At 41.2% G+C, this 115,343-nt stretch carries 104 protein-coding genes, 1 tRNA gene and 3 pseudogenes (1 of these 108 running past the window's edge); 62 read left to right on the forward strand and 46 right to left on the reverse strand.

Annotated elements, in window-relative coordinates:
* The 8 genes from LGZ98_RS03025 to ychH all read left to right on the forward strand — a co-directional run.
* On the forward strand, positions 1–1,525 hold a 1,525-nt coding region (locus tag LGZ98_RS03025; RefSeq protein ID WP_262977692.1), incomplete at its 5' end, for an Ig-like domain-containing protein.
* Between the two features lie 752 nt (positions 1,526–2,277).
* Positions 2,278–3,783, forward strand: a complete 1,506-nt coding sequence (locus LGZ98_RS03030; protein ID WP_262977693.1) for a hypothetical protein — start codon at positions 2,278–2,280, stop codon at positions 3,781–3,783.
* Positions 3,784–4,209: 426 nt separating this feature from the next.
* Positions 4,210–5,712, forward strand: a complete 1,503-nt coding sequence (locus LGZ98_RS03035) for a hypothetical protein (RefSeq protein ID WP_113040686.1) — start codon at positions 4,210–4,212, stop codon at positions 5,710–5,712.
* A 404-nt stretch (positions 5,713–6,116) separates the two neighbouring features.
* On the forward strand, positions 6,117–7,619 hold the full coding sequence (locus LGZ98_RS03040; protein WP_228900278.1) for a hypothetical protein: 1,503 nt from the start codon (positions 6,117–6,119) through the stop codon (positions 7,617–7,619).
* 143 nt (positions 7,620–7,762) lie between these two features.
* Positions 7,763–8,449 carry a hypothetical protein gene (locus LGZ98_RS03045; protein ID WP_113040684.1) on the forward strand — a complete coding sequence of 229 codons (687 nt, stop codon included), beginning with the start codon at positions 7,763–7,765 and terminating at the stop codon, positions 8,447–8,449.
* A complete protein-coding gene (locus tag LGZ98_RS03050; RefSeq protein WP_113040683.1) occupies positions 8,446–9,771 on the forward strand; it encodes a hypothetical protein in 1,326 nt (441 codons plus the stop codon). The genes LGZ98_RS03045 and LGZ98_RS03050 overlap by 4 nt, the downstream gene beginning before the upstream one ends.
* Before the next feature lie 78 nt (positions 9,772–9,849).
* Entirely contained in the window at positions 9,850–10,818 is a 969-nt protein-coding gene (locus LGZ98_RS03055; protein WP_113040682.1) for an Ig-like domain-containing protein, read from the forward strand.
* 463 nt (positions 10,819–11,281) lie between these two features.
* Positions 11,282–11,557 (forward strand): stress-induced protein YchH, encoded by a 276-nt coding sequence (ychH, locus tag LGZ98_RS03060; RefSeq protein WP_011146320.1) that lies wholly within the window; start codon positions 11,282–11,284, stop codon positions 11,555–11,557.
* A 105-nt stretch (positions 11,558–11,662) separates the two neighbouring features.
* Here ychH and prs read toward each other — a convergent pair whose 3' ends face one another.
* The 3 genes from prs to lolB all read right to left on the reverse strand — a co-directional run bounded on the left by prs (position 11,663) and on the right by lolB (position 14,172).
* Positions 11,663–12,610 carry a ribose-phosphate diphosphokinase gene (gene prs / locus LGZ98_RS03065; protein ID WP_146747441.1) on the reverse strand — a complete coding sequence of 316 codons (948 nt, stop codon included), beginning with the start codon at positions 12,608–12,610 and terminating at the stop codon, positions 11,663–11,665.
* A gap of 63 nt (positions 12,611–12,673) precedes the next feature.
* Entirely contained in the window at positions 12,674–13,549 is an 876-nt protein-coding gene (gene ispE, locus LGZ98_RS03070) for a 4-(cytidine 5'-diphospho)-2-C-methyl-D-erythritol kinase (RefSeq protein ID WP_113040681.1), read from the reverse strand.
* Positions 13,549–14,172, reverse strand: coding sequence for a lipoprotein insertase outer membrane protein LolB (gene lolB, locus LGZ98_RS03075; protein WP_113040680.1), 624 nt, complete (start codon positions 14,170–14,172; stop codon positions 13,549–13,551). The genes ispE and lolB overlap by 1 nt, the downstream gene beginning before the upstream one ends.
* Positions 14,173–14,549: 377 nt before the next feature.
* Between lolB and hemA the strand changes: the two genes are divergently transcribed.
* From hemA to kdsA, 5 genes are all read left to right on the forward strand, one after another.
* Positions 14,550–15,812: a glutamyl-tRNA reductase gene (gene hemA / locus LGZ98_RS03080; protein ID WP_262977694.1), complete on the forward strand. Its 1,263-nt coding sequence runs from the start codon at positions 14,550–14,552 to the stop codon at positions 15,810–15,812.
* Between the two features lie 31 nt (positions 15,813–15,843).
* Positions 15,844–16,926, forward strand: a complete 1,083-nt coding sequence (gene prfA / locus LGZ98_RS03085) for a peptide chain release factor 1 (RefSeq protein WP_262977695.1) — start codon at positions 15,844–15,846, stop codon at positions 16,924–16,926.
* Complete coding sequence (prmC, locus tag LGZ98_RS03090; RefSeq protein WP_113040678.1) at positions 16,926–17,774, forward strand: peptide chain release factor N(5)-glutamine methyltransferase; 849 nt, start codon at positions 16,926–16,928, stop codon at positions 17,772–17,774. Before prfA ends, prmC begins: the two co-directional genes overlap by 1 nt.
* Entirely contained in the window at positions 17,758–18,567 is an 810-nt protein-coding gene (gene sirB1, locus LGZ98_RS03095; RefSeq protein WP_228900260.1) for an invasion regulator SirB1, read from the forward strand. The genes prmC and sirB1 overlap by 17 nt, the downstream gene beginning before the upstream one ends.
* A gap of 82 nt (positions 18,568–18,649) precedes the next feature.
* The gene (gene kdsA, locus LGZ98_RS03100; protein WP_228900258.1) at positions 18,650–19,504 is read left to right on the forward strand and encodes a 3-deoxy-8-phosphooctulonate synthase; all 855 of its coding nucleotides are present in this window, start codon (positions 18,650–18,652) and stop codon (positions 19,502–19,504) included.
* Positions 19,505–19,650: 146 nt separating this feature from the next.
* On the opposite strand, the gene dauA is transcribed toward kdsA, so the two are convergent.
* Entirely contained in the window at positions 19,651–21,366 is a 1,716-nt protein-coding gene (dauA, locus tag LGZ98_RS03105) for a C4-dicarboxylic acid transporter DauA (protein WP_228900254.1), read from the reverse strand.
* 688 nt (positions 21,367–22,054) lie between these two features.
* Here dauA and LGZ98_RS03110 point away from each other — a divergent pair.
* The 8 genes from LGZ98_RS03110 (at position 22,055) to LGZ98_RS03145 (ending at position 30,302) form a co-directional block, all read left to right on the forward strand.
* The gene (locus LGZ98_RS03110) at positions 22,055–22,735 is read left to right on the forward strand and encodes an SDR family NAD(P)-dependent oxidoreductase (RefSeq protein WP_262977696.1); all 681 of its coding nucleotides are present in this window, start codon (positions 22,055–22,057) and stop codon (positions 22,733–22,735) included.
* Between the two features lie 513 nt (positions 22,736–23,248).
* On the forward strand, positions 23,249–23,497 hold the full coding sequence (locus LGZ98_RS03115; protein WP_262977697.1) for an acyl carrier protein: 249 nt from the start codon (positions 23,249–23,251) through the stop codon (positions 23,495–23,497).
* 76 nt (positions 23,498–23,573) lie between these two features.
* Positions 23,574–24,431 carry a hypothetical protein gene (locus LGZ98_RS03120; protein WP_262977698.1) on the forward strand — a complete coding sequence of 286 codons (858 nt, stop codon included), beginning with the start codon at positions 23,574–23,576 and terminating at the stop codon, positions 24,429–24,431.
* Positions 24,424–25,170: an ApeI family dehydratase gene (locus tag LGZ98_RS03125; protein ID WP_262977699.1), complete on the forward strand. Its 747-nt coding sequence runs from the start codon at positions 24,424–24,426 to the stop codon at positions 25,168–25,170. The genes LGZ98_RS03120 and LGZ98_RS03125 overlap by 8 nt, the downstream gene beginning before the upstream one ends.
* Entirely contained in the window at positions 25,160–26,344 is a 1,185-nt protein-coding gene (locus LGZ98_RS03130; RefSeq protein WP_262977700.1) for a beta-ketoacyl synthase N-terminal-like domain-containing protein, read from the forward strand. Before LGZ98_RS03125 ends, LGZ98_RS03130 begins: the two co-directional genes overlap by 11 nt.
* Before the next feature lie 85 nt (positions 26,345–26,429).
* Positions 26,430–28,181 carry a carbamoyltransferase family protein gene (locus LGZ98_RS03135; protein WP_262977701.1) on the forward strand — a complete coding sequence of 584 codons (1,752 nt, stop codon included), beginning with the start codon at positions 26,430–26,432 and terminating at the stop codon, positions 28,179–28,181.
* Between the two features lie 189 nt (positions 28,182–28,370).
* Positions 28,371–29,246 (forward strand): class-II aminoacyl-tRNA synthetase family protein, encoded by an 876-nt coding sequence (locus LGZ98_RS03140; RefSeq protein WP_262977702.1) that lies wholly within the window; start codon positions 28,371–28,373, stop codon positions 29,244–29,246.
* 75 nt (positions 29,247–29,321) lie between these two features.
* Positions 29,322–30,302 (forward strand): hypothetical protein, encoded by a 981-nt coding sequence (locus LGZ98_RS03145; RefSeq protein WP_262977703.1) that lies wholly within the window; start codon positions 29,322–29,324, stop codon positions 30,300–30,302.
* Between the two features lie 569 nt (positions 30,303–30,871).
* Here the strand turns inward: LGZ98_RS03145 and LGZ98_RS03150 are convergent.
* The 10 genes and pseudogenes from LGZ98_RS03150 to LGZ98_RS03195 all read right to left on the reverse strand — a co-directional run.
* Entirely contained in the window at positions 30,872–32,614 is a 1,743-nt protein-coding gene (locus LGZ98_RS03150; protein ID WP_262977704.1) for an aminotransferase class III-fold pyridoxal phosphate-dependent enzyme, read from the reverse strand.
* A 50-nt stretch (positions 32,615–32,664) separates the two neighbouring features.
* The gene (locus LGZ98_RS03155) at positions 32,665–34,365 is read right to left on the reverse strand and encodes a beta-ketoacyl synthase N-terminal-like domain-containing protein (RefSeq protein WP_262977705.1); all 1,701 of its coding nucleotides are present in this window, start codon (positions 34,363–34,365) and stop codon (positions 32,665–32,667) included.
* Between the two features lie 42 nt (positions 34,366–34,407).
* On the reverse strand, positions 34,408–38,532 hold the full coding sequence (locus LGZ98_RS03160) for an SDR family NAD(P)-dependent oxidoreductase (protein ID WP_262977706.1): 4,125 nt from the start codon (positions 38,530–38,532) through the stop codon (positions 34,408–34,410).
* A complete protein-coding gene (locus tag LGZ98_RS03165) occupies positions 38,525–41,836 on the reverse strand; it encodes a non-ribosomal peptide synthetase (protein ID WP_262977707.1) in 3,312 nt (1,103 codons plus the stop codon). Before LGZ98_RS03165 ends, LGZ98_RS03160 begins: the two co-directional genes overlap by 8 nt.
* Positions 41,837–41,945: 109 nt before the next feature.
* Entirely contained in the window at positions 41,946–43,631 is a 1,686-nt protein-coding gene (locus tag LGZ98_RS03170) for a beta-ketoacyl reductase (protein ID WP_262977708.1), read from the reverse strand.
* Positions 43,632–43,792: 161 nt separating this feature from the next.
* A complete protein-coding gene (locus LGZ98_RS03175) occupies positions 43,793–45,106 on the reverse strand; it encodes a condensation domain-containing protein (protein ID WP_262977709.1) in 1,314 nt (437 codons plus the stop codon).
* A gap of 293 nt (positions 45,107–45,399) precedes the next feature.
* Positions 45,400–45,549, reverse strand: coding sequence for a hypothetical protein (locus LGZ98_RS03180; RefSeq protein WP_262977710.1), 150 nt, complete (start codon positions 45,547–45,549; stop codon positions 45,400–45,402).
* Positions 45,550–45,776: 227 nt separating this feature from the next.
* Positions 45,777–47,291, reverse strand: coding sequence for an MFS transporter (locus LGZ98_RS03185; RefSeq protein ID WP_228900282.1), 1,515 nt, complete (start codon positions 47,289–47,291; stop codon positions 45,777–45,779).
* 48 nt (positions 47,292–47,339) lie between these two features.
* Positions 47,340–47,945: a DUF1062 domain-containing protein gene (locus LGZ98_RS03190; RefSeq protein ID WP_228900240.1), complete on the reverse strand. Its 606-nt coding sequence runs from the start codon at positions 47,943–47,945 to the stop codon at positions 47,340–47,342.
* Positions 47,946–48,482: 537 nt separating this feature from the next.
* Positions 48,483–48,641: pseudogene (locus LGZ98_RS03195) on the reverse strand (IS630 family transposase); the annotation flags it as partial.
* Between the two features lie 550 nt (positions 48,642–49,191).
* On the opposite strand from LGZ98_RS03195, the gene luxC reads away from it, so the two are divergent.
* The 7 genes from luxC (at position 49,192) to LGZ98_RS03230 (ending at position 55,738) form a co-directional block, all read left to right on the forward strand.
* Positions 49,192–50,634: a long-chain-fatty-acyl-CoA reductase LuxC gene (luxC, locus tag LGZ98_RS03200; RefSeq protein WP_262977711.1), complete on the forward strand. Its 1,443-nt coding sequence runs from the start codon at positions 49,192–49,194 to the stop codon at positions 50,632–50,634.
* Between the two features lie 12 nt (positions 50,635–50,646).
* Entirely contained in the window at positions 50,647–51,582 is a 936-nt protein-coding gene (locus LGZ98_RS03205; RefSeq protein ID WP_113040666.1) for an acyl transferase, read from the forward strand.
* Between the two features lie 90 nt (positions 51,583–51,672).
* Complete coding sequence (locus LGZ98_RS03210; protein ID WP_228900233.1) at positions 51,673–51,819, forward strand: hypothetical protein; 147 nt, start codon at positions 51,673–51,675, stop codon at positions 51,817–51,819.
* Complete coding sequence (luxA, locus tag LGZ98_RS03215) at positions 51,803–52,822, forward strand: luciferase subunit alpha (RefSeq protein WP_229015742.1); 1,020 nt, start codon at positions 51,803–51,805, stop codon at positions 52,820–52,822. The genes LGZ98_RS03210 and luxA overlap by 17 nt, the downstream gene beginning before the upstream one ends.
* 17 nt (positions 52,823–52,839) lie before the next feature.
* Positions 52,840–53,814 (forward strand): luciferase subunit beta, encoded by a 975-nt coding sequence (luxB, locus tag LGZ98_RS03220; RefSeq protein WP_113040664.1) that lies wholly within the window; start codon positions 52,840–52,842, stop codon positions 53,812–53,814.
* 61 nt (positions 53,815–53,875) lie between these two features.
* On the forward strand, positions 53,876–54,988 hold the full coding sequence (gene luxE / locus LGZ98_RS03225; protein ID WP_262977712.1) for a long-chain-fatty-acid--protein ligase LuxE: 1,113 nt from the start codon (positions 53,876–53,878) through the stop codon (positions 54,986–54,988).
* A 168-nt stretch (positions 54,989–55,156) separates the two neighbouring features.
* Complete coding sequence (locus LGZ98_RS03230; protein WP_011146339.1) at positions 55,157–55,738, forward strand: HI_1492 family protein; 582 nt, start codon at positions 55,157–55,159, stop codon at positions 55,736–55,738.
* 160 nt (positions 55,739–55,898) lie between these two features.
* Here the strand turns inward: LGZ98_RS03230 and LGZ98_RS03235 are convergent, their stop codons facing one another.
* The 3 genes from LGZ98_RS03235 to LGZ98_RS03245 form a co-directional block, all read right to left on the reverse strand.
* Complete coding sequence (locus tag LGZ98_RS03235; protein ID WP_011146340.1) at positions 55,899–56,201, reverse strand: HigA family addiction module antitoxin; 303 nt, start codon at positions 56,199–56,201, stop codon at positions 55,899–55,901.
* A complete protein-coding gene (locus tag LGZ98_RS03240) occupies positions 56,201–56,479 on the reverse strand; it encodes a type II toxin-antitoxin system RelE/ParE family toxin (protein ID WP_036814248.1) in 279 nt (92 codons plus the stop codon). Before LGZ98_RS03240 ends, LGZ98_RS03235 begins: the two co-directional genes overlap by 1 nt.
* A gap of 229 nt (positions 56,480–56,708) precedes the next feature.
* Positions 56,709–56,798: transfer RNA gene (locus LGZ98_RS03245), tRNA-Ser, on the reverse strand.
* Between the two features lie 327 nt (positions 56,799–57,125).
* On the opposite strand from LGZ98_RS03245, the gene ghrA reads away from it, so the two are divergent.
* Positions 57,126–58,067 carry a glyoxylate/hydroxypyruvate reductase GhrA gene (gene ghrA / locus LGZ98_RS03250; protein WP_262977713.1) on the forward strand — a complete coding sequence of 314 codons (942 nt, stop codon included), beginning with the start codon at positions 57,126–57,128 and terminating at the stop codon, positions 58,065–58,067.
* A gap of 72 nt (positions 58,068–58,139) precedes the next feature.
* On the forward strand, positions 58,140–58,679 hold the full coding sequence (locus LGZ98_RS03255) for a TorD/DmsD family molecular chaperone (protein ID WP_113040661.1): 540 nt from the start codon (positions 58,140–58,142) through the stop codon (positions 58,677–58,679).
* 65 nt (positions 58,680–58,744) lie between these two features.
* Here the strand turns inward: LGZ98_RS03255 and LGZ98_RS03260 are convergent, their stop codons facing one another.
* Positions 58,745–59,308: a lipoprotein gene (locus LGZ98_RS03260; protein ID WP_262977714.1), complete on the reverse strand. Its 564-nt coding sequence runs from the start codon at positions 59,306–59,308 to the stop codon at positions 58,745–58,747.
* 37 nt (positions 59,309–59,345) lie between these two features.
* Positions 59,346–60,551: a multidrug efflux MFS transporter MdtH gene (gene mdtH / locus LGZ98_RS03265; RefSeq protein WP_113024419.1), complete on the reverse strand. Its 1,206-nt coding sequence runs from the start codon at positions 60,549–60,551 to the stop codon at positions 59,346–59,348.
* A gap of 313 nt (positions 60,552–60,864) precedes the next feature.
* Between mdtH and rimJ the strand changes: the two genes are divergently transcribed.
* The 3 genes and pseudogenes from rimJ (at position 60,865) to murJ (ending at position 64,686) form a co-directional block, all read left to right on the forward strand.
* Positions 60,865–61,449, forward strand: a complete 585-nt coding sequence (rimJ, locus tag LGZ98_RS03270; protein WP_036778615.1) for a ribosomal protein S5-alanine N-acetyltransferase — start codon at positions 60,865–60,867, stop codon at positions 61,447–61,449.
* Between the two features lie 598 nt (positions 61,450–62,047).
* A pseudogene (locus LGZ98_RS03275) lies at positions 62,048–62,446 on the forward strand (hypothetical protein); the annotation flags it as partial.
* A gap of 701 nt (positions 62,447–63,147) precedes the next feature.
* Positions 63,148–64,686: a murein biosynthesis integral membrane protein MurJ gene (gene murJ / locus LGZ98_RS03280; protein WP_262977715.1), complete on the forward strand. Its 1,539-nt coding sequence runs from the start codon at positions 63,148–63,150 to the stop codon at positions 64,684–64,686.
* Positions 64,687–64,858: 172 nt separating this feature from the next.
* On the opposite strand, the gene argS is transcribed toward murJ, so the two are convergent.
* Together argS and LGZ98_RS03290 are read right to left on the reverse strand one after the other, a co-directional pair.
* Positions 64,859–66,589 (reverse strand): arginine--tRNA ligase, encoded by a 1,731-nt coding sequence (argS, locus tag LGZ98_RS03285; RefSeq protein ID WP_262977716.1) that lies wholly within the window; start codon positions 66,587–66,589, stop codon positions 64,859–64,861.
* A 199-nt stretch (positions 66,590–66,788) separates the two neighbouring features.
* Positions 66,789–67,526: a cyclase family protein gene (locus LGZ98_RS03290; RefSeq protein ID WP_262977717.1), complete on the reverse strand. Its 738-nt coding sequence runs from the start codon at positions 67,524–67,526 to the stop codon at positions 66,789–66,791.
* Positions 67,527–68,072: 546 nt separating this feature from the next.
* Between LGZ98_RS03290 and LGZ98_RS03295 the strand changes: the two genes are divergently transcribed.
* Positions 68,073–68,627: a cytochrome b gene (locus tag LGZ98_RS03295; protein WP_011146349.1), complete on the forward strand. Its 555-nt coding sequence runs from the start codon at positions 68,073–68,075 to the stop codon at positions 68,625–68,627.
* Positions 68,628–68,653: 26 nt separating this feature from the next.
* On the forward strand, positions 68,654–69,232 hold the full coding sequence (locus LGZ98_RS03300; RefSeq protein WP_262977718.1) for a YceI family protein: 579 nt from the start codon (positions 68,654–68,656) through the stop codon (positions 69,230–69,232).
* A gap of 409 nt (positions 69,233–69,641) precedes the next feature.
* Here the strand turns inward: LGZ98_RS03300 and LGZ98_RS03305 are convergent, their stop codons facing one another.
* Complete coding sequence (locus LGZ98_RS03305) at positions 69,642–70,019, reverse strand: LecA/PA-IL family lectin (protein WP_262977719.1); 378 nt, start codon at positions 70,017–70,019, stop codon at positions 69,642–69,644.
* Positions 70,020–70,689: 670 nt separating this feature from the next.
* On the opposite strand from LGZ98_RS03305, the gene LGZ98_RS03310 reads away from it, so the two are divergent.
* The gene (locus LGZ98_RS03310; RefSeq protein ID WP_262977720.1) at positions 70,690–71,274 is read left to right on the forward strand and encodes a VOC family protein; all 585 of its coding nucleotides are present in this window, start codon (positions 70,690–70,692) and stop codon (positions 71,272–71,274) included.
* 137 nt (positions 71,275–71,411) lie between these two features.
* Positions 71,412–72,158 carry a copper homeostasis protein CutC gene (gene cutC / locus LGZ98_RS03315; protein WP_113040652.1) on the forward strand — a complete coding sequence of 249 codons (747 nt, stop codon included), beginning with the start codon at positions 71,412–71,414 and terminating at the stop codon, positions 72,156–72,158.
* Between the two features lie 42 nt (positions 72,159–72,200).
* On the opposite strand, the gene cmoB is transcribed toward cutC, so the two are convergent.
* Positions 72,201–73,172 (reverse strand): tRNA 5-methoxyuridine(34)/uridine 5-oxyacetic acid(34) synthase CmoB, encoded by a 972-nt coding sequence (cmoB, locus tag LGZ98_RS03320; RefSeq protein WP_113040651.1) that lies wholly within the window; start codon positions 73,170–73,172, stop codon positions 72,201–72,203.
* On the reverse strand, positions 73,169–73,927 hold the full coding sequence (cmoA, locus tag LGZ98_RS03325) for a carboxy-S-adenosyl-L-methionine synthase CmoA (protein WP_113040785.1): 759 nt from the start codon (positions 73,925–73,927) through the stop codon (positions 73,169–73,171). Before cmoA ends, cmoB begins: the two co-directional genes overlap by 4 nt.
* Before the next feature lie 301 nt (positions 73,928–74,228).
* Here cmoA and LGZ98_RS03330 point away from each other — a divergent pair.
* Positions 74,229–74,378, forward strand: a pseudogene (locus tag LGZ98_RS03330) (type II toxin-antitoxin system RelE family toxin); the annotation flags it as partial.
* Between the two features lie 121 nt (positions 74,379–74,499).
* On the opposite strand, the gene LGZ98_RS03335 reads toward LGZ98_RS03330, so the two are convergent.
* Positions 74,500–74,895 carry an MAPEG family protein gene (locus LGZ98_RS03335; RefSeq protein ID WP_113040650.1) on the reverse strand — a complete coding sequence of 132 codons (396 nt, stop codon included), beginning with the start codon at positions 74,893–74,895 and terminating at the stop codon, positions 74,500–74,502.
* A gap of 276 nt (positions 74,896–75,171) precedes the next feature.
* Here LGZ98_RS03335 and aspS point away from each other — a divergent pair, with 276 nt between their 5' ends.
* The 7 genes from aspS to ruvB all read left to right on the forward strand — a co-directional run bounded on the left by aspS (position 75,172) and on the right by ruvB (position 80,634).
* Positions 75,172–76,944 carry an aspartate--tRNA ligase gene (aspS, locus tag LGZ98_RS03340; protein WP_113040649.1) on the forward strand — a complete coding sequence of 591 codons (1,773 nt, stop codon included), beginning with the start codon at positions 75,172–75,174 and terminating at the stop codon, positions 76,942–76,944.
* Positions 76,944–77,381: a dihydroneopterin triphosphate diphosphatase gene (gene nudB / locus LGZ98_RS03345; protein WP_112876059.1), complete on the forward strand. Its 438-nt coding sequence runs from the start codon at positions 76,944–76,946 to the stop codon at positions 77,379–77,381. The genes aspS and nudB overlap by 1 nt, the downstream gene beginning before the upstream one ends.
* Before the next feature lie 29 nt (positions 77,382–77,410).
* Positions 77,411–78,154 (forward strand): YebC/PmpR family DNA-binding transcriptional regulator, encoded by a 744-nt coding sequence (locus tag LGZ98_RS03350; RefSeq protein ID WP_262977721.1) that lies wholly within the window; start codon positions 77,411–77,413, stop codon positions 78,152–78,154.
* 11 nt (positions 78,155–78,165) lie between these two features.
* Positions 78,166–78,303: a hypothetical protein gene (locus tag LGZ98_RS03355; protein ID WP_158536456.1), complete on the forward strand. Its 138-nt coding sequence runs from the start codon at positions 78,166–78,168 to the stop codon at positions 78,301–78,303.
* An 88-nt stretch (positions 78,304–78,391) separates the two neighbouring features.
* A complete protein-coding gene (gene ruvC, locus LGZ98_RS03360; RefSeq protein WP_112896138.1) occupies positions 78,392–78,913 on the forward strand; it encodes a crossover junction endodeoxyribonuclease RuvC in 522 nt (173 codons plus the stop codon).
* Between the two features lie 79 nt (positions 78,914–78,992).
* Complete coding sequence (ruvA, locus tag LGZ98_RS03365) at positions 78,993–79,610, forward strand: Holliday junction branch migration protein RuvA (RefSeq protein WP_262977722.1); 618 nt, start codon at positions 78,993–78,995, stop codon at positions 79,608–79,610.
* Between the two features lie 16 nt (positions 79,611–79,626).
* Positions 79,627–80,634: a Holliday junction branch migration DNA helicase RuvB gene (gene ruvB, locus LGZ98_RS03370; RefSeq protein WP_228899995.1), complete on the forward strand. Its 1,008-nt coding sequence runs from the start codon at positions 79,627–79,629 to the stop codon at positions 80,632–80,634.
* A gap of 214 nt (positions 80,635–80,848) precedes the next feature.
* Here the strand turns inward: ruvB and znuB are convergent, their stop codons facing one another.
* Together znuB and znuC are read right to left on the reverse strand one after the other, a co-directional pair.
* Positions 80,849–81,634 (reverse strand): zinc ABC transporter permease subunit ZnuB, encoded by a 786-nt coding sequence (gene znuB, locus LGZ98_RS03375; protein ID WP_112876055.1) that lies wholly within the window; start codon positions 81,632–81,634, stop codon positions 80,849–80,851.
* Positions 81,631–82,389 carry a zinc ABC transporter ATP-binding protein ZnuC gene (gene znuC / locus LGZ98_RS03380; protein ID WP_113040646.1) on the reverse strand — a complete coding sequence of 253 codons (759 nt, stop codon included), beginning with the start codon at positions 82,387–82,389 and terminating at the stop codon, positions 81,631–81,633. Before znuC ends, znuB begins: the two co-directional genes overlap by 4 nt.
* 76 nt (positions 82,390–82,465) lie before the next feature.
* Here znuC and znuA point away from each other — a divergent pair, with 76 nt between their 5' ends.
* The 3 genes from znuA to lpxM all read left to right on the forward strand — a co-directional run bounded on the left by znuA (position 82,466) and on the right by lpxM (position 85,861).
* Complete coding sequence (znuA, locus tag LGZ98_RS03385; RefSeq protein ID WP_262977723.1) at positions 82,466–83,413, forward strand: zinc ABC transporter substrate-binding protein ZnuA; 948 nt, start codon at positions 82,466–82,468, stop codon at positions 83,411–83,413.
* A gap of 20 nt (positions 83,414–83,433) precedes the next feature.
* Entirely contained in the window at positions 83,434–84,741 is a 1,308-nt protein-coding gene (gene mepM / locus LGZ98_RS03390; RefSeq protein WP_113040644.1) for a murein DD-endopeptidase MepM, read from the forward strand.
* Between the two features lie 151 nt (positions 84,742–84,892).
* Positions 84,893–85,861, forward strand: a complete 969-nt coding sequence (lpxM, locus tag LGZ98_RS03395) for a lauroyl-Kdo(2)-lipid IV(A) myristoyltransferase (protein WP_113040784.1) — start codon at positions 84,893–84,895, stop codon at positions 85,859–85,861.
* A 139-nt stretch (positions 85,862–86,000) separates the two neighbouring features.
* On the opposite strand, the gene darE is transcribed toward lpxM, so the two are convergent.
* Genes darE through darB form a run of 4 tightly spaced genes read right to left on the reverse strand, consistent with a single transcriptional unit; the run spans position 86,001 to position 91,549 of the window.
* Positions 86,001–87,290, reverse strand: a complete 1,290-nt coding sequence (darE, locus tag LGZ98_RS03400) for a darobactin maturation radical SAM/SPASM protein DarE (protein ID WP_113040643.1) — start codon at positions 87,288–87,290, stop codon at positions 86,001–86,003.
* Between the two features lie 26 nt (positions 87,291–87,316).
* The gene (locus LGZ98_RS03405; RefSeq protein ID WP_113040642.1) at positions 87,317–87,979 is read right to left on the reverse strand and encodes an ATP-binding cassette domain-containing protein; all 663 of its coding nucleotides are present in this window, start codon (positions 87,977–87,979) and stop codon (positions 87,317–87,319) included.
* 1 nt (position 87,980) lies between these two features.
* On the reverse strand, positions 87,981–89,234 hold the full coding sequence (darC, locus tag LGZ98_RS03410) for a darobactin export ABC transporter periplasmic adaptor subunit (protein ID WP_113040641.1): 1,254 nt from the start codon (positions 89,232–89,234) through the stop codon (positions 87,981–87,983).
* Positions 89,235–89,242: 8 nt separating this feature from the next.
* Positions 89,243–91,549: a darobactin export ABC transporter permease subunit gene (darB, locus tag LGZ98_RS03415; RefSeq protein WP_262977724.1), complete on the reverse strand. Its 2,307-nt coding sequence runs from the start codon at positions 91,547–91,549 to the stop codon at positions 89,243–89,245.
* On the opposite strand from darB, the gene LGZ98_RS03420 reads away from it, so the two are divergent.
* A complete protein-coding gene (locus LGZ98_RS03420; protein WP_113040639.1) occupies positions 91,527–91,748 on the forward strand; it encodes a hypothetical protein in 222 nt (73 codons plus the stop codon). The genes darB and LGZ98_RS03420 overlap by 23 nt on opposite strands.
* Positions 91,749–92,193: 445 nt before the next feature.
* Here LGZ98_RS03420 and darA read toward each other — a convergent pair whose 3' ends face one another.
* The 4 genes from darA to LGZ98_RS03440 form a co-directional block, all read right to left on the reverse strand.
* Complete coding sequence (darA, locus tag LGZ98_RS03425) at positions 92,194–92,364, reverse strand: darobactin family peptide antibiotic (RefSeq protein WP_158536455.1); 171 nt, start codon at positions 92,362–92,364, stop codon at positions 92,194–92,196.
* 43 nt (positions 92,365–92,407) lie between these two features.
* Complete coding sequence (locus LGZ98_RS03430; protein ID WP_158536454.1) at positions 92,408–92,581, reverse strand: hypothetical protein; 174 nt, start codon at positions 92,579–92,581, stop codon at positions 92,408–92,410.
* 393 nt (positions 92,582–92,974) lie between these two features.
* On the reverse strand, positions 92,975–94,417 hold the full coding sequence (pyk, locus tag LGZ98_RS03435; RefSeq protein ID WP_113040638.1) for a pyruvate kinase: 1,443 nt from the start codon (positions 94,415–94,417) through the stop codon (positions 92,975–92,977).
* A gap of 674 nt (positions 94,418–95,091) precedes the next feature.
* Positions 95,092–95,952, reverse strand: a complete 861-nt coding sequence (locus LGZ98_RS03440) for a MurR/RpiR family transcriptional regulator (protein ID WP_113040637.1) — start codon at positions 95,950–95,952, stop codon at positions 95,092–95,094.
* Positions 95,953–96,294: 342 nt separating this feature from the next.
* Between LGZ98_RS03440 and zwf the strand changes: the two genes are divergently transcribed.
* The 3 genes from zwf to mdtI all read left to right on the forward strand — a co-directional run bounded on the left by zwf (position 96,295) and on the right by mdtI (position 99,020).
* Positions 96,295–97,770 (forward strand): glucose-6-phosphate dehydrogenase, encoded by a 1,476-nt coding sequence (gene zwf / locus LGZ98_RS03445; protein WP_113040636.1) that lies wholly within the window; start codon positions 96,295–96,297, stop codon positions 97,768–97,770.
* Positions 97,771–98,269: 499 nt separating this feature from the next.
* Complete coding sequence (mdtJ, locus tag LGZ98_RS03450; RefSeq protein ID WP_112896147.1) at positions 98,270–98,686, forward strand: multidrug/spermidine efflux SMR transporter subunit MdtJ; 417 nt, start codon at positions 98,270–98,272, stop codon at positions 98,684–98,686.
* A gap of 1 nt (position 98,687) precedes the next feature.
* On the forward strand, positions 98,688–99,020 hold the full coding sequence (gene mdtI, locus LGZ98_RS03455) for a multidrug/spermidine efflux SMR transporter subunit MdtI (protein ID WP_113040635.1): 333 nt from the start codon (positions 98,688–98,690) through the stop codon (positions 99,018–99,020).
* A gap of 67 nt (positions 99,021–99,087) precedes the next feature.
* Here mdtI and LGZ98_RS03460 read toward each other — a convergent pair whose 3' ends face one another.
* From LGZ98_RS03460 to LGZ98_RS03475, 4 genes are all read right to left on the reverse strand, one after another.
* Positions 99,088–99,333, reverse strand: coding sequence for a hypothetical protein (locus LGZ98_RS03460; RefSeq protein WP_262977725.1), 246 nt, complete (start codon positions 99,331–99,333; stop codon positions 99,088–99,090).
* Positions 99,299–99,535 carry a hypothetical protein gene (locus LGZ98_RS03465; RefSeq protein WP_113040634.1) on the reverse strand — a complete coding sequence of 79 codons (237 nt, stop codon included), beginning with the start codon at positions 99,533–99,535 and terminating at the stop codon, positions 99,299–99,301. Before LGZ98_RS03465 ends, LGZ98_RS03460 begins: the two co-directional genes overlap by 35 nt.
* A 526-nt stretch (positions 99,536–100,061) precedes the next feature.
* On the reverse strand, positions 100,062–100,322 hold the full coding sequence (locus LGZ98_RS03470; RefSeq protein ID WP_191214690.1) for a hypothetical protein: 261 nt from the start codon (positions 100,320–100,322) through the stop codon (positions 100,062–100,064).
* Entirely contained in the window at positions 100,312–100,644 is a 333-nt protein-coding gene (locus LGZ98_RS03475; protein ID WP_262977726.1) for a helix-turn-helix transcriptional regulator, read from the reverse strand. Before LGZ98_RS03475 ends, LGZ98_RS03470 begins: the two co-directional genes overlap by 11 nt.
* Positions 100,645–100,729: 85 nt before the next feature.
* Here LGZ98_RS03475 and LGZ98_RS03480 point away from each other — a divergent pair, with 85 nt between their 5' ends.
* A complete protein-coding gene (locus tag LGZ98_RS03480; protein WP_262977727.1) occupies positions 100,730–100,864 on the forward strand; it encodes a hypothetical protein in 135 nt (44 codons plus the stop codon).
* Between the two features lie 270 nt (positions 100,865–101,134).
* Here the strand turns inward: LGZ98_RS03480 and LGZ98_RS03485 are convergent, their stop codons facing one another.
* Positions 101,135–101,479, reverse strand: coding sequence for a RidA family protein (locus tag LGZ98_RS03485; protein WP_113040632.1), 345 nt, complete (start codon positions 101,477–101,479; stop codon positions 101,135–101,137).
* Positions 101,480–101,579: 100 nt separating this feature from the next.
* Between LGZ98_RS03485 and LGZ98_RS03490 the strand changes: the two genes are divergently transcribed.
* The 5 genes from LGZ98_RS03490 (at position 101,580) to rnd (ending at position 108,797) form a co-directional block, all read left to right on the forward strand.
* Positions 101,580–103,490, forward strand: a complete 1,911-nt coding sequence (locus tag LGZ98_RS03490; protein ID WP_262977728.1) for a DNA repair helicase YoaA — start codon at positions 101,580–101,582, stop codon at positions 103,488–103,490.
* Positions 103,491–103,683: 193 nt separating this feature from the next.
* Complete coding sequence (tsaB, locus tag LGZ98_RS03495; protein ID WP_113040630.1) at positions 103,684–104,379, forward strand: tRNA (adenosine(37)-N6)-threonylcarbamoyltransferase complex dimerization subunit type 1 TsaB; 696 nt, start codon at positions 103,684–103,686, stop codon at positions 104,377–104,379.
* Positions 104,380–104,477: 98 nt separating this feature from the next.
* Positions 104,478–105,059 (forward strand): Slp family lipoprotein, encoded by a 582-nt coding sequence (locus tag LGZ98_RS03500; protein WP_113040629.1) that lies wholly within the window; start codon positions 104,478–104,480, stop codon positions 105,057–105,059.
* An 831-nt stretch (positions 105,060–105,890) separates the two neighbouring features.
* Positions 105,891–107,579 (forward strand): long-chain-fatty-acid--CoA ligase FadD, encoded by a 1,689-nt coding sequence (fadD, locus tag LGZ98_RS03505; protein WP_113040628.1) that lies wholly within the window; start codon positions 105,891–105,893, stop codon positions 107,577–107,579.
* 90 nt (positions 107,580–107,669) lie between these two features.
* On the forward strand, positions 107,670–108,797 hold the full coding sequence (gene rnd, locus LGZ98_RS03510) for a ribonuclease D (RefSeq protein ID WP_113040627.1): 1,128 nt from the start codon (positions 107,670–107,672) through the stop codon (positions 108,795–108,797).
* A gap of 142 nt (positions 108,798–108,939) precedes the next feature.
* Here rnd and minE read toward each other — a convergent pair whose 3' ends face one another.
* Genes minE through minC form a run of 3 tightly spaced genes read right to left on the reverse strand, consistent with a single transcriptional unit; the run spans position 108,940 to position 110,732 of the window.
* Positions 108,940–109,209, reverse strand: coding sequence for a cell division topological specificity factor MinE (gene minE, locus LGZ98_RS03515; RefSeq protein WP_112876035.1), 270 nt, complete (start codon positions 109,207–109,209; stop codon positions 108,940–108,942).
* A 3-nt stretch (positions 109,210–109,212) separates the two neighbouring features.
* Positions 109,213–110,025: a septum site-determining protein MinD gene (minD, locus tag LGZ98_RS03520; protein ID WP_113040626.1), complete on the reverse strand. Its 813-nt coding sequence runs from the start codon at positions 110,023–110,025 to the stop codon at positions 109,213–109,215.
* A 23-nt stretch (positions 110,026–110,048) separates the two neighbouring features.
* A complete protein-coding gene (gene minC, locus LGZ98_RS03525; RefSeq protein ID WP_112876033.1) occupies positions 110,049–110,732 on the reverse strand; it encodes a septum site-determining protein MinC in 684 nt (227 codons plus the stop codon).
* 144 nt (positions 110,733–110,876) lie between these two features.
* Here minC and LGZ98_RS03530 point away from each other — a divergent pair, with 144 nt between their 5' ends.
* From LGZ98_RS03530 to LGZ98_RS03545, 4 genes are all read left to right on the forward strand, one after another.
* The gene (locus LGZ98_RS03530; RefSeq protein WP_113040625.1) at positions 110,877–111,149 is read left to right on the forward strand and encodes a YcgL domain-containing protein; all 273 of its coding nucleotides are present in this window, start codon (positions 110,877–110,879) and stop codon (positions 111,147–111,149) included.
* A gap of 61 nt (positions 111,150–111,210) precedes the next feature.
* Positions 111,211–111,867 (forward strand): fumarylacetoacetate hydrolase family protein, encoded by a 657-nt coding sequence (locus tag LGZ98_RS03535; RefSeq protein ID WP_113040624.1) that lies wholly within the window; start codon positions 111,211–111,213, stop codon positions 111,865–111,867.
* Between the two features lie 23 nt (positions 111,868–111,890).
* Complete coding sequence (locus tag LGZ98_RS03540; protein ID WP_112876029.1) at positions 111,891–112,322, forward strand: cysteine cluster protein YcgN; 432 nt, start codon at positions 111,891–111,893, stop codon at positions 112,320–112,322.
* Between the two features lie 189 nt (positions 112,323–112,511).
* Entirely contained in the window at positions 112,512–113,153 is a 642-nt protein-coding gene (locus LGZ98_RS03545; RefSeq protein WP_113040623.1) for a hypothetical protein, read from the forward strand.
* A gap of 68 nt (positions 113,154–113,221) precedes the next feature.
* On the opposite strand, the gene LGZ98_RS03550 is transcribed toward LGZ98_RS03545, so the two are convergent.
* The 3 genes from LGZ98_RS03550 to LGZ98_RS03560 all read right to left on the reverse strand — a co-directional run.
* On the reverse strand, positions 113,222–113,842 hold the full coding sequence (locus LGZ98_RS03550; protein WP_113040622.1) for a hypothetical protein: 621 nt from the start codon (positions 113,840–113,842) through the stop codon (positions 113,222–113,224).
* A 323-nt stretch (positions 113,843–114,165) separates the two neighbouring features.
* A complete protein-coding gene (gene hslJ, locus LGZ98_RS03555; RefSeq protein WP_113040621.1) occupies positions 114,166–114,579 on the reverse strand; it encodes a heat shock protein HslJ in 414 nt (137 codons plus the stop codon).
* Positions 114,580–114,600: 21 nt separating this feature from the next.
* Positions 114,601–115,343, reverse strand: the 3' portion of a protein-coding gene (locus tag LGZ98_RS03560) for a 2-hydroxyacid dehydrogenase (protein WP_262977729.1). It continues 262 nt past the right edge of the window; 743 of the gene's 1,005 nt are visible here — the last part of the coding sequence; its start codon lies beyond the right edge, outside the window; its stop codon occupies positions 114,601–114,603.

Below are 115,343 nucleotides of genomic sequence, written 5' to 3' on the forward strand. Positions count from 1 at the left end.
GGATAAATCAATCGATATTGACTGGCAGACAGATCCAAAGGCTGACGGGTTAAAACTGACGAAGCAGAACAACTCAGTGAGTAACGCGCAGGGACAGGTGACCGCGACCTTAACCAGCACGGCGAAGGTATCTGATGTGCAGGTATCGGCGAAGGCGGCGGCGAACCCGTCGTGGGTTAAGGCCGATAGCCCGGTGAGCTTTGAGGAGCTGAGCACTAGCTATCATGTTACCCATGTAACGGTGGACAAAGAGGGTCCACTCTACAACGGAGGCACTGATACTTACACCTTCACGGCGACAGTGGAAGATGCATATGGCAAGCCGGTGGTGGATAAACCGATTGATATCGACTGGCAGACAGAGCCAACGGTTGACGGGTTAACCCTGACGAAACAGAACAACTCGGTGAGTAACGCGCAGGGACAGGTGACCGCGACGTTAAGCAGCACAGTGGTAGCGATTGATGTACAAGTATCGGCAAAAACGGCTACTCAGCAGACGCCAATGAATGCGGATAAAAAAGTCAGTTTTATCAGCCCTAATGAGCTTGCTTCTCTTACTGTTAGCCCAGATCACGTAACAGAAGGAGAAGGCGAGGGGCATATTTATACCTTCACTGCCACAGTAAAAGATTTTTCCGGGCAGGCGAAAAGCGGTATTACGGTGGCCTGGAGTGCAGTAAATAGTAAGGGAGTCACCATTACTGATAAAAACTTGGTAACTCAGGTAGTGGGTGATGGTAAAACAGATGCTGATGGGAAAGCGCAATATCGGGTATATAGCAAAAGCGGCGGGTTTGTTGCTGTTATGGTAACAGCCAAAGTGAATGATTCATCTGTTGGCTCTAAGAATAAAACGGTGGAAATTAAGGCTAATGAGCAGGATGTTACTGGCTTCTTTATATTGGATTATCATTATGAACGTGAAGCGAAACAAGATTTAGGGCCTTCGGTTCCAAAAGAAAGAATGAATTTTGCTTGGCCAAAAATGACATTTAAACCTGAGTATTTGCCCGGAAAATCAGATATAGCTGGTTATACTGGAGTATATGACTCAAGTAATAGGAACGTAATTGATGTGGATGGAGAGCATTTTCAAGTTAAAAAAGTAGGAATGGTTACATTAACTGCGACGTTTACACACCAAAAATCTGGCCGGTATTTAAAATATGTTATTCCCGATGTGAAAATTGACCACTTTGTAATTATTGATTCTGATCCGATAGGGCCGGGGATTGGTTATCCTGACCTGAATAGTCATATTGACAAGAGCCAACCTTTACCTCGTTGTACAAGAGGAAATAGGATAAAAGAGAGTGATCTTGGTGGTTCAATTGATTATCTGGTTAATAATTTGGGTTTAAATCTTATTCAAAAGGGTTTATTAGATGATCCAACTGACGGGTTAGGTGCTAACGGAATAAGAATGGGGGGACTACAGATAAATAATAAGAGTATTAAGGCTCATATGTTGAATAGGAGCGATAAATCGCTACTGGCTTATGTGGTTTTATGTGAGGAGTAGGGAGGAAATAATAGACAGGTAGTAAACATCATTGTAGCAGGAAGTTATTTTGATAGAAGATTAGGCGTTTGTTACTTATTGGTGTTTAATTTTAATATGAGGTTTAATCTGTCAATACTTACAGCAAATATCGTTTCATGAATAACGGTTTTAGAAGAATGCTCAGTTGTCATTACTGCTACTTATAGTGAAAATGTAGCTATGCTATCTTCTCGTTATTTTAACCGATTCAGTCCCTAATGAGCGATCACAGAGGTTTCTCGCACATTAGCTGTAGCTGGAGTTTTTACTCACCAAGGTCATTTAGAACTTGGACAGAGAGGGAAAATCAATTATTTAATTGTTCATTGAAATCAATGTAGATGATATTATTAGTGTAAGTGTTTACGTTAATCGTACTATGGGAGAGGAGTTAGATTAAGTAGTTATTACTATTGATCCTTATACATTTATCAGGGAAGATGTGGAGGTTAGAGTAAGTGTTATTAGCTTAGTCAGGCGTTTTTTTCATATGCTGATGGTTTCTGACTTAGTTTTTTGAATATGCGGAGGAAACACTGTATCCCATTTTATGATACCTTTTGGATAAAGAATACATTGCTATTACAGTAATGACCAGAGTAAATAGTTTATTTATATGACAAACAGGAAGGAGGTAATAGAGAGTAAGCATCGTTGTATAAACGCATTATTTTGATAGAAAATTAAGTGTTTGTTACTGATTGGTGTTTAACTTTAATATGAGGTTTAATATGTCGATACTTAAATCAGATATCGTTTCAGGAGTAACGGTTTTAGAGGAGTGCCCAGTTGTTATCACGGTGACTTATTCAGGTGATGATACTCACAAAGTAACGGATTCGACTGACATAGTGTATGATAACCCGGAAAATACCAGTTTTGATAAGATCCCTCGTATTTCAAGAGATGTCGAGAAAAATACTTGCACTGCGAAATTTGTTGTTACTGCTAATTCTGGCGCTGGTGATTTCACCATAACATTCTCAATAGATAAAGCTACGGACCCCGATGCTAAATTAGAGATAGAATTTTATTCTATTGATAAAAATGGTTTTTCACATGCAGCGTTTGAACCTATCATTATTGGCGATTCGTTGATAAAAGACTTATCTCCGGCAGCGGATAATGAGAAACCTTCACCATTCAATGGTAGCCTCCTTATTAATCTATATGCGCTAAATAAAACAAATGATCCGTTACCCTATTTTCAAATTCCCCTGGTAACGGATAAGTTAGTACGTATTTTTGGGTATGATGGAAAGAAACTTACGAAAGAAATATTTCCTTTTATTCAAGAACTAGATAACAATAAATACTATATTAATACAGATAATAAAGGTTTTGTTGCCTTAAAGATTTTTCCCAGTCAGGAAGAGGAGGGGAACTATGCAGTTAATATGTTCACCGAATTGCAGGGTTTTTCAAGAAAATCTTCATCAAATATTCTGTTTATTACAGAAGACATTGCTCCAACGCTGGTGGCGCCAGATATAGAAGAACTGGACGGTGATAGATTAACGCCATCAATAGGAAATAGTAGCACAGGTTTTCATGTGAGTATCCCGTTCTATGAAGGTGTTAGACCGAAAGATAGAGTTTTCTTAATGATCAGAGAAGGTAATGATGAAACGCTAAGTGCGTTTGCTGTAATTACTGATCTGAATCAGTTGGATATACCATTTATTTTAGTTCCATATGCTAGTGTTCCAAATATTGGCAATAATGAGTTATACTATTATGTAGCTGATGTAATGGGAAACATAACTATGTCATCCTCCCTCTATTTTAATTTAACGAGGTCAGTACCAAATGTACCACCAGAGATTAAGCGTATATTAGCGAGACCTATAATTTTTAATCATAGAACGCAGTTGGAATTTGTGTGGCCAGCTAAGATCAATCTTGATGGTATTTTAGGAGGGGGATTGGACGCTCATATTGCTGTGGGTAAAAACAGTGGAATAGAGGTAAATAATGTCATTAATGTACGTATTTACGTTAATGGTATTGTAAATGAGAATCCATCTTCGAAAATTTATTCTGTTGAACCTCATACGGTAACTACCGACGAAGTGGCGGCAGGAGAAGCTATTATTCCGCTTGGTCAAGGGCCTTTTACTAATGTAGACTCATATCGTGATGGTACGCTAGGTTCAGTTTATATCACTTACAGTGTAGGCCAAAAGGAATCTAAGATTTGGTTTGGATACCTTGATACTGTTCCACCTGGACAGTAAATTTAACTGATTGGGATTTTATTTATTTTCCATTTTTCCGAGCATATTTCTTATTTGTGAACTGGCGATTTCTTTATTACATACTATAATGTTTTATTAATCGTTGTTATTTTATTTTCAACCAAGGAATCATGGAGCTAATGGTGACAGTATGAATAATGGTCAATATGGCGAAAAATGATTTAACAATTGCCGTAATTTTAACCCCAGATATATTGTAACTATATAGGGTATATTTTGGTATAAAGCTTATGTTTCGAGTAGATATTTATTGTTATTACATTAACGGCTAAAGTAAATAATTTATTTATGTGACAAACAGGAAGGAGGTAATAGAGAGTAGGCATCGTTGTATAAACGCATTATTTTGATAGAAAATTAAGTGTTTGTTACTGATTGGTGTTTAACTTTAATATGAGGCTTAATATGTCGACACTTACAGCAGATATCGTTTCAGGAATAACGGTTTTAGAAGAGTGCCCGGTTGTCATGACTGTGACTTATTTGGGTGATGATACTCATAAAGTAACAGAAACAACCGGCATAGTTTACAGTGATCTACAAGATGCCAGTTTTGATGAGACCCCCCGTATTTCAAGGGATGTCGAGAAAAATACCTGCACTGCAAAGTTTGTTGTTACTGCTCATTCCAGTACCAGTGATTTTACTGTAACATTTTCGATGGATAAGGATACAGATCCCGATGCTAAATTAGAGATTACGTTTCATCCTATTGGTGAAAATGATTTTTCGTATTCAGCATTTGAACCTATCATTATTGGCAATTCGTTGATAAAAGATTTATCTCCGGCAGCAGATGATGCGCAACCTTCTGAATTTAATGGCAACTTCCTTGTTAATATATATGCGCTGGGTAAAAATAAAGAAGCGTTACCCTATTTTCAAATTCCTCTGGTAACGGATAAACCAGTGCGTATTTTTGGGATTAAGCAAGGAAAAATGACGGAAGAAATATTGCCTTTTATTAGCGGGAAAGATAATTATCAATATTATATTAATACGAATAGTGATGGTTTTGTTGCCTTAAAAGTTTTCCCTAAGAAATCTAAAGGGAACTATTCAGTGAGTATGCTCACAAAACTGCCATATTTTTTAAGAAACGCTTCATCAGGTATTTTGATGATTACACGGAATATTTACCCAACTCTTCCAGCTCTGGGAATTGAGGAGTTGGTTGGAGATAAATTAACACCACCGATAGGAAATAGGAATACAGGTTTTCATGTGATTATCCCATCTTATGAGGGTGCTAAACCACTTGATCAGATTTTCTTAATAATTGAAGAAGATGATAGACAAGTAGAAAGCCAGTCTGCTGTAATCACTGAGCCGTATCAGTTGGATATGCCATTTATTTTAGTTCCGTATGCCGGTGTTCCAAATATTGGCGATAATAGGTTATCTTATTATGTGGTTGATGCAACTGGAAACATCACTGTGTCACCAGCCCTCTATTTTAATTTAACGCGGTCAGTACCGAATGTACCACCAGAGATTGAGCGTACATTAGCGGCACCCAGAATTTTCACTCATAAAGATCGGGAAGAACTTGGACAAAAAGGCAGTATCAATCTTGCAAGTATTTTAGGTGGTGGGTTGGATGCTCATATTGTGATGGATAAAAAAAATGGAATAGATGTAGATAGTGTTATCAAGGTGAATGTTTACGTTAATGGTATTGTAGATAAGAATCCGTCTTCGCAACTTTATTCTCTTAAGCTTCATACGGTAACTGCCGACGAAGCAGCGGCTGGAGAAACTATTATTCCGCTTGGTCAGGTGCCTTTTACTGGTGTGGACTCGTATAGTGACGGGGGGCCAGGTTCAGTTTATATCACTTACAGCGTAGGCCAAAAGGAATCTAAGATTTGGTATGGACGTATTGATACTGTTCCACCTGGGCAGTAAATTTAGCTGATTGAGTTTTTTGTTTGCTGGAAAATGCGTGAGCATTTTCCATTTCTCGGGTCATTTTACTTATTATGTGAATCTACCTGTTATTTTTAATCAATGAGTTGTGGAATTAACGGTGACAGTATGAGGAATGGCAAACACGGCGGAAAGTGATTTAACAATTATCCTAATCTTGATCCTAAAATATGGTGGCTATATATGGTTATCTGGATATAAAGCTTATGTTCTGAGTAATGGATTTATTGTTATTACATTAACGGCTAAAGTAAATAATTTATTTATGTGAAAAGTAGAAAGGAGGCAATAGGTAGTAAGCATCATTGTAGAAGCGCATTATTTTGGTAAGAAAATTAGACGTTTGTTACTTATTGGTGTTTAACTTTAATATGAGGTTTAATATGTCGACACTTACAGCAGATATCGTTTCAGGGATAACGGTTTTAGAAGAGTGCCCGGTTGTCATTACTGTGACTTATTCAGGTGATGAGACTCATAAAGTAACGGAAACGACTGATATAGTGTATAATTACTTAAAAAATATCAGTTTTGATGAGATTCCTCGTATTTCAAGAGATGTTGAGAAAAATATCTGTACTGCGAAATTTGTTGTGACTGCTCATTCTAGTGCCAGTGATTTCACCATAATGTTTTCAATGGATAAGGTTACGGACCCCGATGCTAAATTGGAGATTGAGTTCCATCCTATTGATAAAAATGGTTTTTCATATGCCGCGTTTGAACCGATAATTATTGGTGATTCGTGGATAAAAGACCTCTCTCCGGCAGAAGATGATGAACAACCTTCTAAATTTTTCAATGGCAGCCTCCTTGTTAATATATATGCTCAGAGTAAAACAAGTGATCCGTTACCCTATTTTCAGATTCCTCTGGTAACGGATAAGCCAGTACGTATTTTTGAGGATGGTAGAGATCAACTTACGACAGAAATATTGCCTTTTATTAGTGAAAATGGTAATTATCAATATTATATTAATACCAGTAGTAGAGGTTCTGTTGCTTTAAGAGTTTTCCCTAAAAAATTTAAGGGTAACTATTCAGTACGTATGTTCACAAAACTGCCATATTTGTTAAGAAATGCTTCATCAAATATTCTATTTATTACAGAAGATATTGTTCCAAATCTTCCTGCACCAAATATTGAAGAATTGATTGGTGATGAATTAACACCACAGATAGGAAATAGCAGTACAGGTTTTCATGTGATTATCCCATCTTATACAGGTGCTAATCTACAAGATCAAATTTTCTTAGTGATTAGAGAAGATAGTGAAGAAACTCAAAGTCAATCTGCTGTGATTTCTAATATGAATCAGTTTGATATGCCATTTATTTTAGTTCCGTATTCTAATATTCCAAATATTGGTGATAATGAATTGTATTATTATGCTGTTGATGCCATTGGAAACGTTACTATGTCAACAGCCCTCTATTTTTATTTAACGAAGTCAGTACCGAATCAACCACCAGAGATTAGGCGTACATTAGCGGCAGCTAGAATTTTTACTCATAAAGATCAGAGCGAACTTAAACAGCGAGGTAAGATCAATCTTGTAAAAATTTTAGGGGGAGGGCTGGATGCGCGTATTGCTGTGGGTAAAAAAAATGGAATAGATGTGGATAGTATTATCAATGTACGTATTTACGTTAATGGTATTGTCAATCATAGTCCATCTTCAAAAATTTATTCTCTTGAACCTCATACGGTAACTGCCGAAGAAGTGGCGGCAGGAGAAGCTATTATTCTGCTTGGTCAGGCACCTTTTACCGGTGTGGACTCGTATGATGATGGACCAGGATTAGTTTATATCACTTATAGTGTAAATATAAAGAACTCCAAGATTTGGTTTGGACGCATTGATACGGTTCCACCTGGGCAATAAATTTAACTGATTGAGTTTTTACTTGTTTATGGAAAATGCGTAAGCGTTTTCCATTTCCCCGGACATGTTTCTTATTTGTAAACTAGCGATTTTTTATTGTGGGTTATTTTCAACCAATGAATCATGGAGTTAATGGTGACAATATGAATAACGGCATATCAAGTGTGATTATCACAGAAAACGCGGCGATGAGTGATTTAACCGATTACCCTAATCTTAACCCTCAAAATATTGTGACTCTATATGGTTTGCCTGGGCATAAATTCTATGCTACGACATCTATCGGCGCTTTCATTGTAGACGATAACATTAATCTAGATCAGATCATATTGACGCTAGATGAGACTGGAAAAGGACATTTTTATGTTCGTTCTCCGTTTGAACATAAAAATATTAAAAATAGCGAAGAATTTTCGGCTTTTGTGGTGATTGCCCCGCAAGAGGATATCAATAAAGTAATGTCTTTTCCGCTTACTTTTGGTAATTATCGTCAGTCTGATGAAGCTATAGTATTTACCGCTTATAATTATACTACGGGCGCTCCGGCAGATGGGAATACGCCTTGCTCGATATATCTTTTTATTGATCGTGAAAATAATGATGATATTAATCAAATCCGTATAAAAGTGAATAATAATGCCCTCATCGATGGTTATAATAAAGACTGGGCAGATATTCCATTAAAGGAGGATGGTAGTGCGACAGTGAATGTGGTTAGCAACACAGTAGGTAAAGTTAATGTTTGGCTAACAGCGCCTGATTCAGATTCAGGGGATAGAGTCAATTTTGTTTTATCGTTCAGACCGATTCCAATGAGAGGTGAAATATGATTACCAATAACGACAATACACCTATTTCTTTATCGTCTCCAGAGTTGCCGCAAGCAGATCACGATGGCTTGATTGATGTTCCTGTTCAACAGAACCAAGATTTAATTATTAAAGTACCTTATCATGAGTGGCTGAAAATCGGGGATATGATCGTAGTAAATGTTGGGGGAATATTTTCTCGTCCCTATTATATTCAGAATATTAATCTTGATTTTTTTACTGTAACTATTCCGTTCTCTGAAATACCGGATGGTTGCTATAATGTGACTTATACATCAGCTGATGATTTCGAGAATGAAAACTTCTCTAAACCGACGGTTATTAAAGTTATTAATTCTCCATCGATAAAATTATTACCATCCATTTATCCAGATTCAACATCTGGCGTGATTCACTATTCATCTCTTGTACAACATAGTGGGTTAAATGTGCATATTAGTTATCAGCAGATGCAGAAAGGCGATAGTGTCATATTCCACTGGCAAGGGCATAATTTTGACTATGAGCCGATTGCGAGGGCGGCCTGGGATGCACAACCAATAACAGTCAGTGATGAGGATGTTAAGCAGGGTTATGTTTCTTTAGTGGTGCCGGCGGAAAACGTGCTTTGTTTGGGGCAAGAGGGCGTGGGAACAGGGTATTATGAGGTTGGTAATAATAGTTCTGCTCCAGGTTCAGTGATATTGTCGCTAACGGATATGTCATCTGCCATGATATCAATTAGTGAAGGTGCGCCGATGGTATCTAATGAATATCCCAGAATAAACCCGAAAAATTTAGCTGTGGTTTATGGGCCGCCAGGAAAGAGATTATCGGCCAGTGTTGAATCAGGAAGTATTGTTGAAGGGGGTGGTGCAAAATATCAATTTGCCCCCAATAGTTTCGGGCTGGCTTATTTCCATTTGCAATCTGAGGTAGCGGGTAGTTTTCGTTGTACTGTTTCGGCGGAGGATGGTTCTATAACACCGGGTGTAAGTCAGGCAGTATTTAGTGAGTGGAGAGATGGAGGAAATATTATCAGTGCTTATGCATTTACCTCTGAAGTCCCTGCTGATGGCGTGAGTGTGTGTAGTGGTTATGTGATTGTGGACCGTACTGTCTATTCCGGTAAAAGATTACTTGTTCGTACTGATGGCTCCGCGATAATTTCAGGTTATGGTGATAATGAAAGAGAGTTGCAGGTTGCGATTAGTAAAGATGGTTGTACAACTTTCCATATAACTAATACCAAAGCAGAAAAAAATAATGTGATAATAAGTTTACCCGATACTGATAAGTCGATTCAATTTTCTATTAATTTTAAACACTTTCCTTTTGTTTAGTGAGCGAGTGCAGCCAACAAAGAGGCAACTTGAAAGATGACGGATATATACATGATAGTGATAAATTAGGAGAATAAAATGAATGACGGTCAAGCACCAAAAGAGGCTAAAACATTAAATTGGCTATCAAGTGAAAAAACGGAAACTGCGGATAAACCGATAGATATCGGTGTAAGCGCAATCCAGGATGGTTATTTATTGCATGGGGTGAATATAATTTTCACGTTAGATAATCAATCTATGGTATTTAAAGAGAATAATGATCGTAAAATTATAAAAGGTACAGGAGTACTGGGTAAGGTATCAGTTGAAATAATCTCTACTGATTCAACTCCGTGTCAAGGGAATGTGTATGCTTGCTTGGAAGATGATACTCAAATAGAAGCCCCTCCTCTCCAGGTCGAGTTTACTGTTGCTCCTCAATCGGTGGCAGTGCTTAATCTTGACTTAGAAAAAAATAATGCATGGATTAATAGTCCCGATGAGAATAAGGTAGTTGCAACGGTGTATGATCGGTTGGGTAATGGAATTAAAAACCAAGAAATAACCTTCTATGCAGATAGTGGGGCAACAGTAGTTCCGTCGTCGGGGATGACAGATAAAGATGGTAAGATAACGGCGTCAATACAATCTAGTAGTGCTGGTGAAGTGATGCTAATGGCACAAGCGGGAGCTATTGAAAAAGCTATAGCTATGTGTTTCACGTATAATCCATATCAGTTAAAGATTATAAAATTTCCGGCTGTGCTGTATTCATTTTCAAGCGGTATTATAGCTGGATATTTATATAAGAATGGCGTAGGTGAACCTAATGTAACCATAGGAGTATCTATGGGATCTTATCTGTCATTGAGTGATCAAGACAAACATATGACTACCGATAAAAATGGCTATTTTAGCTTTAGAGTTTCTTCTTCTTATACTCGTGGGTATTCGCCTCATAATCATGTACATCCCATGAATGAATCTGCATCGGTGTATATAAGTTGTATTGATGGGCGGGTATATTCTCAAGCGTGGATAGAATTAACCCCAGGGCTATATTAGGCGTTGGATATTTGGGGATGCTGATTGATGGTTACTCATTGAAAAATTAGACAAATCCCCTGTTTTTAGCCGTTATCATGCAGTGTGAAAATAAGATGATTTTTATTATCCCGGTAGGAATCATTGATTAAGAATATATAACCTGGGTGGAATTTCACAACTATCATTGTTATACATCAATATTTAGTTAAAAACCTGAACTTCTCTTTAAGCGAAGTTCAGGCTATGTAATTCATTATTTCTTCATGTTATTTCTCACAATGATGAGGGAATTGTTATTAAATCTCCTTTAGTTGTGATCGTGTCCGCAATGACCTTTTATGAAATAGGGCTATACTATAAATAGGCTATAAAGTTATATAGAGTCAATTAACGTTAGCTGTTAAATTTTCGGTTCTTAGTGTTCACGGAGAGTGTGTATTAACGGAAAGTGTGTATTAACGAAGAGTGTTGGAGGTAACATATGAAACGTCAAAGTGCCTTCATAGTCGGTAATGTATTGATGGGTGTCGGTATGTTCACCATAGTGAGTAGCCTGGTTTATACATTACTGCCCCACATCTTCGGTTTTGGCTGGCCTGAGTTTTTATCTGAAGCAGCGCTATTGGGCGTTTTTATTGGTGCGCTTGTTTGGTTAGCTGGTGCCGGTGTGGGAGGCCGGGAAGGTGTGGCAGATCGTTATTGGTGGCTAAGAAACTATGATGAGCGTTATCGTCGTGGTAGTCATCGGTATCCATAACAAAAATGGAGAAGTATTATTCTTCCAGAGTAAGCAGAAAACCCGTTGAAGCTCTTGTACAACGGGTTTTTTCTTAAATAGCGATATATGAGTACAACTTATTTATTAGTGCTCAAACATCGCAGAAATTGATTCTTCATTACTGATACGCCGGATCGCTTCAGCTAACATACCGGACAAAGTGAGAGTACGAACTTTATTGAGTGCTTTGATCTCAGCAGACAATGGGATGGTGTCACAGACAACCACTTCATCAATCACCGAGTTTTTAATGTTGTCCACCGCATTGCCGGAGAAAATCGGGTGAGTAGCATAGGCAAAGACACGTTTTGCTCCGCGTTCTTTTAATGCTTCAGCCGCTTTGCATAAGGTGCCACCGGTATCGATCATGTCATCGACTAGCACGCAGTCGCGGCCAGAGACATCACCGATAATATGCATCACTTGAGAAACGTTAGCGCGTGGGCGGCGTTTATCGATGATTGCCATATCCGTATCATTCAGCAGCTTAGCAATAGCACGTGCGCGGACAACCCCGCCAATATCCGGGGAAACAACGATAGGGTTTTCTAACTCTTTCTGTAGCATATCTTCCAGCAGAATTGGACTGCCAAATACGTTATCAACCGGAACATCAAAGAAACCTTGGATCTGTTCAGCATGCAGATCAACAGTCAGTACGCGGTCTACACCGACACTGGACAGGAAGTCTGCAACAACTTTGGCGGTAATTGGCACACGGGCGGAACGGACTCGACGGTCCTGACGGGCATAACCGAAATAAGGGATTACTGCGGTAATACGTCCTGCGGAAGCACGACGCAGTGCATCAACCATAACGACTAATTCCATCAGGTTGTCGTTAGTCGGTGCACAAGTGGACTGGATGATGAAAATATCACCACCGCGCACATTTTCGTTAACTTGTACGCTGACTTCACCGTCGCTGAAACGGCCGACAGCAGCATCTCCAAGATTAGTGTACAGGCGGTTGGCAACACGTTGTGCTAGTTCCGGGATAGCGTTACCAGCAAAAAGCTTCATATCGGGCACGAGAAAGACCTCAGGCTTGCGTCCAGAGAGATATTGTTGACCAATGTTAAATAACATATTTATTCATTGGTTCAATAACACGGGTATCCCCGAGCGGAAACTGTGCAAAGGTGAATTGTTAACGCCACGCGCAACAAAACCCTGCAACCACTCAGGGGCTTGATTTAACACCTTACGGGCCGATGCTTCTGATTCAAACTCACCGAATACACATGCACCGGTTCCGGTCAGGCGTGACGGCGCGTATTCTAGCAGCCATGAAAGAAGCTGTTCAACCTTACGGAAACGTTTTCTTACAAGAGATTCACAATCATTTACGTACGGAGCCTTTAATAATGCGGCCAGAGAGCGAATTGGTGTATCACGTTTTAATTCTGGATCTGTGAAGACACGCAGAGTTGAGATTTCAATACCAGGATGCGCAACCAGATACCACTTTTCTTCCGGCTCTGCTATGTGCAGGATTTCACCAATACCTTCTGCGAATGCGGCATGTCCTTTGACAAAGATGGGCACATCAGCACCAAGACTCACGCCGAGGGCTGCCAGTGTTTCGTCTGTGAAACCGGTTTGCCAGTGATAATTCAGGGCAATGAGTACGGTAGCGGCATTGGATGAACCTCCGCCTAACCCACCGCCCATTGGCAGACGTTTGTTGATCTGAATATCAGCACCTTTATGAGCAATACCCGCATGGTGCTTGTCGCTGTAGGATTGTAAAAGACGTGCTGCGCGAACAATCAGGTTGTTATCGTGTTCCACCCCTTCTACGGGGGTCAGTAAACGGATTTCATTATCCTGACGAGGGGTAACCGTAATTTCATCACCATAATTAAGAAATTGAAATAGCGTTTGCAACTGGTGGTAACCGTCAGCTCGACGACCGGTGATATAGAGAAATAGGTTAAGTTTTGCCGGTGAGGGCCAAGTTAATGTCATTATTTTGTGGTCCAGTTATCCATTTTCAGTTTAATGCGGCGATCACCCTGAATCAGTTCCAGACGGTTGGGAAGGGCGGGGGTTGTTGAGGTATCGTAGGATTGATAGTTAACCTGCCATATCGCGCCATTTTGCTGATAATTGACGGTTTTCAATAGATAGCTAGCATCCAGTTTAAAGTTTTTGGCATCACCGGGGAGACCCGTTATCCAATGCCGCAGATTATCTAATGGAATATCCATATTGGTGAACTGATAAATTATCTCTTCGGGATTATCACTAAAATATTTTTTACCTTGGCTATCGGTTAATTGCGTCATGTTTGGCTGAACGATCAGCTCTAATTCAGTGCTGCCCAATGGGTTAGTCAGTAATAAACGGTAGCGTTCAGGATGATATTGTTGCCAGAAAAAGCGGGCATAAACTTTCTTCTCATTAGACAGATAGGCAAAAGATCCACGGGTTTGATATTGATTTAATTGCTGTAGCTGCTGGGTATGTGTTCGCCATTGGGGAGAATCCGCCGAACCTGTTCCGCCAGGTTGCGTTAATGTACAGGCGGTCAACAGTACACAAGAGAGTGGCAATAGGCGGAATAGTGATAATTTTTGTATTGGCTTCATCGGTAATCCCTGTTTAATAACGTGAAAACTTTTACATCACTTAATAATGAAGAATGAACTATTAATCCAGTTAAATTTCAAAAAAATGTTCTGAATAATGATATCAGACACTGCTGATTGTCTTTTATTGAGCTGAGGTATCAAGTAGAATGCACAGCTTATAAGAGTCCTTATTAAGGGTGATGATTTCATCAATATTATACCCTATGGATTTCAAGATGCGTCGCGACGGCAAGGGAGTGAATCCCCGGGAGCATAGCGAACTATGTGACCGGGGTGAGCGAGTGCAGCCAACAAAGAGGCAACTTGAAAGGTAACGGGTATAGAATGTTTTTTACGATGAACGATCTCTCTGCTGATAACTCAATGAAGTTGATATGACTTTATTAGCACTTGGTATTAACCATAAAACGGCTCCTGTATCCTTGCGTGAACGGGTGACTTTTTCTCCAGACACGATTGGTGAAGCGCTTGATAACCTCCTCCAGCATCCCCTGGTGAAAGGGGGGGTTGTATTGTCAACGTGTAATCGTACAGAGCTTTATCTCAGCGTAGAACAGCAAGATAATCTGTATGAGCAGTTAATTGGCTGGTTGTGTGAATATCATCAACTCAATCCCAGAGATCTAAAATCCAGTGTTTACTGGCATTGTGATAATGAAGCTGTTAGCCACTTGATGAGAGTGGCGAGTGGGCTGGACTCGTTGGTACTTGGAGAACCTCAGATTCTTGGGCAAGTGAAGAAAGCATTTGCCGAGTCGCAGCACAGCCGCTCTTTATCGAGTGAACTGGAGCGACTATTTCAGAAATCATTTTCTGTCGCCAAGCGCATCAGAACGGAAACCGAGATTGGTTCGAATGCGGTTTCTGTTGCATTTGCCGCTTGTACCCTGGCGCGGCAGATTTTTGAATCACTTTCTGAACTGAATATTTTGCTGGTCGGTGCCGGAGAAACCATTGAGCTAGCGGCTCGTCATTTGAAAGAGCATCGTGTGCACCATATGATGATTGCTAACAGGACGAAAGAGAAAGCACAGGTACTGGCTGATGAAGTTCAGGCGGAAGTGATCACCTTGCCTGAAATTGACATACGTTTAGCTGAAGCTGATATTGTTATCAGTTCGACTGCCAGCCCGTTGCCTATTATCGGTAAAGGGATGGTTGAACGTGCATTAAAGTTACGGCGTAACCAACCGATGTTGCTCATTGACATTGCGGTTCCTCGTGATATAGAGCCTGATGTGGAAAAACTCAATAACGTCTATCTCTACAGTGTTGACGATTTGCAGGCAATTATTCAGCAGAATCTTGCGCAGCGCAAAGCAGCGGCGGTGCAGGCTGAATGCATTGTTCAGCAGGAAAGCCGTTATTTTATGGACTGGTTGCGTTCGCAGGGCGCAGTGAATTCAATCCGTGAGTATCGTAATCAGGCAGAACAGGTGCGAGCTGAAATGGCTGCTAAGGCACTGACTGCTATCAATCAGGGAGCTGACGTAGAACAGGCAATCAATCAATTGACTCATCAATTGATGAACCGCCTGATACATGCTCCTACCAAATCACTCCAGCAAGCAGCCAGCAATGGTGACCTGGAGCGTCTTAATTTATTACGTGACAGCCTAGGGCTGGAACATAATTAACCATATCTCGGAATAGGGTCTGAAACCAAGAATGAAGCCTTCTATTGTTGCTAAATTGGAAGCATTGCAAGAACGTCACGAGGAAGTTTTGGCTCATCTCGGTGATGCCGATGTGATTGCTGATCAGGAACGTTTTCGTGCTTTGTCGCGGGAATATGCTCAACTGACTGATGTGACGAACTGTTTTAAGGCCTGGAGTGCGGTTCAGGATGATCTTAAAGCAGCCGAAATAATGCTTGATGACCCTGAAATGCGGGAAATGGCACAGGAAGAGATCAGGGACGCTAAGGTTCGCAATGAAGAATTAGAGCAGCAACTGCAATTGTTGCTGTTGCCGAAAGATCCTGATGATGAGCGTAACTGTTTTCTTGAAGTGCGTGCAGGAACCGGTGGTGATGAAGCGGCGATTTTCGCCGGGGATCTGTTTCGTATGTACAGCCGTTATGCTGAATCCCGTCGTTGGAAAGTTGAGGTCATCAGTGCTAACGATGGTGAGCATGGTGGCTATAAGGAAATTATTGCTAAAGTTTCCGGTGAGCAGGTTTATGGTCATTTAAAATTTGAATCGGGTGGTCATCGTGTTCAACGTGTACCGGAAACTGAATCGCAAGGGCGTATTCACACTTCTGCTTGTACCGTTGCGGTTTTGCCCGAGATCCCGGAAGCCGAGTTGCCGGAAATCAGTCCAAGTGATCTGCGTATTGATACATTCCGTTCATCGGGGGCGGGTGGACAGCATGTCAACACCACGGATTCAGCCATCCGTATCACTCATATTCCAACTGGCATTGTCGTTGAATGTCAGGATGAACGTTCACAGCATAAAAACAAAGCAAAAGCGATGTCTGTATTGGCGGCCCGTATTCGCGCTGCTGAAGTTCGTAAACGTCAGGAAGCGGAAGCTTCTGAGCGCCGTAACTTGCTGGGTTCCGGTGATCGTTCAGATCGCAATCGTACTTACAATTTCCCGCAAGGACGGGTGACGGATCACCGCATTAACCTCACTTTGTACCGCCTTGATGAAGTGATGGAAGGCAAATTGGATATGCTTGTTCAGCCGATCGTGAATGAGTATCAGGCTGATCTATTATCGGCTTTGTCAGAGCAGGATTGATGGATTATCTATCTTGGCTTAAACAAGCCACAATACAGTTATCGGCAAGTGACAGCCCTAAACGAGATGCGGAAATTTTGTTGGGGTTTGTCACTCACCATTCCCGAACGTATATATTGGCGTTCGGTGAAACGCAACTGGCGCCAGAGCAGTTCAGCCAGTTGGAGGCTTTACTCGCTCGCCGGGTGAAAGGTGAACCCATTGCCTATATCACCGGTGAGCGTGAATTCTGGTCGTTGCCATTAAATGTCTCTCCCGCTACGTTAATCCCGCGTCCTGATACAGAATGTCTGGTAGAAAAGGCGCTTGAACGGCTATCGTTGACACCTTGCCGCATTCTGGATTTGGGAACGGGAACCGGCGCAATTGCATTGGCAATCGCGAGTGAGCGCCCTGATTGCCGGGTTACCGGGGTTGATATCAATCCTGATGCGGTGATGCTGGCGCAGGGCAATGCTGAAAAACTCAAAATACAAAATGTGGATTTTTTGTTAAGCAATTGGTTTTTTTCGTTGAATAATCAACAGTTTGGTATGATTGTCAGTAATCCGCCTTACATAGATGAAACCGATCCACATCTATCTCAGGGCGATGTTCGGTTTGAGCCAGATAGTGCATTAATTGCGGCAAAACAGGGAATTGCTGATCTAAATACCATTATTGATCTATCTCGCCATTTTTTGTTACCTGGTGGGTGGTTGTTATTGGAACATGGTTGGAAACAGGGAAATGTTGTAAGAAGCCTGTTTTCTGAAAATGGTTATCGGCAGGTAGCTACTTTTCAGGATTATGGCGGTAATGAGCGAATAACACTGGGTCAGTGGAAAAGTGATGAAAGCCATAGCTGATTATGAATTTAATAATACATCGTTAAGTAGCGGTATCCTGTTAATTTCCCGAACATTGCGTTCTGATTTTCCTCAGCATTCAGTGGAAATACAGCTTCAAGCATTGATTGATGAAGCCAGACGTGAAATATCTCCGCAGCTAAATATAGAAGAACGGTTGGAAAAATTACTGAGGCTTTTTTATCAAAGCTGGAAATTCGGCGGTGCCAGTGGTGTTTATTGTCTGTCAGATACATTATGGCTAGATAAAGTACTGCAAACTCGCCAAGGTTCCTCTGCTGTTTTAGGGGTAATTCTTATCCATATTGCTCAGGCTTTAGAGCTATCGTTTATGCCGGTTGTTTTTCCAACACAGTTGATTTTGCGTGTTGATTATCCAGATAACACGGCGAGGTTTATTAATCCACTCAATGGCGAAGCATTAAGTGAATACGTGCTTGATGTGTGGCTTAAAGGTAATATTAGCCAGACAGCTAAATTAGCAGCCGATGATTTGCAAGGAACTGATAACGCCATCATTGTACGTAAAGTGCTGGATACGATAAAAGTCGCGTTAATGGAAGAAGGTCAAATGGAACTGGCACTGAAAACGAGTGAAGCTGTGCTGATGTTTGATCCCGATAACCCCTATGAAATACGTGATAGGGGGCTGATATATGCGGAACTTGATTGTAATCATATTGCGGTTTCTGATTTAAATTATTTTGTGGAGCACTGCCCGGAGGACCCGGTGGCAGAAATGATCAGAATGCAGATATACGCCATTAAGCAGCAATGCCTTGTTTTACACTGAAATATCGTTTTGCACTGAACTGAATAGTGCACTGCACTGATTTATCTCATTAATTTATTGGTCCCTAATGGAAGGTATAAGTATGCAACAGAAAGTGGTTCATATTGGTGATATCAAGGTCGCGAATGATCTGCCGTTTGTTCTCTTTGGTGGTATGAATGTCCTTGAGTCACGGGATTTGGCCATGAGTATTTGTGAGCACTACGTGACAGTGACACAAAAATTGGGCATTCCTTATGTTTTCAAAGCCTCCTTTGATAAAGCAAACCGATCATCAATTCACTCTTACCGCGGCCCCGGTCTGGAAGAGGGAATGAAGATTTTTCAGGAGCTGAAACAAACTTTCGGTGTGAAAATCATCACTGACGTGCATGAGCCGGCACAGGCACAGCTGGTGGCGGAAGTGGTTGATGTTATCCAATTGCCGGCATTTCTGGCGCGTCAGACTGATTTAGTTGAGGCGATGGCGCGTACTGGTGCGGTGATCAACGTTAAAAAACCCCAGTTTATCAGCCCGGGTCAGATGGGAAATATTGTGGATAAATTCAAAGAAGGCGGCAACGATCAGGTGATCTTATGTGACCGTGGCAGCAACTTTGGTTATGACAATTTGGTGGTGGATATGTTGGGCTTCAATGTTATGGCTCAGGCAACCGGGGGGCATCCGGTCATTTTTGATGTCACCCATTCACTGCAATGCCGTGATCCGTTAGGTGCTGCGTCCGGTGGTCGTCGTGCTCAGGTTGCTGAACTGGCGCGTGCGGGAATGGCAGTTGGTATTGCTGGCCTGTTCCTTGAAGCGCATCCTGATCCTGCGAATGCGAGGTGTGATGGCCCATCAGCATTGCCGTTGGCAAAACTTGAGCCATTTTTGAGCCAGATGAAAGCCATTGATGATGTGGTGAAAAACTTCCCTCAACTGGATACCAGTAAATAAAGTGGCTTTTTGATGTCATGACATCAAATGATGGCGAGATTTGGTGATAAATAGATTTGGCGCTGGTTTACAGCGCCATTATTTAAAAAAGAGTTTAAAAAAAAGAGTTTTTGAAAACAGAGCTAGCAAACTTTTATCTGGCAATTTCAGCTATCCATTTTGCCATTGAAATTCAATTCTTCCATTGCTCGTGGCAATGTCGTATGGAAGCTAAGGTGATTTTCAACCAACTGGATTCTGGCTCTGGCCAATGTTTTTAACGGCTGAAATGGAATATCACAAACAGCGATATATTTATCTTTTCCCACTTCATCAATAAAACGTTGGAAAGCATGCAGCCCACCTGCATCTAGCACGGGAACGGCATCCCATTGCATGAGGATCGTCTGATAACTGGCACTTTCTTCCTTTAATTCGGTGAAGATACGTTCAGCGGCGGCAAAGAATAGCGGGCCATTGATACGAACAACTAGCAGAGCTTTATCGACATTGGTTTGTGGCAATTGACTGATGCGAGTCATATTAGCTATTCGACGCATAAACAGCAGTGAAGCTAATACGATACCGATCGTAATGGCGATAACCATATCAAACAGTACTGTGAGCGACATACAAAGTACCAGCACAATAATGTCATCCCTTGGTGCGCGGCGGATCAGATCGATAACTTTATGTATTTCGCTCATATTCCAGGCGACCATGAGCAACAAGGCGGACATAGCGGCCAGAGGAAGATAGGAGAGCATGGGGGCCAATGCCAGTAAAGTCAATAAGACGAGCAGAGAGTGAACAATGGCTGAAACCGGTGATGTTGCGCCGGCCCTGATATTTGCGGCTGAGCGGGCGATTGCGGCGGTAGCTGTAATACCACCGAAGAATGGCACGACAATATTTCCCAATCCTTGACCAATCAATTCACTGTTTGAGTGATGCTTCTTACCGGTCATACCATCCAAAACCACGGCACAAAGCAGTGATTCAATAGCGCCTAACATTGCCATTGAAAAGGCGGCGGGTAATAGGGCTGAAACCGTTGACCAACTGATATCAACCTGATGAGCATCCATATCAGGTAAATGCCACGGTAAAACAAATTGCGGTAGGATGGGTGGGATACCTTGCCCTTGTGTACCGTCATTCAATATATAACTAAATTCAGAACCAATAGTAGCAACATGTTGATCGAATAAGTTCATGATCCCCATCACAGCAGTTCCTGCAATGAGAGCAGGAAGATGCCCGGGTAATTTCAGCCCAAGCTTAGGCCAATAAATTAGAACGGCAAGTGTCGTCAGGCCAATTAGCGTATCACTCAAATATAGCGTTGGCAGAGCTTGAAACAGAGCCGCAACCTTATTGATATAATTCTCTGGCATATGTTCCAATCGCAGACCAAAAAAATCTTTTACTTGCATGGTTGCGATAGTTATCGCGATTCCAGAAGTAAAACCGAGCGTTACGGGTAGCGGAATATACTCGATCAATTTACCAACGCGGGCTAATCCCATCACCAGCAAAATAATGCCTGACATTAATGTAGCAATGAGCAAACCACTCAGACCAAATTGTTGAGAGACCGGATAGAGAATGACAACGAAAGCGGCGGTAGGGCCGGAAACACTATAGCGTGAACCGCCGGTTATCGCGATAACTATCCCGGCAATTGCGGCGGTGTAAAGCCCATATTGTGGCGCGACACCACTCCCGATGGCTAGCGCCATAGCGAGAGGGATGGCGATAATACCGACAGTAATACCGGCGATAATATCTTTAGTTAAACGAGCAAAAGAGTAAGATTCCTTCCAACAAGCATCAATTACAGCACTAAACGGCCGTATACCGTTCATTCTACGAGTTTTCATCTGTGCATAAACCAAAAATATAGAGGGAAAAAGCAATAAGGTTGTTACAACCAAATTGCAAGACCGAATTGTAAAAATAGTGCTTTTAGTTCAAAGCGATAGCGCTATAGATCAAACTTAATGTTAATAGCTTAACGTCAGGAAAGTGAAAAGTAAAAGGGAGAATAGTATTCTTATCACCATAAAATAGGCTGAAACCGATTCTATTAAGTATCTATCCTTATTGGTGAATATTATTGAATTAACTTCATAAAGAATTTAATTAATATTTTTAAAATTGAAGCTATTTGGATTCACATAATTGATCACAATTTTTAATTGTTATTGTTAGAAAGTTAAATAATTAATTATGCATTCACCACAAGTATTGATTATGACTGAATTAAACTAGCTGTATTGAATATTTTTACGCAGAATGTTTTTTTATTTAATTTTTGGGTGTAATTTAACCAATGCTTTGATATCTCTTAAATATTAGATTAATAATTTGACAGATATAAGAACTCACCCTATTATTTAAGAATGAGATTGAACAAGTGAGTTGAAAATAGATAAGCTAAAAATATATACGTTAATAATATATGAATTAAAAATGTTTTTTTGTTTAGATAATATTTATTTTGAATGCTTTATTTAAAGTAGGGATTCCTGTTGGAAAATAACTTTTAGATAAGGTGGAAATATTTAAATGCATAAAATACTTATTATTGGTTCATCAAGTGAAATTGGGAATGCAATTTGCCGACATGCGGTTGCAAGTGGTTATCAAGTATTAGGCACTTCACGTAAACCGTGTAATGAAGAAATTTATTTAGATGTTATGTCGGATAACAGTGTTAGAGAAGCTATTAGCATTGTCATTGAAAAAATGAAATGTATTGATGCGGTTATCTATACGCCGGCAATGTCATTGGATGGCTTATTACATGCTCAAGATATTGAGGGTTGGCATGATGTTTTTAATGTCAACTTATTTGGAGCAGCAAGAGTGGCAAAATATTTGCTGCCACATTTTATGAAGAATCGTAATGGCGTGATGCAATTTATTTCTTCTACGGCAAGTTTACGTGTAGAGACAGGCGCCATCGCTTATTCTTGTTCGAAAGCAGCCATGAATGCATTGGTAAAAAATATCTCTAATGACTATGGTCGTTTTAATGTTAGGGCCTACACTGTCATGCCGGGATATGTTGATGGTGGTATGTTGCGTCATATTTCTCCAGAAAAGAAGATGGAATTCGCTAGAAGCACTGCATTAAAACGAATGGCAGATGTTAATGAAATTGCCAGTTTTTGTGTGGGGACGCTGAGTACATCAACTTATATCACAGGAACATCTCTTTGCATTGATGGGGGATTAAGTGGTTAATAACAATATCATAAATCGTGATCTACAATCATGTTTTCATCAATTAGCTGGAATATCGGGTTGGATTTATGATAAATGTATTTCTTCATCTGGCTTAATGTTGCCAATCGCTGTAATGAGAAAAGGTTATTGGTTATTATTCCAATTTTGGTTACGTTATTTGGAATAGGAACAAAAACTGATTATCAGATATCTCTGCTTTTGTATCGGTTATGAATTATTTTCTTGGGTAAATGCCTATCCCAATAGGCGTAATTGTTGCAGGCCGTTAATTGGAATGAGTTTTTCGATGTATGTATGGGGGAAACGATTCATGAGAAATTTATATAATTGATATATACCCAATGGATTTCAAGATGCATCGCGACGGCAAGGGAGTGAATCCCCGGGAGCATAGATAACGATGTGACCGGGGTGAGCGAGTGCAGCCAACAAAGAGGCAACTTGAAGGATAACGGGTATAAATAGATCCTTAAACTATTAGATTTGAATAGACATCATTGGGGATGTGATATGGATAATATTGATATGGTTAATGAAGAATTAGCAAGTATTTTGGTGAATGTTGCTGAGTTAGACTCGGATTTTAAAATAACTTCGAATAAATTGTTGAAGAGTGATCTTGGCATTGACTCATTAAAGTTAATTGATGTCATTTTGTCAGTTGAGCGAACTTTTGGCAAAGAAGTTTCTGAAGATGCGCTTGCCCGTATTCAAACTGTAGGTGAGTTATGGGAGGAAATAAAAAATAACCTGCAATGATCGGGTTGACTTAATCAATAATTAAAAACTCTCTGTTTTTCAAATAATAAGTTGAGGGAAAATGTTGACTTTTAACGTGGAAAATTTAGCTATTTACCCGAATATATTTCGGAATGAGAGAGAGGGGGAATTTTCTCTTCCTGCTGATGTTTCTGAATTTGTAAGCAATAAAGGTGATCGTTTTCGTGATGACTTTAGCCGCGTTTGTACCTATCTGGCGAATCAGTTTATTGCAGAAGATAGAAATGGAAAAAATGAATCTGTGATTGTGGGTACAGAATATGGCAACCTTGAAGCGATGCTTCGTTTTCAGCGGCAGGTCATGAACAGTGATAAAACGATATCTGCTCAACAATTCCCTTATGCTACCACTAGTTCAGCTTCAACCTTTATTAACATTGACAAAAAAGTAACGGGAGGAAACTGTACATTAAATGCAGGCAGTAAAACGCCTGTAATGGTATTCATGCAGGCGTTGCTTAATCTGCATAATATATCAGTAGGTGCCAGTTACCTCTTTTTCGGTGATGTTTATTGCACAGAAGCACTTGATGATATACGAAAGAAAGTCAGCAATCAGAAGTCAATATCTTCTGGTGTGATGTGTGCGACACTATTGAGTGGAAAACAATTTACGGCAGATTTTTTCTTCGGGTTAACAGCGGGAGAGATAAAAAAACGGTGTGATGCTTTGTCACCGGATACGAAGACGGATACGAAAATATTTATATATAATACGTTGGATCAGAATGACGCATTAATTCATGTTGTTAAAGATAATAATGCAATTGAATATCAAGAATATAACAGCGCTTTTCTGTTTCATGAGTTTATGGGGGCGATTAAGCACAGTAAAAAAGGAGATGCTGTTGTATTTATTGTAATCGATAACATGAATGCTTCAGGCGTAAGGGTTATACACAATGATGATTAATCGTATTAACCATGTTTTTTCACCTCAAGATGAAATATTCAAATATCATTTTCCCGGTAATCCTGTTGTTCCAGGGATCTTGCCAGTCGCCGCTTTTTGTAAAGAGATAGCTGATGCATCTGCCGATTTTATCAGTTTAAGAAATCTATTTTTTCATCAATTTATACGTCCTGATGAAAATATCCAATATCGCCAAGAGGAAAATAAAATTTCTGCAATGGTATCGGAACAACGCTGTTTTTCTTTTCTTCTGAATTATTCTGGCAAAGATACAAAAGGTGAAAGTAAAAAAAAATTTTACGCATCTTCTCTATTATCACCATCATTGCGTGAACCCGAATTTTGGTTTTTGCCGAAAATAGTCTATGTTAATGATGGATTAAACAGAGCGAATTGCAGCCTGGATATGAAATCATTGCGCGGTGAAGCGGCTTATTTGCAAAAATATCATTATTTCCCTTTGATTATTCTTGTCGAGGCAATGGGGAATTTAGCATTAATTTTGCAGCATCAGCAACAGAGTATTTTAACAGCAGGCGATTATGTTTTTGCCAAATTTGGCGAATTGGCCTTCAATCCTGATATCGAACATATTAATTCTCCTGTGTTTATTGAAACTAAAGTAACCCGATTTGGCTCAATAATGTGTTGGGATGCCAGGGCATATCGTGAAGGGGAAAAATTACTTTGGATAACTGACGCAGTATCAATTAAGAGGAAGAAGAACGATGTTAGATAAAATATATGTTACAGGTCTTGGCGTCGTTACTCCAATTGGTATAGACGTCGGAAGTTACTGGAAAAATTTATGTGCTGGCGAGTCAAATTTTACTCGACTGGAACCGATCTATCCTTCTTTGAAGCCAAATTTTGTCGCGGGAAGAATTTCCGCTGAGCGGCGTCTGGAGATAAAAGCCAGAGCACCGAAATGTACCGGTACACAGCTCCCTGATTCTTCTTTGTATGCTGTCGATGCTGCACTTCAAGCGATAGCGGATGCAGGATTACAACCAGGGTGTGCTGAATTGCGTAATGCCTTGGTGTGTGTGGGTAATAATGAGGCTGAGGCGGATATTCTTGATCAATTAGTTGAAGGTATGCCGGTAAATTGGCATTCGAATATCTATTCGAGTCATGCGGTTTCCGATAATGTTGCTCGTGCAATTGGTTCATTCGGGCCTTCCATGACGATACATAATACTTGTGCGTCAGCAAATATTGCGCTTGAAACAGCACTACGCATGATAAATGCTGGAATTGTCTCGACATCCATCATTGGCGGTGGAGACGCCTTTTCAAAAAAGGTGTGGTCAGGTTTCTACATGCTTAATGCATTAGGTGCGGAACAGTGCCGTCCATTTTCGAAATTAAGGCGCTTTATTACGATATCTGAGGGTGCCGCTTTTTTGGTGTTGCAGAATAGAAAACACGTTGGTGAATATCAATCGCCTTATGCTGAATTGATCGCTACTGCTAGTAATAATGACGCATTACATCCGACCAATCCTGATATTAATAGTGTCACCCAGTGCCATAAAAAATTATTAGATTTGGCAGGAGTGGAAGCCGGAGATATAGGTGGCATATATGCACACGGTACTGGGACTAAGGCCAATGATGCAGTAGAAGCATCGATATTCTCTGAATATTTCCCGCATTCGGTGGTTTCAGCAATTAAAGGGACTATCGGACATATGATGGCGACAGCGGGAGCAATTGGTGCAGTCAGTGCTTGCTTATCTTTGAGAGATCAAATTATGCCGCCAACAAATATCTTGCAGGAGAATTTTGAATATCAATTTAATTTAATTACTCGTCAAATGGAAATGAAGAATAATTTAAAATATATACAAAATAATGCATTTGGTTTTGGTGGTAATAATGCCATTACTTTATTTGGCAAGGTGATTTGATTCCTGGTAATGCAAAATGGGCTATTAGTATAAAGTGCATAGTCTAATTTTTATGAAAGAAAAATAACAATTTGGAGGTGAAGAAATGGTTATATTAGGTATCAGTGGCCTTCCTAATTCTCAACATTTTATGCGAGAGAATTACCCAGGTGTAGGTAAATTAGACGAGCGTATTTGTCAGGGAGTCGATAGTGCGGCCTGTTTGATTGTTAATGGAAAAATTATTGCAGCGGCTGCGGAAGAGCGTTTTACCGGAGAAAAAGGAACCGGCCGGTTTCCTGCTAATGCTATTAACTACTGTTTGGCGGAAGCGGGTCTTACGCAAGATGATATACAGGTTATTGCCCACGGTTTTAATTATGATAAATATCGCCGTTTTTTCATGTCGAATGAAAAAATGTTTGAAGAGGCTTTTAGCGGAAAAACCGTGATTAATGCATTGGCTTCAGAAGGGTGGCAGAATATTGAATCACGTTTTCAAGGGGTAGATCATCATCTGGCTCACGCCGCATCAACCTTTTATCCCAGTGGCTTCCCGTCTGCACTATGTGTCATTTCAGACGGTATGGGTGAAATAGAATCTTTAAGTGTTTATCTTGCTAAAGACCAGCAATTCCAGAAATTGTACAGTCAGCCAATTAGTTCTTCATTAGGAATATTTTATTCTATCTGTACCCGGTTCCTTGGCTTTGTATTTAATAGTGATGAATATAAAGTCATGGGACTTGCCGCGTATGGTAATCCTGAGCGATATCGCGATATTTTCAATAAATTGACTCAATTCGATGCAGAGAGTGGAACGATACAGATAAACTGGTTACCGCAAGCATTTGACAATTCGGAATATGGTTTTCCCGCTGCAATGGCACAACTGAGCGATATGTTTGGTTTGACACCGAGAAATGAAGATGATCCTTTGCTGGATGTTCATCAGGATTTTGCTGCCGGATTACAGGAGAAATTTACACTGTTGCTGAAACAGTTAGTGACCTATTGGCTGCAAAAAACCGGTGAAACATCACTCTGCCTTGCTGGAGGATCGTTCTTAAACTGCAAAGCAAACCAAGCCCTTTGTCAGCTTGATGGTGCTGAAAACGTCTTTGTTCAACCGGCATCGGGTGATGATGGTTCGGCCTTGGGCGCTGCGCTTTTTGTGGCTGGCGGATATAACAATGGCGCAGATCCTTGCTTTAATCCTTATCTCGGTCCTCGTTTCTCCACCGATGAAGTCCGTAATGTATTATTCCGACATGGTGGCAATGCGGGCATGAAATGGCGTTATTTGGGGATGAATGATGATTATTTTGCGTCTGCGGCTAAAGATATCGCAGAAGATAAAATCATTGCCTGGTTTCATGATCGAATGGAATTTGGCCCAAGGGCACTTGGCAACCGTTCGATTTTAGCTCTGCCAGCAGGTGAAAAAATAAAGGATAGAATTAATAGCACAGTAAAATTCCGTGAGGCTTTCCGGCCATTTGCCCCAGCAATATTGGATGAGGATTGCGACACTATTTTTGAGACACGTAATTTAATGCCGACTCGATATATGCTTTGCACCGCCAAAGTAAAACCAGAGTTGATGGAGCCGGTGTCAGGTATTGTTCATGCTGATGGAACGGCGCGTATTCAGCTTGTTGAGCGTACTTTTAATGCAACTTTTTGGCGATTATTGAAAGAGGTACAGAAGATAACGGGTTATGGCTGCCTGGTGAATACTTCATTTAACGTTAGGGGACAGCCGCTTATTATGTCACCAGAGGTTGCAGTAGAGACATTTTTGAAAACCTCACTGGACAAGCTTTATATTGAGGGGTTTGTCGTATGGAAAGAATAACCCTGATGGTATCCTGATTAAAATGTCAGTTAATTGATTTTGGGATCAAATGTGTTTCTTTATCATCTTAGAAAAATATCTGGAGATGATATTTGATGATATGGAGACACATCCTTTCTATTGGCAAAACAGAGATTGTTTACTGGGCAGCATAACGTAACCATCGATCAGCAAAGGTAATATAAAAATATGATAAAAGAATTTCAACAGCGTAAGCTGCTATCAATTGTGCAATCGCAGAATGGCCTTGTCGGGTACCGGTTCTCTGACAGTTTATATGCTGCTGCTGAGTTCCTTGATGAGACACTTTTGCAGGTTTTAAGTAAGGGAATATCTGTTACTTCACACTCATGTACCACATTATTACCTCGATCCATATTAGAGCGTATCAGTTTCTTTGACAAATTGCCTAGTAATCCATTGCATGTTTATCCCCATTTAACTCACGAGGTCATGAGTGAAAATAGCGGGGATGCATGGGTATTAAGCCCATCGACTTGCTATCATACCTTTGCTCATTTAGCAGAGAGTACCCATGATTGGGAGCTGAAATATTTTACGGCTAAAGGACAGTGTCATCGATATGAACCGGCTAAAGATGAGCCTACCCGCATGGGGAATTTTACCATGCGTGAATTAATATTGGTGGGGCTACAGGAAAAAGTAGAAACACATTGTGAAATGATATTTGGGCAAGTCGTTAAATTCTTACGCTTACTGTTTCCTTCTCTTTCGGTAGAAAAAGCCAGTGATGTATTTTATGGAGAGCATTCTAAAGTGACTCGTAAAGTACAATTGTCAATGGGAGTCAAGTGCGAAATACTTATTCCTTGGTTTGATAAATATAACGTTAGCGTTGGTTCCCGAAATTTACACCGAGATTTATTTACCACCAACTTCAATATTATCAGTCGTGCTAGCGATCGTGCTATGCATTCCGCTTGTATTGCTTTAGGAATGGAGAGATTACTTTTGGCGCTGTTAGCACATACTTTGAATTATGAACCTGATTTACTTATCGAAAATATAGCACAAGCAGCCGCAATAATATTGGAGGAAAAATAACAGTGATTACAGGGCATAATATATCTGGTCTGCTATTCATAAATTAACCCATTGTATCGAGGTGACAAAATGCTCATGGAAAATGTGACGGATAAATCATATGCAAATGTTGCGATAAATTGTTTTACCGGTAGCTTGACAAAATTACTTCATCTACAAGGTAAAGAGATTTTTGAGGCAGAGATCTTTGAAGCCGGCAATGGTTATCTGTTTCGTAGTGGGTATGATGCACTGAATATGCCTGAATATACTTTTTCAGTTGAAACCGTTGGGCTAACTGGTGCCGCGACTTTGGGGGCAAATATAATTTCATTACCGATAGATTACGCTCATTGGCGTCTTCAATTATATGAATTATTATGTCAGAGGAAGGGCGTCGTTGCTTGGGTTAATTCGGTACATTTATCTTATTCTGAGGTTTATGCTAATAAACCAGAATACCTGCATGCTGTGTTGATCTCCGCTATTACGGATGATTATTCACAAGCGTGTATCTTTGATTCTTTGGTGGTTGATCGGGAATCCTATGCTTGTGAGGCATGGATGCCATCTGAGCAATTTTATTTAGCGCTTTCTGATAAAGTGTCCAATGAAACTTATGATCATATGGGTAATTTTTATATTATTGACTCACTGAAAGATCAGGAAGCTATGCCGGTAAGGGAATTACTGATGCATCAGGCCGAATTATTTAATACTTTTCCTGAATATTATGATGCGTTGAAAAATTATGGCAAATTATGTCTGAACGCGTTTCAGCAGGCAGAGGAAGAAGCTTGCCGGGCGGCTAAAAGATTGTTTGATCATATTAGTGTATTGTATGTGATACCCAATTTGAATTTGTTAAAACATTCTTTAATTAGAGCTGATATTGCACCTTCTCTGATTGAACGTTGCACGGAATTGATTGAAAACTGGAAAGTTTTATCTATTCTAGCGTTGAAATTTGAGGCCACATTATCACCGCAAATATTGGAGAAAATAGCAGGGCGTTTTGATCATATTGAGAAAATAACTAATATAATGTGGGGGGAGTTATATCGGTATAAAGGTTAAGTTTGAATATTTCAATTGGGAAGGCTAGTGAGATATGATAGGGATTGCCGCTAGCAATAATTGTGGAAAATTATTTTTACAATAATTCAATATGCTAATTATAAAATAGTGTTATTTAATTGTAAGGAGGGTATATACCCTATAGATTTCAAGATGCATTAATTTTTCTGAACGCGGGCAGATCGTTTCTGTCACGACCGCTCCAGCACTATGAACGATAAACTGACGAATATTTTTAGCTTGATCAGAAAGGCAGGCCCGATTCAACGATAATTGGATTTTTTATCTCCATGCCTAAAACACTATAGGTTGGTTCAATAACTTGATTTTCCATCGTAGCTCCACAAATTACCCATTCAAACAAATTTGCTATTAACCCGCCTTTCCATTCAATAGAAAGGCGGTACGTCCTCAAAAGGCGCTCAATAGCTACTCAACTGCAAAATTCCTGAAAATCTCGCCAATTTGCCAAGGATTAGCCGTCGTTTCAGAGCATCGAACTCAGCACAGCCAGAGGATAGGATGCTTAATCATTCAATAAGTTATTGCTCACAACAGGCCAGTTTGATCTAGCTATATCGAGGAAGCAGGTTGTTTTCCTCAAGTTCATCCAAACTATCCACAAATGCCAAATAAACGCTTTCCAGATGAGTGTCATCATGCGCATCAGAGATAAACCAGCAACGCCATTCCCAAATATAAACCCCTCTCATCAATAGGTTGTAGTAAAGCAAATCCATGTTATCGCGATGCATTAATCTAAAAAATGAGGAAAACGATCTTGCCTCGATAGGAACCCGACGGCTTAAGAACAGTTGGTTCAAACGTGAAACAAACGATTCAGTACGCTGAGTCAGTACCTTGGTAAAAGTTTCCCCTCTCCTCTTGATCTCCTGCAAAGTGGCTTTCGCAGCAGTCATGCAAAGCGGATGTTGAAAATAGGTCCCACCAAAGAATGTCGGCTCCGCCGCGGGGAAACTATCATCGTTGAAATTCCAGTTTCCACCGTCAATCGAATCAAGCATCTTCTTCCTACCCGTAATGACACCCAGTGGCATCCCACCCCCTATCGTTTTGCCATAGGTCACCATATCCGCCTCAATGCCGAATAACCCCTGAACACCCGCGGGATGAGATCTGAAACCTGTCACGATTTCGTCAAATATCAGCAGAATATCTAACTCCCTGGTCACTTGACGCAAACGTCGCAAATAATCTGGATTGCTCAATCCTGGGTCACGCGTTGGTACAGGTTCTACCAGCACCGCAGCGATATCGGTTCTATTAGTTTTGAGAAACTCAATCGCCTCATTGGAACCAAACCCAAACACCGAAACATCAGCAACCATATTTTCAGGTATGCCCACCGAAACGGGTTTTGTCGCATTAGCTTCATCATAGTCACCCGCTCTAGCCAGTACGGCATCCCAATGCCCGTGGTAACTGCTAGAAAAGAGCACAATATGATTACGGCGAGTGAGCGCCCGTGCTGCCCGAACCGCATTCATCACCGCTTCTGTTCCACTATTGACGAAAGCAACGCGATCCATGCCGGTAATCTCTTTGATAAGTTCAGCCACCTCTAAGCCTATCTCATGCCGAGTTCCCAAACCAAAACTGTTGTCTATTTGTTGAGTGAGCGCTTTAACTACAAAGGGTGGGCTATGGCCAAACAAATGCGCACCAAACCCCATCGTCATATCAATGTAATCATTACCATCAATATCCTTGACAACAGGTCCGGCAAATTTGGTGCAGACAATCGGGTAAAGTAGCTCTTTTATCGAGGGTTTAAAGCCAATTCCAGAACGGCTATCGGCAATATTTTTACGTACCGCTACCGAATGAATTTTTGATTTAATCGTTCGCTCGTTATATTTAGATATAAATGAAGCCAGATACTTTTTTCTCTCCTCAGATTCAATCGATGGCGCACTTCTCGACATCCATTGGAAAAAGCGTTCTTTATTAATCGGTGGAATATCTGGCGTATCGGATTGTTCAGACCTTTTTTCCTGATCAGCCAAGACGGGTTGAGTAACCGAATGGTTATCTTCCACAACCCTGTTTTTATCCGCCATCAAGATATATTCACTGAGTTGACGAATTGTTTGTAATTCTGCGAAAAATTGCCGCACTGAAAGTTTTATACCAAATTGTTTATGGATCGGCTCTAAGGCTTCGAATAACAAGAGTGATTCCGCCCCCAATTCAACCAGCGGTATTTCTAGTTTTATCTCTTCTTTCGATAAACCAAATGTCTCTGCAAAAATAGCGATTATTTCTCTCTGAATAATTTCAATATTACTCATATCAACCTCACTTTCCTCAAAATGAAGACGATCTCTACCGTTTTTACAGCTCAGATTGCCGTTCTTTCAAATGGATAAGTTGGCAGCGGGAGCCGTTTACGATATTCGCTCTGGTAAAAAATATCCCAATTGATACTTCCCCCGGCCTGCCAGACAGAGGCAGGCGAAATATACATCTCTTGCAGTTCACTCAATTGAGGGGTCACCACTAGGGCTTTATCTAGCAGGCTCGATATCAGCTCATGGATATCACGTGCGACAATCGCCTTGCGTATGGGTAAATGTCGTCGCCCACGCTGCAAGGTGAATGCCACATCAGCGATATTCGTTTCTGGATTCTGTTCAAGGTATTTCACTAAATCTAAAATTTTTTGCGCTAACGCTGTCTCGGTACGTGCGCTCAGCGGGATCAGATGTACTGCCGCCGAGGAAGGTGTGTCAGGCTTTGCCGCCGGTGGTTCAGCAACGATAACATGAACATTGGTGCCACCGATCCCAAACGAGCTAACACCGGCAATTCTCGCCGCTTTATCGTTATCCCAATCTCTGGATTCAGTAGGTACATAAAACGGGGATTCAGGGTCCCGCAGTTCAGCACAAGGAGATTCACAATTCATTGATGGCGGAATAATGCCTAAGTTGACAGCATAGATGGCTTTTATCAGCCCGGCGATACCTGATGCACAATCAGCATGACCAAGATTGGATTTAATCGAACCTAAAGCACACGATCTGGCCGATACGTCGGCAAATACTCGCCCTAGTGCTCGTAATTCAATCCCATCACCAACAGGTGTGCCAGTCCCATGCGCTTCAATCAAACCAATCTGCTCAGCTCGGACATCAGCCGCAGCAAGCGCACGACGGATCACCTGCTCCTGACCTGAAACACCCGGAGCGCTATAACCCGCTTTGACCGCCCCATCGTTGTTGATTGCCGATCCTTTGATAACCGCTAAAATCGGCTCGCCATTAAGCAGAGCATCCTCCAGACGGCGTAAAACCACGAACGCGGTGGCATCAGAGAAAATCGTACCGTCAGCTTTCTCGTCGAATGCACGAACGCGTCCCGTCGGGGATAATATTCCCCCTGCATGGTAAACATAGCCAACATGAGCGGGATACCTGACGCAAACACCACCCGCCAACGCCATGTCACTTTCACCTAGCAACAAGCTGTTGCAAGCCATGTGCACAGCAACCAGCGAACCTGAACAAAAAGTGCCAACACTGATAGCAGGTCCTAAGCAGTTGAGCTTATACGCCACACGCGTTGCCAAAGCATCTACAGAACTTCCGCCAAATAGCAGCATGGTGTCAGCAGGAGAATGGTTCTGCGTCGATATATCGGTTTGCCAGGTACTCTGGCGAGAACCGACAAACACTGAACAGATCCCTGCGTCTGCCCCGCTGGAATAACCGCTAAGTTCCAGTGCCTCATGGCAAACCTCCAGACAAATCCGTTGCTGAGGGTCCATTTTAGAAACTTCTCTTGGCATCATTTGAAAATAGCTGTAATCAAACGCCTCTGGATCTTGCAGGTACGCACCACGCGGAACGTAATGCAATCCGCCTTCATCCACATCAACGCCCCGATGATGAAGTTCTTCATTGGTATAACTCGAAATCAGTTCCCGTTTCCCTAAGATCGCATTCCAAAGATCTTGACTCGAATCTGCATTAGGAAAACGTCCAGCGATGCTGGTAATCGCAATATCTGTTGAATAATGCATCTGTATTTTTGATTTCATGCTAATTCCCTTTCCCGAACACGTTGGTCTTGCCGATCCGCGCTATAGCACACCGCCTTGATTACGCTTTTTCTCTACTTGCATCGTAAGAGACGCCACGGTGCTCGATTCGAAAAGATCAACCATAGATACCACAACATTAAAATGAGCATTAACTTGTCGCACCAACTCAGCCCCGACCAGTGAATCTCCCCCTAAATCGAAAAAGTTCGATTCATGATCAACTGCGCAGCGCAGTACACCACGCCAAATAGCGGTCATATCATCGATAATGGATTTATTTGATGCCGAGGGAGATACCATTGCAGTCTGCGCCGTATCCATTTGCAATGAATTCTCCACAATATTATGCAACCGCTCATTCAAAGGTACGGTGGAGACAGCAAAACGCGGCTCTGCATGGCATGCCGAGAAAATAATATCCAACGCATTAACGACATCAGCATGACGTAAAGGGCGAGCACGATTGACGCTGTATTTGAAGCTACTTGACTCATCCCAACCCTCCCATCCATCCCAATCAATGGAGAAATAGGGTTTATCCAAATGGTGGATTGAAGCAAATGCGGCACAAGCTTCGTTTGCCGCAGAGTAGGGTGCAAGCCCCAACCCCCCCGCGAAAACCGATAGAGATGAGGTAAAACAGCCAAATTTCAGAGGACGATCGGCAAATATTTCATGCAAAACAGCAGCCCCTTTTAACTTCGGCTGCATCAACTTTTCCCAATCATGCTGAGCCGAATTTTGCAACCACTGGATTGTTGCCTGACCAGAAAGCCCGGCAGCATGGACAAAACAGTTAGCAGCCCCCAGTCTGGATTCCACACGGGAAAGTTCTGCCAACACACCAGCTTTATCTGTTACATCGGCAGTAATCACTGCAAAGTCCGCCCCCATATTGCGCAATTGCGCTATCCGTTGGCTCTGCAATGTATCAGACTGGGTGAGATCTCTGGATGTCTGACCGAGCAGAATAAGTTTTGCGTTAAACTTGGTGACCAGATATTGTGCAACGCCAAAACCAACTGTTCCTAATCCTCCGGTCACTAAACAGATCATGTCAGATGAAAGATTTTCGCTAACCGCTGGGTTTTCAACGTCAAAATAGCGTTCCCAACGCCAACCTTGACGCATAGCAACCGCATTCTGATTATGAGCAGTAAAAAGTTCAGCCACGATATACTGGGCATCATTAAGAGAGCTAAGTGATTTGGCCGGTATGTCGATAACTTTCACTATCATGCCGGGCAATTCCTGATTGATCGCCGAGATGGATGCCAGCGCCGTAGCTCGTTCAATACTCCGTGGTTCGCTGCCCATCACGTCGATAAAACCGGGTCCGATCAATGTTAACGAAATGGCTTTATTTCCCACTTGAGAAAACGCTTTTACCCTATTAAACAGCGTAAATGGGAACCGATCTTCCCCTACCGGCACTTCATCCACTGACGGGATATCACCCAAAATGAAGAGGATATGATCTGGTGTATGCGCTGGTTGTGCCTTCAACCTTAGCATCAAACGCTGAACACTGACGGGATCGTCAACGTTGACGATGTACCCTGTTTCATCGAAAGCAGTTTCATCGAAGGCAGTTTTATCAAGAGAAGTGACACGATTTTCATGCACTTCAAACACGTTTTGCCCCAGCTCACGCAGCACATCCGCGATCGGACACATCTCTTTATCACTGTTATCGTAGAAAATCAGCCAGTTACGCTTAGCCACCGCTGATGATATCGGCGACAAGCGCTGCGTTCGCTTCCAACGTTCAACATAAACGCCGACTGACTCGTCGGAAGTCTCAGAGCTTGCTACAGGTTGACCAGTGCCAAGTTCTGGTTTGTACTCTGTTAATGTTGAATCGGTGTACCAACAGCGCCGACGTTGCAAAGGTTGAACCGGGAGTGGAATACGTTGAACAACTTCTCCATCTCGCAATATCGACCAATCTATCACCAAACCGCGTTGCCAGAGCTTGCCGACCAGTTTGACTAAAGCCGAGTCGCGCTCTTCATGGAGAGCATCCAAACGAATAATATTTTCAGGATTTACAACGACTTCAGAGAAACTATCAGGCGAATGGCCCAAATCTAATATCACATCATTTGCTGATATAACTTTATTCTGCTGCTGTAAGCTCGGCAGCGCACCATCAATCAAGATAGCTTTCACATTATTGCCATCAATCATGCCGTGATGTTTAGACCAAAAACTTCCGGGCAAAGCTATATCACGCTCAGCGAAATTACCATGCTCAGAAAAATGTGATGTCACATTTCTTGGCAACTTATCAACGATTTCAGGCAATGTCAGCATACCCAGCGAGCAGGCCACAGCAAGGTCGTAACGACTATCGGATATGATGAATATTGGCGTCGAAATTATCTTCCGCCAACAATTGATCGCCGCAATTATCGCCACAAGATTGGCAATTTTTCCCTTATCGCCATCATTTATTGTCATTTCAGTGATATCGATTTTACCGATGTTATGGGAAACATCGGTCGGCAATGCAGCAAGCAGCCTATCCATTTCTTGCCAATAACCCGGTATCTGCACGGATAAAGCGGATCGAATAACAGGACCAAGTGCAATCACCAGACGTTGTGGTTCAGAGATTTGCGCTGTGACGGTGAAATCTGCATTTCTGATACCATCAATCAACATTTTCACATCTTTAGCGTATAAACAGGCTCTGTATGGCTGGGCTGCACGGCCTTCCGCATAAGTAAAAGCCACTTCATCAATATGCGTATCGGGTTTAATCTCCAGCATTTTTGCCAAATTGGTACTCAATGTGTTCAGGGCATTAGCGCTGCGTCCCCCTAACGGAATGGCTCGCCAGCCAACGCTATTTTTACCTGACTTTCTTACCGGTGCTTGTTCCAAAATCATGTGAACATTGCTGCCACCGGCGCCAAAAGAGCTCACCCCCGCCCGTCGTGGTCCTTTCACCGGCCAGTTGATGGGCGTGGTATTGATAATGAAAGGACTTTGCTCAAGATTCATAGCAGCGCTGGCCTTGCTGAACGTCGGATGTGGGGCAATCGTGCCAGTCTTTAATGCCATTATCGTCTTGGCTAATCCAGCAAACCCCGCCGCCGCCGCTAAATGGCCCACGTTAGCCTTGATCGATCCCAATGCACAAAATCTCTCACGCTCCGTATTCTGGCGGAAAGCCTGACAAAGCGCGGCATATTCCACCGAATCTCCAAGCGGCGTTGCGGTACCATGCGCCTCGATTATCCCTAATTCATCCGGCCCAACACCGGCAAGCGCTTGAGCATCCAAAATCAGTTTTCGTTGCCCATCCACCCCCGGCGCCGCAAAGCCAGCCCGCGCTGAACCATCATTATTTGCCGCTGAACCGAGGATCACCGCATGGATGGCATCCCCATTGCTAATGGCTTCATCCAATGGCCGTAGCGCCACCAGCCCCGCGCCATCACCAAAGAAAGTCCCTGATGCCTTCTCATCGAACGGTCTACAATATCCATCTTCTGAGAAGATCATATCGTTTTGGTAAAAATAACCCGGTCGAGAATAGGTACATACAGAGACACCACCAGCGAAAGCAATCTCGCACTCACCAAGCAAGAGGCTTTGTATCGCCATATGCACCGCTGTCAGTGATGTCGAACAACCGGTCAAGACAGCTACGCTCGGACCGTTAAAACCTAGTTTGTATGAAATCCGTGCTGGTAGATAATCCTTATCGTTAGTCAGCATGAGCTCTGTTCCCATTATTGAAACCAGATCACACTCAGATTTAATGACATTAGGCAAATAGGTATTCATCGAACTGCCGGTAAAAACCCCGATACGCGGGCGTCGGAAAGGATTACCATAACCCGTCGCTTCGGCCAGTTCCCATGCGCATTCAAGCAGCATTCGATGTTGAGGATCGAGCAATTCAGCTTCTCGCTGGCTGATTGAAAAGAAATCCGGGTCGAATAGATCAATATCCGATAAACACGAATCGACAGGAACATAATTTTTTGCAGTGAATATATGCCGTGCTACCCCACGGCGAATCAGCTCTTCCTGACTATATCTTTTGGCAAGCATTCGGCCTGCAACAAGATTCTCCCATAGCGTATCTAAGCTATTCGCCACAGGTAACCGACAGGTTACGCCAATGATGGCAATCGCATTATCAGACATCTGGTTCCCCTTTCAACGAATGAGTTTGTTTCTCTTTCAATGCCTTTCTTGCATTCAACGTTTTCTGACGTCGCGTTTGGGTTGTTTTATCCGCAACTTCTACCGGTGTTATCGATTGCAGAGGGCTTAAAAGATAATTAGCTAACTTTCGAATAGTCGGAAAACGGAATAAATCTGAAGGAGCCAAGGCACCACATCCCGGTAATTGCACGAGCTGTGCATGGATTTGCATCAGTGCCAATGAATTACCGCCAATATTAAAAAATGCGTCATCCAGCCCGACGGTTGATCTTCCCAACACTTCACACCAAGTTCTCGAAATTTCGGCAAAAACCGAATCAACAGGTAACACAGGCGCGGGTCTCAACGAACTGATATCTGTCAATTGCCCCGCTTCAATCAAGCCATTTAATGCTCTTCTATCAATTTTGTTGTGAGCATTACGCGGCAATTCATCCGCCAGCAGCATCCTGCCGGGTAACATGTAGATGGGGAGATAAGCTTTAAGGTGATCACGAATAGCGGACTCTTCGGGAAGGTTATCCTTACTGACAGGGACGAATATTGCGACTAAACGATCAAGCCCTTCGTGAGATTCAATAATAACGGCAGCGTCCGCAATAGCCTGATGGCGATTGAGACAATCCTCAATCTCAGCAATTTCAATTCGATAACCCGAAACTTTTACCTGGTCATCCACGCGCCCGCAAAAATGGATTCGTTCCCCATCCCAATAGGCTAAATCACCGGTTTTATAGATACGTCCATGATGAATATAGGGATCGGCAATGAAGCGCTGTTCTGTTAACTGTTCAAGGCCAACATAACCACGGGCAACGCCACGACCACCAATGTAAATTTCGCCAACCTCACCTATCGGGGGTGTTTGCCCCGCAGGATTTAAAAGATAGACCGTTGCGAAGTTTAACGGTTTGCCTATGGGGATCACATTGTAGTCAGTCAGTTCTTTCGTTACTTTTTCCACTGTGGTGTAAATTGTCGCCTCCGCCGGACCATACACATTCCACAATGTCCACCGCTCATCTAAATAGGGCCGAATCGTGGCACTAAGCAGCGCTTCCCCACAAATTACCCAATGCTTTATCGCATAAGCTCTTGGCCGAGCCTGAAACTCAGATAACAGGCTTTTCAAACTGGATGGCGTCTGGGTGATAATCGTTACCTGCTCTGCTTCAAGAAGATCCAGCAACTTGTCAGGTTGGTTGCGTATATCATCGGGCACAATGACTAAAACCCCACCAGAACACAGAGCTCCCCAAATCTCCCACACAGATAAGTCAAAACTGGCCGCATGGAACCAAGTCCACACCTCGCCTGGCGCGGGGGCCAAATATTCGTCCATTGCGTTAAAACAGGAAACAACATTGTTGTGTTCAACATCAATGCCTTTGGGAATCCCGGTGGAACCGGAAGTGAAGACACTGTATGCGATTGAAGAAGGCGTACAATGATCAAATGTCGAATGATCAACTGGCCCTGACGCCAAGGCGGATTCAGTCGCCGCAATGGTCATCAGCTTAGCTGTACACCTGTTATCTGGATCAACATCAGCGTTAACCACAACAAGCTTCATCGCTGATTGTTCGACAATCTGCGCCAGACGGTTCTGGGGCAACCTGGGATCTAACGGTACGTATCCCGCGCCCGCACGCATAATACCAAGCATGGCCACCACCGCTTCCAGTGACGGCAACAATGCAATTCCGACGCGATCACCGGGCACCACCCCATTTTGTATAAGCTGAACAGCGACTTTCAGCGACCAACGCTGCAAATCCAAATAAGTTAATGTATCGGCACCATAACGAATCGCTGCTGACGCCGCTTGTTGCGTTACTCGTTGATCAAAAAGCGCAACGAGAGTTTGGTTTGACACTTCCGGGAGAGCGTTAGAATTAATCGGACCAGATGGCAGATTGTAATCCTCTGATTTTAGCGCCAACAAAGTATTCATCTCTTCATCAGGATCTGCTATCAGCATCTCAAGCACTTGCTTGAAGCGCTCTGCAAATATCTGAAGGCCCAAATGTGAGAAAAAATGTTTATCTGCTTTAAACTCACATCTTAAATGGGAACCGGCATCGACAAACAACAGTTCAATATCAAGTTGACCTTCCTGCTGACAAACCCTGAATGGGGAAATAGTTTGTCCCGCCCATGATGCTTGAACAGAATCGTCAGCCATCTCCAGCGCCACCCAACGCGATTGTCCTGCATGCCCTAACATATTCACCGCAACCTGAAACAGTGGGTTACGATCATCATGTCGTTCCACAGCCAGGTGTTCGACCATTTGGCTGAGGCAAAAATTTCGATTATCAAGGGCCGATAACAATCGCTCCTTCGCTGCTAAGAGGAAGTGATGAAATGTCTGCTCGACGGATAAACGTATGGGCAATACATTAAACAAACAGCCGACAATGTGCTGATGAACTGAATGACGCATCGATACTGGTACCCCCATGACGATATCGGCAGCTTTTGTCTCTCTGGTAATGTAAGCACTCCATGCGGTTAATATGACCGTAAAGATCGATCCTCCTATTTCTGAAGCAAGCTGCTTGATTTTTTTGGTTGTCTCTTCACCAATACTAAACAGAATGGATGACTTGTCATTAGCGCCTTTGCGCCAAAAACTATCCCATTGCAACATGGCCGGTGGCTGCTTTAAACATTCACTCCAATAAGCTTTCGATTCCTCTGCTGCTTCACTTTGGTAATATTCTCGTTCTTTGATTGCATAATCCTTGAAATCCTCAATGGGCGGTAACCAGGAATCATCATCTTCGCCAAGTTCAGCCAGATAATAGTGTTCAAGCTGATCCCACATCAGCTCCAGTGAAGTAAAATCCGACACAATATGGTGAACACACATATGTAAAACGTATTCTTCCGCACTGACAACGTAGATACCAAAACGCAGACACGACACTTTTTCTAATTGAAAAGGGATGGAATGAAAGTTCTGAACGGCATCTTCAAGCTCGCCTTGGCTCAAGTTCGTTGCATCGAAAACCTCTAACGTCGGCGGCAAGTGTTCGTTAATGACCAACTTTGGCTCACCATTCACATTAATGAAAGTGCTTCTCAGGGTAGAATTCTTGGAAACGAGACGGTTGACCGCATAGCGAAAAGCATCGATTTGAAACGATCCATGAATACGGAATGCCATGGAAATATTATATTTGGAATCGCCAGGAGTATAATTGTCAATGAACCATAAAGCGCTCTGCTGCATGGACAGCAATTCTTCATCACCAGTCTGTGGGTAATCTTTATACATAACGTGTCAAGCTCCATAAATACTTAAACAGTATCCCCTCTGGTAAGTTAGCTTCGTTACGGAGAGGGCAAAATTTGTGCTTGGTGTTACTCCATCAATCAACGGCTCGTTAGAAATAGCGTTTCAACTTTTCAACCAGCTCAGAAATGCTACAGTCGTCAAAAAAGACAGACATGGGGATTAATTTCCCAATGATTCCACGCAACCGCTGAGCAATCGTAATGGCTGACATAGAGTCCATATCAATCTCATTCAACTTCGTGTCGGCAGTAACGTTTCCTCCTGCAACCAATTTTTTAAGCTCTTCTATCACTATTTCAGTCATTGCCTGACGTTGCTCTTCATGGGAAGGTTTTTCTGGCGTGACCACATCATCAATTTGCGTAGAACTGAAAGTAGGCTCTATATCATTCACCGGCTCTTGCCGGTAAATCATCCTCTCCAGAGCAACCTGACTAAAGTTTCCAGCAATCAGCTTGGCATAATGAGGAATATCCGCGCTGATGACGGTATCTATGACATTTTTAATATCACCCTCAAGCTTCCATGTGATCCCCGTGCCTGGTAACCCAGTCGCGACCCGATATCTCATCAAAGCATCCACGAATGTGTTCGCGGCAGCATATGCCCCCTGACCTGCAACTCCAATAATCTCTGACAGTGGGGAAAATGTAATGAATCCATCTAGGCTTAGCTCTTGAGTTGCCAGATGTAGGTTCCAGATTCCCGCTATTTTCTGGCGGAAAACTTTTTCAACCGAACGGTTGTTTAACGTGGTAAGCAGATCGCCTTCAACGGCGCTTGCCAAATGGTAGATCCCCCGTAAAGGGTGACCTGTTCTATCGATACGTCGCAATATTGCTTTGACGTCCTCAATATCAGCTACATCACCTTGGAACAAACGGAGATTGCAACCCTGTGCTTTTCGTTGTTCAGACTCAGTAATTAAATTAACCGACGGAGCGGAGTGTCCCATCAACGTGACGTGCCTTGCCCCAGCCGCAAACAGATTCTCGGCCAGCATACGCCCGGTATCGCCAAACCCGCCGGTGATAAGATAGTTCGCATTCTGTTTTATCTCCGTCTTTTCTTGGCTAACTGCTAACGGTCTAACCTGACGCTGACAAGTACATTGATCACGAACGAGAAACTCCCTCTGTTCATGCTGATTTGGCATGATGGCAAGAACCGATGTTATCTCTTCGTCCCCAACCTGTTTAACCGGCAAATCAATCAAGCCAACTTCAATATATGGGTACTCTTTGGCAATGACCCGGCCTAATCCCCATAAACTACTACCAGACAAGCCTACCGTATTAAAATGCTCGCCAGACACCTGCACACCTTGAGTAAGAACCCAAAGTTGCGTTTTTGCTTCGTGATGGCGCTCGGCAATTCTGTTAGCAATAAGACGTAAACTTTCTAACTCACGTAATTCATTAGCCACAATATCCGCAGCGTTCAAGAACTCCTCGTGGCTAGCTAAATAGATCAGGGTGTCCGTGTTCCCTATTGCATCAATTTGAGAGGCAGGATCTGCAACAAGATCAATACCAACAACATCAATTCCCTTCACTTCAAGCAACTCCTTCACATGGTGAGTAAAATTGGCGTTTCTACTAATGACAGTACATTGAGTTAATAACGGAACATTGGGCAATACGATATTACGTTTCACCCAATCCAGATTGAATAGTTGCATGCCACTCTTCTCCAAATCACGAAACAATACATCACACGTGTAGCCCGTTTTAAGCTGCATATTATCAAGACGCATCAGGCTTTCGTCCCCCATACGTCAAATTTTATGCCTATGAACCTTCTGACTTCCCCATATCCCTCTTCGCACATTTGTTAACGCGAACTCTTCAACCAATCAGCAACGATTAGTGCCAGAGAACAACAGTGCTACTATTTATGCGACCATAAAAGGCGAAAAAATGGTGAGGTATGCTATTAATAACCAGAGAAAAATGGCTGTTCAATTCCAAGTTCTCCAATTATGTCTAACCAAAGATCCATTAAACGAGGTGGTAAAATCTGTAGATGGCAATCTGGTCTGGAAGAAATAGTGACCTCCATCGTATCAGCATAGATCTCTATATCCATGCTCAATGGTATCTCTTGCGCATCTTGATCCGGTTTCCCAATACGTATTTTTTCAGGCGACAGTTCATAACCAATAACATTGGGGGACCGTCGTTGATCACCAATGAAATTAAAAGAAATTGCAGGAAGTTCAGGCCATCCAAAGATGGAATTAGGCACAAAGTAAGTTGCAGCATAATCCGCCGCTTTTTCCATCGCGTGATTGAACGCTTGTACCGTGTGCTGGAGGGTGCTATCCAACGATGGATCTGGATCAATATTAAACTTAACTGTGATTGGAAATGATACTGACCCGACAAGATTAACCACCGAGGTTTCCCAATACCCCACAAAATGAGGACTGACCCACAACAGCATATTCAGGCTACCCTTCCCAAAAACAGCCGCTAGCGCCTTTAACCAACCACCTAACAACAAATCTGCAACACTAACACGATGTTGCTTAGCCAAAAGGCGTATCCTGTTTAAGGCTTCACCATCAAGCTGCCTGACTTCTGTGACGGCCTCAGACAATCTACTAATGGGTAGTGACTCAACACTCCGCCCGCCGAGAATATTCAGGGTAGGTTGTTCAACTTGTTGTTCATCATCAGGGATAGCGGCTTTTACGATTTGCCGATGTTGTTCATACAATTCAGCACAAAATTGCTCATAATTTGTGGCATTCTCAAGCGCAAGGGGCTGACCATTCACTGACATTCTGTATGCCTTTGAAAGATCTCGCCATAAGATCCTGCTGGAAATACCGTCACAGACCAGATGATTGAATATCAATACCAATCTTTGATCACGGGCACAATTGCCATCAAACAAGCAATAACGCAATAACGGCGGATTTGCCAAATTCATGGCAGCCCTAACCTCAGCAATGTAGTTTGATATTAAGCGCCGGCGATCACATGGACTATCGGTTTGCTCTCTAACTTCAAAAACCTGATGCAATAATTCACGGCTAGGCGGCACGAAATCCATCTTCATATTCATCCCGCTACCAACAAACCGTGCTCTCAGAACAGAATACTTATGCAATAGATATTCAATCGCTACCTTAAGATGTGCCGGTGCCAATCGCTCCAAGGGCATTAATACTTCACCGACACACAACTGATCAACGCTCAGCGAATATCGCAAATCATATAATTGCCCTAATTGAACACGCATAATATTCACCTTTCCATTGCAAGCCCTGCGGGCAGAAACGAAATTAAAACGTTATGCAGACTTCATACTCTTCTGCATACAAATTAGTCGAATAACACAGCGTTTACTTTTGACTACCAGAGAAAGCGAACATGCAGAGTAAAAAAACGGGAATTGATAGCCCGGCTACCCACATGGAATGATAATTAGCGTCATTTATTCAGGTACTAAAAACACAGTGACGATTTTAAAAGTAGCAATAAAAAAAGAAACCTCCACGAATCAATCCAGATATTTGAGCTGGACCAAAATAATTAATACATTATTACTATCAAATAAGTAATTTGGTTAATGTTTTGTTTTAACCATACCCTCACTTTACGGCTTTTATGAACTCTTCTACATATATACCCGTTATCTTTCAAGTTGCCTCTTTGTTGGCTGCACTCGCTCACCCCGGTCACATCGTTATCTATGCTCCCAGGGATTCACTCCCTTGCCGTCGCGATGCATCTTGAAATCCATAGGGTATAGATAGAGAAAAGAGGCCGCCCAGAATACTGGGTCGAGGAACTTACCCGACTAGTCGCCGGTGTGTTAGGTCAGGGAACCAGCCAAAAAGCGGTTCCCTTATTCAACCATTAATTTCCTATTAAGAAACGATGAGTACAATCAATCCGGCTCATCTATTTCACTGACGATGAATCGCGGCATGAGATGCATCACTCTGTGAGGAGCGGCGGAAATTGAACCACACCAACACCGCCATCATCAGAAGAAACAGGGACGCAGCACCCATCACAGAAAAAACAGCATCATCAAATGCTGACTTAGCAAGGCTGACCAAAGCCTGCCCCGCATCCGGCGCCATCTCTTTTGCCGCAATCAATGCGCCATCAATACCATCTTTAGCCACATCGTAGATAGGAGAATCCACTGGAATTTCAATGAAATAGCTATAGATAAATGACATAATGCTACCCATGATCGCAATGCCCAATCCCCCACCCAATTCATAGGAAACTTCTTCAACGGACGCCGCCATCCCTGCCCGATTAGGCGGTGCTGCCTGCATGATAGTACTGGATGCCGCAGTCATTGTTGCTCCAAGACATGTCCCGAGCGCAAAAAAGCAAATTATCTGCAAAGGTAGCGGCGTTGAAAAACTCGCCATGAGCGCCAGTATGGCAATGGCATACATCAACAACGAGGTTATAAGGAAGCGTGCACTCCCTAAGCGAGGAAGAACCCAACCACTCACAGGACTTGCAACAATCGCACCCAATGAGAATGGCAGAAAATAGAGCCCGGATTGCAAAGGCGTTAATGATAATACCAGTTGCAAACGCTGGCTTAACACCAGATTAAGGCCCATCAAACAGGCGGAAGCCACCAGCCCGGCGATAACCGCAGATGAGAAGGCCGGGCTTTTGAACAGGTCAAAATCAATCAACGGATGCACACTGCGTTTTTGCCGTCGAATGAACAACGTCAGAAAACCTATCGTCAGGGTGGAAGTTATCAATATTCCGATATAAGAAGGCTCCCGTTTGGCAAATTCTTTGATGGCATAGGCGAAGCTTATCAAGACAACCATGATCTGCAATGAGCCAATAAGATCCCACGGGTGAGACGAATCTGTTTTCGCTGTTGGGACAAACAACCACGACAGAATGAGTGTCAAAATCACCAGAGGAACGTTGATCAGAAACACTGATCCCCACCAAAAATATTCAAGCAATACGCCGCCAATCAGGGGACCTATTGCCGCGCCGCCAGAAGCAACCGCTGTCCAAATCCCAATGGCAAATGATTTCTCATCTTCATCTTCGAATGTCAAAGCGATAATCGACAGTGTGGCAGGCATCATGATTGCCGCCCCAACCCCTAATAATGCCCGAGAAACCACCAACATTTCTGGCGAATAGGAGTAGGCCGCTATCAAGGATGAGAAGCCAAAGATGATGAGACCATAAACAAACAACCGTTTATGCCCGATACGATCTCCCAAGGTACCCGCGCCTAGCAACAGCCCAGAGACGACAAGAGGATAGATATTCACTATCCATAACTTTTCCGTTGTATTCGCCCCCAAACTGTGGGTCAGACTCGGTAACGCGGTATATAACACGGTCATATCGATAGCAACCAGCGATAACGCGACTGAAACAGCAGTGAGCACCCACCATTTTTTTATCGTATTCATTTCATTCATTTTTACTGCCTATGTCATCTCCAGGAAATCTGGCGTCATTTAGACGCCATAATTATCATATTCTTGCAATAAATTGTTAACGTTAACGCTAAGAGTGATATCACGTTTCAACTTTTTGTTTAATTCCGTTTCCGTTACCCCCTGAATAGTGCCTTGCCCAACGAGCTTCTCCACTCGACTACGTGACAATGCGAGCTTTTTGGTCAAGATTGAGATCAACCTGATAGGAATGGGATATTCAAGCTGAATTGTGATCTCTGCCGCTGGAATTTGAGCGATGTCCTGAAGCTTTTTACCTTCGATGATAAAGTCAGGAGCAGCGCCGAGTTCAGCTCTATTTTTTGCCAATACGCGGTAATCAAATGCATACCGTCGTATTTCATCTTGATCATTATGCAAAAACCGTTCATACAAATTGCTTTCCAATTTGTTGACATGAATCCTGGAAAAAATATCAATATTCCAGGTGTAATCACATTTCTCACATTTATAGATACTCCACACATCTAAGACTTTTTTCTGCGCATTAACCCTAAAAGTGCCGGCTGGATAAAACGCCTTTTTTACTTCACAGCCAGGGCAACGTTTCAAAATGGCCTGATAACCTACGGGCCTTACTAACCAGATAACATTTCTATTTGTCATGATAGATCCACGTTTAAATTGGTTAAGTTAGTTACTAGTTACGGCTAAATTGGTCAATTTCAGATCTGATTTTGATGATATTCTATAACATCAGATCTTGAAACCCTTTATCAATTCGTTGCTTAGGTGATATTGATGTTTATGTTTTGCAGATCTCGTTACAGTACACAGCATTCAGATAACAGAAGACTTTGACTTGAATTGCCATAAGCCTGCAAGCAGTGTCTTTTCTGGACAGTTTTTGCATCAGGCGCTGTTCATTTGGGGATATCATAGACATAATTCGAGCCGGTTAGTGTTATGTGTTGATTTAATGATTACTTAAATCGTTCAAACCAGATTGTATTTCCTCAAATGGGGAGACTATTTTGTCGAGCTGTTTCATATCATTAATTATTTCAATTAATACGTTTCGCTATTTTTTTCATAAAAAATATCATGAAAGGGAAAAAGAATGAAACCCAAAAAACTAGAAATTAAAAGATTAATGTTGCACCCTCTAAATAACTTTTTATAATTATGATACACCCTATTTTATTATTCTCTGTTATTCCTATAGGAAAATGAATTAAAAAATATTTTCATTTTTTTGAGCAACTGCCACATATACTGACAGCAATGATTTCGTGTTACTGTTTCACGCAGGGATTGCCACAGGCGTTCAATTTTATTCAATTAGGGTGAATAAACAGGTAATTTTTTTCATCTGGCGTCGTTCATTGCAGAGTATGGGGCTATGACCGGGATAACTCAGTCCATTTAGTAGTTTGAGATTATTTTGCAATTGTTCAGGTCGCAAAAATTGGACTAAGCTCCCTCCAAGTGATCTACTATTTTGAAAAGTTATTATAAGGATTTATTGAATGAATAATCGATTTAATAATCTTCATGAATATTTCTCACATAAAGAAGACCTTGATTTCCCTGATTTAAATTTTTTATTAATAAATTTTGTTGATATGAAAATTTTATTTTGCTATTTTAAAGACACTAAGAATGGAAAGGGAATTATATTTATGAGCGCCGGGTTACATTAATGCTTCTGAGCTGAAAGTTCAGAGTGTTATTATTTATAATTAAATTTATAATTTAGGTTTCTTATAATCATAAATTTTATTTTCTGGATATTTTGTTATTTTTATCGTCGTAACATAAAAGTGAAATAAGCAAGTGTTAGGATAACCAGTTTATAAGATGGTTAAACAGCAACTTAAGTTGGAATTACCCTATTAAATGGATGGTAAATATGACTAAAAAAATTTCATTCATTATTAATGGTCAGGTTGAAATCTTTCCCGAAAGTGATGATTTAGTACAATCCATTAATTTTGGTGGTAATAGTATTTACCTGCCAATATTGAATGATTCTCATGTAAAAAACATTATTGATTATAATGAAAATAATAAATTACGGTTGCATAATATTGTCAATTTTCTCTATACGGTAGGGCAACGATGGAAAAATGAAGAATATTCAAGACGCAGGACATACATTCGTGATTTAAAAAAATATATGGGATATTCAGAAGCAATGGCCAAGTTAGAGGCCAACTGGATATCTATGATTTTATGTTCTAAAGGTGGCCTTTATGATGTTGTAAATAATGAGCTTGGTTCTCGCCATATCATGGATGAGTGGCTGCCTCAGGATGAGAGTTATATTAAGGCTTTCCCAAAAGGTAAGTCTGTACATCTGTTGGCAGGTAATGTTCCATTATCTGGGATCATGTCTATATTGCGCGCAATTTTAACCAAGAATCAGTGTATTATAAAAACATCATCAACCGATCCTTTTACAGCTCATGCATTAGCGTTAAGCTTTATCGATGTAGATCCTAATCATCCGATAACGCGCTCTTTGTCTGTTGTATATTGGCAACATCAAGGGGATATATCACTCGCAAAAGAAATTATGCAACATGCGGATGTCATTGTTGCTTGGGGAGGAGAAGATGCGATTAATTGGGCTGTAGGACAAGCGCCACCTTATGTTGACGTGATTAAATTTGGTTCTAAGAAGAGTTTTTGCATTATTGATAACCCAGTTGACTTGACATCAGCAGCTACCGGTGCGGCCCATGATATTTGTTTTTACGATCAGCGAGCTTGTTTTTCCACCCAAAACATATACTACATGGGAAGTCATTATGAAGAATTTAAGCTAGCGTTGATAGAAAAACTTAATCTATATGCGCATATATTACCAAACGCCAAAAAAGATTTTGATGAAAAGGCGGCCTATTCTTTAGTCCAAAAAGAGAGCTTGTTTGCTGGATTAAAAGTAGAGGTGGATATTCATCAACGTTGGATGATTATTGAGTCAAATGCGGGTGTGGAATTTAATCAACCACTTGGCAGATGTGTGTATCTTCATCACGTCGATAATATTGAGAAAATATTGCCTTATGTTCAAAAAAATAAGACGCAAACCATATCTATTTTTCCTTGGGAATCAGCATTTAAGTATCGAGATGCGTTGGCATTAAGAGGTGCGGAAAGGATTGTAGAAGCAGGAATGAATAACATATTTCGAGTTGGTGGATCTCATGACGGAATGAGGCCGTTACAACGATTAGTGACATATATTTCTCATGAGAGGCCATCTAACTATACTGCTAAGGATGTTGCGGTTGAAATAGAACAGACTCGATTCTTGGAAGAAGATAAATTCCTTGTATTTGTCCCATAATAGGTAAAAAGAATGGAAAATAAATCCAAATATAAAACCATCGACCATGTTCTTTGTGTTGAAGGAAATAAAAAAATTCATGTTTGGGAAACGCTGCCAGAAGAAAACAGCCCAAAGAGAAAGAATACCATTATTATTGCGTCGGGCTTTGCCCGAAGGATGGATCATTTTGCTGGCTTGGCGGAATATTTATCGCAGAATGGGTTTCATGTGATTCGCTATGATTCACTTCACCACGTTGGGTTGAGTTCAGGGACAATTGATGAATTTACAATGTCTATAGGAAAACAGAGTCTATTAGCCGTTGTTGATTGGTTAAATACACGAAAAATAAATAACCGTGGTATTTTGGCTTCAAGCTTATCTGCACGGATAGTTTATGCAAGTCTATCTGAAATTAATGTTTCGTTTTTAATCACCGCGGTCGGTGTTGTTAACTTAAAATATACGCTTGAAAGAGCTTTAGGATTTGATTATCTCAGTTTACCCATTGATGAACTACCGAATAATCTGGATTTTGAAGGCCATAAATTGGGTGCTGAAGTCTTTGCGAGAGATTGCCTTGATTTTGGCTGGGAAGATTTAACTTCTACAATTAATAGCATGATGTATCTTGATATACCGTTTATTGCTTTTACTGCAAATAATGACAATTGGGTAAAGCAAGATGAAGTTATCACATTGTTATCAAATATTCGTAGTAAGCGATGCAAAATATATTCTTTGCTGGGAAGCTCTCATGACTTGGGTGAAAACTTAGTGGTCCTGCGCAATTTTTATCAATCGGTTACGAAGGCCGCTATCGCGATGGATAATGATCGTCTGGATATTGATATTGATATTGATATTGATATTATTGAACCCTCATTTGAACATCTAACTATTGCGACAGTCAATGAACGTCGAATGAAAATTGAGATTGAAAATCAAGCAATTTCGTTGTCTTAAAACCTATTACTTAAATAGAAATATACCCTATGGATTTCAAGATGCATCGCGACGGCAAGGGAGTGAATCCCCGGGAGCATAGATAACTATGTGACCGGGGTGAGCGAGTGCAGCCAACAAAGAGGCAACTTGAAAGATGACGGGTATATAAGGACTCACTATGAAATTTGGAAACTTTTTGCTTACATACCAACCCCCCCAATTTTCTCAAACAGAAGTAATGAAACGTTTGGTTAAATTAGGTCGTATTTCTGAGGAGTGTGGTTTTGATACTGTATGGTTACTAGAGCACCATTTCACGGAGTTTGGTTTGCTTGGTAACCCTTATGTCGCTGCTGCGTATTTACTTGGTGCAACCAAAAAATTGAATGTAGGGACTGCGGCTATTGTTCTTCCCACAGCTCATCCAGTGCGCCAACTTGAAGATGTGAATTTATTGGATCAAATGTCAAAAGGACGATTTCGGTTTGGTATTTGTCGGGGGCTTTACAACAAAGACTTTCGTGTATTTGGCACAGATATGAATAACAGCCGCGCTTTAGCGGAATGCTGGTACGGGTTGATAAAAAATGGAATGACCGAGGGATATATGGAAGCTGATAATGAACATATCAAGTTCCATAAGGTAAAAGTAAACCCGACAGTATATAGTAAAGGTGGAGCACCTGTTTATGTGGTTGCTGAATCAGCCTCGACTACTGAATGGGCCGCTCAATTTGGTTTACCAATGATATTAAGTTGGATTATAAATACTAACGAAAAGAAAGCACAACTTGAGCTCTATAACGAGGTGGCTCAAGAATATGGGCACGATATTCATAATATCGACCATTGTTTATCATATATAACATCTGTAGATCATGATTCAAATAAAGCGAAAGAGATTTGTCGGAATTTTCTAGGGCATTGGTATGACTCTTATGTGAATGCCACGACCATTTTTGATGATTCAGACAAAACAAGAGGTTATGATTTCAATAAAGGGCAGTGGCGTGACTTTGTATTAAAAGGACATAAAGATACTAATCGCCGCATTGATTACAGTTACGAAATCAATCCCGTGGGAACCCCGCAGGAATGCATTGACATCATTCAAAAAGACATTGACGCCACAGGAATATCAAATATCTGTTGTGGATTTGAAGCTAATGGAACAGTAGATGAAATTATTGCCTCCATGAAACTCTTCCAGTCTGATGTCATGCCGTTTCTTAAAGAAAAACAACGATCGCTATTATAGTAGCTAAGGAAAAAGAAATGAAATTTGGATTGTTCTTCCTTAACTTCATCAATTCAACAACTGCTCAAGAACAAAGTATAGTTCGCATGCAGGAAATAACAGAGCATGTTGACACGTTGAATTTTGAACAGATTTTGGTGTATGAAAATCATTTTTCAGGTAATGGTATTGTCGGTGCTCCTCTGACTGTTTCTGGTTTTTTACTCGGTTTAACAGAAAAAATTAAAATTGGCTCGTTGAATCACATTATTACAACTCATCATCCGGTCCGAATAGCGGAGGAGGCTTGTTTATTGGATCAATTAAGCGAAGGGAGATTTATTTTGGGGTTTAGTGATTGTGAAAAAAAAGATGAAATGCGTCTTTTTAATCGCCCTGTTGAATATCAACAGCAACTATTTGAAGAGTGTTATGAAATTATTAACGATGCTTTAACAACAGGCTATTGTAATCCTGATAACGATTTTTATAGTTTCCCTAAAATATCTGTAAACCCCCATGCTTATACCCAAGGAGGGCCTCGGAGATATGTCACAGCAACCAGTCATCATATTGTTGAGTGGGCTGCTAAAAAAGGCATTCCTCTCATCTTTAAGTGGGATGACTCCAATGATGTTAGATATGAATATGCTGAAAGGTATAAAGCCGTTGCTGATAAATATAGCATTGACTTATCAGTGATAGATCATCAGTTAATGGTATTGGTTAACTATAACGAAGATAGTAAGAAAGCTAAACAAGAGACACGTGCATTTATCCGTGATTATGTTCTTGAAAGGTATCCTAATGAAAATCTCGAAAATAAACTTGAAGAGATAATCACAGAAAACGCTGTCGGAGATTATACGGAATGTATAGCTGCGGCTAAGCTGGCAATTGAAAAGTGTGGTGCAAAAAGTGTATTGCTATCCTTTGAACCCATGAATGACTTGATGCACCAAAAAAACGTAATCAATATTGTTAATGATAATATTAAAAAGTACCACATGTAGTAAAAGAGTATGGCAGCGTTGTTGCCATACTCTCTAAATTATCGGGAGGGGTAAAACAGGTATGACTTCATATATTGATAAACAAGAAATCACCGCAAGCTCAGAAATTGATGATTTGATTTTTTCGAGCGATCCATTAGCTTGGTCTTACGATGAACAGGAAAAAATCAGAAATAAACTTGTGTTTGATGCATTTCGTCATCACTATAAACATTGTCAAGAATATCGTCACTACTGTCAGGCACACAAAGTAGATGACAATATTACGGAAATTGATGACATACCTGTATTCCCAACATCAGTTTTTAAGTTTACTCGCTTATTAACTGCTCAGGAGAACGAGATTGAAAGTTGGTTTACCAGTAGTGGCACGAGTGGTTTAAAAAGTCAGGTGGCGCGTGACAGACTAAGTATTGAGAGACTCTTAGGCTCTGTGAGTTATGGCATGAAATATGTTGGTAGTTGGTTTGATCATCAAATGGAGTTGGTCAACTTGGGGCCAGATAGATTTAATGCTCATAACATTTGGTTTAAATATGTTATGAGCTTGGTAGAATTATTATATCCCACGACATTTACCGTAGCGGAAGAACGAATAGATTTTGTTGAAACATTGAATAGCCTTGAACGAATAAAAAATCAAGGTAAAGATATTTGTCTTATCGGTTCACCATACTTTATTTATTTGCTCTGCCAGTATATGAAAGATAAAAATATCTTATTTTCTGGGGATAAAAGCCTGTATATCATAACGGGGGGCGGCTGGAAAAGTTACGAAAAAGAATCCCTGAAACGCGACGATTTTAATCATCTTTTGTTCGACACGTTCAACCTCAATAATATTAGTCAAATCCGCGATATATTTAATCAAGTTGAACTCAACACTTGTTTCTTTGAGGATGAAATGCAACGTAAACGTGTTCCGCCGTGGGTATATGCGCGAGCACTTGATCCTGAAACATTGAAACCTGTACCTGATGGAATGCCGGGGTTGATGAGTTATATGGATGCGTCATCAACGAGTTATCCGGCATTTATTGTTACCGATGATGTCGGGATAATGAGCAGAGAATATGGTCAATATCCTGGTGTACTTGTTGAGATTTTACGTCGCGTCAATACGAGGGCACAGAAAGGGTGTGCTTTAAGCTTAAACCAAGCATTTAATAGTTGATATACTCTATGGATTTCAAGATGCATCGCGATGGCAAGGGAGTGAATTCCCGGGAGCATAGCGAAAAAATTCTCCAAAACATCTGCATTTGGGGACTTGATAGAGGTTTGTGGGGGTTGGCTTAACACTATTTTCATTGTTATATTGCTCAAAGCAAAAGGAGATAATATGAAAAAATTAGCAGTTATGCTTGCATTGGGAATGATTAGCTTTGGTGCAATGGCAGTTGATGGGTATAAAGATGCAAAGTTTGGCATGACAGAAGAAGAATTTCTTTCGAAAAGATTATGTGATTTTGAAAAATTTGAGGGAAATTCTCAAATAGAAGAAGTATCACTTTATTCATGTTCTGACTTTTCGTTTGCTAACAAAAAGCGTGAAGCAATGGCATTTTTTTTAAATGGAAAATTTAAAAGATTAGAGATTAATATTGGCCGCCTCGTGAAGCCAGTAAGCAAATCGTTAACGAAAAAGTACGGAGATGAATCATCGTATCCATCACAAGAAGAATTTGAAAATGCGCTAAAATACAATGGAACTATGTCTATAGGTTATGATAATAATACGGTATTAGTTGATATACATATAATGTGTGGCAAAGAAGGCATAGAAACCAGTCGACTGATTTATACGAGTCCAGATGTTCATACGATCCCCGATTTAGAGAATAAAATCCAGGAATTAAGGGGATTAAAGGAATTCCAAGAATTACTGGAATTAGATCGTGAAAAACTGGATGAAGATGTTTGAAACGGCAATAGCCACCTTCGGGTGGTTTTTTATATCTGTTTAGTCCCAACATTTGATAGTTGACATCTTTTGTCCAAGGCTTTCGAGGTAAATATATTGCCGTTTTGGTGTTATGAAAGTAAAAAGCCCAGGTGGTAACCTGAGCTCAGGTTGTTGACTTTTAGGTGTGAGATAAATGGACAGGCTTAAATAACGGAGTCAGTTTGGAAATATCAACCGTCTTTTCTGCTTTATCGAGGCTATAAGTTTCTTGCAGTTTTAGCCACAGCCGTGGAGAGCTACCAAGTACTTTTGACAGTTTTATTGCCATCTCTGGTGTAACTGCTGCTTTGCACGACACTAAACGTTGAGCCGTAGATGGAGCAACATTTAGTGCTCGTGCTAGATCACGAATTCCTAAACCTAGTTCTTCCAAAGAGTCAGCAATAATTTCGCCTGGGTGAGGTGGGTTAAACATTTTCATTAGTGATAATCCTCGTAGTTAACTATGTACGCGTCACCATCGATAAATTCGAATGTCACACGCCAATTTCCTGAAATGGTAATTGCCCACTGTCCTTGCCTGTTTCCCGTTAAAGGATGTAGATTGTATCCGGGAAGGTTGATTTCCCCTATATCCTCAGCTTCGTTAATAACAGCGAGTCGTTGGCGGAGTTTGTTTGCATGTTGAGGGTTAATTCCAATAGAAACACCTTTTTCAAAAAATTGGCGCAGTCCCTTATGTTTGAAACTCTTTATCATTCCTTATCGCTCCGTGTTGCGCTACAAGAAATCTTATAACAAAGTGTTCCCTATTACGCAACATCATTTGAACCAAGGTTTGGAGGAAAAGGAGGGATGGATTCGCTGCGCTCACCCTGCGGGCCGCCGTTGGCGGTCGAACCCTAGTCGAGGGTTCTCGACCCTCCCTGCATCGGGGGCATATATAAGAAAAAAGCCCAAGTATTTAACCTGAGCTTTCTTTCGAATTTGGCGGTGAGGGAGGGATTCGAACCCTCGATACGTTTTCACGTATACACACTTTCCAGGCGTGCTCCTTCAGCCTCTCGGACACCTCACCATTTTTTTCATTCCAGTAACTTTGTCTAACATCGTCGCTGCAACGGGGCGCTACTATAGGGAAAAGCGTTACAAGCGTCAACACTCTTCTGATATTTTTCTTTGGTTTTTTGATTGGTTAGCTAAATAAGAGTCAATGCGGTGAATTGATATCCACCTGATGCCGATAAAATAGAAAATGTACAAGTCCTTTGATAAGAAAAAAATGAATTCGTTAACTACTTAACATTCTCAAAATTTTCGTAATGATGATTAACAAAGGGACTTGCAACCTACACTCAATCATCAGATAACCCTGTATGAAAATGTAAGATGAGGATAAATAGTCATGGAGATTATCTTTTACCACCCCTTTTTTGATGCTGCTCAGTGGATTCAAGGTATGCAGCAACGATTGCCCAATGTCAATATCCGCCAATGGAAACGCGGCGATAATAAGCATGCGGATTATGCAATGGTTTGGGATCCCCCCTATGAGATGTTGGAAAATCGCTCTGGATTGAAGGGGATTTTTATTTTAGGTGCAGGAGTAGAGGCGATTTTAAAGCAGGAACAACAAAAACCAGGGATGTTACCCGCCGGTGTGCCACTGATGCGGCTTGAAGATGCAGGCATGGGGCTGCAAATGCAGGAGTATGCGGTAGCAACGGTTTTACATTATTTGCGACGCATGGATGAGTATAAGCTGCAACAAGGGCAGAGGAGGTGGAAACAACTCGAACCTCATGATCGCAAGGATTTTGTTGTGGGTGTGTTGGGTGCCGGTGTTCTGGGCAGCCGTGTTGCACAGACGTTAGTTGAATGGGGCTTTATTGTGCGTTGTTGGAGCCGTACTCCAAAACAGGTTAATAATGTAGGTAACTTTCACGGTGAAGATCAATTGGGCGATTTTCTCTCCGGTAGCAAGGTGCTTATCAATTTGCTGCCCGATACACCAAAAACCCGTGGTATTCTGAATTTATCGCTGTTTAGCCAGCTAAAACCAAAGTCATATCTGATTAATATCGCACGAGGTGCCCATTTAATAGAACATGATCTGTTGGTGGCGATTGATAAAGGTTATATCGCCGGGGCTTCATTGGATGTGTTTGTTGAGGAACCACTACCAGAGATGCACCCGTTCTGGACTCACCCCCGTATAACGGTGACGCCACATGTTGCGGCTATTACTATTCCCGATATTGCTATGGATACGATTAGTGAAAATATTCGACGAATTGAAAAAGGGGAATTATCAACCGGCGTTGTGGATATAAAACTAGGATATTAATAACGTCTCTTTACAATAGGGGCGGCTATTGGAGACAATAACAGCAAAATTGCTATTTATTTGGAAACTGAGATGAATGAATTTTCAATAGTCTGCCGTATTTTAGGGACTTTATTTAATCGTCAACCGCAAGACCCGATTTTGAAACCACTTCTGACGATGATTGTCGAAGGTAAATTGAAGCAATCATGGCCATTGGAGCAAGATGCATTGTTGGATCGTTTGCAACAAAACTGCGATCTATCCGCAATGCAAGCTGATTATATGGTACTGTTTTATGGAGATAATGCTAACGTACCAGACCGCCGTTCTGACTATACCGGGGAGAGTGAAAACGATATTCGTCAATTTTTGACTGAACGAGGAATGCCATTGTCCGATGGGCCAGTCGATCAGTTTGGTTCTCTGTTATTAGGGGCTTCATGGCTGGAAGATCAGGCAGCAGAAGATGAGGTTCAGGGGCAAATTGTGCTGTTTGATGAATATTTGCTGCCATGGTGTGGGCAATTTCTGGGGAAAGTGGAAGCCCATGCAATAACTGTTTTCTACCGGACATTAGCAATGATAACCCGTGAAGCATTACAGGCGTTAAGAGAAGAACTGGATTCTTAATTTTTAAATGATAAAAAGGCAAATAATGTCGAATTATTTGCCTTTTTACTATATTTTGATGAAAATTATTTATCGGTCAGCATAATAACTAATTTGCCAGGTTTCACTTCTAACCTTTTTGCTAATGTTTTAGCCGCGGCTTCAGCTTTACTGTGATCTGCTTTTATTACATAAATAGGATGAACATCAAAGAAAGCACTGAGTGATTTATTCAGATAAGGAAGTAATGCGTTAATCGGTTTTTCCATTTTTTCCTGCGTAATTTGGTAATCAACGATTTCCAACTCTTTCAGAAAAATAGCCCCTTTTTCCTGCTCAAAAACAGGTTGTGCTTTCAGGGTGAGTTTCATATCGGCTTTAGCTGGGCCAAGCAAGGATGTAATATTTACATTTGCACGGCCAGTTAACGCTATTTTGTTTGGTTCTGTTCGACCAATTTGGCTGGATAGTTCTGTCAATTCAATATCCGCATTGGCAATACCATGTAATTCGATCTGTTTCTGGTAATGGACGTGTTTTGCTAGATAACCATTAATTAACTCTTCGCTGATACTGATATCTTTGAACTGATCACAACCACTGATTAACCCCACTAGCAGCAATACTGCCCCCAAGAAAAATTTTCTCATATCGACTCCTTTATTTTGGAGGGCAGATTTTACCTCATTAATTGCCACTCAGCATGGCAGATTCAATCTTACGTTGGTTAAATTGACGGTGCAGGGCATACAGCGTTATCAAGCCAATAATCCCAAGCAGGAACCAGGGTAATTGCGGCATATGCAGAGCATGACCGGTATCATATAACCAACCACCGCCGGTATAACCCAAGGCACCACCCAATGCCAGACCAAGACGGCTGAATCCCATATAACTCCCACGCGCACGTGGATCAGCGAGTGAAGCACTTAATGTCTCACGGGCAGGTTCAGCGGTAACGGTGCCGAGATAGAACAGGCAAATAAGGCCAAATAAGGTATTTATTTCACCAATCAAACCGACTGGGAACATACTCAGGCTCATCAGGAAAAGCCCGGCCATTAGACGCTGTTCTAGCCGGAATCGTTTTTCGCTCCAACGGGCGATCGGATACAGCAAAGTGAGCGATAGGGTTGCTTCAATTGCGTACATCCATTTTACCGCGGCGGGTGTGCCGGCGATTTCGTTGACGATAATTGGGAACATTAACATTACCTGGACAGACAGCATAAAATAGCCAGTTAACGTCAATACATAGGTGAAGAAGCGACGATCTTTAATAACGCGCTCCATCCCTTCCCAGATGGGAGTTCGAGTAGTAGAAATCCGGTAGGCAGGGAGGAATAATGCATTCCAGATGGCTGCCAGAACAAAAACACCGGCACCTGTCCAGCAGACAAATTGGAAATCGTATTGCAGCAGCCAGCTACCAATTAGTGCGCCGATAACCGCACCGGCACTGTCCTGCATTAACAGCAGCGAGAAGAAACGGCCACGTTCGTGCGGTCGGGTTAGTTTGATGACCAGTGCAGTCCGGGGAGGATCAAATAAGGTACCTCCCAGTGCGGATAATATACAGGCAAGCCACAGTATCCACGGTTCGGTGGCTAAGGCGATGAAAGCAAAACCAAGGGCGCGTAACAGCATGCCGGTGACGATCATCGGCTTCGCGCCAAAACGGTCTGCAATTGCGCCACCAAAAATGCCTAAACCTTGTTGTACAAACTGACGTAAACCAAGCGCAAAACCGACAACCAGTGCGGCCCAACCCAGTTGCTCAACAAAATGTATTGATATTAAAGGAAAAACGACGAAGAAACCTAGAACGACCAGCAAGTTATCGAATAACAGGAAGTACTTACCCAGGCTACGTGCTTGTGAAACCAGTGACATTGCTCACCATTGGAGTAGTAAAATAGGGAGGACCATATAGTTGCTTTATATTTTGTACTTAATTCGATCATTAGGATAGTGAGTTATGGATAATATTTTTTTATCGTAAAGTAATGGTTGGAAGCTGTTTTTTACAGATAAATAGCTTAAATTTTTAACGGATAAATTAATATATACCCTATGGATTTCAAGATGCATCGCGACGGCAAGGGAACGAATCCCTGGGAGCATAGGAAACTATGTGACCGGGGTGAGTGAGTGCAGCCAACAAAAAGGCAACTTGAAAGATGACGGGTATAGTTAGGGAGAAATAATGTTTGGTTATAGTTCCACTTTACCGAAAGTTCGTCTGATCACGGAACGAATGGTGGTGCGTTTGGTGTACGAGCGGGATGCTTATCGTTTGGCTGAGTACTATTCAGAAAATCACGAGTTTCTTAAACCTTGGGAGCCGACCAGAGATAGAAGCCATTGCCAGCCTTCTGGCTGGATAAACCGATTGAATTTAATCATAGAAATGCAAAGACAGAGTGCGGCTTTTCATTTTCTGCTACTTGATCCAAATGAAAATGAAGTTATTGGTGTTGCCAATTTCAGTAATATTCTGCGTGGGGCTTTTCATGCCTGTTATTTGGGATATTCGCTTGGTGAAAAGTGGCAGGGAAAAGGGATGATGTACGAAGCTTTACAACCAGCTATCCGTTATATGCAACGTCAACAGGGGATGCATCGGATTATGGCTAATTATATGCCGGATAATCATCGTAGTGGGAAATTGTTGGAACGATTGGGTTTTGAACGTGAAGGTTATGCCAAGAAATACCTGATGATTAATGGAGTTTGGCAAGATCACGTATTAACCGCATTGACAGATGACAAATGGAGTGGAAAAAGTTGATTATTACGCTGTACTGTCACCAAATAAAGTAAATTAAATTAGTAATGATGAATTAAACCATCGTTGAAAGTTAGCCTTCCCCGTACCTTATTTTTGACCCTTTTTTAAGGGCTGATTTTAATTTATTGATTTTTAATGGAATATTGTTTCTATTGTAAAAAAGGGTTTTTTCATTGTTTTATTAAAATATGCTTTAATCGTCAGTAGGTTGAAGTTAATATGTAACAGTTCACTGCCGTACAGGCAGCTTAGAAATGTTGCTCCATGGCCGAGTGAGACAACTGGAAGTTCACTGCCGTACAGGCAGCTTAGAAACGGAACAAATAAAAGCTCAAGAAGCCTATGAGGTTCACTGCCGTACAGGCAGCTTAGAAATGAGTAAGCTTCAATGAGTTGACTTATTTGACGCACTGACTTCGGTTGGTGCGTTTTTTGAAGTGGCTATTTCAGCTTTCTGTAGTAAGGCTAGTTGCAAGTCGCCATCATCTAGGCCAAATACGATGTTACATTGGCAGCTTATAAAAGTTAATGAGTTCTAGTGCATAAGCGTGGATTTATGTATACTCGCCGCTTTTGTTAGCAAAGTGAATGATTAACCATGAATAATATTGCTGCCTTGTCTTTGGCTGCTGTGATGTTTACTAGCGGTTGCGCTACGATTGTGGGTGATAAAACTCAGCATGTTCAGGTTGATAGTAATCCATCAGGGGCCATGTTCTCTATCAAAGATGAATTAGGTAGGGTTGTTGCTCAAGGGAAAACTCCCCAAGATGTGATTTTAGAAAAATCTGATGGAAGTTATTTCGGTAAAAAAGACTATCTGGTGACTTTTACTAAAGATAATTCTGAGTCTGTCACGTTACCAATTAAGGCGAGCGCCAATGGTTGGTACATTGGGGGTAATTTTTTATTTGGTGGTTTAATTGGTTGGCTCTTATTTGATCCATTTAATGGCGGGATGTATACGCTGCATCCAAAATTAGTGAATGCCCAGTTGCCTCAGAAACCAGTGAGTGCTGAAGTGCCTCAGAAACCAGTGAACGCTGGGTCATCTCAGAATCAGGTAACAAATACAATTATTCTGATGTTAGACCCTAATAAGGCAGTAGATCCTAATAAGATATTAGATCCTAATAAAGCGGCAGACCCTAATAACCTAATAAACAGGTAACACCTTTAGGTTAAGCCAAAATGTCCGGTTGGACAATCTGGTAAGTATATGACAATAAGCTCTTTTATTTTCTGAAAGGGCTTTTTAATTCTATTTTTCCTTTTCTTATGGTAAATAACAGTTAAGAACTTATTATTTTTGAAATTATAATGAGTGGTAGATTTACGTAATAAATGCAATATCGTTACTTTGGAAGTAAATATATTCTTATTCCTTTAAATAATTCATTGGATATTTTATTATTAGCTAATTGTTATGGAAATAATTTGAATGGTTTTTTTATTGTTTTATCGATATGTTTTAACCGTCAGTAGGTTAAAGTTAATATCCAACCGTGCACTATTGGATAGGTAGCTTAGCAAGCTGGATTAAGATGGTATGGCTTGGTGGTTTTTTGCACTAATACATGCAACTTAAAAAGCACCGGCAGTTTACAAGTATCTCAGTCGTGTATAATCCATTTTCCATTTTTGCACTGTCATACAGACAGTTCGGAAATCAACTAACATGATTTTGAGATAAATACGATGAATTTATTGAAATCGCTGGCTGCGGTTAGCTCTATGACCATGTTTTCTCGGGTTTTGGGCTTTATCCGAGATGCCATTATTGCCCGCATATTTGGGGCTGGTGTTGCAGCGGATGCTTTTTTTGTTGCATTTAAATTGCCTAATTTACTGCGCCGTATTTTTGCAGAAGGTGCCTTTTCTCAGGCATTTGTGCCCATTTTGGCGGAATATAAGAATCAGCAAGGTGATGAAGCAACCCGGACGTTTATTGCTTATGTTTCCGGTATGTTGACGTTAATTCTGGCCATTGTTACTGTACTGGGAGTTTTGGCAGCACCGTGGGTGATTTATGTTACCGCACCCGGTTTTACCGATACCGCCGATAAATTTACGCTGACAACAAATTTGTTAAGAATTACTTTCCCCTATATTTTTCTGATATCACTGGCCTCGTTGGTAGGCGCAATATTAAATACCTGGAATCGATTTTCTGTTCCTGCCTTCGCTCCGACGTTACTTAATATCAGCATGATTGTGTTTGCATTATTTGTCGCCCCTTATTGTAATCCGCCGGTGATGGCATTAGGTTGGGCGGTTGTTGCTGGAGGGATTTTGCAACTTTTATATCAGCTTCCTCATTTAAAAAAGATCGGTATGCTGGTATTACCGCGTATTTCTTTCCGCGACAGTGGCGTATGGCGGGTTATGCGGCAGATGGGGCCAGCACTTCTTGGGGTTTCAGTCAGCCAGATTTCATTAATTATTAATACGATTTTCGCCTCATTTCTGGTGTCCGGTTCTGTCTCCTGGATGTATTACGCCGACCGTTTGATGGAATTACCTTCAGGTGTATTGGGTGTTGCGCTTGGGACAATTCTTTTACCTTCACTGGCGAAAAGTTTTTCCAGCGGAAATCATGAGGAGTATACCAAATTAATGGATTGGGGGTTGAGGCTCTGTTTTTTATTAGCGCTGCCTTGTGCTGTTGCTTTAGGTATGCTGGCAGAACCTTTAACAGTCTCTCTATTTCAATACGGTAATTTTACTGCATTTGATGCAGCAATGACCCAAAAAGCGTTAATTGCTTACTGTTTTGGATTGATGGGGCTAATTATTGTCAAGGTGTTGGCGCCGGGTTTTTATTCTCGTCGAGATATTAAAACCCCGGTAAAAATTGCGATTGTCACTTTGATTCTGACTCAGCTAATGAACCTTGCTTTTGTTGGCCCGCTGAAACATGCCGGGTTAGCCTTGTCTATTGGCCTGGCATCTTGTTTCAATGCTAGTATGCTTTACTGGCAATTACGTAAGAAAGATATTTTTAAGCCGTTAGCGGGTTGGAGGGTGTTCTTATTTAAACTAGTTGTGGCAATTGCGGTAATGATTGCCGTATTAACTGTTACTTTATGGTTGATGCCAGCATGGGAGCAGGGAAATATGGCTATGCGCTTATTGCGATTGATGGTGGTGGTTATCGCCGGAGCAAGCAGCTATTTTGCTGCGTTGGTGCTGATGGGTTTTCGGCTAAAAGATTTTGCCCACCGCGGTTTCCAATAAATTCAGGTATTCCAGCAGTTATTCAAATTTAGGTGGAGTTTTGATGATAGAAAATTGCTAGGGTACGTTTCTTGCCAGAATTGAATACCAGGTATAAAAAGATCTTAACAGGCGTGATAGGAAGGAGTATGCCCAATCACGCCAATTTTTCAGAAAAACAGCAATTATCCTGTTACATCCGCTCTACCGTCTCAATACCCAATGTATTCAGACCTTGCTTCAATGTCTTAGCGGTCAGGAGCGCCAGTTTCAGGCGGCTTTGACGCAACTCTTCGCTTTCCGCATTGAGGATTTGGCAGTGTTCATAGAAACAGGAGAATAGACCAGCCAAATCGTACAGGTAAGCACACATCACATGTGGTGTACCTTCACGGGCGACGGTGGTAATGGCCTCTTCAAATTGTAACAAACGGGTGGCCAATGTTTGTTCACGATCTTCATTTAGGATAACCGGTAGGGTCAGACTGCTTTCATCGATTTCGGCACGTTTAAAGATGGAGGCAACACGGGTGTAAGCATATTGCATATAAGGCGCGGTATTACCTTCAAAGGCGAGCATATTATCCCAATCGAAGATGTAATCTGTGGTACGGCTCTTGGAGAGATCAGCGTATTTCACGGCACCGATACCGACAGCTTCAACTACTTTTTTCAATTCATCTTCTGGCATATCCGGGTTCTTTTCACGGATAAGAGTGTTGGCACGTTCAATAGCTTCATCCAATAGATCGGTCAATCTGACAGTACCACCGGCGCGAGTTTTAAATGGTTTGCCATCTTTGCCCAACATCATGCCGAACATATGGTGTTCCAGTGACACGGATTCTGGTACATAACCAGCTTTACGAACGATGGTCCAGGCTTGCATCAAATGTTGATGTTGACGGGAATCGATGTAGTAAAGAACGCGGTCCGCGTGCAGGGTTTCATAACGGTATTTTGCGCAGGCGATATCGGTTGTGGTGTAAAGATAACCCCCATCCTGCTTCTGGATAATAACGCCCATCGGTTCACCTTCTTTGTTTTTATACTCATCAAGGTAAACCACGGTTGCTCCATCGCTTTCCACTGCCAGCCCTTGCTGTTTCAGATCAGCGACGATACTGGGTAGCAGATCGTTGTACAGACTTTCACCCATGACAGAATCTTTAGTCAGCGTGACATTCAGACGATCATAGGTTTGCTGATTTTGGGCCATCGTGATATCCACTAGTTTGCGCCACATGGTACGGCAATATTCATCACCGCCTTGTAGTTTTACGACATAGCTACGGGCGCGGATGGCAAACTCTTCATCTTCATCGTAATGTTTTTTGGCTTCGCGATAGAAAGCTTCCAGATCGGACAATGCCATATCGCTGGCATTTTCGTTTTGCACTTTTTCCAAATAGGCAATTAGCATACCGAACTGGGTTCCCCAGTCACCCACATGGTTAGCGCGGATAACCTTATGACCGAGGAATTCAAGTGTACGGACGGCGGCATCACCAATAATCGTGGAGCGCAAATGACCAACGTGCATCTGTTTCGCAACATTGGGGGCGGAATAATCGACAACAATAGTTTGTGGTTTGGCTGGCGTAACGCCCAGCTTTTCATCTTTCAGTGCAGTTTCGATATTGGCTGCAATCCACGCTTTATCAAGGAAAATATTGATAAAGCCGGGGCCAGCGATTTCAACTTTACTGGCGATACCTTGCAGATTTAGCAGGTTAACAACTTTTTCTGCCAGTTGTCGGGGAGGCATACCCACTTTTTTCGCGGCGGCCATAACACCATTGGCCTGATAGTCGCCAAATTGCGCTTTCGCGGATTGGCGGATGTGAGCTTCGCTGTCGGCTGGAGCACCTGCTGCAATCAGCGCTTGGCTGACTTTTTCTGAAAGAATCGCCTGAATATTCACCTGGTTACCTTAAATGACGAACAAGAAATAGGTATATTGTAGCAAACAATATCCTTTGCAAAATGGTTCATAATAAAAAACGGCTGGTTTTATACCATATTCAACACATGACATACCACTTTACTGTTGTTTTGTGCCAAGTTGCGAAGATAAAAAACGCGTCTTCTCGAAAAATCATCTAATGGCCTCCAGGAAACAGTCACGGGAGTATGGCAAACGAACGAACAGGAAAACCAGAGGCTTTTTTAGGTTTGGCTACAATGTTGAAAATAACTGCGCCACGTACAGGTACTTGGTCCAAATTAGCTAAAAGTTCTATCTGATAAGTATCTTGCTTTAAGACATAATCTTCGCCCAACAAGGCATTATTCTTTCTAAAATCTTTAGCGGCGTCGGTATCAAATGTTTCATGTCCGATGGCTTTAATATGACGCTCCTCAAATAAAAACTTGAGGGCATCTATTCCCCAACCGGGTATTTGGTTATTGCCAGAATCATCTTTATTGTCCATTTTTTCCTGAGATGGCCAGCGTTTACTCCAGTCAGTTCTGAGCGCAACGAAAGTACCTGCTTCAATAATTCCATATTCTTCTTCAAATTTAAGAATATCTTCTTTAGAAAGTGAAAAGTTGGGGTCCTGTTTTGCTCTTTCTGAGTGATCAAGCACGATTAAAGGTAAAACCAATTCTTTTAATTCCAGTTCATCAACATAACGGGTACTAGAAACAAAATGGCAGGGAGCATCAATGTGAGTCCCATATTGGCCGGGAAAAGAAAATTGCTGAACAAAAAAGCCATCTTTGTAATCAAAAAGTGTTTTAAACTCTGCTGAATCAAGCATAAAAAAATGTGGAGAATCTTTATCGAAGCTATGCGTCAAATCGACCCATTTTTTTGACTTCAATAAAGTGAGCGCTTGTAAGATGCTATTTGACATAAAAAACCTCATTTTTGATAATTTATTGATGTTATTTTTACCACTATTGAATGATTAATGCTGTAAGATTTGTTGCCGTAAATAGTGATGTTCCTCATGTTTTATTCACTTTTATTGTTCCAGTAATGAACATACGAAATAAAGGCATAATAGATTTAAAGGCGGCCGGACTCGTCATTTCTGACTACTGAGGCTTGTGTTAGGCTCGTCAGATACGAGCACATCAGGTTATGACTCTTATAAGCGGAAAATTATAAAGAAATAATAGAAAATAAGATAATTAATTTTTACATTAGTTAAAATTTAAAATCAAATATAATAAAAAAATATATATTATATATTTTTTCGGCATTATTATTAATGTGGTATATTTCTATCTTATTGTTATTTAATATTTTTTTACCTTAAATGATTTTCATTGATTAAAATTGAAAATCTTTTGCAAATTATTTGTTGGGATTTTTAATAAAAAAGAGATTAATATCATTCATAATTGAATTAGTTCAAAAAATGGCTAGTCTACATTTACCTAAAAAAGGAACTGTTATGCTTTGGAAGAATACTTCCAACCAGTTTGGTCACTTATCTGTCCTTTTACATTGGCTGGTTGCATTGATCGTATATGGCATGTTTGCGCTAGGACTGTGGATGGTGACATTAGGGTATTACGATACGTGGTATCATAAAGCACCTGAAATTCATAAAAGTATCGGGATGTTGCTGTTTATCATGATGGCTGTGCGTGTTATCTGGCGTTTTGTTTCTCCACCACCCAAGCCATTAGCCAGTTATAGTCGCCTGATTAGAGTCAGCGCTGTTTTAATGCATATTTTGTTGTATATCTTACTGTTTGGCATTTTGATTAGTGGTTATTTAATTTCGACCGCTGATGGGCAGCCGATTTCTGTTTTTGACTGGTTTATTGTTCCGGCCACATTAATCGGTCAGGGCGAGCAGGCGGATACTGCCGGAATGATTCATCTTTACCTTGCTTGGGCAGTGGTAATTTTATCGTTATTACACGCTGTTGCAGCATTAAAACACCATTTTATTGACCGTGATGCAACCTTAAAGCGGATACTGGGTTTCCGTCCTGAATAATATAAAAGACGATTATGGAGAAGAATATGTTGAAGAAGACGCTACTTGGCCTGACTGCGGGTGCATTGTTACTAAATGCAAGTTCTGCATTAGCTGCCGATTATAAAATTGATATTCCCGGCCAGCACGCCTTTATTGGATTTCGCATTCAGCATTTGGGGTATAGCTGGCTATATGGGACATTTAAAGATTTTGATGGCTCTTTCACATTTGATGAGCAAAATCCGGCTGCAAATAAAGTTAATGTGACGATCAAAATAGCCAGTTTGGACACTAACCACGCCGAACGTGATAAACATCTGCGTAGTAAAGATTACTTTAATACAGAGAAATACCCTGAAGCAAAATTCACTTCAACTGAAGTGAAAAAAGAGGGGGAGAAATATGTTGTTACGGGTGATCTGACTTTAAACGGTGTGACAAAGCCGGTGGTACTGAATGCAGAGCTGATGGGTGAAGGTAAAGACCCGTGGGGTGGCTACCGCGCAGGGTTTGAAGCTTCTGGTAAAATCAAACTGAAAGATTTTAATTTCAAAGCAGATTTGGGACCTAAATCACAGGAAGCGGATTTATTGATTTCTATCGAAGGTGTCCGGGAAAAGTAATACGCGGATGACTTAGCTCGGTAGTGCAATTTATTAAGGGCTGCGCATTGCGTGGCCTGTTTTATTGATAGGCAAAACTTTCTTTTCAATTGATGTCATGGATAATGGAATACATCAAAAATTGAGTTACAAAAAGCGCAAGGGGGAATGCTTACTTTCAGGTAGCTTTATTCTGACATATATTACCAATAGACCAAATAGAATCTTTTTCTTTATCTGATGTGGATGCTTATATCGTTTGAAGAAAAACATAGTAAGCATCCATTTGTAGGAAACAGTAATAATAATGATGAGGCTGATATTTAACGTGGACTTTTTCTTATCTGCCAAGTGAAATAATGTGATTTTTCACTTGGCGTTGTATTAAATAGAATGTTTATTATATTAGTAATACATATTCATATAATTTTTATATTATTTCCTTTAGAGGGGAATACCGAGATTCTATTATGACCTCGACTTGAAATTCACCTGAATTATCACCAAAAGTACCCGGTACGTCATTGAATAAAAGTATTAATTCTCCATCTACAGGAACTGTTTTATGAAGTACTCCGTTGTCAATTGCAAACTTCTTGTTGGCGATTTTAGCAACGAGAGTGACTATTGGTGACGGTTGTTGATTATTAGGTACAGAACCATCAGGTGCTGCCCATTCAAGATAATCACGGCCATATTTCACCCAGCCATGAGCAACGACAGAGATTATATCTCCTTGTTTGAGAATAAGTCCTGTGGGTTTACCGTTTTCAGCGTTAGCTGGAACACTTCCTGACCAATCAGACATAGTATTACCTCCGAAATTATGTTTTATAGAAATAGTTTTGTCAAAGATGTTTACATATTTGACTAAAATGTAATTTATTTTCTTTATGATTGTATTTCAATGAGGAAATTAGTGTTTGTGATCTGTATCAATTACAATAATCTTTATATCGATGGTTAATTTTAATATTGTAATTTTTGCTTTTTGCTTTTTGCTTTTTGCTTTTGTTTTTTTATAGATTCTTAATTTTATATTGAATGATAAACTTTGTGATTATTTTTTATTTTAAATAATTGCCCTGAATCGTTAGAATAAAAGAATAATATTCCTATTTTTAATTTCCTAATCTAATTATATTATAAAACCAGAATTACCCTTAATTCCCATTACGTGCGGAAATTGTGTAAAATAAAATGGTTACAGTAACTTATTGATAGATAGTGTTTCTTGCGAGGTATCAAACCTTGTCCCAAGCGGGTTTTTTCGCTTAATTGCAGTTTTTTGTGAGTGAAATAGGGTAATGAGAATTCATGGAATTATTGAAAGAGTGATTGTGTTGGTACCATCGAATTTCAATTATTACCAATCGAGAGTATCATTCGAGGTTTGAAACGGCGGCAAGCCATTAAAACTCTTAGGCTGTTTGGGGCCAAGGGAAGTGACCAATCTATAGCATCTTAACTGGGATAATATGACACATTTTTCTTCTATTGTTGAATTACAGGATTTAGTGGCTGAACTGGCAATATTTGAGCAAAAATTGGTACGGTTCAAACAACGGCTTAATTTGAATGTTGAGCAATATCAAGCCGATCATATCTCCTTACGTTGTCACGATATCTCTGTAGCGGAGCGCTGGCGTAAAGGTTTTTTGCAATGTGGCAGTTTGATGTCAGAAACTATCATTAATGGACGTCCAATCTGCTTGTTTGATTTAGAGTACCCAATTGCGGTGCTTAATTGGCAAATTGATTGTGTAGAATTGCCCTATCCTGGCAAGAAAACTTACTTGCATCAGGGATGGGAACATGTGGAGCTGGTGCTGCCGGTGGCACCTGAGATCTTATCAACAGCCGCAAAAGCATTATTACCGCAACCTTTGCCGGCAGGTTTTTCTGTTAAAGAGAGTCAACCCAAAGGGGAACAAGAGCGGTTGCCTAATCCTACCTTAGCTATCACTGATAGTGAGATCACCGTCAAGTTTCACCCATTTACATTGCGTGAAATTGTTAAAAATGAGCACCAGTCGGCAAAATTAACGTTTTCGTCCTTGTGATCCAGATAAAAATTCTGACCTTGTGATTTCCTACAAATCATCGGAAATAATTAGATGTCATAGTTAGTGAATTGAACTACTGAATCGCGTAGATTCATTGATTGCTCGTTAATAACTGGGTGTCCAAGGAACTTCTGATGACAAAGTTAGAAATTTGTTGTTTTAGCGTGGGTTGCTCATTAATCGCACAACAGGCGGGTGCTGACCGGATAGAGCTTTGCGCCAGTCAGGCGGAAGGGGGATTAACACCGAGTTTTGGTACATTGAAGCAGGCTATTGAGCAATTAACTATTCCTGTGTATCCCATTGTACGTCCAAGAGGTGGTGATTTTTGCTACAGTCACTCAGATTTTGAGGTGATGAAAAATGATGTTGCTCAGATCCGTGATATGGGATTTATGGGCGTCGTTTTTGGTGTATTAGATGAAGAAGGGCATATTGATTTGCCCCGTATGCAACAATTGATGGCACTGTCTGGCGATATGGCCGTTACTTTTCACCGTGCGTTTGATATGTGTTTTAATCCTTATGTGGCACTGGATCAACTCACTCAGCTTGGTGTTAAACGAATATTGACTTCTGGTCAGCAACAGAATGCGGAATTGGGATTACCCTTATTGAAAGAGCTACATCAAGCCAGTCAGGGGCCAATTATTATGGCGGGTGCGGGTGTTCGTATGAGTAATATTCATAAATTTATCGATATCGGGTTAACGGAAGTTCACAGTTCGGCAAGACGGATTATGCCCTCTACCATGACCTACCGCAAAGCAGGGGTGACGATGAGCGCGGATAATGAAGTGGATGAGTTTTCACATTATTGTGTTGATGGTGGTGTGGTAGAGGTGATGAAAGGGATGCTGAGTCTGACTTTATTTGAGTAAAATCTATTATGGACTGGCCCAACTTTGGGCCAGTTGACAAAATCAGGGCTTACGGGCGATGAGTACCGCCCGCAGAGGAGCGGGATAACCCTCAATGGTTTTACTGTTATCCGCAGGATCGAGGAAGTCAGATAGCGATTCAGTTTTCATCCAATCTGTCCGATGTTGTTCTTCCGTCGTTGTGACTGCCTGATCGACAATTTTTACATCAACAAAACCGCACTTCTCCAGCCAAATTTTCAACATTTTTGCCGAAGGGATGAAATAGACGTTGCGCATTTGAGCATAACGTTCACCGGGGATTAAACAGGTATGTTCATCTCCTTCAACAACCAGACTTTCCAGTACTAACTCACCCTCAGATACCAGTTGGTTTTTCAACTGCCAGAGATGGTCAAGAGGAGAGCGGCGGTGATAGAGAACGCCCATCGAGAAAACCGTATCGAAAGCGGCCAGTGCCGGTAATTGTTCAATGCCCAGAGGTAAAAGATGGGCACGTTGATCATTGCCAAGCAACTTTCTGACAGCTTCAAATTGGCAGAGGAAGAGCTGAGTTGGATCGATACCAACGGCAAGTTCAGCCCCTTCACCCACCATCCGCCACAGGTGATAACCACTGCCGCAACCAACATCAAGAATTGTACGGCCGGTTAATGGAGAAATATGGGGCAGTACCCGATCCCACTTCCAATCTGAGCGCCATTCAGTATCAATATTTACGCTATAAAGCGAGAATGGGCCTTTGCGCCACGGCATGAATACTCGCAATATATTGGTAAGGCAAATTTTTTCACCTTCGGATAGGGGCGGATCGCGTTCTGCGATCACGCCATTTTTCAGATCTAATTGGGTCGGTGAAATTTCGGGTAGGTTTTCCAGGGTTTTTACCCATGGTTTAAAATTACCGTGCAGGGCCGCTTTTTGCCATTCTTGCAGTTGAGCAGGAAGGCAATTAAGCCAATGCTGGAGGTTATTTTTTGCAATAAGTTGATAAAAATTACCGAAATCGATCATTTATCGGCTCCTTTTATCGCTAGCAGTGAACCAAAGTTGAAACACTGAAACCAGACTTCAACATGGTTAAAACCGGATTGATGGAGACGGGATTTGTGTGTTTCTACAGAATCAGTCAACATGACATTTTCAAGCATGCTGCGTTTCTGGCTGATTTCCAGTTCGCTATATCCGTTAGCACGCTTAAAATCGTGGTGCATATTAAACAGTAACTCACCAATCTGTTGATCTTCAAAGCTGAATTTCTCTGATAAAACTAAAACACCCCCCGGACGTAACCCCTGATAAATCCGGTTAAGTAAACCTTGTCGATCTTGCGGGTTGAGGAATTGTAAGGTGAAATTCAGTACGACCATCGAAGCATTTTGAATATCGATATTAAGAATATCGGCTTCAATGACTTCAACCGGTGTTTGTGCCCGGAAAGCATCGATATGGCGACGACAGCGTTCCACCATTGCCGGGGAATTATCAACGGCGATAATTTTGCAGTTTTCAGCGGCAATATTGCGGCGCATTGCCAAGGTTGATGCGCCCAGAGAACAACCCAGATCATAAATTTGACTGTTTGATGTCACGAAACGACCGGCCAGCATACCAATCATGGAAACAATATTTGAATAACCTGGCACGGAGCGTTGGATCATATCAGGGAAAACTTCGGCTACCCGTTCATCGAAACGCCAGTCTCCCAGATTGGCAATGGGCGTGGCAAACAGGCTATCCCTTTGATGGTAAGGATCTTGATTTGACATAACAGCATTAATTATCAGAAAAAAAAGAAGGTGGCATTCTAACAGATGTAAAGCTTGACCTTGAACCAATTTTCTCTGTGCTTAAAAGTAGTGAATAATGGAAATATTTGAGGAATTTAAGTGTTGTACAAAAATCATATCATGGCGCGATCAATCCTTGATTTCATGAGTCAGTCAGCATTAGGGGAGCTTTGGGTTTTATATAAAAAAGTAAAGATGCATTTAAAAGCACCTTTAAATGACCTATTGTTTGCTTAAGTAAAAGAGTGAGGTGGTGTATGGCATATCAAATCTTAACAAACTGATCTATAGTCTGGAATTTGAAAAGCGGGCCTTAAAAGAGTGGAAGAAGTTAGGTCATCCAATTAAGGGGCAGCTAAAGAAAAAATTGGCTGAACGCTTAGAGAATCCTCATGTGCCGTCAGCAAGATTAAGTGGGAGAGGTAAAAAAACCAACACTTGCTCGCTTTGCATGTCAACGTTGGAAAGTCTTCCTTATATGGGGAACAGCTATGGTTAGAATAATAGGCAGCCGAGTTTGCTGCCTGTTATTTTAGTGCCAGTGGTATTCGTTAGTAGAGAGAAAATATCTGTTCCCAAGGCAAGTAGTAAATATTTGTCATCACCATTAATACGATTGAGAGATAAGTTGCTACCATGCCTGAACGTCGCCAGCGGAGTTCACGGTGGTGCAGACCATAATAATGCAAGACTCTGCCGGTGAGCAGAATCAAACCACAGACATGTATCGTCCAGACATTTGAGCCGTTCATCTCCATCATGACCAGCAATAACATAGAGATAGGGATATATTCCACAGCATTACCGTGGATGCGGATCGCTGTTTGTAATTCGTAAAAACCACCGTCTCCATATGAGACACGATATTGTGTTCTTAACTTAACCACATCAAAAGACAGCTTAATCAATAATAGTGCGCCCAACACAACATAAAGCGAGCTAACCATTTTTAACTCCATTGCCTAACCGAAATTGGCCAATTAAGTTATGATAAACCCCAAAAATAAAACTGTCGCTATAAATAGATGGGAATTGAAAATAAATTGCCTGATTATCAGACATCAAGCAATGGTATAGCATCGGAATATTACCTGCCCTTATCTCTGAGCAGAATTTCCATTATAATGGCGACCTTTTTTGACACTTCATGACATTTTTCAAGTTCAAGAACGATGCCAAAATTTCCGCAGCAACAGCACAACAGCCGAGTAAAAGGATATTGTATGCGTACTGATTATTGTGGGCAGTTGAATCTGACCCATGAAGGCCAGAAGGTGACTCTTTGTGGTTGGGTAAACCGCCGCCGTGATCTAGGTGGCTTGATTTTTATTGATATGCGTGATCGTGAAGGGATTGTTCAGGTGTTTTTTGACCCGGATCAGCAAGCCGCATTTTCTCAGGCTGCTGAACTGCGTAATGAATTCTGTATTCAAATCACCGGTACTGTACGCGCCCGTCCTGACAGTCAAATCAATAAAGATATGGCTACCGGTGAAATAGAGGTTTTTGCGGAAAGTTTGAATATCATCAACCGCTCCGAACCTTTGCCTTTGGATAGCAATCAGACGAACAGTGAAGAGCAGCGTCTGAAATATCGTTATATTGATCTGCGCCGGCCTGAAATGGCAAATCGTCTGAAAGCACGCGCTAAAATCACCAGTTTTGTTCGTCGTTTCATGGATAATCAGGGTTTCCTGGATATTGAAACGCCGATGCTGACGAAAGCAACCCCCGAAGGTGCTCGTGATTATTTGGTGCCGAGTCGTGTTCATAAAGGCAAATTTTATGCTCTGCCTCAATCCCCACAGTTATTTAAACAATTGCTGATGATGTCTGGTTTTGACCGTTATTATCAAATTGTTAAATGCTTCCGTGATGAAGATTTGCGTGCGGATCGTCAGCCAGAATTCACCCAGATCGACGTGGAAACTTCCTTTATGACTGCTGAGCAGGTAAGGGAAATGATGGAAAAAATGATCCGCGAATTGTGGCTTGAAATTGAAGGTGTTGATCTGGGGCATTTCCCGGTGATGACGTTTGCCGAAGTGATGCGTCGTTTCGGTTCTGATAAACCTGATCTGCGTAACCCATTGGAGTTGGTTGATGTTGCTGATCTGGTTAAAGATGTGGAATTTAGTGTTTTTGCTGAACCGGCGAATGACAGTAAAGGCCGCGTAGCCGTAATTCGGGTACCAGGTGGTGCTGAATTGAGTCGTAAGCAGATTGATGAATATGGCAAATTCGTTGGAATTTATGGCGCAAAAGGGCTGGCGTGGATAAAAGTCAATACGCGTGCTGCCGGTCTGGAAGGGGTTCAAAGTCCGATAGCCAAGTTCCTGAATGCAGAGGTGATTGAAGGTCTGCTTTCCCGTACCGGTGCACAGGATGGCGATATTTTGTTCTTCGGTGCTGGTAGTGTGAAGGTGGTCACTGATGCTTTGGGAGCGTTGCGTCTGAAATTAGGGCGCGATCTGAACCTGACAAAATTGGATAGCTGGCGGCCACTGTGGGTTATCGACTTCCCCATGTTCGAAGATGATGGGGAAGGTGGTCTGACTGCCATGCATCATCCATTTACTTCACCGTGTAATATGTCAGCGGCGGAGTTGGAGCAAAATCCGGTTTCGGCTATTGCCAATGCTTACGATATGGTGATTAACGGCTACGAAGTGGGTGGTGGCTCAGTGCGTATTCACCGTAATGAAATGCAACAAGCGGTGTTCCGTATTTTGGGCATTAATGAGCAGGAACAGCAGGAGAAATTTGGCTTCTTGCTGGATGCACTGAAATTTGGTACGCCTCCCCATGCAGGTTTGGCATTTGGTCTTGACCGTTTGGTTATGTTGCTGACAGGAACGGATAACATCCGTGATGTTATCGCATTCCCTAAAACTACCGCTGCCGCTTGTTTAATGACGGAAGCGCCAAGTTATGCCAATTCGGCGGCCCTTGAAGAGTTATCAATCTTTGTTGTTGCTAGAAAAGAGAGTGAATAATGGCTTACAAGCGCCCCGAGTCTGTGCTGGTGGTTATTTATGCGTTTTCCAGCCGACGGGTGCTAATGTTACAGCGGCGGGACGATCCTGATTTTTGGCAGTCTGTAACTGGCAGCCTTGATGGAGATGAAACGCCGTGGGAGACAGCATTGCGTGAAGTGCAAGAAGAAGTCGGTATCGATATTATAGGTGAAAATCTTGAACTGATAGATTGCCGGCGTTCTCTTTATTATGAGATTTTTACCCACTTGCGTCATCGCTATGCTCCAGGAGTCACCCGCAATAAAGAGTACTGGTTCTGTCTGGCATTGCCGGAAGAGCGAGAATGCCTGTTGACTGAACATCAGGCTTATCAGTGGCTGGATGCGGATAAAGCAGTAAAGCTCACTAAGTCGTGGAGCAATCGGCAGGCGATTGAAGAGTTTGTTATTGAATAAGTTTATTAGACGTTTTATCGGAGAACCTTATGGCAGGTCATAGTAAATGGGCCAACACCAAGCACCGCAAAGCTGCGCAGGATGCGAAACGCGGTAAGATTTTCACCAAAATTATCCGGGAGCTAGTAACGGCAGCCCGTCTGGGTGGTGGAGATCCTGTATCTAACCCACGTCTGCGTGCTGCAATTGATAAAGCACTGTCCAACAACATGACCCGCGATACTCTGAACCGTGCTATCGCCCGTGGTGTCGGCAACGATGAAGCGGATAACATGGAAACCATCATTTATGAAGGTTATGGTCCGGGGGGAACGGCGGTGATGGTTGAGTGTCTGAGTGATAATCGTAACCGTACTGTTTCTGATGTTCGTCATGCGTTCACTAAAACCGGTGGTAATCTGGGTACTGATGGCTCGGTTGCTTATCTGTTCACCAAAAAAGGGGTGATTTCTTACGCGCCAGGGCTGGACGAAGATGTGGTTATGGAAGCAGCGTTGGAAGCCGGCGCTGATGATGTAGAAACCTATGATGATGGCGCGATTGATGTTTACACCACACCAGAAACGTTTGGTGACGTGAAAGATGCGTTAGATGCCGCCGGTTTTGTGGCTGAATCAGCGGAAGTTTCGATGATCCCGTCCACTAAAGCGGAATTGGATGCGGAAACCGCACCTAAATTATTGCGCTTGATTGATATGTTGGAAGATTCAGACGACGTACAAGAGGTTTACCATAACGGTGAAATCTCTGATGAAGTTGCTGCTTTGCTGTAATTTCAATCGGGTTGTATACCCTATGGATTTCAAGATGCATCGCGGCGGCAAGGGAGCGAATCACCGGGAGCATAGCGAACTATGTGACCGGGGTGAGTCAGTGCAGCCAACAAAGAGGCAACTTGAAGGATAACGGGTATATAGCGTAGAGAAAGTGTGCTGTGGTACAGGACACTTTCTCTAACGTTTTTATCTCATTCATATTAAAGGTGATAATCAAAGGCGAATAAACAGAATATGGCGATTATCTTAGGTATCGACCCGGGTTCCCGCGTCACTGGCTATGGTGTGATCCGTCAGCAGGGGCGTCATTTGAGCTACCTTGGCAGTGGTTGTATCCGAACAAAAGTTGATGATCTGCCTAACCGGTTGCAGCGTATTTATGCAGGTATTCTTGAAATTATTACGCAATTTCAACCGGATGCTTTTGCCATCGAACAAGTTTTTATGGCGAAAAACGCCGATTCAGCGCTGAAATTAGGGCAAGCGCGAGGCGTTGCTATTCTTGCCGCTGTCAATCAATCTGTGCCGGTTTTTGAATATGCTGCCCGACAGGTTAAACAGACGGTTGTGGGAACCGGGGCGGCTGAAAAAAGTCAGATTCAGCATATGGTGCGTTCTATGCTGAAATTATCTGCTAATCCGCAATCCGATGCGGCAGATGCATTGGCGATTGCGATAACCCATTGTCACTTTAATCAGAATCTTTTACGGGTTGGTGATCCCAGATTAATCCTGGCGCGTGGGCGTTTAAGATAACGGCTGGATATGCATCCAGCTTTTTTTATGTTATAACCATAAATAGAACAATCAGTTGTATTTTTTAGGGGATAAACGAGTGATAGGGCGTCTCAGAGGAATTGTGCTGGAAAAACAACCACCTTTGGTTTTACTGGAAACGAATGGCGTTGGTTATGAAGTTCATATGCCAATGACCTGTTTTTATGAATTGCCTGATGCTGGACAGGAAACTGTTCTATTTACTCACTTTATTGTGCGTGAAGATGCGCAATTACTTTATGGTTTTAATGATAAGCAAGAGCGGTCTCTATTCCGTGAATTAATTAAAGTGAATGGTGTTGGGCCTAAATTGGCGTTGGCTATTCTTTCGGGCATGTCTGCGCAGCAATTTGTTTCTGCTATTGAACAAGAGGCGATCGCTTCTCTGGTTAAACTGCCGGGTGTGGGTAAGAAAACCGCTGAACGGCTGGTGGTTGAAATGAAAGATCGCTTTAAAGGGCTGAATGGCGATCTCTTCAATCAGAGCAGTGATATTAATTTGCCGGCAACGGCCAAACAGACAACTTCTGACGCTGATAGCGAAGCGGAAGCCGCTGCGGCATTAGTCTCTTTGGGTTACAAACCACAGGAAGCCAGCCGCATGGTAAATAAAGTCGCTAAACCGGGGGCGGATTGTGAAACACTTATCCGCGAAGCGCTTCGCGCTGTTCTCTAAGTTACAGGGGTAAGCCATGATTGAAGCTGACCGTCTGGTTTCTGCGGAAGTTTTGCCAGATGATGAAGCCGTTGACCGCGCCATCAGACCTAAATTGTTGTCTGAATATGTCGGACAACCGCAGGTCTGTGAGCAGATGGAGATTTTTATTCAGGCTGCCAGACAGCGTGGTGATGCTCTTGACCATCTACTGATTTTTGGTCCGCCGGGATTGGGGAAAACAACGCTGGCGAATATTGTTGCCAATGAGATGGGTGTTAATCTTCGCACAACTTCAGGCCCGGTGTTGGAAAAGGCGGGTGATTTGGCGGCAATGCTGACCAATCTTGAACCGCACGATGTATTGTTTATCGATGAAATTCACCGCTTATCGCCGGTAGTGGAAGAAATTCTCTATCCAGCAATGGAAGATTACCAGCTAGATATTATGATTGGCGAGGGGCCGGCAGCCCGTTCGATTAAAATTGATTTGCCACCTTTTACCCTGATTGGGGCGACTACTCGCGCAGGTTCTTTGACTTCTCCACTGCGTGATCGGTTCGGTATCGTACAGCGTCTTGAATTTTATAATGTGGACGATTTGCAAAGTATCGTTTCTCGCAGCGCTCGTTTTATGGGGGTAGCGATCAGTGATGAGGGCGCCCGGCAAGTTGCCATGCGTTCTCGTGGAACGCCACGGATTACAAACCGTTTACTGCGCCGGGTACGTGATTTTGCTCAAGTAAAAGGGAATGGTGCGATTGATGGCAATATTGCCACCAGAGCGCTGGATATGTTGAGCGTAGATGCTGCCGGTTTTGATTATCTGGATCGTAAGTTACTGATTGCCATCATTGATAAATTTATGGGCGGGCCGGTTGGGGTAGATAACCTTGCCGCTGCTATTGGTGAAGAGCGGGAAACAATTGAGGATGTGCTGGAACCCTTTTTGATTCAACAGGGTTTTATTCAACGCACTTCCCGTGGACGAATTGCCACCGAACATGCTTATCGCCATTTTGGTATGGTTAGAGATCAGGAATGACTTGTTTAATTACCTGAAAAATCGGGATGGGTACTCCCGCAAGGGAAACCTATCCCGTTCTCCTGATAACTGGGTTATACCCGTCATCTTTCAAGTTGCCTCTTTGTTGGCTGCACTCACACCCCGGTCACATCGTTACCTATGCTCCCGGGGATTCTCTCCCTTGCCGTCGCGATGCATCTTGAAATCCATTGGGTTATACCCACTCAGTGGATCAATTTTTTGCTTTACTGATCAGGCTGATAATAAACATCACCGCAGCACATAGCACGACAGAGGGCCCTGCTGGTGTGTCGTAAACGGCGGAGAAAGCTAATCCACCGGTGACGGCAAGCGTACCAACCGCAATAGCAATACCGGCCATTTGTTCCGGTGTACGGGCAAAACGGCGAGCAGTAGCGGCCGGGATAATGAGCAGGGAGGTGATAATCAGTGCGCCGACAAACTTCATTGCCAAGCCGATTGTCAACGCTGTTACCAGCATTAACAGCACTCTTAACCGCTGTATTTTAATTCCATCCACAAAAGCCATTTCTTGACTGACGGTGATAGAGAGCAAGGCGTTCCATTGCCAGAACAGGAGCGTGGTGACCATGGTGACACCGATGGCAATCAACCAAATATCTTCATAGGTGACTGATAACAAATCACCAAACAGATAAGCCATCAAATCAACTCGCACATTAGACATTAAACTGACAACCACTAGCCCTAATGATAATGCGCTGTGAGCCATAATCCCCAACAAAGTATCGATTGCCAGTTGAGGACGTTTCTCCAGCCAAACTAAAATAATTGCCAGTATCAAAGTGACGGCGATAATTGTGTAAAAAGGGCTAATATTTAGCAATAATCCGAAAGCAACGCCCAGTAATGAAGCATGAGCCAGAGTATCGCCAAAATAGGACATTCTGCGCCAGACAACAAATGAACCTAATGGCCCGGCAGCAATAGCCAATAATACGCCGGCCAACCAACCGGGGAATAATAATTCGATCATGAGTGGCATTCCCTGTTATTTTCCAAGCTAATTTTCCCTTTCAGATCATGGTGATGGTCGTGTTGGTGGCGGTATATCGCCAATTGTTCAGCACCATGATGACCAAACATCGCGATAAATTCAGGGTGGGTTGAAACAACTTCAGGTGTGCCGGAACAACAAATATGTTGATTAAGGCATAAAACTTCGTCTGTTTTCGCCATGACCAGATGCAAATCATGGGAAACCATCAATACAGCGCAATGCAATTCGGTCCTGATTTGATTGATTAAATCATAAAGTGCTAATTGACCATTAACATCGACCCCTTGTGTTGGTTCATCAAGGACGAGTAATTGAGGTTGATTTAATAGTGCTCTGGCTAATAAAACCCGTTGGCTTTCCCCACCGGATAATTTTTGCATGGGCTGCTGCAATAGATGAGCAGCATTCACCCATTCAAGTGCCGGTAATATATCGCCAGATTTTACCCCGGGTTTTAGCATCATGAAGCGTTTAACTGTCAATGGCAGGGTGGGGTCAAGATGCAACTTCTGTGGAACATAGCCGATTTTCAATCCATCGGTATATTCAATAGTGCCGGATGATGGCTCAATAAGCCCTAAAACAACGCGGACTAAAGTTGATTTACCGGCACCATTAGGACCTAGCAACGTCAGAATATTTCCTCGTTGCAAATGTAGAGAGATATTGTTTAATACCCGACGATCGCCGAAATTAACAGCAATATTTTTTAAAGTGATGAGTGTCGACATGTTAAATATATCTTGCGTGAACATTGAGATGTTATAATATAACAATTCTGGTTTCTGTCCACGAGATATTTACATTATGTTACACAAATCATATAAACTAGCGCACAAGTTTCTCTGTAAGACTGCGATTACTGCTGTTTTCATGTCAGGAACGATACAATCGGTTAATGCCGATGTTGTAACATCAATCCGTCCGTTGGGTTTTATTGCTGCGGCAATAACTGAGGGTGTAACTGATACGCAGGTACTGTTACCTGATGGGGCATCACCGCATGATTATGCATTGAAACCGTCTGATCTTAAGAAAGTTAACCAAGCAGATTTAGTTGTGTGGGTTGGACCTGAGATGGAAATCTTTTTGTCTAAACCGTTAGCCAAAGTTCCACAAAATAAACAGTTAGTTTTAGCACAATTGCCAACGATTAGGCCATTATTGCTGAAAAATAATGAAGATTTACCCGAATCGGATCAACATAAACATGAAGATGGTCATGAACATCATTCTCATGGTGAATATAATATGCACATCTGGTTATCACCAGAAATAGCAAAACAGGTCGCACAGGGGATTTATGACCAATTACAAGCGCGTTATCCGCATAAAAAAGCAGCGCTGGACGTAAACCTACGTAAATTCAATACGCAGCTTGCGCAAACTGACAAAAATATTGCTAATATCCTTAAGCCGGTGCGTGGTAAGGGGTATTTTGTTTTTCACGATGCTTATGGCTATTTCGAGCAGCATTATGGCCTGACGCCATTAGGACATTTTACGATTAATCCTGAAATACAACCTGGCGCACAAAAATTACATCATATACGAACACAATTGGTTGAGCAGAAAGCAACCTGCATTTTTGCTGAGCCACAATTCAGGCCGACCGTTATTAATGCTGTGGCGAAGGATACGGGAGTGCGTATGGGCACGTTAGATCCGTTAGGAGGCCGCATCGTATTGGATAAGGACAGCTATATGAAATTTATAACTCAGTTGTCGGAACAGTACGCGGATTGCCTGAATTAAAGTAATAAGGAATTCAATGAGTGCAACAGATAGTTAAAACTATCGTTCTGGTGTATAAGGAGTTACCGCGACCGCATAAAATTATGTTGGGTTCGCTGACTGTAGCAACATTGGTTGTCACTATGTGGCAACCTATTGCTTATCATCATGAACAAGAAGAAACAACAGTCGGTAGCATCGCCATCAATCTTCCCGTAAATAGTGATGAGATTATTGCAGATAGCAGTGAACAGCTACCGGACGAGGGTATTCCTGATGAAGAGACGAACTCAGAGGTTACGGCTCAAACTCCGCATGAATATATTGTCTCCGACGGTGACACCCTCAGTAATATTCTGACCCAATTTGGTATCGACTCTTCTGATGTAGCGTTACTCGCGAGTCAGCATAAAGCGTTACGGGGACTGAACATTGGTCAGCCATTGTCATGGACAGTCAATGAAGCGGGTGACTTGCAAACGCTGACTTGGGGTGTTTCCCGCCGTGAAATGCGCATTTATACCCGTGAAGGCGATCTGTTTAAAGAAACAAAAGAGTTTCAGAAAGGGGAGTGGAAAAACAGCGTCGTCGTTGGCGTTGTTGATAGTAACTTTACCAGCAGTGCTTTAAATGCCGGCTTAACCAGCAGTGAAGCGCGTGAAGTCACTAAAGCACTGCAATGGCAAATTGATTTGCGTAAATTACATGAAGGTGATCGTTTCTCTGTATTGCTGTCCCGTGAAATGTTGGATGGTCACAGTGAACAGAGCCAATTACTGGGTGTTCGCCTAAATAGTGGTGGTAAAGATTATTATGCTATCCGGGCGGAAGATGGGCGTTTTTATGATCGTCAAGGTTCCGGTCTGGAGCGCGGATTTTTGCGTTTTCCAACCACCAAGCAATTTCGGGTATCTTCCCAATTTAATCCTCGGCGTGTGAATCCAGTCACTGGTCGGGTTGCGCCGCATAAAGGTGTGGATTTTGCCATGCCAGTGGGAACACCTGTTTTGGCGGTGGGTGACGGTGAGGTGATTGTCTCCAAATATAACGGAGCAGCAGGTAACTTTATTGCCATTCGCCATGGCCGCCAATATACCACGCGTTATATGCACTTGAGAAAGCTGCTGGTGAAATCAGGGCAGAAGGTAAAACGGGGTGATCGTATTGCGTTGTCCGGTAGCACTGGACGTTCTACGGGCCCACATTTGCATTATGAATTCTGGATCAATCAGCAGGCGGTAAACCCATTAACGGCTAAATTACCGCGTTCTGGAGGTTTGAGTGGTAAAGAACGCACAGAATTCCTGGCAACGATAAAAGAGGTAACGCCTCAGCTTCTGTTAGATTGAGTTTAATTGTTCATTAGTAACAGACTTTAAAGCGGATGATTGATATCATCCGCTGTCGTTTTGTATTGCAGAACAAGATATGTTGACATTTGTTGATATAGATCCCTGTATTAAAATGGCAAATTATCGTTTTGTTTTAAAGAGTTATCTCATGCATAAAGAGACAGATAAAGACAGTAAAGCTGGTTATGTGCCGACATTTCATAAATCTTACCTGCATCCTCGTTACTGGGGATTATGGCTGGGCATTGGTGTGTTGGCCGGGCTGGCTTACCTGCCGGTTAAAGTGCGTGATCCTCTGCTAGCTAAAATAGGCTGGCTAGCGGGTAAGTTTGCGAAAGGGGCACGTCGTAGAGCAAGAATAAATCTGTGTTACTGTATGCCGGAACTCACGGAGCAACAGCGTGAAGCATTGATTGATAAGATGTTTTCTACCGCACCTCAACCTTTTGTTATGTTGGCTGAACTTTGTTTACGTGGTACAAAATCAACGTTAAGCCGGACGCAGTGGCATGGGGAAGAGATTATTCTTCAACTGAAAGAGCAGGGGAAGAATGTTATTTTCATGGTTCCTCATGGCTGGGCTGTGGATATTCCTGCGATATTGCTGACGGCGGGTGGACAAAAAGCAGCGGCTATGTTTCATCATCAAAAAAACCCAGTATCAGATTATTTGTGGAATAAAGCTCGCAGTCAATTTGGTGGTCGTTTACATTCCCGTGATGCTGGAATTAAACCTTTTATCGCCACTGTTCGCCAGGGTTTCTGGGGATATTATCTGCCTGATCAAGATCATGGTGAGGAGCACAGTGAATTTGTCGATTTCTTTGCAACTTATAAAGCAACGTTACCGGCAATTGGGAGATTGATGAAGGTTTGTCGTGCCGCTATTGTGCCCCTGTTTCCGGTTTATAATTACCGTACCCACCAGCTTGATATTTATATTCGACCACCAATGGATGATATTGATGGCAAAGATGATGCTTTTATTGCTCGTCGGATGAATGAAGAATTAGAACAATTGGTGCGACCAAATCCTGAGCAGTACACCTGGATACTTAAATTGCTTAAGACTCGGAAAGCGGGTGATATTGGGCCGTATAACAGAGAAGATCTGTGATTTTAGTCGCAAAGATGTAAAGTTATTATCACGGTTTGAAAGTTTTTATTGTCCCCCTAATGTTGGATATGGCATCCAATAGTTAGGGGGTATTTTGACGAGGCATTTTATATTTGCACTTAAAATATCAGGATAGCATTTATGCAGCTATGGTTTGTTTTATTGTCTCTAACAAACCTCCGGTTCCACAACATGAGTCATTATAATTCGGATTATGTTTTCTGTTAGTCACTCTATCGTGAGGACATCCACCATTACATAAGTGAAACCATTTACATTGATGCATTTTTTCGTATGATTCCATTTCTTCTTTAAGATGATTCTTATTTGTGTTTGATTTAGCTAATAAATGTCCAAGATCGTTATCGATAATCGAACCATAATTATTTCCCTCGGCGCCAACATATTTGTCACATGCTGATACAGTACCATTAGGTTCCAGAGTGATAATTTCCTGAGAGCAATTACCTGCCCAATAACAATCTGATATTTTCTTTTGAGATGATTTAATACTGTCAATAAATCCATGAAACAGACGAATATTGATTTTATCTTGATAACCATTCCACCAAACACGGAAAACCTTGGAAAGGAAATTAATATAATTATGGTAAGTTATATAACTTCCTCCAGGATTGTCACCGGGTTGACAACGGTTATCTGGAACAATATTCAAAAACTCAATATCCGTTAAACCAATTTCGTAAAAATAAGAGAGCATTTTTTCTATATTTGATTCGTAAACATCTCTATCGACAACAACAAGAGCACCGTAAGGGATGCCATAACTTCTTAATTTCTTCATACCTGCGGCAACTTTATGAGATGTTGGTCTACCTCTATAATCTAATCTCCTGCTATCGTGTATTTCTGGAATACCGTCAACGCTTATACCTACCCCCATCCCGATCCCTTTAAGGAATACCAGCCAATCTTCGGGAATATTGACCGCATTGGTTTGTACAGAATTGGTAATGACTTGATCTGGTTTTTTAAATTGTTCTTGCAACCAGATAAGTTTTTTAAAATAATTAACACTCAATAGAGTTACTTCACCTCCATGCCAGACAAATTCGAACCGCTTTATATTGGGTATAGATAGGAAACGGTGAATAGAGCGCATTAAATTGAAGAATGTTAACGTATTTCCTTTTCCTTCTGCCCAGGAATGGCAATAAGTACATCTTAAATTGCAAAGCCTGGTAGCTTTAACAACAACGACTAGCTTATTGGCATTAATAATTTCAGGGCTAAAGTGTATGCCCATCTCCTCATTATATAAAGCCAATTCATCATCATCTAATATCTTTTCAGCCGGGATTTCGCCGATAATTCTGCAAGCCAACTGTCTGTAATTAATCTTAGGCGATTTCTTGAGAATCGATGATTCATCTGAATCTAAATGTTTTATTGGGATTATTGTGTCCATAAAGAACTCCTTCATGTTATTTATGCTCAAGCAAGTAAATGGCCATCCTTCATGGTTAATGTTCTGTGAGAAAATGCAGCCGCTTCAATGGAATGAGTTACCATAACAATAGTCGTGCCGTTTTCATTCAGATCTTTCAGTGAAGACAAGATATTTTGACCATTTATGCTATCCAGATTTCCCGTTGGCTCATCAGCCAATAAAATAGTGGGATTTGATATCATTGCTCTGGCAATAGCGACACGTTGTTGTTGTCCGCCAGATAATTGTACCGGTTTATGATTTTCTCGGTTTTCTAATCCAAAATGACTTATTGCATCAAATACTTTATTTTTTCTCTGTTTTTTAGAAAAACCTCTATATTTCAATGGTAGTTCTATATTTTCAAATACAGTTAGATTGGGTAATAAATTGAATGATTGAAAAATATAACCAATAAATTCTCGTCTGAATGATATTTTTTCAGAATATTTCATTGTTAAAATATTGCTATTATTCAGTGTGAATTGACCGCTATCGATCGTTTCAAACATGCCAATAACATTGAGTAATGTTGATTTCCCTGATCCAGATGCGCCCATTATGGAGATAAATTCACCTTTATCTATATTGAGATTTATTTCATTCAAAACATTTGTTTGAATAAATTTCGTTTTATATGATTTACAGACATTCATCATGCTAATCATTTTATTCAATCCTTACGGTATCATTATTAACCAATCTATTTTTACCAAAGCTCACTAACGTTTGTCCTTCAGTAACACCATTTTTAATCTCAATATTGGAACCAGTATCCTGCCCGATGGACACTTGAATACGTTGAGCAATTTTTTTATCTGGATAGTAAACAAATACATAGCTCTTATTATCAATAGAAAAGACCATTGATGAGGGGATGGAGAATATTTTTCGATCTTCATTAAGTTTAATGATGACATCAACGGATTGCCCCCGTTTGAAGTTAATGGCTTTCTTATCTTCCAATTCAAATCTAACTTTGAATGTTCCATTATTAACTTCAGATGAAATTAACTTCACAAGCAAAGGTATTTTTCCATTGTTATAGATTAAGCTGGCAGATGAATGGTAGGTTATTTTATTTAAATAATATTCGTTAATCTCTGATTCAAAATAGAAACTTGATAAATCATCCACAATAGCAATTTGATCACCAGGCTTTAAGCGCTGACCTAGAATTAAATCTAATGAACTGATATTACCGGCTATAGGTGATTTTATTGAAAGTTGTTCAAAACCATTTTCAATAATTTCAGAAAGTTTTCGCTGTTTTTCGACAAATTCGTCTATTTCTTTTAATTGCTTTGATATGTCACGATCTTTATCATTTTTCAATTTTTTATAAAATAAATAAACATCGTGCCAGTAATCTCTTTTAATCTTTAAATCAGACAAAGTTTCTTTAGAAACATAATTTTTGTGTACAAGATCATGATATCGTCTTAACTTGTCTTCTACCTCTTTCAACTCTTTATCGGCTTCTAAGAATCTGTTATTGATATTCCTGTAATCAGATTGCAAATTTATTCTGATATTGATCAAATTATTCAATTTATCTGTAACATCCGCTAACATTGCAGAATTATTCAATGTGAAATTAAAATTAGATAATTTAACGATTTCTTCACTCTTTAAAACATCTTGTGATGGTTTTTTCATTATATCGGTAACGATTCCGCCAATCTCTGTTGAGATAGATACACTTTTATTAGGAACAACAACCGCTCTTGTTTTCAGAACATCACTATCTACTTTGCTGCTGACATGAAATTGAGTCACTTCATTTTCATTGACGACAGCCTCTTTGGCTGAAGTGACGTAATAGATAATAAAGGCGATAAATGAAATAAAAGCGATAAAGAAAATGAGAATTAATAATTTCTCCTTATTATGTATTCTTTTTTTTCTAATTTCTATATCCATGATTAATCTCACAAAAATTTAGTAGCAGAGAGTTTTCTATAATTCACCAAATAGGTAGTGATCATGATAATAACGGTGAATATCATTGTAGCAGATAGCGCGAGAGCACTGTATACAAAAGAGTCAGTGTAAATTACGCTATATTCATTGAGTAGATAAACTAAAATTGTTCTTCCCAATAGATATGCTACGAAAATTGATGCGATGATAGGGATGACGCTTTTCGATAAAAAGTGAGTAAGGTTTGTATAAATGGAACCACCAATGGACTCCATTATACTTAATTCTTTTTTCATAGAGTTAAAGTCGGTCATACTGGTAGTAAAACAGGCAATGATTAATAATAGGATGGAAAATATAGCGACAGCCGATGATAATTTTATTACTTTTAAATAGTTATCATAATAAGCATAAAATAAATCACTGGTTAAATCAATTTCATTTTTATCAAAACCCTGTTCTGATAATTTTTTGAGTACCGGAGCAAGGTGACTAATATCATTTAGATTCAGCGAGGCATATTTGCTGTGATCTTTTTTTATGAAAACAATGATGGGTCTAAAAGGTTCATCTACCGCGCCTAAATTAAAATCATCTATAATCTGAATAAATCTAATTTGGATCTTTTTATCCTCCATTATGTACCAATAGTAATTATTAAAAATATCATCGTATTGAGTGATGACATTCTGTTTTAAAAATTCTTTTGTGACTAATGCATTGACTATATTGGCATTATCACTTTGATATACTCGATTATTTCCGCCGGCTAAGATTTTCATTTTCCATACATTAGTAAAATTCTCGTCCGCGGTAATAACATTAGACGAAATATAGTTATTCTTGTTTTGTTGGCCGGAATAGTAAACAGTGATATTTTCCCTTGACATGTCAAATGGTCGCCAGTTACTTAGGGTTATGTTTGATGTATTGTATTGGTTGATAAGATTATAGCTTAATTCATTAATCGCTAATTTCTTGCTATTATCGTTATTAATTGCTACCGATATTGTCTTGGTATTATCATACGGCGTATGTAAATCAACAAGGTGAATATATTGATTTGCTAATCCAGTGACTAAATAAATAGACACTCCAGAAACAAGTAATTGAATAGCTAATGATGATTTTCTAAACCAAGAGGCAAGTGTTGATTCATATCTCATATCCATTTTTCTATTTCTTTGATAAATATAGAAACGTAATGAGAATGAAAAATGTATTGATGAAATAAAAATAAAAGTGATAAAAATAGAGAATATCCCCAGATATATTAAACTCTTTATTTCTAATAGGGAAAATATATTTTTGATATAATGTGATGTATTGAATATTGTGATAATAAGCAATAAGAATATAAGGGTAGAGAATATGATTCTTATCAGCATAGAAGGTAATGAATCTTTTATAATATTGAAAGTTGAAGCACCTAATGCTTTCTTTAACTGATAGATATCCCTTTTTTCTGCTGAATCCGCAGAAGTTAAATTATAGTAGTTGGTGAGTGCCGAAAATAAGATAAACGCGAATGCAATATATGAACTATAGATTATTTCCTTTGATAAACCAATAGATATTTCATCAGGTAATCCATCTTGATAATGCATATCTTTTAATTTTTTTAGTGATAGATGAATAAATTCACTGGCAGTAAATGGCGCGCCTGGAAGATTGGGCGCTTTGGTTTCAATAATATGCTTGAGTAGTGCATTGAGATTAGATATTGCCTTTTCATTAGCAAATTTTATAAAAACATAAGCCTGGGTATCATACCAATTGAATAGTTCTTTATTGTAATCTTTAATCAGCGTTGGTTTAAATGCAATAATAGCTTGAATATTAAGGCTGGAATCGCGACGTCTTTCTAAAATATCTTTGATGATATAGGTTTCATTGTTTAAAACGAGGGATTTTCCTTTGGGCTTTTCTAAGCCGAGATAGTGGTTATTGAACTCTTCTGTGATATAAATCTCATTTGCTCCCAGAGAGGTATCCACTTTCTTAAAGGGAGATAGGGTATTCAGGAATTCATCATTTACCGCAAACACTGGAACTTTAGTGATCTTTTTTCCCTTTAATTCAATAGTCGTATTAAGTTTAAAAAAGTAGTTTACGTGGCTTATTCTCTCATCTTTTCTCAGTTCGTCTATGAGTGGCAAGGGTGATTTTGCTGATCTGACTTTTTCTCCGTTAGGTAAATTAAAGGTCGTTTCTACCCGGTAAAAACTGCTATTGTTTTGATAGTCGTTATCGACCTGCATATCTGAATAGAAGGCGGTGGAGAGTAAATAAATGGCTAATATCGCTATTGACACTGAGAGTATCGATACTGAAATATTGAAACGCTTCATGGATTTTGAGATGTTAATAGCGTTCATTTGTGGCTACTATTCCTTATTGTATATACCCGTCATCTTTCAAGTTGCCTCTTTGTTGGCTACACTCACTCACCCCGGTCACATCGTTATCTATGCTCCCGGGGATTCGCTCCCTTGCCGTCTCGATCCATCTTGAAATCTATAGGGTATAGGGACAAGTTTTAATATAAATGTTGAGGTACCGTGTTTAGATACCGATATCCTTGCCTTTGAGTATTCCACATAACTTACATGAAGATCCAATTAAAGTGTTTTTTTCTGTCAATATGTGTTTTTTCTCATATTTTTACACTTTTGAGTTACTGAAATCTATTATATTTATATGTAGAGATGAAAAAATTTAATCCAATGAGTATATTGTCTCTTTTCGAAAAAGACAAAATTTTCTTCGGAGGTGAAATCAGTTATCTATATTGTTAAAATTATTATATTCACATAATGAAATTATTTAGGGTAATCCCAAAAAATTCATACGATTACCCTATGGTCAAGGTTCAAAAAATTTTTAATTGAACGGATGCAGTATTTATCCTAATAGGTATTTTTTTTCAGGAAAATAAAATAACCTGATAGGATAGGTTTTAAATCTCTTGGAAGCTCTTTGACCAGTTCCAGGCGGTGATCTCAGGGACCTTTGGTTTACTGCTTAATTCTTTCAGTGCTTTTTCAGTAATTGAGAGTTCGGTCTCTTTGAATGATGCAGCAAGGGAATTTAGTGCTTCTTGAGTTTTATAGGTTGAGGTATTATGCATGATAATCTCCACTTTATTTTTAGATGGTTAATTAGTTAACCTGCTATTTCCTTCTAATAGAGATATACCCGTTATCTTTCAAATTGCCTCTTTGTTGGCTGCACTCATTCACCCCGGTCACATCGTTATCTATGCTCCCGGGGATTCGCTCCCTTGCCGTCGCGATCCATCTTGAAATCCATTGGGTATATATTATTAGGAAATATTGTATTTCCATATGGAAAATGCTGATATCAGTATTTAATTAATAGTACTATATTAAATGATTGTCAATATTCTTTGTTGTTTTTTATGACATCATTTGGCAGAGGTAAGTCCCGATTTTTGGTATGTCGGACAGCTATGACTTTAATAAAATAGAAATTTTTGGCAATGAGAATTTATTTAACTTATTCTTATTGCTATGTTTAAGGTGAATATTTTAAGAATAAATTTAACATCATATTTTTATAATATCTAATTGAAATATTTCCATAATAAAACATTAGAGAAGATTAAAATTATTCTTTTGAGGTAAAGGATTTATACCCTATGGATTTCAAATAAAAGTGCGCCAGTTTTCTGATTCTAACCTGATTGTCGAAAACTTGGCGCTAAATGTAATAAAGTTTTATTCCACTTCAAGAATACGGCAGGTATTAGTACTGCCAATTGTTCCCATCTGATCACCCTGAGTAACCAGAACAAGGTCGCCGGAAACCAAATAACCTTTATCACGCAGACGATTAACTGCTTCATTGGCTGCTGTTATACCGTCAGTATGACTGCTGCAATAAACGGGTGTTACACCACGGTAAAGAGCCGTTTGGTTTAAGGTTTTTTCATGACGAGACATAGAGAATATGGGGAGACCAGAACTAATGCGAGACATGATACGAGTGGTGCGACCTGATTCGGTCATTGCAATAATGGCTTTAACCCCATTTAGGTGGTTTGCTGCGTACATGGTAGACATCGCAATGGCTTCTTCGATACTGTCAAAAATTGTGTCTAGCCGATGTTTCGATACGTTGAGTCCGGGCATTTTTTCTGCTCCGAGACAGACTCGCGCCATTGCGGCAACCGTTTCGGCAGGGTATTGGCCCGCAGCGGTTTCAGCGGAGAGCATCACGGCGTCAGTGCCGTCAAGAACGGCGTTTGCCACATCCATCACTTCTGCACGGGTAGGCATTGGGTTGGTGATCATCGATTCCATCATCTGGGTCGCGGTAATCACTACACGATTCAGTTGGCGGGCCCGGCGAATGAGTTTTTTCTGAACACCAACTAACTCTGGATCACCGATTTCTACGCCAAGGTCACCACGGGCGACCATGACGACATCAGAAGCCAGAATGATTTCATCAATGGTTTTATCGCTGCTAACGGCCTCTGCGCGTTCAACTTTTGCCACGATCTGCGTTTCACAGCCCGCGTCTCGCGCCAGGCGGCGAGCATAGTTAAGATCTTCACCGGTGCGGGGGAAAGAGATAGCAAGGTAATCAACGCCAATTCTGGCCGCCGTAATAATGTCTTCTTTATCTTTTTCGGTCAGGGCTTCAGCGGATAATCCACCGCCCAGTTTGTTGATGCCCTTATTGTTGGATAGCGGGCCACCCACTGTCACTTCAGTGAATACTTTCATGCCCTGAACTGTTAATACTTTCAGTTGAACACGGCCATCATCCAGCAACAAAATGTCACCCGGTACAACATCCGTGGGTAATCCTTTGTAATCGATACCGACTTTCTCCTTATCGCCTTCGCCTTTACCAAGATTGGCATCAAGCAGAAATTTATCTCCGACATTCAGGAAAATTTTGCCCTCTTTAAACGTTGATACGCGAATTTTAGGTCCTTGAAGATCGCCAAGAATGGCAACATGGCACCCCAGGCGGGCTGCGATCTCGCGGATTTTGTTGGCGCGCTGGAGATGATCTTCGGCGGTACCGTGGGAAAAGTTAAGGCGGACTACGTTTGCACCCGCAGCAATAATCTTTTCAAGATTATTATCGCGGTCGGTAGCCGGGCCAAGTGTAGTAACAATCTTCGTTCTTCTGAGCCGTCTGGACATATTTTACTCCGTTGACCTGTGAGTATGGGTATTTGTGATATAAAAATAATCAATAATCTATTAATTATCCTATAAAACGAGTAAAAAAACCTCTTCGGCAATCCAACTATCAAGGCTGTTTATAGATTACTTTTGTGGTTTACCTCTGTGGCAAGGCCGTAAGCGACTATCGTGGGGCTTTTTGTGACTCGTATCAACACATCCTGATATGACCGTTGCCGCATTTCTATCCTATCACGATTTGTTCCCGGTTTATCGATAATCTAATAGTGTCTTGGAAGTTCTGGCAATGATGGAAAGTGGTAGTCACATTTACTGAAATCTGGCAATACTTGGAATTGGAAGAGGGGAAACTCCAGGATGGGTATGTTGTAAAGTATAAATGACAAGTCAAAAATCGTCGATTTCACAATAAATTTCATCTAAATTATTCATGCCTGAGGTTCTCCATGATCGTGTTTTCTTTATCAAAAACTTTAATCGTGCCTCAGGCACTTAGTTCCCTTCTTAAGCGAAGCTCAGGTTAACTAAATAACATAGGATTTTCTTGATATAATTATGTAATTTCTCGCTTCACTTGGCTAGTGAAGATTATTTATCAATGCTCAATGGGCTATAAACGATCGCTGACTACGCAATTATTGCGAGTCAGCCTAATAGAGAGAGGACTATTTTCAGGTCGGGGGAAAGTCAATTTTATCAAAGCGTGAATTTCGTAGCGCTTCTTTGACTCTTTTCAAGTTATCTCTGAATTTTGAACCACGGCGCAGGGTAAAACCCGTAGCTAAAACATCAATAACAGTTAATTGAGCGATTCTTGAGACCATTGGCATATAAATATCTGTATCTTCCGGGACGTCCAGAAGAATGGCGAGCGTTGCTTCGTGGGCGAGGGGAGAATCTTGGGAGGTAATTGCGATAACTGTCGCATCATTTTCTCGCGCAAGTTGTGCTGCTTCAACCAAACTTTTAGTTCTGCCGGTATGGGAGATGAGTACGACGACATCACCTTCGGCACTGTTAATACAGCTCATCCGTTGCATCACAATGTCATCAAAATAGATAACGGGAATATTGAACCGGAAAAATTTATTCATTGCGTCATGGGCGACGGCCGCAGAAGCCCCCAAGCCAAAAAATGAGATTTTCCGGGCTTGAGTCAGTAAATCAACAGCTCGGTTAATGGCTGTAATATCCAAATTGTTTTTGACGGTATCCAGAGTTGCCATTACCGATTCAAATATCTTATTGGTGTAGGCACTAACTGTATCGCTCTCTTCAACATTGCGATTTACATAAGGCGTACCATTGGCAAGACTTTGGGCTAGATGGAGTTTGAAATCGGGAAAACCTTTAGTATCCAGACGGCGGCAAAAACGGTTAACCGTGGGTTCACTGACTTCTGCCATTTTTGCCAGTGTTGCGATACTGGCATGAATCGCAGTTTGTGGTGAAGCCAGGATTGTCTGCGCCACTTTTTTTTCTGACTTACTCAAAAATTCGATACTGTTTTGGACCCGTTCCAGTGTATTCATAAAACGCAGTTACCTGTGGTTTTGACGATTTCATTCAGAGAAGAAATCTATATAAATTTTATGAAAATATACTATTAGCAAATTGAAGCTGGCAGTAGGAAGTTACAATAATTTAATGTTTTTCATAAAAGTATGACAAGTGTCTAACTTTCACATTGGTAATTATCTTTCATAAACGTTGCAAAATTACATAAATTTATCACATCTTTATCATAGATAAAACACATTGTTAACATAAGGTGATGGTTATTCGTTATCGCTGTTTACGCGCCATGGTCAAAAGAGTACATTACTGGTTAATGCTGTAACAAAATTACAATATCCCGCAACGAGGAGAGACATATGGCGGTTACTTCTACAGCTCAGGCTTGTGATTTAGTCATTTTTGGCGCTAAAGGGGATTTGGCACGCCGGAAATTATTGCCTTCCCTTTATCAGCTTGAGAAAGCGGGTTATATTCACCCAGAAACCCGGATTATTGGTGTTGGCCGGGCTGATTGGGATAAAACAGCTTATACCAAGGTTGTTGAAGAAGCTTTAAATACATTCTTGCCAGAAAAATTAGATTCAGAATTATGGAAGACATTGAGTGAGCGTTTGGCGTTCTGCAATCTGGATGTTAATCAAAGGGAAGACTTTGCCAAATTGAAGGCAATTCTTAAGCAGGAGAATCGGCCTGCAATCCATTATTTTGCGATGCCACCAAGTACTTTTGGTTCGGTTTGTCACGGGTTGGGCCTTGCAGGGCTAAATAAAGAGCCAAATCGAGTTGTGATGGAAAAGCCTTTAGGGGTCGATCTTGAATCATCCAAAGCCATTAATGATGAAGTGGCAAAATATTTCAATGAGCGTCAGGTTTATCGCATTGATCATTATCTGGGTAAAGAAACCGTATTGAATCTGTTGGCGCTGCGGTTTGCCAATTCCCTGTTTGTGAATAATTGGGATAACCGGACAATTGATCATGTACAAATTACGGTAGCTGAAGAAGTCGGTATTGAAGGCCGTTGGGGTTATTTTGACCAAGCCGGACAGATGCGCGATATGATTCAGAATCACCTGTTGCAAATATTGACCATGATTGCTATGTCTCCTCCGGCAGATCTGACGACAGACCGTATCCGTGATGAAAAAGTAAAAGTATTGCGTTCTCTGCGCCGTATTGATCACACGAATGTGCGGGAGAAGACGGTACGAGGTCAATACACTGCCGGTTTTGTTCAGGGGCATAAGGTACCTGGGTATCTGGAAGAAGAGGGGGCGAACCAGTCCAGCCGGACGGAAACTTTTGTCTCTATCCGTGTCGATATTGATGACTGGCGTTGGGCCGGGGTTCCTTTCTATCTGAGAACCGGTAAACGTCTACCAACGAAATGTTCTGAGGTGGTAGTTTATTTTAAAAAGCCCGCGCTGAATTTGTTCTCTGAATCTTATCAACAACTACCGCAGAACAAGCTAACGATTCGTCTGCAACCGGATGAAGGTATTGATATTGAAGTGCTGAACAAAGCCCCAGGACTGGAACACAAGCATCGCCTGCAAACCACTAAGCTGGATCTGAGTTTTTCTGAAACGTTTAACCATATTCCATTGGCGGATGCTTATGAGAGGTTACTGCTGGAGGCTATGCGGGGTATTCAGGCGCTATTCGTTCGTCGTGATGAAGTGGAAGAAGCGTGGAAATGGGTTGATTCTATTATGAATGCATGGGCGGCGGATAATGATGCGCCTAAGCCTTATCAGGCGGGAACGTGGGGGCCGGTTGCTTCTGTTGCTATGATCACCCGCGATGGTCGTTCGTGGAATGAATTTGAATAATTGACAAACCTTTCTGTTGAAGCTCAAGCCGCGCTATAAGCGGCTTGGGTTATATCGTGAAGGTATCAGCTTATATTAATATCAATTCTGTTTTTCTATTCAACGTTGTTTATCAGATAAAAAAATAAATGAGATTTGGTGGTTGCTTTCTATTATCTTATATGGTAGAAGTACTAAGAAAATTAACACTATTTATTTATGAGGATTCTTAGTATATCGCGCAGAATATCGGTGCGATGAAGGAATGAAATATCATGAACAGCGCCAAAAGCGTCAAGTTTCAAAGTTCCACTCACATGCTTTTCCTTTCTGCCATTTTATCCAGTGAGCATTACTGGTGCAGTTCATTATAGCGTCTGACTCCTGTTAACCGGTTTTCAACCGGTATTTCTGTTTCGTCAAAAACGCAGGTTATTATTTCTCATCTTATATATGGGTGGGTTTAGGTTATTTATAGCTGCGTCTTGACGTGCGTATTTGCGTGGTCGGGAGAAAGAAAATGATTTATTGGTTGTTCCTTGCAATGGCAATTATTACCGAAGTTATCGGTACCTTATCGATGAAACATGCCAGCGTTTCCGGTGGTGTAGTTGGCATGGCCGTTATGTACATCATGATCGCCACATCCTATATCTTGTTGGCAATGGCGGTGAAAAAAGTGGCACTGGGCGTTGCGTATGCTTTGTGGGAAGGGGTTGGTATTCTATTTATTACTGTTTTTAGTGTCATGTGGTTTGATGAATCACTGTCATTGATGAAAGTAGGGGGATTGGTTCTGCTGATAACAGGGATTATGTTGATTAAATCTGGTACTAGAAAAGCCGCAGTCAAAAAATCGGCAGAGGTAGTGAAGCAGATGGCAAATAAGGCTGTCAGTGTCGCAACAACCAAAAACGGTAAAATAAAGGAGGCATAACATGTTGCAACAATTTGAATGGTGGCATGCGGCGTTCTTATTCCTTGCTATAGCGTTGGATATTTTAGCGAATATTTTACTGAAAATTTCTGATGGTTTTAGACGTCCTTGGATGGGTATTCTTTCGCTTATTACTGTTCTTGGGGCGTTCAGTGCGCTTGCTCAGGCAGTGAAGGGAATTGAGCTTTCCGTTGCTTATGCCTTATGGGGTGCTTTCGGTATTATCGCGACAGTTGCTGCTGGCTGGATTATGTTTAATCAGCGTTTGAATTGTAAAGGTTGGGGTGGAATTGCCTTGTTGCTGTTGGGTGTAATGATGATCAAGATGGCTTAGGCCATATTAATTTTTAAAGTCAGGACAAAGATGCGTTATTGGCGTTCAGGTTTTTAACTAACGAATTTTATTGTTTATTTCTTATATTATTTGCTGGCATGCAACTAGCAACTATTTTGCATAATAACCAGCAGATACGAATATACCCGTTATCTTTCAAGTTGCCTCTTTGTTGGCTGCACTCACTCACCCCGGTCACATAGTTATCTATGCTTCCGGGGATTCGCTCCCTTGCCGTCGCGATGCATCTTGAAATCCATAGGGTATATAAGTGACTTTTAGCAGGTAAAACAGACGTCTGGTTTATGACCATCTTTTACTCGACAACCAGGACACCAAGATTGAACAATATAGCGGCCATCACCCATATCCCTCATACCAAAGTCTTCATAGTGATAAAAAACATGTTGACCCATTGAGGCGGAACAACATGGGCAACTTTTATAGATCTTGCCTTCTACTTCCGCAACAACGGAATCATGAAGGGAATCATGACAACCTGAACAAACATCCATAACATGCTCCATACCAAGTGATAAAAGTTATTGAAGATTAGGCCATGTTTATATTCACTAAACAGTGACCAGACACTGATGTGCTTATTAGAAAGTATGGACGACGCATAAGTATAATTCAACATTGAAAAGGTAAATAAATAGAAAGTCCATTTGGTGAGTTAACTCTGCCAGATGAAATTAATGCGATTTGTGATAAGTAATATTGGAAATTATTTTATTACACTTAGTCATCGAAGGTTTATCTACGAATTAAAAATAGTCTAATTTAAAATTATTCCTAAAATGGGCCATTACTAAAGTAGGTGTTTTGGCCTGTAAGATTGATTTATAATAAGTTTATATATACCCGTCATCTTTCAAGCTGCCTCTTTGTTGGCTGCACTCACTCACCCCGGTCACATCGTTATCTATGCTCCCGGGGATTCGTTCCCTTGCCGCCGCGATGCAACTTGAAATCCATAGGGTATACAGGCTCTTAAAATTCTCAAAAAGCTATAGAAAATGGATTTAAAAATTGTCTATGCTAGAGCAACTTTTTATCTATTTCACTTAATTCAGCTTCTTCACAGATACTGTTCCAATTATCTTGGATTATTGATATTTGTTTATTAAAGATTTCTTTTGCTTTTTTCTCTGAAATATTAAAATTATGCGCAGTTTCCAAACTTTTACCATAGTTAAATAAAATGCGGCCATTAAATTCTTCTAGGCGGCCAGCCACCACTGGCTCAGTTTGTTCTGGTAACCATATCCAGACATAAGCTTCTTTGTTGTTAGAAATCATCGTACACTTCTCTCTCTTTTTCCTGAATACGTTGTGGTAACAAAACTAGCTTATCTCTCGTTTGTTTTATACGTGCTGAGATAGGAAGCTTATCGCTGTCAAACAAGTTGATACCTACAAGGTTAGCTAGCTCAAATGCTAATCCTATAGAGCAACCCATATCTCCGCTTTCAATTTTTTGCAGTGTGGTTCTGGATATACCAGCACGTTCTGCCAAATTCTTTTCTGACCAATGGCGCCGTTTTCTACCTAACTTGATTTGTTCTCCGAGTAACATGACTGCTTCTTTAGAGAATTTTGAATAGGCTCTATGTTTTAACATATTCCCTCCTTATGACCATTATAATGGTCATTGATGGTCTTAATGACCACTATAATAGTCATTATCATGGTTTATCAAAATAAGAATGTCAACATTAGATGATCATTATAATGGTCATCTTATAGTTCAAGGCAAAGGCATAGGAGGAAGGTTAGAAATGTTGGGTATTAATATTCCACTTGGAACAATGGATAATGTAGTTCATGAAAATATCGATTAATATTTTATTTTAAAATGTTATTGCAACTAAATTAACAGGGGAAATCATATCTTACCTATATTAATAACACCTATACCCTATGGATTTCAAGGTGCATCGCGGCGGCAAGGGAGCGAATCCCCGGGAGCATAGATAACTATGTGACCGGGGTGAGTGAGTGCAGCCAACAAAGAGGCAACTTGAAAGATAACGGGTATATTGGGATATTCTGAATAACCTCCATATAATTAAAATATAAATGTAGGCGATAGAGAATATCCCAAATTAATATTAAATACCTGCGATAACTTTTATCTCGACTTTGTATTTGGGATTCATTAGCTTAGCTTCAACTGTGCAGCGTACAGGTGCGCTTCCTGCAACAACCCATGCATCCCAGGCGGCATTCATGCCAGCAAACTCTTTTCCATCAGCCAGAAAAATAGTAGCGTCAATAATTTTGCTTTTATCAGAACCGAGACGCTGTAACATGGTATCAATAGCGGCCAACGTATTCGCTGTTTGCTCAGTAATATCACCATCCAGATTTTCCGGTACGGCAGTGTAGTAAATGGTTTTATTGTAAACTACCGCTTCAGACCAGCGATCCTGTGGATAAATACGTTCAATTGTCATGGATACTTCTTCCTGTGAATAACTATCTGCCTGATTTTGGGTGGTGATCAGAACATACTATTGGCATAATCTCCATCCATTCTATTGAAAGAGACGGTTTGTGTCAGACGATTTTGCGAAAAATGGTGCCCTTGCTAAAGCAATAACAGGTTTTAAACCCCGTGATGCTCAAAGAGAAATGGCAGTGGCTATTGAGTGTGCGATTAAAAACCATCAACAATTGGTTGTAGAAGCAGGCACGGGAACAGGTAAGACATTTGCCTATTTAGCACCCGCGTTGCGTTCTGGGCAGAAAGTTATCATTTCCACCGGTTCTAAGGCATTACAGGATCAGCTCTATAATCGTGATTTACCGACAGTCGCTGAAGCAATTAATTTCACCGGTAAATTGGCGTTGTTGAAAGGTCGCGCGAATTATCTGTGCTTGGAACGGTTGGAACAGCACTCTTTTGGGGGCGGGCAATTGGAAGCAGAAATTCTGTCAGATATTGTTCGGCTAAGAGGCTGGTCGTCACAAACTGAAGAGGGTGATGTCAGTACTTGTCACCAAGTGGCGGAAGATAGCCAGGTTTGGCCGTTGGTCACCAGTACGAACGATAACTGCCTTGGCAGTGATTGCCCACGTTATCAGGAATGCTTTGTACTCAAAGCCCGCCGTCGGGCAATGGAGGCAGATGTTATCGTTGTTAACCATCATCTGTTTATGGCGGATATGGTGGTGAAAGAAACGGGATTTGGTGAGTTGATCCCGCAAGCAGAAGTCAAGATATTTGATGAGGCACATCAAGTCCCTGATATTGCTAGTCAATATTTTGGTCAGCAATTAAGTAGCCGCCAACTGATGGATCTCTCAAGAGATATCACTATGGCGTATCGCACGGAAGTTCGAGATCAAGTTCAATTACAAAAGAGCGCAGATCGTCTGAGTCAGAGTACACAAGATTTCCGGCTAGCGTTGGGAGAGAATGGTTATCGGGGTAATTTGCGGGAGTTATTGCAAAATCCGCAAGTCCAGCGAGCATTAGTATTGCTTGATGATGCGCTTGAGCTTTGTTATGACGTGATAAAATTATCTTTAGGGCGTTCAGTCATGTTGGATGCGGCATTTGAAAGGGCAACAATTTATCGTAATCGTCTTAAGCGCTTGAAAGAGGTGACTATTCCCGGTTATAGCTATTGGTTTGAAAGTTATGGTCGTTATTTTCTTTTAGCACTCACACCGCTGTCTGTTGCCGACAAATTTAGTGAGATAATTAATGAGCAATCTGGTTGTTGGGTGTTTACCTCAGCGACACTCTCTGTTAACGAGCAACTTTCCCATTTCACTGAACGACTAGGTTTAAAAGAGGCGAAAACGTTATTACTGCCAAGTCCATTTGATTATCAAAGTCAGACACTACTTTGTGTTCCCCGTCATCTACCATCACCAAATCAGCTTGGTAGTGCAAAATGGTTGGCAGAGATGCTCAAGCCACTCATTGAAGCTAATAAAGGTCGATGTTTCTTTTTATGTACTTCACACCAGATGATGCGAAGTCTGGCTGAATCGTTCCGTGCCAACATGACATTGCCGGTTTTGGTTCAAGGTGAAACCAGCAAAGGTCAGCTACTTTCGCAATTTATTGCCGCCGGCAACGCTTTATTGGTGGCAACCAGCAGTTTTTGGGAAGGTGTCGATGTGCGCGGCGAGGTGCTTTCCTGTGTCATTATCGATAAATTGCCCTTTACGGCACCGGATGATCCACTGCTAAAAGCCCGTATTGAAGATTGCCAACTTAGAGGTGGTGATGCATTTAATGAAGTTCAGTTGCCGGATGCGGTGATTAGTCTGAAACAGGGTGTCGGGCGGCTTATTCGTGATATTGATGATTATGGTGTTGTTGTCATTTGTGATAATCGTTTAGTTATGCGTCCATATGGTGAGGTGTTTTTGAATAGTTTACCACCTTCACCACGAACCCGAGATTTAACGAAAGCGGTCGCTTTCTTGCAAGCCCGGCAATCTGGGTAAAATCGACTGGGTTATGATAAAATAGCACCTTAATTTTGGATTATACCCTATGGATTTCAAGATGCATCGCGACGGCAAGGGAGCGAATCCCCGGGAGCATAGGTAACTATGTGACCGGGGTGAGCGAGTGCCGCCAACAAAGAGGCAACTTGAAAGATGACGGGTATATATTTCTTGCCGAGGTGCTTAAGGCATGCCTGTACGAATTCTGGCTATTGATACTGCAACGGAAGCCTGTTCTGTTGCTCTTTGGAATGATGGTGCCGTTTTGGCACAGTTTGAAATTTCTCCACGTGAACACACGCAACGTATTTTACCTATGGTTCAATCTGTTCTGGCAGAAGCGGGGATGAGTTTACAACAGCTTGACGCTTTAGCTTTTGGCCGTGGACCGGGTAGTTTTACCGGTGTACGTATTGGTGTTGGTATTGCTCAGGGCTTGGCACTGGGGGCTGAACTGCCGGTGATTGGTGTGTCAACGCTCAATGCAATGGCTCAAGGTGTTTTTCGTCTGCTAGGTGCAACTCAGGTATTAACCGCCATTGATGCCCGGATGGGAGAAGTTTACTGGGGGCAATATATCCGTAATCAGCAAGGTGAATGGCAAGGAAGTGAAACAGAAGCAGTGTTGAAACCGGAACAGGTACAGGCATTCATGGCTTCATTAAGTGGCGATTGGGTGGCTGCTGGTACTGGCTGGCAGGCTTATCCTCAGTTGATGACAAGTCATTTGACGCTAACTGATAGTAGTATCACATTACCTCATGCTGAAGATATGTTACCTCTGGCAATACAGATGTGGCAAAACGGTGAGGTGACGGCCGTAGAACATGCTGAACCGGTATACTTGCGTAATGAAGTTACTTGGAAAAAATTACCGGGCCGTTAAGTATCTATTGATGAAACTTGTAGTAAAAGAAAGTATCAAATAATAGACAGAGTTATTTTAAGCATCATGATTGGGACAATTTTCAGGAGAAGGTGGTTATGTTAAGAGTAATAAACTACCGGACGAGTATTAACGCGCTAATCTTATTAGGCGCTGTAATGCTTACAGGCTGTATCACCGTTCCTGATTCAATAAAAGGAACGTCACCAACGCCTGTTCAAGATCTGCTTTCTGTTAAGAGTACGCCTGAGCTGTTTATCGGGCAGGAAGGGCGATTCGGCGGCAAGGTACTTGATGTAGTAAATGAAAATCACCGTACTCGTCTGGAAATATCGTCATTGCCATTAGCATCGGATGCCAGTCCAGAATTAGATGAGCCTTCCCTTGGCCGTATCTATGTTTATGTTAATGATTTCCTTGATCCTGACGATTTTAAAGGAAATTACGTCACTGTCGTAGGTCCGATAGTGGGATTAAAAAAGGGAAAAATTGGTTGTGCGGATTACGCTTATGTTGTGATTAATGCAATGGGTTATCAACGCTGGAAAGTTGTTCAGCGAGTATTAATGCCTTATGGTCCGGGGCCTTGGAATTATTATGGCTATCCATATTATTCAGGTTGGGGATGGAATTGGTATTACCCCGACCCCACACCGGTTGAGACTATTTTGACCAGATAGAGTTATTTCAATCGGGATTGTTGATATACACTTTGTGACATTGTAACTTTCTTTCCAGTTTGAGCCGCCGCAATAATATGTGGCGGTAATTCATCTGTTATTTCCTATCTATACCCGTCATCTTTCAAGTTGCCTCTTTGTTGGCTGCACTCACTCACCCCGGTCACATAGTTCTCTATGCTCCCGGGGATTCGCTCCCTGGCCGTCGCGATGCATCTTGAAATCCATAGGGTATATATTTGGATTGATCGTTAATTTCATCGCAATTCTTGTGCCCAAACCCGCAGTCATCTCTTCTACTAGAATTTTCTGTAGTTCATTAGGAATAGTCAATTTCATACGCGGGTAGGGTTTGATCACCGAGTACTTTTGGTAAGAGTTCTTCTGGAAAAAGGGACACAGCTTGGCGCTCTATGTCGCTGATAGTAGCACTATCTTTATAGGTTGCTCTTCTGACCGTAATGTTATTTATAATAATTTTTTATTACCATTGGTTTTTTAATAATGCATTGGAATAGACGAAAGCAATAAATGCTATTTCAAAAATGCTATCTTAAGCAAAAAATAAGTAGGTCAATGTATAATCAATAGCTACAAAGTTAAATATTAACTTTTGCAATAATATACTGATAAATAAAAATAATTTACAGACAACACAGTTCTCTTTGTTTTTATGTATCAGGATTAACGTGAAATTAGTGATGTGTATCTCAACCTGAACAATGTTTCTTTTTTAAACTGGTACGCTGAGTTAATAATTTGTTAAATCAAAGCGTGCGTTATTTATTAGGCGAGTGATAACATAGCAATTAAAATTTCAGGAGTACTACCTTGGAGAAAGTCTGGCTAAAACATTATCCGGCGGATGTTCCTGCGGAAATTGACCCGGATCGTTATGCATCATTGGTTGAGATGTTTGAAAATGCCGTAGCGCACTATGCGGATCAACCTGCATTTATCAATATGGGTGAGATTATGACCTTTCGTAAGTTGGAAGAGCGTAGTCGGGCATTTGCAGCATATTTGCAAAATGGTTTGGGATTAAGTAAAGGAGATCGCGTTGCGCTGATGATGCCAAACCTGCTGCAATATCCCGTTGCACTGTTTGGTGTTCTACGTGCAGGTATGATTGTCGTAAATGTCAACCCGCTGTATACGCCACGTGAGCTTGAACATCAGCTTAATGACAGCGGCACTTCCGCTATTGTGATCGTCTCCAATTTTGCCCATACATTGGAAAAGATCGTTTTTAATACTAAAGTTAAGCATGTTATTTTGACGCGTATGGGGGACCAACTATCTCGTCCTAAAGGTACGTTGGTTGATTTTGCGGTGAAATATGTTAAACGGCTGGTACCGAAGTATAATCTGCCTGATGCCATTTCATTTCGTTGTGCGATACAGAAAGGTTATCGCATGCAATATGTAAAACCAGAAATTAACGGTAATGATTTGGCTTTTCTGCAATATACTGGTGGCACCACTGGCGTAGCTAAGGGGGCTATGCTGACTCACCGTAATATTTTGGCAAATCTTGAACAGGCAAAAGCGGTTTATTCTCCATTATTACGTGTAGGCCAAGAGCTGATTGTTACGGCGTTGCCTCTTTATCACATATTTGCGTTAATGGTAAATTGCTTGTTACTTATTTACTTGGGTGGGTGCAATCTTCTGATCACTAACCCGCGTGATATTACGGGTACAGCTAAAGAATTAGGTCGTTATCCGTTCACTTCTGTCACCGGGGTAAATACATTGTTCAATGCTTGGTTGAATAATGAAGAATTTAAGAAGCTTGATTTTTCTACACTGCGTCTGGTTGTTGGTGGTGGTATGCCGGTACAGAAAGCGGTTGCTGAGAAATGGGCAAAAGTGACAGGCACCAATCTGCTTGAAGGTTATGGTCTGACAGAATGTTCACCTTTGGTTTCCTGTAATCCTTATAATTCGAAACATTACACTGGCAGTATTGGTTTCCCGGTCTCTTCAACGGAAATCAAACTTATGGGTGATGATGGTAATGAGGTAGAGATGGGCCAGCAGGGAGAATTGTGGATACGTGGCCCACAGGTGATGGTTGGTTATTGGAATCGTCCTGATGCAACAGAAGAAGTGTTGAAAGATGGTTGGGTAGCAACGGGTGATATTGCGAATATTAATGAACAAGGTTTCATTCGTATCGTCGATCGTAAAAAAGATATGATTTTGGTTTCTGGTTTCAATGTGTATCCTAATGAAGTTGAAGATGTTGTATCAGCTCACCCTAAAGTGCTAGAGTCAGCAGCAATAGGGGTATCAAGCGAAAGTTCCGGTGAAACTGTCAAAGTATTTGTGGTTCGGATAGATCCTAGTTTGACCGAGGATGAACTTAAAACCCATTGTCGTCGTTATCTAACAGGGTATAAAGTACCAAAGATCATTGAGTTCCGGGATGAATTACCTAAGTCTAATGTAGGTAAAATTCTTCGTAGGGAACTGCGTGATGAAGAGGAAAAGGTCAGGAATGTAGCTATAGCCTGAGCTCCTCTTCATAATATTGATAAGCACGACAACGCCGGTATTAGCCGGCGTTGTCGTGCTTATTCCATGAATGGCTAAGAGAACTATGTTTTGAATTATCAGTTGATCACCACAGATGCTCAGTTGCAGCAAGTTTGCGAAGGGGCAAAAAAATACTCAAAAGTAGCATTGGATACTGAATTTGTACGCACACGGACGTATTACCCACAATTAGGTTTGATACAACTGTATGATGGCGAACAACTTTCTCTGATTGATCCACTTAATATCACCAACTGGCAACCTTTCCGTGAGTTAATTACTCATCCTCAAATATTGAAGCTGTTACATGCAGGCAGTGAAGATTTGGAAGTTTTTCTGAATGCTTTTCAATGCTTGCCGGAACCGATGATTGACACTCAGGTCTTGGCGGCTTTTATTGGGCACCCGCTTTCATGTGGCTTTGCCGCGCTGGTGGCTGAATATATCCATGTCGAGCTGGATAAAAGCGAATCCCGCACTGATTGGCTTGCCCGTCCGTTAAGTGAAAAACAGTGCGAATATGCAGCCGCGGATGTTTATTATCTGTTGCCTTTAGCGGATATCCTAATGACTGCAACAGAGCAGGCTGGATATATGGAGGCTGCGACGGGTGAGTGTCAACTTATCTGTCGACGCCGTAAAGAGATATTGGCGCCGGAATGTGCTTATAAACAGATAGGCAATATCTGTCAATTACGTCCCCAACAGCTTGCGTGTTTGAAAAAACTGGCCGCATGGCGTTTGAGTCAGGCCAGAGAACGCGATTTAGCCGTGAACTTCGTCATTCGTGAAGAAAACCTATGGCAGGTAGCGCGTTACATGCCAACTTCTTTGGCAGAGTTGGGTGCGTTAGGGCTAAGCGGGCAGGAGATTCGTTGTCATGGTCGTCGCCTATTGGCAATGGTCGCTGAAAGTGGAAATATTCCAGAAAGTGAATGCCCGCCGCCAATGACGAACCTGATTGATCAACCTGGTTATCGTAAAGCATTTAAGGATATTAAAGCGCTGATCCATCAGGTAAGTGAGCAGCATAGATTTAATTCTGAATTATTGGCATCTCGTCGTCAGATTAATCAATTACTCAGTGTTCACTGGAAATTGAAACAATTAAATGGCAAACCTGAACTGCTTAGTGGGTGGCGGGGAGAGTTGCTGGCTGAGCCAGTCTCAGAGATTCTGGCGAACTATCCTGATTAACCCATATCAGAGCCTTAGCCTGACGGCAGTCTAAAGCATGAGAAGGGGTTCCCGGTTAGGGGTTCCCCATCTCAGATTGCCACATAATTCGTTTGTGGTTACTTTGATGGCGGTAGTGATAAAACAGCACTGTTTACCCGCGTTATTTTTGAGGTTCTTCTACCTCAGGTAATGTTATATTCAGCTCCAGGACGGAAATATCATCACCTTTCTGCTCAAATTGTACAGAGAGCATATCTGGATCGACCTGTATATACTTACAGATTACTGCCAAGATATCCCGTTTCATATCAGGCAGATAAGCAGGTTCAGAATCACCGCGGCGACGCTCTGCCACGATGATTTGCAGCCGCTCTTTAGCGATATTGGCTGTCGTTTTTTTTCTCGACAGAAAGAAATCTAGCAAGGCCATGTTTTATCCCCCAAACAGGCGTTTTAAGAAGCCTTTTTTCTCTTCTTCAATGAAGCGGAAAGGACGTTCTTCCCCTAATAAACGTTCAACAGTATCTGTATACGCTTTTCCTGCATCAGATTCTGTATCCAGAATGACTGGTTCCCCTTGGTTAGATGAACGCAGTACAGATTGATCTTCTGGAATAACACCGATTAAAGGAATGCATAAAATTTCCAGAACGTCTTCCATACTCAGCATATCACCACGACTTACACGGCCTGGGTTATAGCGGGTTAATAGCAGATGTTCTTTAATGGGATCTTCACCCCGTTCAGCTCGTCGAGATTTTGAGGCCAGAATACCCAGAATACGGTCTGAATCACGTACGGAAGAGACCTCAGGATTTGTTGTGATAATGGCTTCGTCAGCAAAATAGAGTGCTATCAACGCACCACTTTCAATCCCTGCTGGGGAGTCGCAGATAATAAACTCGAAACCTTGTTTATCCAGATCAACTAAAACTTGCTCAACGCCTTCAATAGTGAGAGCGTCTTTATCGCGGGTTTGCGATGCAGGCAGGATATAAAGATTCTCGGTACGTTTATCTTTAATTAATGCCTGATTAAGCGAGACGTCTCCTTGGATAACGTTCACGAAGTCATAAACTACGCGGCGTTCACATCCCATAATCAGATCGAGGTTACGCAGGCCGATGTCAAAATCGATAACGACGGTCTTTTTACCTCTTTGAGCAAGGCCGGTAGCAATGGCCGCGCTTGAAGTGGTTTTGCCAACGCCACCTTTACCTGATGTAACAACAATAATGCGTGCCATGAAGTGATTCCTTATTAAAAGGGCTAGATTAAAGGTTCAATAGTTAATTCATTATTTACCAGGCTAAGTTTTGCGGCTTTTCCTGCTAATTCAGTTGGGATTTTATCGCCGAGCCAATATTGCCCTGCGATAGAGACAAGTTCAGCGTTTAAATGGGTGCAAAAAACCAGGCACTCCTGATCACCGGATGCACCAGCTAATGCCCGACCACGCATCATACCGTAGATGTGAATATTGCCGTCTGCAATCAATTCGGCACCGGCGCTTACATTACTGGTAACAATAAGATCACTGCCTTGGGCATAAATCCTTTGACCTGAGCGAACAGGTAAATTAATTACACGGGTTTTTTTAATCGCGGGTTCAGCCGGTTTATCTTCCTTTGCCGAGGTTTTTTGTTTTTTTCCTTCACTTAGTAGTGGTAAGGATGCTTTTATTACCGCCCTGCGTTGTTGCTCATCACGACAACCACTTATTCCGACAATACGGAATCCCGCTGAATCAATAGCGTAATGCAGTGCTTTCAGATCAGCGCTTGCCGGCAGAGCGGAGATATTAATGACAACAGGCGCATTTTTCAGGAAATCCGGTGCTTGTTCCACTTTTTCCTGTAGGGCCTGTAGAATGATTTCTGGTTGGTCATTGTGTAAATGAACAACCGAAAGCGTAAAATTACTGCCTTTTAGCTCAATTGGCGACTGTGACATCTATCCTGCCTGACTCAGATTCAGCAAATTTGAGATCCCCCCAGAACATCCCCTGGGATACGATATTTAGAAATACAATAAACATGTTATAATTACTGAATTATTCAAGCAAGTTGTGACCTGAATTTAAAAGAGTTTATTATAATGATTTGTACGATCTACAGCAGTCCGAAAAGGGAGCAAACATATCTTTATGTTGAAAAAAGAGATAATTTCTCTCGCGTTCCCGAAGAGTTACTGAAAAGTTTTGGACAGCCCCAATATACAATGACGATCTCTCTGGCAGACAGAAAAAAACTGGCAGGTGCCGATATCGAAAAGGTAAAAATATCGTTAATTGAGCAGGGTTTTTACCTGCAAATCCCCCCTCCGGTTGAAAATTTAATGAATGCACATCTGAACCAGATGGAAAAATAAGAAGAATCTAAGTGCTATAATTATGGGTATGTTGCCTAATAAACCAGAGTGAGAAACGAATATGTATCAACACAGAGACTGGCAGGGGGCATTACTGGATCTTCCTGTCAATAAAGTGGTTTGCGTTGGTAGTAATTACGCTAAACATATTAAAGAGATGGGATCTCAGCCAGCGGAAGAGCCAGTCATTTTTATTAAGCCGGAAACTGCACTGTGTGATATACATCAGCCAATTGCAATTCCAAAGGATTTTGGTGTTGTTCATCATGAAGTTGAACTGGCTGTACTGATTGGTACGCCGTTGAAACAAGCAAATGAAGAGCGAGTTGGCGCCGCTATCGCGGGTTTTGCTGTTGCATTGGATCTCACCTTGCGTGATTTGCAATCTAAATTCAAGAAAGCGGGTCAACCGTGGGAAAAAAGTAAGGCGTTTGATGGCTCTTGCCCGATATCTGGGTTTATTCGAATAAGTCATTTTGGTGATCCGCGGAATGTCCAGTTTTCACTGACGGTCAATAATGAGCTACGGCAGAACGGTAATAGTAACGATATGTTGACACCCATTGTTTCCCTGATCAGCCATATGTCGCACTTTTTCACTTTGCGGCCGGGAGATGTCATTCTCACTGGTACACCGGAAGGTGTTGGAGCACTGAAACCCGGTGATGTGCTAAAGGTTACTCTGAATGATAATTCACTCACTACCAGGGTGATTTGAATAATATAAGGAATAGTAGAGTTATGTCTCAACCTTTCTGGCAGGTAAAAACCTTAGATCAGATGACGGATGAAGAATGGGAGTCATTATGTGATGGTTGTGGGCAGTGTTGCTTACATAAATTGATGGATGATGATACCGATGAAATTTATTTTACTAATGTTGCTTGCAATCAACTCAATATAAAAACGTGCCAATGCAAAAATTACGAAGATCGTTTCAGATATGAACCGGATTGTATCAAATTAACCCGTCATAATTTGCCGACTTTTGCATGGTTACCAATAACTTGTGCATATCGTTTGCTTGAAGAAGGGAAGCCATTATTACCGTGGCATCCTCTGATTAAAGGTTCTAAATCAGCAATGCATAGCGAAAGAATTTCTGTTAGGCATATCGCTGTACGGGAAATTGATGTTGTGGAATGGGAAGACCATATTATTAATAAACCTTGATAATGATGTAACTAACTATAATTTAATAAATTATTTTCTGTGTTTCCTAAGTTGGGGGCTTGCTCTAGAACTAAGTTAACCAGTAGGCATATCCACCAAAAATGAACTAAAGGTTGATTGTATATAATTGCATCTATACTATTACCATTAGGTAATTGAACCTGTGGTCTATTATAGGAGGCATAAAGTATGCCAATACATGTGGGAAACATAGAAAAGATTACCAATGATTTCATCCAATTGAGTGAGTTAGAGTTCAATCGTGTTCTGTATGATGCTCTTGATTCCTCTGGTACTAATATTGTGCATGATGTGGATGAACTCATTTTTCCACCAGGTTACCGGTTGATCAGGGTTGATAACAGGCTAGATTTGGATGATATAGATGAGCCCTACTTTGAATTAGCGCTACTTAGTGACGAAACAAAAGAAGTCGTTTATTACAACAAAGTTATAATAATAAGTGACTTGGTGCTTAGCTGTCGTCTCGCTTCGCAGATACTTGTGTGGCGAACGAGGAAGCCACAACATAAAGCGGCATTAAGTGATTTGGCCGCTAAAATCTTTTTCCACTATCTGATTAAAACCTATGATGTTGTTGCTTCAAATATGAGTCAAATAATAGAAGGCACCTCTTTTTGGCAAGCCAGAATGTATGAGGCGTTACAGTTTGGGCTTTATGTTTACGGCTATGACGTTATGACTTGTGAATTAAGAAATATTTTAGCTGAAGATGATGTTAGTAAAGAGCAGAGTTGGTTGTGGGGTAATGTGGAATATTATATGGATAGACTGGCAATTATTTCCAGGATCAAACTGCCTAATAAGTAATTAATTTCCCCAGGTTATATCTGAGGTGAATATAATGGTTCGAACTAACTCGAACCATTATCAATTAATTAAAATGCACCGGAAATCCAAACATTAATTTTATCATAGAACGATTTAATTGATTCCCACGCTCTGCTTATCCATTCAGAGAGTTGCCTGGCTGCATCAAGTATAAAATTTGAAAGTCTGCCAAATAAACTGGAGAAGAATGCATTAGTTTTTTCCATAAAACTTTGTATTGCTGCTCTAGAGTTAGGAAATTGTAACCCAAATTGAATGGCTTTATCGTAACTTGTATCAATTTGTCTGTTGTTCTCATCTTTGGTTCTTTGACGAGATTTGTTCATGTTATCGATCCAGTCTTGGTCTGCGTTGTCTGGATCAGCGATAATCGCTTTCTGATATTTCTGTGTGCTATCAGTTACACTTGCCTTAGAAACGTTTGTTGTTGAATTAGCACCAGATTTCACAGAATCTTTCAATTCATCAATAATACCATCTATTTCCTTATTTTCGGTAATATCTATGCTTTCATATTGTTCCCCAAGCATATTTGCATATGCCTGGAGTTCAGGTGTCGATGGCATAAATGGTTCAATTTTAGAATCATTTAACATCCGTTTTGCGTGTTGGCGCATTTCGTTCATGAGGTCGATAAATTGAATATCAGTCAGTGCAATATTGGACATAAATTATTTCCTTTTATTTAGTTAGTAAACTATCTATTAAATGTAAAAAGTGTAAAACTCTTTATTTAAGTTGGAAGGAATAAGTTAAAAATAAGTTATATTATCTATATTTATTTATGTCGATTTTGGTTCTCCTATAATGTTTAAAAGTTTAATATCGGCGGTAAATTTATTGCTTAGATATTATATCTGGAAGTGCCGGAGAATAATTCCCGGCACCTAAAACATAAAACATTTGGATAAGCAGAGTTTAATCTTGAGTCCATTCAAGGAATTTCATTCTGCTAAATGTTTAATGCTAACTTTATAAATGATTTTTTTGATTACTGAACTTTATAAACCAATGTATTGTCGGGGTGAGATAGTGTCAGTTTTTGATCTTTCAACTTCACTTTAACGCCATCTGCTAACACTTGACCAATCAGGTAATCCCATCTATTTAATTTTTCATCAGAGCAAAGCATCTGAGTGCTGGCTAGGTTTTTAACGGTCAGTACACCATTTTTCAGTTTACCTTGACCCATAAAGAGATTACACATGGAACCAGAAATGTGCATTTTTTCCCCGAATTCAATGGTTGGTACGCGACCATCTTGATTTTTCACGCCTTCGCCATTAACGCTCACCAGAACAAATTTGTGACGTTGTAAATCATCAATTGACACGTTTTCTACCGCAGACGCTTGGAATGTGGCTAACAATAAAGTTGCTGTTGCCAAAGGTAGTATTTTTTTCATGTTTATCTCCTATATATTATTTTAAGGGTACTTACTAACAATATTTGGGCAATTTTTCCCATTGATTAATTGCTGGATATTTCTCAGCGTAGTTTCACTGATACTGGTTAAGGCTTCTTCTGTCAGAAATGCCTGATGACCGGTAAACAGCACGTTATGACATGAAGACAAGCGACGAAAAATATCATCCTGAATCACGTCATTAGATTTATCTTCAAAGAAGAGATCGCGTTCATTCTCGTAAACATCCATACCCAGAGCGCCAATTTTTTGTTGTTTTAATGCGCTAATGGCTGCGATGGAATCAATTAGAGCCCCTCGGCTGGTATTGATGATCATTACGCCGTTTTTCATTTTGCTGAAAGCAACGTCATTCAGCAGATGATGGTTTTCTGGTGTTAACGGGCAATGAAGCGATATGACGTCGGATTGTGCATACAGCGTATCCAGATCGACATATTGAGCACCGAGATTCAAAACAGCTTGATTGGGGTAGGGATCATGAGCTAGCAAACGCATACCAAATCCATTAAGAATACGTAGAGTTGCAATACCAATCTTGCCGGTTCCGATAATTCCCGCTGTGCGGCTGTGCATATTGAAGCCAATTAAGCCTTCAAGAGAGAAATTGGCGTCACGGGTGCGTTGGTAAGCTCGGTGGATACGGCGGTTTAAGCACAACATTAATCCGACGGTATGTTCAGCAACAGCTTCAGGGGAATAGGCTGGAACCCGTACAACTTGAATACCCAATTCTTCAGCTG

This window comes from Photorhabdus kayaii (genome assembly GCF_025384895.1).
GTDB lineage: Bacteria > Pseudomonadota > Gammaproteobacteria > Enterobacterales > Enterobacteriaceae > Photorhabdus > Photorhabdus kayaii.

Excerpts from the sequence above, each read along its gene's own strand:
- LGZ98_RS03125 (WP_262977699.1), top strand. The coding sequence starts at position 24,424 with ATGATTAATCGTATTAACCATGTTTTTTCACCTCAAGATGAAATATTC.
- LGZ98_RS03185 (WP_228900282.1), bottom strand. The coding sequence starts at position 47,291 with ATGAATACGATAAAAAAATGGTGGGTGCTCACTGCTGTTTCAGTCGCG.
- minE (WP_112876035.1), bottom strand. The coding sequence starts at position 109,209 with ATGGCCTTGCTAGATTTCTTTCTGTCGAGAAAAAAAACGACAGCCAAT.
- LGZ98_RS03540 (WP_112876029.1), top strand. The coding sequence starts at position 111,891 with ATGTCTCAACCTTTCTGGCAGGTAAAAACCTTAGATCAGATGACGGAT.
- darE (WP_113040643.1), bottom strand. The coding sequence starts at position 87,290 with ATGGACACAATAATCCCAATAAAACATTTAGATTCAGATGAATCATCG.
- lolB (WP_113040680.1), bottom strand. The coding sequence starts at position 14,172 with ATGAAGCCAATACAAAAATTATCACTATTCCGCCTATTGCCACTCTCT.
- LGZ98_RS03115 (WP_262977697.1), top strand. The coding sequence starts at position 23,249 with ATGGATAATATTGATATGGTTAATGAAGAATTAGCAAGTATTTTGGTG.
- LGZ98_RS03190 (WP_228900240.1), bottom strand. The coding sequence starts at position 47,945 with ATGACAAATAGAAATGTTATCTGGTTAGTAAGGCCCGTAGGTTATCAG.
- LGZ98_RS03030 (WP_262977693.1), top strand. The coding sequence starts at position 2,278 with ATGTCGATACTTAAATCAGATATCGTTTCAGGAGTAACGGTTTTAGAG.
- LGZ98_RS03055 (WP_113040682.1), top strand. The coding sequence starts at position 9,850 with ATGAATGACGGTCAAGCACCAAAAGAGGCTAAAACATTAAATTGGCTA.
- LGZ98_RS03350 (WP_262977721.1), top strand. The coding sequence starts at position 77,411 with ATGGCAGGTCATAGTAAATGGGCCAACACCAAGCACCGCAAAGCTGCG.
- LGZ98_RS03465 (WP_113040634.1), bottom strand. The coding sequence starts at position 99,535 with ATGGATGTTTGTTCAGGTTGTCATGATTCCCTTCATGATTCCGTTGTT.
- cutC (WP_113040652.1), top strand. The coding sequence starts at position 71,412 with ATGACAAAGTTAGAAATTTGTTGTTTTAGCGTGGGTTGCTCATTAATC.
- luxA (WP_229015742.1), top strand. The coding sequence starts at position 51,803 with ATGAAACGTTTGGTTAAATTAGGTCGTATTTCTGAGGAGTGTGGTTTT.
- LGZ98_RS03535 (WP_113040624.1), top strand. The coding sequence starts at position 111,211 with ATGTATCAACACAGAGACTGGCAGGGGGCATTACTGGATCTTCCTGTC.
- luxB (WP_113040664.1), top strand. The coding sequence starts at position 52,840 with ATGAAATTTGGATTGTTCTTCCTTAACTTCATCAATTCAACAACTGCT.
- mdtJ (WP_112896147.1), top strand. The coding sequence starts at position 98,270 with ATGATTTATTGGTTGTTCCTTGCAATGGCAATTATTACCGAAGTTATC.
- LGZ98_RS03430 (WP_158536454.1), bottom strand. The coding sequence starts at position 92,581 with ATGGAAATACAATATTTCCTAATAATATATACCCAATGGATTTCAAGA.
- LGZ98_RS03150 (WP_262977704.1), bottom strand. The coding sequence starts at position 32,614 with ATGAGTAATATTGAAATTATTCAGAGAGAAATAATCGCTATTTTTGCA.
- minC (WP_112876033.1), bottom strand. The coding sequence starts at position 110,732 with ATGTCACAGTCGCCAATTGAGCTAAAAGGCAGTAATTTTACGCTTTCG.
- prfA (WP_262977695.1), top strand. The coding sequence starts at position 15,844 with ATGAAGCCTTCTATTGTTGCTAAATTGGAAGCATTGCAAGAACGTCAC.
- cmoA (WP_113040785.1), bottom strand. The coding sequence starts at position 73,927 with ATGTCAAATCAAGATCCTTACCATCAAAGGGATAGCCTGTTTGCCACG.
- LGZ98_RS03155 (WP_262977705.1), bottom strand. The coding sequence starts at position 34,365 with ATGAAATCAAAAATACAGATGCATTATTCAACAGATATTGCGATTACC.
- LGZ98_RS03480 (WP_262977727.1), top strand. The coding sequence starts at position 100,730 with ATGTCAACATTAGATGATCATTATAATGGTCATCTTATAGTTCAAGGC.
- LGZ98_RS03260 (WP_262977714.1), bottom strand. The coding sequence starts at position 59,308 with ATGAGAAAATTTTTCTTGGGGGCAGTATTGCTGCTAGTGGGGTTAATC.
- rimJ (WP_036778615.1), top strand. The coding sequence starts at position 60,865 with ATGTTTGGTTATAGTTCCACTTTACCGAAAGTTCGTCTGATCACGGAA.
- luxC (WP_262977711.1), top strand. The coding sequence starts at position 49,192 with ATGACTAAAAAAATTTCATTCATTATTAATGGTCAGGTTGAAATCTTT.
- luxE (WP_262977712.1), top strand. The coding sequence starts at position 53,876 with ATGACTTCATATATTGATAAACAAGAAATCACCGCAAGCTCAGAAATT.
- LGZ98_RS03160 (WP_262977706.1), bottom strand. The coding sequence starts at position 38,532 with ATGTCTGATAATGCGATTGCCATCATTGGCGTAACCTGTCGGTTACCT.
- LGZ98_RS03290 (WP_262977717.1), bottom strand. The coding sequence starts at position 67,526 with ATGTCAAATAGCATCTTACAAGCGCTCACTTTATTGAAGTCAAAAAAA.
- LGZ98_RS03040 (WP_228900278.1), top strand. The coding sequence starts at position 6,117 with ATGTCGACACTTACAGCAGATATCGTTTCAGGGATAACGGTTTTAGAA.
- hemA (WP_262977694.1), top strand. The coding sequence starts at position 14,550 with ATGACTTTATTAGCACTTGGTATTAACCATAAAACGGCTCCTGTATCC.
- mdtI (WP_113040635.1), top strand. The coding sequence starts at position 98,688 with ATGTTGCAACAATTTGAATGGTGGCATGCGGCGTTCTTATTCCTTGCT.
- dauA (WP_228900254.1), bottom strand. The coding sequence starts at position 21,366 with ATGAAAACTCGTAGAATGAACGGTATACGGCCGTTTAGTGCTGTAATT.
- LGZ98_RS03545 (WP_113040623.1), top strand. The coding sequence starts at position 112,512 with ATGCCAATACATGTGGGAAACATAGAAAAGATTACCAATGATTTCATC.
- LGZ98_RS03135 (WP_262977701.1), top strand. The coding sequence starts at position 26,430 with ATGGTTATATTAGGTATCAGTGGCCTTCCTAATTCTCAACATTTTATG.
- LGZ98_RS03440 (WP_113040637.1), bottom strand. The coding sequence starts at position 95,952 with ATGAATACACTGGAACGGGTCCAAAACAGTATCGAATTTTTGAGTAAG.
- LGZ98_RS03420 (WP_113040639.1), top strand. The coding sequence starts at position 91,527 with ATGGCTAATATCGCTATTGACACTGAGAGTATCGATACTGAAATATTG.
- LGZ98_RS03310 (WP_262977720.1), top strand. The coding sequence starts at position 70,690 with ATGACACATTTTTCTTCTATTGTTGAATTACAGGATTTAGTGGCTGAA.
- LGZ98_RS03205 (WP_113040666.1), top strand. The coding sequence starts at position 50,647 with ATGGAAAATAAATCCAAATATAAAACCATCGACCATGTTCTTTGTGTT.
- LGZ98_RS03485 (WP_113040632.1), bottom strand. The coding sequence starts at position 101,479 with ATGACAATTGAACGTATTTATCCACAGGATCGCTGGTCTGAAGCGGTA.
- LGZ98_RS03240 (WP_036814248.1), bottom strand. The coding sequence starts at position 56,479 with ATGATAAAGAGTTTCAAACATAAGGGACTGCGCCAATTTTTTGAAAAA.
- tsaB (WP_113040630.1), top strand. The coding sequence starts at position 103,684 with ATGCCTGTACGAATTCTGGCTATTGATACTGCAACGGAAGCCTGTTCT.
- mdtH (WP_113024419.1), bottom strand. The coding sequence starts at position 60,551 with ATGTCACTGGTTTCACAAGCACGTAGCCTGGGTAAGTACTTCCTGTTA.
- aspS (WP_113040649.1), top strand. The coding sequence starts at position 75,172 with ATGCGTACTGATTATTGTGGGCAGTTGAATCTGACCCATGAAGGCCAG.
- minD (WP_113040626.1), bottom strand. The coding sequence starts at position 110,025 with ATGGCACGCATTATTGTTGTTACATCAGGTAAAGGTGGCGTTGGCAAA.
- LGZ98_RS03230 (WP_011146339.1), top strand. The coding sequence starts at position 55,157 with ATGAAAAAATTAGCAGTTATGCTTGCATTGGGAATGATTAGCTTTGGT.
- LGZ98_RS03035 (WP_113040686.1), top strand. The coding sequence starts at position 4,210 with ATGTCGACACTTACAGCAGATATCGTTTCAGGAATAACGGTTTTAGAA.
- znuC (WP_113040646.1), bottom strand. The coding sequence starts at position 82,389 with ATGTCGACACTCATCACTTTAAAAAATATTGCTGTTAATTTCGGCGAT.
- prmC (WP_113040678.1), top strand. The coding sequence starts at position 16,926 with ATGGATTATCTATCTTGGCTTAAACAAGCCACAATACAGTTATCGGCA.
- LGZ98_RS03500 (WP_113040629.1), top strand. The coding sequence starts at position 104,478 with ATGTTAAGAGTAATAAACTACCGGACGAGTATTAACGCGCTAATCTTA.
- darC (WP_113040641.1), bottom strand. The coding sequence starts at position 89,234 with ATGGATATAGAAATTAGAAAAAAAAGAATACATAATAAGGAGAAATTA.
- sirB1 (WP_228900260.1), top strand. The coding sequence starts at position 17,758 with ATGAAAGCCATAGCTGATTATGAATTTAATAATACATCGTTAAGTAGC.
- LGZ98_RS03145 (WP_262977703.1), top strand. The coding sequence starts at position 29,322 with ATGGAAAATGTGACGGATAAATCATATGCAAATGTTGCGATAAATTGT.
- zwf (WP_113040636.1), top strand. The coding sequence starts at position 96,295 with ATGGCGGTTACTTCTACAGCTCAGGCTTGTGATTTAGTCATTTTTGGC.
- LGZ98_RS03460 (WP_262977725.1), bottom strand. The coding sequence starts at position 99,333 with ATGGTCATAAACCAGACGTCTGTTTTACCTGCTAAAAGTCACTTATAT.
- LGZ98_RS03165 (WP_262977707.1), bottom strand. The coding sequence starts at position 41,836 with ATGTATAAAGATTACCCACAGACTGGTGATGAAGAATTGCTGTCCATG.
- LGZ98_RS03470 (WP_191214690.1), bottom strand. The coding sequence starts at position 100,322 with ATGATTTCTAACAACAAAGAAGCTTATGTCTGGATATGGTTACCAGAA.
- znuB (WP_112876055.1), bottom strand. The coding sequence starts at position 81,634 with ATGATCGAATTATTATTCCCCGGTTGGTTGGCCGGCGTATTATTGGCT.
- LGZ98_RS03130 (WP_262977700.1), top strand. The coding sequence starts at position 25,160 with ATGTTAGATAAAATATATGTTACAGGTCTTGGCGTCGTTACTCCAATT.
- LGZ98_RS03110 (WP_262977696.1), top strand. The coding sequence starts at position 22,055 with ATGCATAAAATACTTATTATTGGTTCATCAAGTGAAATTGGGAATGCA.
- LGZ98_RS03170 (WP_262977708.1), bottom strand. The coding sequence starts at position 43,631 with ATGGGGGACGAAAGCCTGATGCGTCTTGATAATATGCAGCTTAAAACG.
- LGZ98_RS03475 (WP_262977726.1), bottom strand. The coding sequence starts at position 100,644 with ATGTTAAAACATAGAGCCTATTCAAAATTCTCTAAAGAAGCAGTCATG.
- pyk (WP_113040638.1), bottom strand. The coding sequence starts at position 94,417 with ATGTCCAGACGGCTCAGAAGAACGAAGATTGTTACTACACTTGGCCCG.
- LGZ98_RS03300 (WP_262977718.1), top strand. The coding sequence starts at position 68,654 with ATGTTGAAGAAGACGCTACTTGGCCTGACTGCGGGTGCATTGTTACTA.
- znuA (WP_262977723.1), top strand. The coding sequence starts at position 82,466 with ATGTTACACAAATCATATAAACTAGCGCACAAGTTTCTCTGTAAGACT.
- kdsA (WP_228900258.1), top strand. The coding sequence starts at position 18,650 with ATGCAACAGAAAGTGGTTCATATTGGTGATATCAAGGTCGCGAATGAT.
- ychH (WP_011146320.1), top strand. The coding sequence starts at position 11,282 with ATGAAACGTCAAAGTGCCTTCATAGTCGGTAATGTATTGATGGGTGTC.
- lpxM (WP_113040784.1), top strand. The coding sequence starts at position 84,893 with ATGCATAAAGAGACAGATAAAGACAGTAAAGCTGGTTATGTGCCGACA.
- LGZ98_RS03295 (WP_011146349.1), top strand. The coding sequence starts at position 68,073 with ATGCTTTGGAAGAATACTTCCAACCAGTTTGGTCACTTATCTGTCCTT.
- LGZ98_RS03550 (WP_113040622.1), bottom strand. The coding sequence starts at position 113,842 with ATGTCCAATATTGCACTGACTGATATTCAATTTATCGACCTCATGAAC.
- ghrA (WP_262977713.1), top strand. The coding sequence starts at position 57,126 with ATGGAGATTATCTTTTACCACCCCTTTTTTGATGCTGCTCAGTGGATT.
- nudB (WP_112876059.1), top strand. The coding sequence starts at position 76,944 with ATGGCTTACAAGCGCCCCGAGTCTGTGCTGGTGGTTATTTATGCGTTT.
- LGZ98_RS03305 (WP_262977719.1), bottom strand. The coding sequence starts at position 70,019 with ATGTCTGATTGGTCAGGAAGTGTTCCAGCTAACGCTGAAAACGGTAAA.
- cmoB (WP_113040651.1), bottom strand. The coding sequence starts at position 73,172 with ATGATCGATTTCGGTAATTTTTATCAACTTATTGCAAAAAATAACCTC.
- LGZ98_RS03335 (WP_113040650.1), bottom strand. The coding sequence starts at position 74,895 with ATGGTTAGCTCGCTTTATGTTGTGTTGGGCGCACTATTATTGATTAAG.
- darA (WP_158536455.1), bottom strand. The coding sequence starts at position 92,364 with ATGCATAATACCTCAACCTATAAAACTCAAGAAGCACTAAATTCCCTT.
- LGZ98_RS03530 (WP_113040625.1), top strand. The coding sequence starts at position 110,877 with ATGATTTGTACGATCTACAGCAGTCCGAAAAGGGAGCAAACATATCTT.
- LGZ98_RS03235 (WP_011146340.1), bottom strand. The coding sequence starts at position 56,201 with ATGAAAATGTTTAACCCACCTCACCCAGGCGAAATTATTGCTGACTCT.
- ruvB (WP_228899995.1), top strand. The coding sequence starts at position 79,627 with ATGATTGAAGCTGACCGTCTGGTTTCTGCGGAAGTTTTGCCAGATGAT.
- hslJ (WP_113040621.1), bottom strand. The coding sequence starts at position 114,579 with ATGAAAAAAATACTACCTTTGGCAACAGCAACTTTATTGTTAGCCACA.
- murJ (WP_262977715.1), top strand. The coding sequence starts at position 63,148 with ATGAATTTATTGAAATCGCTGGCTGCGGTTAGCTCTATGACCATGTTT.
- LGZ98_RS03255 (WP_113040661.1), top strand. The coding sequence starts at position 58,140 with ATGAATGAATTTTCAATAGTCTGCCGTATTTTAGGGACTTTATTTAAT.
- LGZ98_RS03050 (WP_113040683.1), top strand. The coding sequence starts at position 8,446 with ATGATTACCAATAACGACAATACACCTATTTCTTTATCGTCTCCAGAG.
- LGZ98_RS03045 (WP_113040684.1), top strand. The coding sequence starts at position 7,763 with ATGAATAACGGCATATCAAGTGTGATTATCACAGAAAACGCGGCGATG.
- ispE (WP_113040681.1), bottom strand. The coding sequence starts at position 13,549 with ATGACATTAACTTGGCCCTCACCGGCAAAACTTAACCTATTTCTCTAT.
- LGZ98_RS03405 (WP_113040642.1), bottom strand. The coding sequence starts at position 87,979 with ATGATTAGCATGATGAATGTCTGTAAATCATATAAAACGAAATTTATT.
- LGZ98_RS03175 (WP_262977709.1), bottom strand. The coding sequence starts at position 45,106 with ATGCGTGTTCAATTAGGGCAATTATATGATTTGCGATATTCGCTGAGC.
- ruvC (WP_112896138.1), top strand. The coding sequence starts at position 78,392 with ATGGCGATTATCTTAGGTATCGACCCGGGTTCCCGCGTCACTGGCTAT.
- LGZ98_RS03140 (WP_262977702.1), top strand. The coding sequence starts at position 28,371 with ATGATAAAAGAATTTCAACAGCGTAAGCTGCTATCAATTGTGCAATCG.